Consider the following 115,343-nt stretch of genomic DNA (forward strand, 5'->3'; position numbering starts at 1 on the left):
TATATACCCACAAGGCTTCCAACGCAGAGTACACCCATCACCCAATAAGCGGCCGATAACCCCAACATGACGGCACTCCAACCTGCGAGCAAATAAGTGAATAGCCACCACAGATGGGTAAGCGAAAAATGGGCGGCAAAAAATGCGGTTGCATCCTCCTCTTGACATGATCGGGTGATCAAGAGCCCGGCAGGAGTCTGAATCAACGACATACCGGCGCCAAACAGCAAGCACACCCCAATAAACCCATGCCAACCCGGAAGCTGAGTGGCGATCAAAAAAGCGCAGACAATCATCGCACTGCCAAGCAACATAAATCCGCGCAGTTTTCTCCCTTCAAGCCAGCTGGGCAACTTCAGCGCGACAACCATAGAGCCAAATCCCACCACCGCCATGACCAGGGCGGTAGCTTGCTCTCCCCCTCCGAGGATTTGATTAACGTACACCACAGTATTGACAATCACCATCGCGCTGGCGGTAGAAGCCGCTAGATAGCCAATCCATAAGGCTTTTAGCCTTGGTGTAGAAAGATAAGACTGCAAACCATGCTTTAATTGATGCAGCGGCCCACTCTCGCAAGGCGGAGCTGTTTTGATTATTGGAAACACACAAACCATGAGCAATATGGCTGAAAGCAAGAAGGTGAAGGCATTGAGAATAAACAATTGCCTAAAACCTAATACCACCAGCAACGAAGCGGTAAGCAGCGGGCTGATCAATTGTTCAAGATCATATGCCAATCGACTGAATGAAAGTGCCTTTACATACTGGTTTTCATCGGGAAGTACCGCGGGTAATGTTGCTTGATATAGGGGGGTGAAACCTGCCGAACACGCATTGATACAGAAAACCAATACATAAATCTGCCAAGTCTCGGTCACAAAGGGCAGAAACAAAATAAGACCGGCACGAACCAGATCCAACGTGATCATCGCAGGCTTCCTAGGAAGCTTATGGGCTATAGCGCCAAAAACTGGAGCCACCCCGACATAAGCAATCATCTTCAAGGCAAACGCAATACCCAGAACAGCACTGGCGTCATCTCCCGCGATATCCCATGCGAGCAACGCCAGCGTCAAGGTACTAATACCCGTGCCTATAAGGGAAACTACCTGTGCCGACAGCAGCTTAATATAAGTCGCGTTTTTTGCCATCGGAATAGATTCTGTTTGACTTAGAAGCGCCATAATTGTCACTCCTCCCCCCCCGGAACGCTTATTTAACCATCAAATCTGCAGGTTCTTCATATTCAGAAAACCCAGCAACAAGCTGTAATCCGATGTTTTCAGCAGATAGGCGCAACGCATCTAGATCTCCCAAATACGGCTCGGCTTCATTCTTGTTGCTAGTGATGTACTGGTATTTCTCGTGGCCTTTACCGCAAAGCAGCAACACATCGCCTTGCTGAAGCTCAGCAGTGGCTGTTTTGATCGCCAACAGCCTGTCTTCCAAACAAGTGACCGCTTTATCAGGATTAAATGGCAACTTGCTGGTTAGTGCGCTGAACAATTCATCCTGATTCACACCCAAGGGATTATCAGTCGTCAACACCAATCGCTCTGACTGGCTAAAGCACAACTCTCCGATACCAGCCGCATCAGCAAGCCTCTCACCTGTCACACCGATCACGGTAACAACCTTACCTGTATTATGTTCACGGACATTGTGGTATAGATTGCTCAGGCTATCGTAATTATGCGCATAATCGAGGATCGCCGTGGCTCCATTGCTCAGCGGGTACACTTCACTCCGCCCTGGAGCTGGGATCATCACCTCGAAAAATGTCAATACCTCGTCAATTGGCATTCCCAACCCCAGCATAGACGCAATAATGGCAAGGCTATTTTCAATATTGAAACGAAATGGCAAGCTAGATACCACTTGATATTCTGCACCTTGATATACCAAGCTAAACTGGCTGCCACAGCATGCAGATCGAATCTTTGCAGCAAAGAGGTCAGCGGTTACATCAGTACAACTAAAAGTAATGACCTCACAACGGCTTCTACAGCGTTCTATCACTGAAAGGGACTGTTCATCATCCAAGTTCACAATGGCTACGCCACCTGGTTTTAGCCTATCAATTAGTCGAAGTTTGGCTTGAATGTAGTCTTCACGATGTTTGTGATAATCAAGGTGATCGGAACCAATGTTGGTGATAATGACAATATCGAAGTCGATATGTGTCACCCTATCCTGCGATAATGCATGGCTGCTCACCTCCATGACATGGTGAGAAACATCACGTTGCTCCATTGCATGGAATAGGTTCAGCAAGGTAATGGCATCTGGTGTGGTGTTATCTAACGGGTAATAAACATCATCAAATGAACTACCAAGTGTACCTGTATAAGCTGATTTACCCTTGAGGTTGAGCAACTGGTTAAGGCAATAAGCGACGGTTGTTTTTCCGTTAGTACCTGTCACCCCAATATGCTTAATCTTATCTTGAGGATAAGAATAGTATTGGTTGATCAAACTGACTGTCGTACTGTGGCTGGGTGTCACCAAGCAGGGCACTGCCAAGTCCAGAGGACGATTCGCTATCACGCCGCAAGCGCCACGCGCTACCGCATCTTCAGCAGACAAATGACTATCCCAAGTTAAGCCTTGTCGGCAGACAAACACATCACCCGACTTGACCTTCTGGCTGTGCGTCTTGAATTCCTTTACTGGCAGTGATGCTAATGACGTTAATACTTTTTGGTGGCTACTGTTCATGCTGGTCTCACCCTCAAGGGCATGGTGCTAATAGTTGTTATCTCAACGTTTCGTCGAAGTAATTCGTCAAAACTGTACGTCGAATAATGTCATCAATAATGCTATTTTTGCGCTATCGAGGTTATCAACGAAATCTAATGGGGAGCGCTATCAATCATCCGCGAAGACATTCTTCTCCCAAATGTTTTTGAGCCGGAAGAATACCACGACAAGTTTATAATTGGCCTATCAGACTACGCAGAACAAGTGTTTGGTCCAACCCTTTTTGATCAACTGCTTAGTGATTGTCCAAACAGTCAGGTGTTATTCAAAGCCATCGATCCCTCCAACTGCGTATCTGCGCTTGAATCAGGTGATATAGACTTGGCGATTGGCGTGTTTAAAGCCCTTCCCGAGAGCCTAGTTCGCACCTTTCTGTATCGTGAGCGTCATGTCTGTTTGTTCGATAACTCTGTTTTACAAGTCAAATTACCTATCAGTCTTGATGATTACCTAGCGACTCCACAAATGGTGATCACGGCCAATCGTGAATTAACCTCTGCGGTCGATATCACTCTGACGGACATGAAAAAAAAACGAAAAGTCGTGCTTGGCTCCACCCGCTTTCTTACCTTACGCCATATGCTAATGGGCAGGCGCCTCCTTTGCGTCATGGCCGAGCTGGTTGGTCGCTCAGCACCAAATAGTGAAAGCGTCACGATTTGTGAGGCGCCCATCCCTATTCCAGATTTTGATATAGAAATGATCACCCGCCGCCGAGACAGTTTACACCCAAAGCAAAAGTGGCTTACTAAGCATGTTACCTCGATCATTCAGCAAAAAGTTGAAGAGCTGATGAAGGCATAAACTATAGATTTAAAACAGATATGAAACTTACGAAAACCCACAATAAAATACCGTTCAATTGTATTTGAAATCCAATAGAACAATATTCTTTTACTGGCAATCAGCAAATTTTATCAGCGATATCAATAAGAGTAATTATCCTCAACCCAATAAAACAACGTATAAATACGCCATAGATTACATTTACTACTCCAAACACCGGCTTACACGGTAGGTCATCACTATGGTGAATTGAAATGAAAAAACTCTTTGCTGTTCTTGCCGTTGCATTACTCGCTGGTTGTAACTCATCAAGTGACTCTACTGATGACAAGACACTACCACCAGCAACTCATTTACCTGAAATTGAAGTTCCGGAGAGACCGCAGCCTCAACTTCCACCCGAACACTTACCAGGTGATGATACCTCACCCGATCGCCCAACCCCAGACAACTGGTATCAGGAAGTTTCAGACCGCTTTGGTATGACGGTTGCAGCGCTTCACAAAGCATGTAGCTTTGAGGGTGAGCATCTGCAATATGAGGTATTTACCGGTTGTAGCTGGCAAAATGAAACGCTGACGGTTACATATTACGTTGCAAAAAATACCGGTAACAGCGACCCTGGCGATAGCAGCAGCAACTTTGAACACAACTTCACCTGGGTAGTGAATGATGCCAACATTGATGCGGGGAAAATCTGGCCGCAAGCTAATCATCTGGCAACAGGCCTAGATGGTAAAGAAATGCATATTGAGTATGGAAAAATATGGTATTCATTAAGCTTCTGCGATAATGGCCTCTGTACCGAAGATGGCGAATATAATTACATCGAGCACCCTCTCAGCCATATTTCAGATAATAACCATGTTTTCTCTGATGGTACGCCACTAGATGGTGGGGAATCAGACTTCGTCATAGACTCATACCGTACGGCTGAACGACTGTTCTTTATCGTTCACTTTACAGACAACCATACAAACTATGTTTACAAACGCCCACTGATGATGGACACAGCTTATCCTGCAATCATCTACGATGTCTTAGCACCTGCATTCGGCTATTAAACCACTAGCATTGAGAGGGACTCAGCTCCCTCTCAATGCCGCTTTTCCCATTATTGCCCCTATGAAACATTGCTTAATCTCAGAATTCTGTTCGCCATTAAAAAGTTTCACCGCCAATGTCGTTCAGCTGATTAGTCTGCTGATATACTTAAGGAAAATTTCGATATGGACTTTGTAATGACACAGCGTGATGCCAACAGCTTAGACTTGAACATGCTCAAGTTATTGGTCGTGTTATACCAAGAAAAAAATATGCGTAAAGCAGCAAACCGGCTACATGTCAGCCAACCTGCTGTGAGCCATTCGTTGAAAAAACTTCGTGAGCACTTTGACGATCAGCTGTTTGTCAAAGTCCCGAAAGGCTTGGAGCCAACGCCTTTAGCCCACCAAATTGCTGGTGTGGCCAACTCGTATCTAGAAGGCTTAACCAGAGAATTAAACAATCTCACTGAGTTTGATCCTAAATACATAGATCAAACTGTTCGTATAGCAATCGCAGGGCCGATTTTGACATGCATTGCTGGAAGTTTACATAGAAAAATCAGGGAACAAGCGCCAAATATCCAGCTTGAAATTGTGACTTGGGCCCAGCAAACCCCAAATGACTTGGCGCAAAATAAAATCATCCTTGCGATTAACTACAGCTCCGTTCCGCACACGAAACAGATATACAGTAAAAAGCTCGTTGATTTCAATCCCACAGTGATTTTCAGAAAAGACCACCCTCTAGCATCTAAGCAACTTGAACTGCCAGATTTTGCTAAATACGAGCTTGCCTCTCTAATCATTCCGGGCTGGAACGATCAAATCGTATATGCCGTTGAAACGTTGAAACAATACGGAGTGGAGGCAAAAGTCGGTATTCGCTCTGAAGTACTCCTTGCATTAATCGACGTCATCAGCCAAACCGATATGTATATCGCGCATAATGACTTCTTTCCGATACAACATTTTCCACACCTCAAAATGAAGTCTGTCGCTAATTTAGTGGAGCCAGAGGACTATCAGCTCAGCGTAAACAGCTTTTGTCATATTAAAGATCACCACAGCAATCTGGTGAACTGGCTAAGTGGATTAGTGAAAGAAAGTTTGCAAGAACAAATTGAAACCTCTGCCTGTTACTGCAAAGAGTAAAAGAAGGTGTGCTAGATAGCGAAGAGCTCGAACACATTATGCGACTGTCTTTGTAAAATTTGATAAATTCACCCATTTATCAAACTAATCTTCCGAGGTTGTTTCTAAGTGACTGCTTTTAAACTATGTTTAAAGAATAATTGAAACGGATGGAGAATTACAATGCCGCTGCTAGCCTGTCCACTGTGTGAAAAATCGATTTCCAAACGTGCCCATGCCTGCCCCAACTGTGGTGAGCCGGACCCATTCCGTTACCATAGTCGAAAAAGTTGGATCGAACGCATTGTCTGGACAATGGTGATCGCATTTATTGTCATCTATGGTTGGCTGGAGTTACTTCCGATGTTTATTGAAGCGATTCGCTAGGCCGCTCAGGGAAAACGTTTCATTTACCATCAAAACTCTCTGCAACTGTCACGATAAACGGACTGGCTGTAGTAACAGTATCTCTGGCTGACAGATAAAAACACATTGTATCTGCTACTTTATATACTGTTACTATCTTGCTTTAATTCGCCCGTGAGGGCTTTTAAAAACTCACTCGGGCACGAAGACCCGTGACCCACATACTCTCCACACTGGAGGAATAGGCCGGGTTTGCCAGGTACTGCAAACTAGGTGTTATTGCCAAATTATTTGATACCTGGAATCGATAAAACAGCTCAGTGGTTGATTGCGAATCACGGCTTCGGATTCCCTTTTCATCAAACTTACCCCAGTTGACCGCCACCCCAATCAGGTCGCCGCTCGCCTTAAACTTATAAAGCATGCCTGCTGTTGCCGAGCGATTATAAAAATCATGATTCCCTTGCGAAAAGCCTATCCGGAAAAATGGCATATAGGTCTCCCTAAACGTCCAGTTGGCCCCGATTGCTGCCCCGTACACGGCCTCCTGTCCGACTTGGCCAGCTCCGCCAATATAGTCCTCCCGTTCATCCGTATGCCAGGCCATTAAATGAATATTTTTGTAATAGCGTTGATCTTTAGATGGTGTCCATCCTAGATGAACCCACTTGAAAAACTCGGAACCACCATCAAGAAACGCCAAATCATCACCGGCAAAACCGTTGGCATCATTAATCCCGGCTATAACATATGTTGAGCTATCGAACCAATGGCCAGCCCCTATCCCCCAGCTGACATCAGGAAAAGTAACTGAAGGTTCTAGCAGTATATTCAAGTTTGAGAAGGTCGTCTGCGGATTTGCATAGCCAAGGATGTTCATATAATCATTGGGATCGAAACTACCTACGATAAACCCAGAATTGCCACCATTAAGGCTCTGGTTCCAGGTTAAAGTTAGTATATTAAATTTCCCGTCCAAATCGCCAAAATGGGCGGCAGCAATACCGTAATAGCCAAATCCACCAAATGTACCCGGAGCAGTATCCGAGAAAGCGTGACGGTTATTCACAACCATAGAAATTGAGCTGTAATTGCGGCTCCCGGCCCCGTTCACGATCCAGTTTGCGGCAATACGGAAATCACCGGATACACCGTAGTCGTCATAGCCTGCGTCGACATCGCTATAAGAGTGGTAAAGGGTTGCATAATGACCGGAAACTGATAGGCCGAACTCCTCATGCAGGTCTGCTTTGTATTCTCTCCAAGGAGCAATCCATTGATCTAACTGCGGAACCCGAACATAAGGCTCAGCTTGCTTATCTTCGTACAATTGTCCCTGGGGAGAAGTCTTTCCACCAAAATTGGGGATCTCTTTATTCTGCTCTGCAGAGACCTCATTGGCTAATCGAGTTTTATCAGAAGCTTGAGTACTTACTGGAATCACAAGTGATACTATTAAAATCAAATTACCGATATTCTGGCTTTGATTATTCATTATTATCTTAACCACAGACTGGATGATACTAAATAAGCCCTGTTCTCAGGTCAGGGCTTAAGCTAAAAAACTTAATCGTTTATATTTATAAAAGTGTAGGAATTAATATATAGCCAGCTATACAATGGCTGTAATTGTCAACTCAACTAAACATGCTTCTGAAAACATTTTAGACTCGACACATGTACGTACAGGGGCCTCATCACCAGCAATCCAGGTATCGTAAGCTGCATTAAATGATGCGTAGTCTTTTTCAATATCCTTCAGGTGTACCAAGATACTCACAACTTTAGACTTATCACTTCCGCACTCAGCGAGTAGTTCATCTACTTGAGCAAACGTATTATCTGCTTGTCCTTTAATGTCCAGAGTCTGATCTGTTGAAAACTGACCACATAGATAAACCGTATTGTTCACGATTTTCGCTTTGCAATAACGCCCCATAGGACTAATAGTTTTAATCATTTCAATTTTCCAGGTGAAAAATGTATCAGAACAAATTGATGGTTTAATATAAGATCTACCAATACTTATATACTTACCATTTGGTAACAATTAATTAGATTTTAATGCTTAATTCCAATTAGCCGCGTAGACACGCATCAGGTTTTCACCCAGAAAGCCGCGAACGTCTTTTTCTGACCAACCATACTTCTCTTCAAGAATACGAGCAACAGCCCAAATGTCACGAGCACTTACATTTTGCATATATCCACCGAACCCTTTCTCAGGCGGATAAATATCCACATTAGGCACCTGCCCCATCAACATCTCTTCATATGCATGAAGGTAGTCTGTGGAGAAGCAAGTTTTGTCACGACCTACAAGATTTGCTGTATATTCAACGTGCTCAGCAAAAATTTCTGGTGTCGCTTCGCCTGTAGGACCAAGAAAAAGACCAATACCAGTCGAACAAATAGCCCCTCCGGTAGAAGCAACCGCTTTAATAGCTTCATCACTCATATTGCGACTGACATCGTAGACCCCGGCAGCGTTTGAATGAGATGCCAAAATAGGCTTGGTAGAATACTTAGCCGCGTCAATAGCTGTCTGATCTGACGAATGAGATACATCAATAACCATTCCGTACTTGTTCATCTGACGAATATACTGCTTACCTAATTCCGTGATACCTTCGTCTTTATCGGTACGGCTAACAGCACTACCGGTCGCCAAAGGGTTATTTCCGTTATACACAAAATTCATGGCACGTATGCCTGCTTCTTTGGCTTTTTTTATGTTGGCTAGATCTTTGACGACGAAATCTGCACCTTGTGTGTTATACATCAGTGCCATTTTGCCTTCATCCTTCGCCTCGCGGATGTCATCTACGGTATCTACATGGGTCAATTTCATACCGTCAGCGACATTATTGGACTGAAGGATACGCTGAAACGGGTCACTCCCATCACTTCCGTCTGTCGGAAATGCATAGACAGTAGCCGATGCCATAGTCATACCAGCATTGTAGTTAGCCAAAAGACCACGAGCAAAAGACTCTTCTGTGTTATCTACGATACCTACAGAATTGGGAAGAATTGAATTGATAGCAATTGCATCTTGATATTTAACCCTGTAAGGAATGTCCTTAGTTTTTGCAAGATCAGAGCTTGTGTTTTCGTAAAATTCTACTAAGTGCTTCACTCGCTGTTTGAGTTGCTCTTTAGTCTTTCCACGCGGGTTCCATAGAGGAGCTTTAACATCCACATTACTAATAACTTTGCCGTTGACCTCATATTGAGGAGCGGTATCGCTATAACCTTGATGGATCGGCTGAATTGTCGCATCAGCCGCGAAAACAGAAACAGATAAAGCAGCAGAGGTAGCAATAGCTATCGTTGATAATTTCATATCAGTGACCTTTTAATGGTTATCGGTATAGAAGCTATGCTAGCGACAAATAGCGCCACAGACCTACCATTTCGGGCCAACTGTTTTTTGTTTACTCAATAAATAATAACGATCATTAGCCGTACAGGGTAATAATGATCATGGCTGGTTAATATCGCGATACTGTTTTGGCGTTACCCCTTCTGCGCGTTTAAAGGCTCTCGAGAAATGGTTGCTTAAGGTATAGCCCAACGCAAAAGCAATCTCAGAAATAGGCTTATCGCCGTAAACAAGTTGATGCTTTGCAATATCAATAATCATTGTTTCTAACAACTTGGTATAGCTGGTCCCTTCTTCATGTAGCCTGCGCTTCAGTGTCCTTGGAGTTAAGCCTGTTATTTCTGCTGCCTTTTCCAGGGTCGGACGCCCTTCACCAAAATAAAGTGGCAGTGAGTGACGCAAGGTATTGGAGACTGTTTTTGTTATCCCGCTAGCCGCTTTTATACGGTTGGCTCGCCATTTCTCATCAACTGGAGATTCCAGCAAAAAGTCATCCATCTCCAGAGCGCTATATTCCCGGCCGGTGTAAAACTGAATACTATGCCCCGGATAGAGCCGCTGGCAGAGATTCCTGGCATCAGTCATAAGACAGATTTCGGCTGGCACCCAGGGCCTAGCAACAAGCAACCGAATAAGTTCACCAAATACTGAAACCATATATAGCTCTGATAGTAAGAACCAGGGCTCTTCACAATACTCACGCTTTCGGTAAAACCAGGTTCGGCCAAACTGCAGCTCGAGTCCGAAATTCGAGTCCAGCGATGTTTTAAAAATATTGGCGCAAATAGTTTCAACCGCTTCTTTTACTGTAAGACACTCACTCATATCAAGTGATTTAAGAAACTTAGCTGCATTTTCTTTAGTCGATTGTTCAATAAAACTAACCAATTCATCATCAGATAAATTGGCCATAAGCAGGTTGTACAATGCCTGCAGCCTTTCCGTAACAATATAGCTGTTACGGGGATACAGCTCTATATCGGCGGGCATAATGGCTTGTTCAAAAATCTGGTAGACATCCAAGTCCATCGTTTTTAAAACCCCCAGCATCGTCAGCACATGCTCAGAGTCTACAACCGCTATAAATCTATTTTTCATTGTTGGTTATCCGTCCTGTCTTTCCCTGATATTACCCTGTTTGGCCCAAAATGGTCATCTTCATTCGATGGGTTTGTTTAACCTATGGCAAACAAACACTGAGAAAATCCAAGGTGAACAAAATGTCTATAGAGCTTTACCCTAGCTTTTTCAATGATGTCATGGCTCCGGTCATGCTGGCCGGTTCATCAAGCCACCTGGCCGCCCCGCAACGCCTAGGCCTGCTGACCCATTTCTTAGCCGCCGGTGAGGCGATCAATAAAATAGAAGTCATTATGGACGAGGAAGGATCATTCGCCGGTACCTTTGGCCTGATGTCTGAAGATATCGGCATGTGCGCAGGCGCAATTGGCCTGCCGGTTGATTCTCCGGAACGTAACGAATGCCACGACATCGCTAGAGAATGCGGCATCGAGGTCGTCTTTACCAAAGCGCCGATGAAAGAAACCGACCACTTGAACGGGATGAAGTTCGAGATCACCACGAGATCGGGCAAGGTCGTCAGCCTGGTCGGCGACTCTATTGGCGGTGGCATGATCCAAACCAAGAAGATCATGGGCTTTGACTATATCTACAAAGGGGATATCAACCTGGTACTGGTGATCAAACGTGACGGCAGCCCAACCATGCTTGACGGCTTGAAGTCGAAAATAACAGGCCTGATGGATTGCAGTATCGACCGCAACGAAAACGGTGTTGCCTACTTCTTTACCACCACCAACAAGCCTAATCTGCAGGAGCTAAAAGCACAGGTACCTGAATGCGAGGTATACTTCCTTGAATGTATTCTTCCAACCCCGACACTGCCCAATCGCAAACCACAGCTGTTTGATAACTCGACGAAATTTGTTGAGCTTTCGCAAAACAGGCCAATGCACGAAATCGCGATAGATTACCAGATCGCCGCAACCGGCATGACACGGGAAGAGATCCTCAAGAAGGTCGATGAGCTGCGCGTACTGATGGTTCGCCAAGTCGAAGTCATGGCCGATGATATCGATCTTGACTACATGCACTGCTACGGTTTCGATACCGGTAACTACAAACGTATTGTCTCTGGGGAGAAGATCCTTGACGAAGCACAATACAATGCGGTGAAGCATTACTTCTCCGTGCTTTCCATGGCACCGAATACGCCTAATGTCGGCTTCCCTCACGGTGCCGGCGGCGGTGTCGTGATGTCTTGCCTGCGCGCGGCACAAATCAAATACGGTTTCTCTGACGAGAAAATGGTCGAAGGCCTGTTAGTGGCTGCAGCATATGGGGCAATTGCCTACACACGCACAGATCCAACCGGAGAAACCATCGGTTGTGCCGGTGAAATGGGACTGAGTGGCGTATTCGCCTCTACAGCCTTGACCTATATTCTCGGGGGTACCCCGGAACAAGTAGAATCAGCGGCCTCAATGGCCATGCAGCTGGCTGTTGGCTGGCCTTGTGACCCGATTGCCGGAGCAAACGGAGACCCATGTACCACGCGTGGTATGGCAGTTGTTACCCTACCATTCACCTATGCCCAGCTGGCACTGGTGGGCCATCTGACACCGCTGCCATTCCACGAAATCCTGGACGTAGCGACCGAAGTGGCCGGAAAATTTGATAGCAGCCTGCTTTGTACTGGGCGCGGAGGCTGTGCCGGCTGCCCGACCGCGTGTTCTTTGAAAAAAGAGCTCGGCGTATAAGTAATCACACCCATCTTTCAAGCCCTACCATTCAGGCAGGGCTTTTTTATTATCTCTCGGATGATTAATCAATGCAGGATAAAGCACTCAAGCAGGCTTATATACCACTAGTCTTATCAAAGCAGGTGGTTACATTTATTAATGTCATCAAAGAACTGGGGGAAGACCACTACCCGCTCCTCAGCAAAACAGACTTGCCTGAAAATATAGAGATTTTAGAAGCAGGTTTTATTACCCGAGAAGTGGTCACCGATTTTTTCGCCACTATGGATTCAGCCCTGCCGGATCATATCAAGTACCAGGTGATCAGGCAGGCTGCTTACCGGAATGCACGCTATATCATCCAATGTTTTAATTTGAAAGCAGCAGAAACCCTCGTTGATGCTCTTTCTATATTCACTTGCTACGCTCAGGGTATTTCAACAGATACTAATTTTGAAGTTAAAACGTATATGGACAAACCATGGCTGATTTGTCGCAGACGACATATCAACAAAACGTGGTTCCGCTTTTCAGAAACTTATGTCGTCTGTGTCCTAATTGAAATTATCCGCCAGTTAATCGGCAAGCAATGGGCAACATCAATGATCCGCATCCAATCCAAATCCATATACCTTGAAGCCTTGCCGCAACCTTTTCAGGGACTACCTGTCTTCGCCTGCCGAGAAGGAACAGGCATCCATATTGGCAACGACCAACTCGACAAAAAAATATCGCACTGGGATCAAACGGACAAGCCTGCCCCTTACCCTCATGACATCTTGCGCCAAAAAAGCTTTGATCTTTCACTGAGGAAGGCTCTGGCCCCATACCTTTGTGAAGGACGGATCAGCCTGCGCAAAGCCACCAAAATTACCAAACTGACAAAGCGTACGCTGCAAAGAAGGCTTAATGATATCAACACGACTTTTTCACAACTGCTTGATGATACCCTCGAAGAGGAAGCAAAACGTTTATTGCAGAGCCAAGAGCTCTCTATCACTCAGGTTTCATATCTGCTTGGCTATATTACCCCTGCACACTTTTCCAGAGCATTTAAGCGTATGACAGAGCAAACCCCAAAAGCGTACCGTCAGCAAATTAATAGTATGTAACTATAATTTTCGGAGTGAATCATTACTTTCTTATAAACAGGTCATTACAACCACAGTCGTTTACTATTGCACCGTCAACACCGTTATATTCTTATTAAACATTTCTCACAGAAGTAAAAGATCCACCTTCTAAAGAAGGTGGCTTTGCATGAGCCCCCTCGAAGGGGGCCTTTGTTTAGTTCAGCGCTAACTCTCCCTGTTCTTGACGCTCTTTCTTCTCTTGATGCCTTACATATCGCCGGATTATTTCTTCATTAATTCCAACGCTATCGACAAAATAGCCTCTTTGCCAAAAGTGATTTCCCCAAAGCTTATTCTTTCTCAAATACGGAAACTTACTGAATAACTTCAAGGCTATTTTGCCTTTCAATACCCCCATCAACTTGGATATTGATAACTTTGGCGGAACCTTTACGACAAGGTGTACATGGTCAACTTGTACATTCAACTCAATGACCTCACATCCAAGTTGATTACAATAGACCTGGATACACCGATAAACCTCTTTACCCACATTGTTCTTCAAAATCCTGAAGCGGTACTTGGGCGTCCATACGATGTGATATTGACATCGCCAAAATACGTGGGAAGCTTGGTTATATCTACTCATGTTATTTGTCCTCTTTGACTTCGCGAAAAATCAAGAGAGCATTTAGCATGAGTAGTACTTCAGGCAAAGCCTCGCTGGATGATAACCACCTACTGAAGTAGGTGGTTTAGGGCTGAAAATAAAAAGCAGCCATTGAAATGGCTGCTTTAATAATTCAAACTAACCGTTTAAGTCAGAAGTTATATTGTAATCCTACGTTGACATTTAAGTTGGCATTTTTTTGATCGATAGCATACAGATAAGGCTCAAGGCCATTATTGAATTTATAACTCAACCAGTATTCATGTTTCTGTGTTTCGATACCAAAAAAGTTCACATACTCTTGCTCTGCATAACGATAAACAAAGCTGAGGTTATCTATCGGTTTAATCACAGCACCAGCACGAAGCTGCTTAACCTCGCCCAAGTCTACGTCACTAACAGCAATACTGTCCGTATACTCTGCATACAAGGCCACTTGCTTGATTGGCGCGTAGGTTACATTTAAGCGTCCATAAACAATATCATCAAAACCTGGCGATAGCGCATTGTCACTACTATAAGCAAAATACCCCACGATCGGAGATACATAGACATTCTTAACAGGAATAAAGGTATGGGTATATTTAATATCAGTGGTGCCCGCCAAACTCTCACCAATTATGCCGATCTTAGACACTGGAGAGATGTTATACTCGGCACCAACCTCATTTGATTCATTTTCTAGGCTATAGTGAACACGGACGTTACCATCCGCGATGGCAACAAATGATAGGGAAACAGCTATAGATAGCAAACCTGTTGTTTTAATAAGTTTGTTCATTGTTTAATATAATCCAAATAATGTTGTGTGAACAAACCTAATTCTTGCCAAATTAATATCTAAAAATTACCTTAACGTGCCACTCCATAGCTTCAAGTGTATAAACGTGCTAACGATCACCTTAATCGCTCCTGAATAAACCATCTATTATGTTAGAAATAGTCAAGAATCCGTTTGTAAACAAAACCAGCTTGATATATGTCAAGGTATTTTGCCTCCTCTTGCCCAATGGCACCCTGAGGTAATTTTAGTGATTTCTACTGCTGTAGTTTACCTACATATCTTTAGCTTTTTCCTGCTTAATTGGAATTAATTCTTAAGATACCCAGTAACGTTATATTTAAAACATAGCATCCATAAATCAAAACTAACATTACACCTTACAGGTAAAAAGATGAACACTATATCAGGGTTACAACGTTTCAGTATTGGTATCAGCTTGTTTCTGGGTTACGCATTATTTGCTGTAGCTTGGAAAGTCGGTGATTTCTATGTGCAATCTTCATTAGGGTTTTCTAACTCACAACTGGCCGACTCTACCGCTTGGCTGAACATCGCCAAGTTAACCACTAACTTTATAGTAGGCATTTTAGTTGCGCGAGTTGCAGCCAAACATTACTTTGCCACAGTCGGAAATGGCTTCTCCATGGGGTTGCTACTTGCAGGTATTGGTCTGGCGATTATGCTAAAAGCCGACACTGAAATGATGGTCATGGCTGGCCGTGCTGTCGTTGGCCTCGGTGGAGGATTAGTTTTATTCTGTCAATCTCCGGTAACGGCATCCGTCTTTTCAGGAAAAGAGCTAAATATCATGAACGGCGTAAACGCTTCTGCCTATAATGTCGGTATTACCGCCGCGATTACTTTATCGGCAACTATCCTAGCCCTGCCGACGGAAACCATGGAGCTTGTTACGTCTATCCTCATTGCTGTATCCGTTGCCCTAGCCATTCTCATATTTCTTTCTTTCAAAAAAGTACAGGTTTCTGAAACCGGTGAGGTGGCTTCGTTCAGTTCTGGCCTCAAAGAGAATTTCAACTGGGTATTCTGTGTCGTCTTCTCTGGTGCCATTGTTTTTTACACCTTATCATTTACCTTTATTGAGCCCGCAAATATCATGAACTTGTTATATGCAGGCATTGTCGGTAACTTCGCCGGTATTTTCTTAGTCGGAAAATTTGATATCCGAAAGCTAGCGGTAACAACGACCGTGTTGGCATCACTGTGTGCAATGCCTTTTGTTTTGTTTGGCTCACAGATTGCAGCAATGGCATTGGGCTTTTTCTTGTTCTGCAGCCTGCCAGCTTTTATCAGCCTTGCCTATATTCGCGAATCCGTTAACCCTAGCTCCTTAGCATTAACATTTATGCTGCTGTGGGTGGGAAGTGACTTGTTAGTGTCACTGATGGTTAAAGTATTTGCCCTAGTATCACCTAACACCGGAAATCTGATCTTACTAGGATTAATCACAACTTATGGGCTAGGCACTGTCTATATCGCCCGTAGATACCGGTAACAAACGATAGCAAGCTACTTGGTAACATATACGAAAAAAAGCCAGGCTCACTATGCAGCCTGGCTTTTTCTTATCATTTCAATTGTTTATTACATCGTCGGCATCACAAAGCTGCTGCTGTGCTGCTCTAAACGAACACTGGCTGGCCAGCGACTGGTCACTGTCTTCATTCGGGTGTAGAAACGAACACCATCGTTGCCGTGAACATTCAACGGGCCAAACACAGAGCGCTTCCAGCCACCGAAACTGTGGAACGCCATCGGAACAGGGATTGGCACGTTAATCCCGACCATACCCGCCAGTACATCTTCACTGAACTGACGAGCGGTTTCGCCATCACGGGTAAAGATCGCGGTACCATTGCCGTACTCGTGACGGTTGATAAGCTCAAGGCCGGTCTGGTAGTCAGGCACACGGACAATCGCAAGCACAGGGCCGAAAATCTCTTCTTGGTAGATGGTCATCTCCGGTGACACATTATCGAACAATGTTGGCCCAACGAAGAAACCATTCTCATGCCCTTCAATGCGGATATCACGGCCATCGACCACCAAAGATGCGCCCTGCTCTACACCCGATGTGATGTATTCACAGATCTTGTCTTTGTGCTGTGAGGAAATCACGGGGCCCATGTCATTTTCAGGGCCTTCAACCACGCCCGGGCCAACTTTCATCACATCAATTTGAGACTTCAGCTTACCGATAAGCTGATCAGCCGTTTCATCACCAACCGCAACTACGACAGACAATGCCATACAACGCTCACCGGCGGCACCATAAGCAGCGCCCATGATCGCGCTTGTCGCCATATCCAGGTCGGCATCAGGCATCAAGATACAGTGGTTCTTCGCACCGCCCAGTGCCTGGCAACGCTTGCCATGCGCTGATGCAGTTGAGTAAATGTACTCAGCAATCGGCGTCGACCCTACGAAGCTGACCGCTTGTACACGCGGATCGGTAAGCAATACATCAACCGCTTCCTTGTCACCGTTCACCACATTAAAGACACCGTCAGGCAAACCGGCTTCTTTAAGCAGCTCGGCCAACACCAATCCTAGAGAGGGATCTTTTTCCGAAGGCTTCAACACAAAAGTATTACCCGTCGCCAAGGCAATCGGGAACATCCACATGGGCACCATTGCCGGAAAGTTGAATGGGGTAATACCCGCACAGACACCTAGTGGCTGCATCAGCGAGTGACTATCGACACCAGTCCCCACATTGGCTGAATGCTCCCCTTTCTGAAGATGCGGAATACCACAGGCAAACTCAACTACCTCAAGGCCACGGGTCACTTCACCCACTGCATCTGAATAAACTTTACCGTGCTCACTTGAGATCAGGCGAGCCAGCTCATCCATGTTCTGCTCAAGCAAGGCTTTGAATTTGAACATCACACGAGCACGCTTGAGCGGCGATGTCTTTGCCCATGCAGGAAATGCCTTATCAGCAGCAGCGATGGCTTCGGCGGTTTCAGCAGCTGAGCTCAATACTACCTGACGGGTCTGCTCACCGGTTGCTGGGTTGAATACCGGGGCAAAGCGCTGGCTGTGACTTTCGCTGATTTGGCCCTGAATGAAGTTTTGAACTGTTTCCATTGTTTGCTCCTGTAATTACTCTTGGCCTTCGCCTTCTAATAGCCCGGCCTCGCGAGCAAGTTCTTGTAAATTATTAAAACCTAAAGTGGCATAGGTCATTGGATGAGCGATTGCAGGGTCCTGCTCAGCTTCCACGACCAACCAGCCCTGATAATTGACGTTTTTTAACTGCTCAAATACTGCTGGATAATTCACACAACCATCGCCCGGAACAGTGAATACGCCATCAAGTACTGCATCAAGGAAGCTGGTATTGCGGTTCTTCACATCAGCCAGTACATCAGCACGAATATCTTTGGTATGAACATGGTTAATCCGGTGGGCCCAACGCGTTGCCACCTGTACCGGATCAGCGCCAGCAAAGGTCAGATGACCGGTATCAAGCAACAGCCCCACTTCTTCACTGGTGTATTCCATCAGGTTATCGATATCTTCAGCAGTCTCGATAACGGTGCCCATATGATGGTGATAGGCTACCTCAACCCCCTGGCTTTTGGTGTACTTGGCAAACTCGCTAAGTTTCTTGCCGTACTCTCGCCATTTATCAGCGGGAAAGTTAGGGCGAAGACGCACCGGTGTATCTTGCTGGCCGTGAATGCATCCGGTGACTTCAGCAAATACCATCACCTTAGCACCCAACTCACGCAGTAAGGTCAAGTGAGGCTGAACCGCTTCGATTTCTTCCTCTACCGTGCGGGTAAGCAATTCGCCGGAGTACCAGCCTGACACCAACTTAAGATCATGATTGGCGAGTATCGGTCCTAGCACACTGGCTTCACGCGGAAACTTATTGCCAAGTTCGAAGCCGGCAAAACCGGCTTGGCGCCCTTCAGTCAAACATGTTGCTAATGGTGTTTCTGCACCCAAAGATGGCAAGTCATCGTTGGTCCAAGTCAGTGGGTTGATACCTAGTTGAACAGTCATGCTAATTCTCCTTAAATCACTTGCTGTTGTTTGGCGATTTCATACCTTGCTCTGGCTGCACGCACTTGTTCGCGCTCAGATACTTCAGGTACTGCCACTTCCCACCATGAACCACCCGATTCAGTCGTACTCAGCGGATCGGTATCCAGGGTGATCACATATGTTGATGTCGCCTGCTTCGCCCGCACCAAGGCTTGCTCTAGCTCTGCAATGTTGGCGACTTTTTCTGCCTGTGCCCCTAGCGAGCGAGCATGGGCGGCAAAATCAGTCTTCGGTGCACCTTCTTCAATGGTGTTACAGTCCTTGAGCAAGTTATTGAAACCAGCCCCGCCGCAAGCATGCTGAAGACGATTGATACAGCCGAATCCACGGTTATCCAGTACCACGAGTACCAACTTGTGCCCTAGCATCACCGAGGTGGAAATTTCGGAATTCAGCATCAGATATGAGCCATCACCGATCATAATGAATACTTCTGAATCCGGTTTAGCCATCTTGACGCCAAGGCCGCCAGCAATTTCATACCCCATGCAAGAGAAGCCATATTCGAGGTGGTACCCTTTGTCATAACGGGTACGCCACAGTTTGTGCAGTTCACCCGGCAACCCACCGGCGGCACAAACGACGATATCTTTCTCGCCCGCCGCGCGGTTAACCGCACCGATAACCTCTGCGTCAGTCGGCAGTGCCGTACCACGATCAGTCATGGCAATAGATACGGTTTTGTTCCACTCCAGACGAAGTGTCTCTGCTTTATTCTGCCAAACCGTCGAGACCTGCCAGTCGACCAGATACTGGGTTAATTGAGGTAATGCCACCTTGGCATCAGCTACCAGAGGGATCCCATAATGCTTCGTTGCATCAAAGCCGTTCACATTCAGCGAAACTATCTTGGCATCGGCTTTAAACAGTGCTCTTGAGCTAGAGGTAAAGTCCTGCACGCGTGTTCCCACCGCGATGATCACGTCCGCTTCAGCAGCCATCTGGTTCACCGCCGCAGATCCTGTCACGCCAATTGAACCAAGGTTGGAAGTATGATCCCAAGGCAATGCCCCTTTACCGGCCTGGGTTTCACCTACTGGTAACTGGTAGGTTTCTACAAACTCACGGAACTGTTCCAACGCGCCGGAATAGTGAATACCGCCACCGGCAATGACCAGCGGTTGCTTAGCCTGTTTGATCAACTCAACAACTTCGGTCAGCTCATGCTCATCTGCCCCAGGTCGGCGCACACGGTGGATTTTCTCTTTAAAGAAATGAAGCGGGTAATCAAACGCCATGGTCTGGACATCTTGCGGAATCGCTATCGTTGCCGGGCCGCACTCAACCGGATCGGTCAACACCCGCATCGCTTGCGGCAAACTATTTAGCAACTGCTCTGGACGGGTGATGCGGTCAAAGAATCGACTCACCGGTTTGAAACAATCATTCGGTGTGATAGTCGCATCACTCCAGTCTTCAACTTGCTGCAGCACAGGGTCCGGTTCACGGGTAGCAAATGTATCGCCCGGCAGAAGCAATACAGGCAGGCGGTTGACATGGGCCAGTGCTGCTGCGGTGACCATATTCAGAGCCCCTGGCCCGACCGATGTTGTCGCCGCCATCATACGTTGGCGGTTATTGGCCTTGGCAAAAGCAATGGCACTGTGCGCCATAGCCTGCTCGTTATGGGCGCGGTAGGTCGGCAGTGCTTCATTGGCGTGATAGAGCGCCTCCCCTAGCCCGGCAACATTACCGTGTCCGAAAATGGCAAACACACCGGCAAACATAGGTTGGATCTCACCGTCGATCTCGACTTTCTGCGCTTGCAGGTATTTCACCAAAGCCTGAGCCATCGTCAGGCGTACCGTATTAACACTCATGCTCGACTCCTTTAGCCACGCTGACGCCACAGGGTTATTAAGTTGTGATAGTTCTGCTTGATCTGCTCAATCAAGCCAGCATCATCAATGTCATTAGCTAGCCACAAACGGGAAGGCTGGCCGAAAATAGTCCTGCCAACGGCAAAACCTTTTACGATATCGGTACTTGCTGCTGCATTGAACCCGGCTTTCAACTCGTTTTCTGGTGCGTCCAGGCCCAGCAATACAACCCCACGACAATACGCATCGCGGTCTCTGATCAGCGCATTCACCTCCTGCCATGATTCAGCAGCCATTGGCGGCAGTTTCCACCAATCCGGTTTCACGCCTAAGTTGTAGAAACGCTGCATCGCGCGCAGATATAGCTCATCGGTGCGCTCCATATCAGCAGGCAAAATCACTTCTAGCAGCAGCTCATGACCTGTCTTGCAGCACGCTTGATACACTTCACACACTTGCTTTTCTTGCTCAAGACGTAACGCGTGATGATCATCAGGGTGGAAGAACACCAGGCACTTAACAACATGCTCCAGCGGCCAATCAATCAGCTGGGTACCAATATTGCCGTGTTCCAGTTCAAGAGGACGGGAAGCTGGCAGCTCTACCGGCCGGCCAATCCACCAGCCTTCCCCGGTAATTTCGTTCAGTACGTCTTGACCAAATGTGCTGTCACACAGCAATCCCGCTTTGCCGGATAAGCCCGCTTCTTCAGCCACTTCGCGACTCGCCTGCAGAATAAGCTTTTTCAGTGACCTGATCCGGCTGATATCGGCATTGGCTTCGCGGGCCATATCGACGAACTGGATACGGTGATCAAAAGCCAGCACACAGAGTTCTTCCCACTCTTTATCCCTTGTCGTTACCCGATGAAGATGGTTTAAACGCTCATCCAGATCAGGACGAGGCACATCACCAGCACGAGACAAGTAATCATCCAACTCTTGTTTCGAAGGCATGGCCGGTGCACAACCATGGCGAGAGACGACCAAGGCACCACAGGCATTGGCATAAGCACAGGCTTTCTCCCAACCTTCATCATTTAGGTAGCCACGCAAAAGGCCCGACATGAAGGCATCGCCTGCACCCAATACATTGAGTACATCTACCCGCACGCCTTGGACGGTAATCCCTTCATCTAGATCATTTGGAATCGCATCAGTGAAGACTGAGCAACCTAGCGGACCACGCTTGCACACTAACTCGGCATTACTCACTTCACGTACGGCTTTCAGCGCTTCCACTGTGTCCGTCGAGCCACCTGCAATGTGGAATTCTTCTTCTGTACCAACAATCAAATCGAACAAGCCCAACACTTCTTGAAGTTGCTCGGTGACCTTGCCTGACTCAATAAAGCGCGTTTCGCCATCTCCCAAGGTAGTTAGCCCCCAAAGCACGGGGCGGTAATCAATATCTATGGCTGTTTTCACGCCGTGCTTACGGGCATAGCGCAAGGCGGTCAGCACGGCTTCGCGGGTATTAGGGTGTGATAGGTGGGTACCAGTAATTGCCAAGCAGCGTGCCGAGGCAATATATTGCTCATCAATATCATCGGCAGTGATAGCCATATCTGCGCAATTATCACGGTAGAAGATCAGTGGGAAGGTGTCTTCATCCTTAATACCAAGGATGACCAAGGCTGTAAGACGTTCTTTATCGGTAATTAAGTGACTGGTATCAACACCAACTCGCTGCAGCTCTTCGCGTAAGAAGCGCCCCATGTGCTCATCCCCAACCCTCGCCAGCATGGAAGACTTCAACCCCTGCCTTGCAGTGCCATAAGCGACGTTGCCTGACGACCCACCGAGATACTTAGAGAAAGTGCCCATATCCTCTAGGCGAGCCCCAATTTGCTGGCCATACAAGTCAACGGCAACTCGCCCCAAACAAATAAGATCCAATTTCTTATTGCTGGTATTCATCCTTTTCACTCCTTCCTTTAACTACCGAGTAGTTAAGAACCGTTCAGATAATGATTAAACTGATTTTCGCAATCGTTGTTGAGAACACCTTTCCCAACCCTCATTGTTTCAATGCCCTTATCATACGAAATATTCATTTCACTTTAAACGAAAAATGAAATGAAAAATATATTTTGTGATCAAGGTAAAATTTCCAAAACTGTTCAATCCGCGTACAACCACAGAATAAAATGGAAAATTTTTTTCAAATAGTTGCAACATACCTTCAACACGATAACGTTTGCGGAATATTCCACTATTTATCAACAAGTTAGGCAAAAAGCAGCATATCCGCCAAAAATTTAGCCTTTAAAATCATAAAATTAGTATATATCACAACAATTAGACATTGATTCCAGTGAGACTTGGTTAACAATTTTGTTATTTACACTCAATCAGGGGTGGTTATTAATTGAGCTCGAGCATATAGTTGTTTACATAAAAATAATAAATTTATTTCAATCAACGTGAACACACTTTCTGGATGAATATTTCATTACAGAAAGTGATCAGCATCTATTTACCGTGATTTATGAAATGTACATTTCACCCAAGAAAGCGGTTAGATGCATCATAATAAGGAGGCAACAATGCCGTCACTGATACATGGAATTACTTCTCTATTCACAAACTCTATTTCAACGACAAAGTCCCTATCAAAAGGGGTCCTTCGCAAAATAGCCATCATTGGCACCGTGTTTGCGCTAGCTGCGTGCGGCGGTGATGACGGAGAGGACAAGATCAAAATCGGCGTCGCCATTCCTAACTTTGATGACACCTTTTTGGTCAACATGAAGGACTCTATGGATAAGTACGCCAAAGAGATGGGTAATGTAGAGCTAATTTTCGTCGATGCTAAAGAAGATACAGTGAAACAATTGGGGCAAATCCAAAACTTCATTGTTCAGCAAGTTGACGGCATCATCCTAGTTCCGGTTAACACCGATGCAACTCAACCGATGACAGACAGTATCCAGAAAGCCGGCATCGAACTGGTTTACCTAAACCGTCGCCCTTCTTACTTGCCAGATGGCGTGTCGTACGTGGGTTCTGACGAGCTTCGTTTTGGTGAAGAACAAGCAAAATATGCGGCATCTAAAGTTGATGGCGGTAATATCGGCATCATCATGGGCATGATGACGGTCGAAGCTGCCATCCTTCGTACCCAAGGTGTTGAAGACTTCTTCAAAGACAAGCCAGAATTCAACATCACCCGTAAGCAAACCGGCCTATGGCAGCGCTCACAGGGTATGATTGTAATGGAAAACTGGATCAACTCTGGCGAGCAAATCGACATCATCCTTTCCAACAATGATGATATGGCACTGGGTGCTATCCAGGCACTGCGCGCTGCCGGTAAACTCGAAGACACCATTGTTGTCGGTGTCGATGCGACCCCGGATGGCATCATGGCAATTCAACAAGGCGCTCTGGATGCAACCGTATTCCAAGACGGTGTCGGCCAAGCCCGTGGCGCATTGGATGCGGCAATGAATGCCATCAACAAACAACCCCAAGAGAAAATCACTTGGATCCCTGCAGAACTGGTTACCAAAGACAACCTAGCTGAATTCCAGGCAAAAGGTTAATCCACCTCCCTCTCTATATAACTTATCCGGCCCTACACTGCGTTAGCGACGTAGGGCCTATTTGGAGCAAATCAGTATGAGCCAAGTAATACTTGAGATGCGTGGTATTACCAAAACCTTTCCCGGCGTAAAAGCACTCGATAACGTGCAGCTGACGCTGAAGAAAGGACGGGTAATGGCACTCATGGGCGAAAATGGTGCAGGGAAATCGACCTTGATGAAGGTGCTGTTTGGCACATACCAGCGCGATGCCGGCACCATTCGCTACCAAGGGGAATTGGTAGACTTCTCCGGCGCCAAAGAATCACTAGAAAGCGGTATTTCGATGATCCACCAGGAGCTCTCTCCTGTCCTACACCGTAATATTGCCGAGAATATCTGGCTTGGCCGCGAACCGGTCTCAGGGCCATTAAGACTGATCGATCATAAAAAGATGTTCGCCGATACCGAAGCCCTACTCCAGCGTCTTGATCTCGATCTTGACCCTCGAACCTTAATGAGTGACTTGACCGTAGCAACTATGCAAATGGTCGAGATTGCCAAAGCCATTTCTTTTGAATCGAAGATCATTATCATGGATGAGCCAACTTCGGCCCTAACGGACAAAGAAGTTGCCCACCTGTTTGAGATTATCGAAAAGCTCAAATCCCAGGGCGTCGCCATGGTGTATATCAGCCACAAGATGGATGAAATCTTCAAAATCTGCGATGACATTACTGTTTTCCGCGATGGTTGCTACATCGGCGAGCGCGAAGCCAGAGATACCAACCATGATGAACTGGTCCAGATGATGGTTGGCCGTGAACTTGGCGATGTATTCCCTCCTCCTACCGCCAAGCCAGGAAAAATCCGCCTGGAGGTGAAAAACCTGTCTGTCGATGGCTGCTTCAAGGATGTCAACTTCAAACTCCATGAAGGTGAGATATTAGGGATAGCAGGCCTTGTAGGAGCCGGCCGAACCGAACTTATCGAGACCCTATTTGGGGTTCGCGAGAAAGAGACCGGTGAGATTTGGATCAATGGCGAAGAAGTCGAAATCAAGGCCCCACAGGATGCCATCAGCCACAAAATGGCTTTCTTGACCGAAGACCGCCGTCATTCCGGCCTTTACCTGATGCTCGATATCTTTGCCAATACGTCCATCGCCCACCTCGATGCTTATAAGAGCCGAGTGGCCAATGTTCTCGACGTCCGCCAGATGCGCTCAGACAGTGAAGAACACTGTAAAAAACTCAAGGTGAAAACACCACACATGAGCGAGGCAATTGACAACCTCAGCGGAGGTAACCAGCAGAAAGTACTGCTAGCCCGCTGGATGTTGACCAAGCCTGACATTCTGTTCCTCGACGAACCGACCCGAGGCATCGATGTGGGTGCGAAATCTGAAATTTACAAACTCATGCGCCTTTTGACCGGTATGGGTAAAAGCTTGGTAATGATCTCGTCGGAACTGCCGGAAGTTATCGGCATGAGCGACCGAGTGTTGGTCATGCACGAAGGCAACCTCAAAGGCGAGCTCGACGGCACTGAAGCGACCCAAGAAAAAATCATGTCTATGGCGTTGGCATAACCGCCTGCAGCCAAAAAACGCATATTCACTGCTGTCGTGACAGGGTGACGCAAAAATTTATCAAGGAAAGTCATTATGATTGCGAAGTTAATAGAAGCAACGTCTGGTGCGAAATCGCCTCAGAATTATAAGCGCTTGATTTCTAAGTATGCCATCTACGTTGTATTCATTGCCATGTGTGTGGTGATGTCGATTCTATCTCCAGTATTCCTTACTGTAGCCAACTTGCTTAACGTTGTTACCCAAATGGCCAGTATCGGCCTGCTCGCACTTGGGGTAACCATCATCATTATTACCCGGGGTATCGACTTGTCGTCCGGCTCGGTTCTCGCTGTCGCCGCCGTGGCCTCGGCCAGTATGGCGCAAACCCTCGATTGGGGCATGCGGATGTATCCGGCGATGCCTGAGCTACCTGTAATCGTTCCCATCTTGGTTGCGCTGGCAGTCGGTGCTCTCTGTGGTTTTATCAACGGTGCATTGATTGCCTATACCGGTATCCCGCCGTTCATCGCCACCTTGGGTATGATGATCATTGCACGCGGTGCGGCCCTTCTCTACTCAGACGGCCGTCCAGTCAGTAGCCTTATTGACTCCTACCAGTGGATTGGTCAGGGAACCATTGCCGGTATCCCGGTTCCGGTCATCATCTTTATCGTCATGGCAATCGTGTCCTACATCCTGTTGAACTACACCCGCTTCGGTAAATATGCCTACGCCATCGGCGGTAACGAAACAGCGGCCTATGTATCGGGCATCAACGTTAAGAAGTACAAGATCCTGGTATACACCTATGCAGGGCTACTCGCTGGTATCGCAGCGCTTATCCTATCTGCTCGTATCAACTCAGGTCAGCCTGGCCTCGGTGTAATGTACGAGTTGGATGCCATCGCATCAGCAACCGTTGGTGGTGTATCCCATGCCGGTGGTATCGGTACGATTCAGGGTACCATCATAGGCACCATGATCATGGGGGTACTGCAGAATGGCCTCGACCTACTGAACGTCTCGGCTTACTGGCAGCAAGTAGTAAAAGGCTTGGTCATAGTGGTCGCCGTTGTCTTTGATATGAAGCGTCAGAAGAAGAGCAAGTAGCCATTAACCTAATTGAGCCATAAAGATAAAAACAACTCGAGCCTGTAAAGAATTCACTTTACTGTAGGACTTCACGTTGAAGTGCCACGTTTCTCCCCCTAGGGTTACGTGGCTTTTTTTAGCCTCAAGCTCGGTGAAGGAAGTATACATCGCTGCCCTATTGTTCATTTGGACACCAGATAGGTTAACGGCTACTTCGCTATAACCGCAAAAACCATTACAATGCGCGCGATTTTTGACACAAACCGGGCATTCCCCTTGAAACTCAGTACAAGATTAAAGCAAATTGAACAAATGGTACCACCTGGCTATGACCATGTTTGGGATTGTTGCTGTGACCACGGGCTTATCGGCGCCGCCCTTCTAACACGACACGCGGCAACCCATGTTCATTTTGTCGATATCGTCCCGGAACTAATGACCAAAGTGGAAAAGAACCTACAACGTTTTTACCCAGAAGCCGTATGGGCAGTCCACTGTCAAGATGTCGCAAAGCTGCCTATAAACCGATATGACGGCAAGCATTTGGTGGTCATCGCCGGCATAGGAGGTGACTTAATGAGCGAACTCGTTGAGTCTATCCACCAACGGCATCAAGACACCAATATTGATTTTTTACTGTGCCCGGTGAATAACCCATACACGCTTCGTCAAAAGTTGATAAGCCATCACTTTGGCCTCAAGCACGAAGTACTCATTGAAGACAATCAACGTTTTTATGAAATATTATTTGTTTCATCGACAATAGATGGAAATGAACAGATTAATGCCGTCGGCAATAAAATTTGGCACTCAGATTGCGCCGTACAAAGCGATTTAATCACCAGATATATCGACAAAACGTTAAATCACTATCGCCGACTTCAGCGCGGAAATAGCAACAATATCGATACCATTATAGATAACTATAATGCCATCGCGGTTTGACTTTTCATGCTCTTGATATTCTAATAAGCAAAATATTACTACGATATGAAAGGAGTTTTTATCGTGAAAAAATTACTTAGTTTAGTTTTTATCTGCTTCACTCTCTCTGCTTGTACTGAAGTAGGCAGCGAAGCTTGGTGTGAAGATCTAAAAGAAAAACCAAAAGGTGACTGGACGGCAAACGAGGCTAAAGACTACGCTAAGCACTGCATTTTATAATCATCGCGAATCAGATGCTAGGAGAGCGGTTTCCCCTAGCATCACAGGGCACTACATCAGCAAACTCACCTGCCACCCTATGTAATATTTCGCAAGATTTCACTGGCCTGCTTCTCAAACAGTTCCTTCACGCTCAACTTATTCGTTTTAGCTATGGAAACCCACTGCAATCCTGTTTCATCTATATGCTGAAACTCAATCTGCAGTTCATATTTCCTGACTGTTGCCATAGCCGATAGTATGCCAACGATCAATGCCACTGGGGCCGTTAAAAGCCCAAGTGAGTCCGGACAGATCATCCAAACCACGCTAGATACAATAAGACCAATAATGACTACTCTCAGTACATGATCTTTCAGAGAATTGGTTTTGACTCTGGCTCCCCTTATTTTGGATAACGGATATTCATCTCTTTTGAAAACAACCTTGGCATTATTGATGTGAAAATCATCAGCAACTATCACTTCATCTCCTCTCAAATATCAAACAATATATACCCAAGTAACTTGGGTATATATCCATAATTCCGTTCATCAAAGCAAGTAATAGCGGACCGACATTGGAAAATTCTAATTCACCTCACACCGTTTTTGCATACTCACTTAAGGCATAGTGCCTTATCGCAATTACGACTGGCATTCTTGCAATCACGATATGAAACATATATTCCAATTGCGAATATAATTAAAAAATAAATGAAAAAAACATTTCACATGTACGCTCTAGCCTTTACAATATGAAAGGAGTATTTGAAGGGAGTGAAAGATGTCTGTTGCCAACAACCTTACTGAACTGCAAGATCAAATCCGCGCGCGATATAGCGATCTCAGCAAGCGTTTGCAGCAGGTCGCCCGTTACGTGCTAGACAACTCCAACAGCGTCGCCTTCGATACGGTTGCAACTATTGCCAGTCAAGCCGAAGTGCCCCCTTCGACCTTGATCCGTTTTGCTAACGCGTTCGGCTTCAATGGCTTTAATGATATGAAACAGCTATTTCGCCGCAACCTTGTTGAAGAGACCGCTAGCTATACCGAACGTGCCAAGCTTTTCAAAGAGCTAGACGCTGAACAAAGTGCGCCGGAAAGCCCTGCCATGATTTTGCAGGAGTTCGCCCGCGCCAACGCCCAGGCAATGAACCACCTTGCGGCACAAACACCGAGCGACAAGCTCGAAGAAGCCATTGATATTTTAAGTCAAGCCGAAAACATCTATCTCATCGGCCTGAGGCGCTCTTTCAGCGTGGCTTCTTACCTTACCTATGCGTTGCGCCACCTAGAACGCCGCGCTTTTCTTATCGACGGTTTGGGTGGTATGTTCAAAGAGCAACTATCCATGATCGGCCCTAAGGATGCGGTATTGTCGATCAGCTTCAGCCCTTATGCACAAGAAACGATTACCCTAAGCGAAATCGCCTCAAAAGCCGGAGCCAAGCAAATTGTTATAACTGATAGCCAGGTGAGCCCTCTTGCCACCTTCAGTGATGTCTGTTTTGTGGTAAAAGAAGCCCAGGTTGAAGCATTCCGCTCTCAGTCAGCGTCTCTATGTCTGGCGCAGACTCTGGCCGTTTCGCTCGCTTACCGACAAGGTTCTACCAATGATTTTGACTCTAGTCTCCTAGGTTAGCTATTCATTGGCACCCCGTACATTTTGACCTTAATGCCGCCTATATGGCTAACTCCTATCAATTAAGATGCTTGGAGCGAACCACATAGCGAGTTTTACTGATACGAACGGTCCTTGATTTGGGCCGTTTTTTTCGCTCAGGCAAAATATAACGTTTTACTCGCTCTCGCATTGCCCTTAACTTCTTGGGTATTGAGCCGGGCGATGCGATTGCACACCACATTAATTCATCCTGGATATCCCTCAAAGCCATCATAAAACTGATCCGTAAAGGCGACACTTTAGCTTCTTTCGCTATTCGGCTTATTTCCAACCGGACTAGATTATAGGCAATTAAGGTGCCCCAGATCTCCTGCTCAACACCTTCGATTGATTGACTGCGAAGTAGGATCTCATCCTCAAGCATGTCGTGTTTTATCTCCCCGTAACTGTTTTCGATTTCCCATCGTTCGAAGTAAACATTAAGCAAGGATTGCAGGTCATATTTTTTGTCTGTTAGGGACGTCAAAACCCCTTTGATATGATTGGGTTGATCTTTTTCTGGATAAAGCGCAAGTCTAGCCTGCCACTTTTCAGGCAGATGAGGATCTTTTTTGCGAGCTTGTTGAGAAACATTCATTTCTACTATCAAGTCACGCCCGTCTTCATCTAACTGCTCTATGATTGTGTACTTTGTATTGGATTTAATGGGAGTCATCCAGTGGCTAGAACCATGTTGGTTTTGCCAGTTAATCATCAACTCTGCACCTAAATAGCATCGGTCGAAAATAGTAAGGGAGTTGGCTGTTGCAGAGGAAATGAGTTGCTTGGCGTAGCTTTCTTCACCCTTGTAGCTAGGACCAAAAGCGACATTATGGATTAGCCGACTTCGGAGGGAGCAGAGTGCACATAGCCTTACAACTGGGTATTCAGTATGGCGAGTTTTACTGTGCTTAACGTATTGAAAATGCTCTGCAAGGGCTGGGGTATCGTGGGTCCTAAATTGCGTGCCATCTACAGAGAAAAGCTTTAACCCGAACCATGTATCTTCACTATCCTCTGTTTGTACCCAATGCTGTGAAGTTAATGTAAATAGGGCTTCGAGAGGCTTAGCTGTTAACCGTTTTCTTGCTTGGGGGATCGCACTCGGAGCAATGGACTCACCTAGAGAACTGGAAAGCTTAAGGTCTAGCTTATCAAGTACATCGGTAATCGGTCTATCACGGTATAAACCAATCCCAACAACAAGCCAGACCACAAGCTCAGCAGGTAGCTTCCGTCGCCTTAAACTTGCCTTGTTGGTGTCATCGAGTGCTTGTTGAATCCACTCAAGAGGCAACTCTTTTTGAAACAAAGAGAGTGAGTCAGGTGAAGCAAAATCATCAACATCGATCAGCCAATGTGCCAACATAAAAAATACCCTCATACTTAATGTCTGAGGGTATTTTCACTCAACCGTAGGATCATTCAACTGATCAATGGCTTAACTGATCGGTGTTAGCCTATATGGCGGTTTTTTATTGGTGACGACAGATTGTCTTGCAAACAGAAAAAGCCCCGCAATTGCGAGGCTTAGAGAGTGACAATACCAAAGGGGCTATGTCTTGGGGGGTAACAGCCCCTGGTAAACATCATCACTCAGGAGGGTTTTCTGAGTATTACAGCTTAATGGTTTTACCCTGCTTCATCGACTCAAGCGCCGCATCAGCCAATACGAGGGCATATTCACCATCGGCACCGCCACACTCAGGCTCTTTGCCGTCAAGCACATCAACGAAGTCTTGCCATTCTGCTATGTAGGCCGATTCGTAACGCTCAAGGAAGAAATGCTGAGGTTTAGCAGCTACGCAGCCTTCTTCACCCCAATGCTGAACCAAATTCTCTTTGACGTTGTGAGCTTGTAGCAGGCCTTTTGAGCCATGCAGTTCAATACGCTGATCGTAGCCGTAACCAGAGCGGCGGCTGTTGTTGATAGTCGCAATCGCACCAGATGGGAAATTCAATACCAATACAGCCGTGTCGATATCCCCAGCTTCACCGATAGCAGGATCTACCATACAGCTTCCGTGCGCAGTGATAGAGACCGGATCTTCACCCATGATGAAACGTGCCATATCCAAATCATGTATAGTCATGTCGCGGAACATGCCACCAGATACCTTGGTGTATTCTGCAGGGGGTGGTGACGGATCGCGAGAGGTGATCACCAAGGATTCAGGCTGGCCGATCACACCGGCATTTAGCTGATTCTTTACCGTTCTGAACTGCGGATCATATCGGCGGTTGAAGCCTACCATCATAGGCACACCATGCTGGCGTACTGTCGCCAAACAATCGCGTACTCGGCTAATATCCAGATCAATTGGCTTCTCACAGAAGATCACTTTGCCATGCTGCGCAGCCATTTCAATCAAGTCTGCATGTGTATGGGTTGCAGAGCAAATACATACCGCATGTACATTCGGATCGGACATCGCTTCGTCGATCTCTTGTATCTTCGCGCCGTACTCTTCAGCAAGTTTCTTCGCCCCCTCTACATACGGGTCGATGATTGAATACAGTGTCGTTTTGGGATGCTTTGCAATATTTACAGCATGCACTTGGCCAATCCTGCCAGCGCCGAATAACGCAATATTAAACATGTCTCACTCCTTTGCCGGAAACTCATTATTGATGTTTTCTTGCATATTGCTGTTCGTTAATCCATTGGTGGTCATCTTCCCAGGTAAACAACCATTTACGGGTAGGCCCTGCCATTACGTTGAGGTAATAGCTATCGTAGCCCGCAATCGTTGCGACCGGGTGATAACCTTTAGGTACTTGAACGACATCTTTGTCGTAAACCGCCATGCATTCGTCCAACGAGCGATCATCGGTATAAACGCGCTGCATACAGAACCCTTGTGATGGGTTCAAGCGGTGGTAATAGGTTTCTTCAAGGTAGGTCTCATTTGGCTCAGCATCCTGATCATGCTTGTGGCTCGGATACGAGCTGGTGCAACCTTCGTCGGTATACACCTCGACAACCAACAAGCTGTCGGCTTCTTTGTAGTCAGGCAGAATATTATGGACAAATCGCTTGTTGTTCCCTGCCCCGCGCTGCTCGGCATCAATATTTTCAGGTGCAATTAGGCGGGTTGGATAATGACCTTCGCCAGGAGCACTGCATACCGCCAGCTCAAGCTGGGTATTAGCCACTACTTTAATAATCTCACCTTTTGCAACGTATACTGCATAAGGCTTTTTCCGTTCGAACGGGCTCATTCGCTCGCCGATATTTTCGAAGGTGGCAGAAGGCGTGGTGATAGTGGCAAAGCCGCCGACAAGCACCAAACACACTTCATTATCACTGGCCGGTAATTCAATACTTTGTCCGCTTTCAAGTTCAAACGCTTGGAATCCCACATAGCCCCAACCAGCCGATTCTGGGGTAATGTTCTGGGTATTACCGTGTCGGTCGGGTGCGTGATATTTGGAGAGCAGTTTTGACATGGCGGCCTTCCCATTCCTTATAATTCGAAATTATTTTTCAAAATCATATGGGAATGAAAAAACCTTTTCAAACCAAATATGAAACAAATGGTTCATTTTGTGGGCGAGGTAACACAGCAATAATTTCTTCTTTTTACATGAAATAATTGGCATAAAAAAAAGGGCCAGCCCTTAAAGAAATCGAGCCAAGCTATATAGCCTGGCTCGCTTATTTCCAGTAGCAATAGTAGAGGATAATTAGCGACGTCTGCTTGGCAGCATATCGGTCATTGAGCCTTCTACCAGTTCGGCGGCAAATGCAAAGGTTTCAGCCAATGTCGGGTGGGCATGAACGGTATGGGCGATATCTTTCGCCGTCCCACCAAACTCGAGCACCGCAGCCGCTTCATGAATGAGTTCACCTGCGTTCTCGCCGCAAATTCCAGCCCCCAGCAAAACGCCCGATTCTTTATCAAACAATGCCTTGGTGACACCATTGGTTGCGCCTACACTTTGTGCTCGGCCACTAACAAGCCATGGCACTTTTCCTGAGGTGTAGTCGATACCTTGCAGCTTGGCTTCTTTCTCGGTCAAGCCTACCCAGGCGACTTCTGGACGGGTGTATGCGACTGAAGGGATAGCAACAGGATGGAACGCGGCATCCATCCCTGAAATCACCTCTGACGCGACCTTACCTTCATGCGTTGCCTTATGGGCCAGCATTGGGCCTTTGACGATATCGCCAATGGCGAAGATATGCGGTACCGAGGTCTGCATTCTGTCATTGACTTCAACCAGTCCTTGCTCGCAAATATCGACACCGATATTTTCCAGGCCAATGCCCGAGGTATTTGGTCTGCGGCCAACGGCAACCAATACAGCATCAAAGACCTCACTATCAGGCGCTTTCTTTCCTTCAAAAGCCACGGCAATACCATCAGGCTGCGCTGTCATATCGGTGACTTTGGTTTTCGTCAGCATTTGATAGGTCTTTTTCGTTGCCTTGAGCAACGGCTGGACAACGTCTTTGTCAGCGGCCGGGATAATCTGATCTTGCGCTTCGACGATAGTAATTTCAGAACCAAGCGCCGAATATACCTGCGCCATTTCCAACCCAATGATCCCACCGCCGATGATCAGCAGTTTCTCTGGAATATTTGGTAGAGACAATGCATCCGTAGAGTCCCAAATCCTAGGGTCATCCGGCGCAATAGGCAACTTGACCGAGTGTGATCCTGTAGCGACGATGGCATGTTTGAACTGTACTTGCTGCTCGCTCTCACCTTTCACTGACAGCGTATGTTCACCGATGAAGTGTCCCCCACCTTGGATGCGCACCACTTTTCTCGCCTTACACAGGTTGGCAATGCCTTGGGTCAGTTCGGAGATCGTCTTCTCTTTATGGGCGCGCAATGCGTTGATATCGATACAGGGCTCGGAGAATGCAATACCCATTTGTGACCCATGCTTGGCATGGTCAATCAACGCTGCCGCATGCAGCAGTGTCTTGGAGGGAATGCAGCCCACATTGACACATACACCACCCAATGTATCGCGCTTCTCAACGATACATACCGACAACCCAAGATCGGCAGCCCTAAAAGCTGCAGTATACCCACCGGGTCCACCACCGAGTACAACAACATCTACGTTGATAGATTCCGTCATTACAATTCCTTCTCTGCCTAGTGATTGACTTAAGTTTTACCCAAGTTACCTCTGAACCTGCATCTTGAAGTAGCTTGGGTATATAAGCATCTGGATGAACAGCTTTATCTCAGACTGAGACAAAAATAAATCGCAAAGTTGGAATATCCGATGTTGGTCCACTTAATTGAGAAATTTCGCCGCCAATATGTCTAGCAGCTCAATGTTTATGTTTTACAGCAACAGCGAGCATTGCGCTGATTATAGGGATTCGTGACGACAAAAAAATGGCCCTGAATGCACTCATATAAAGTAACTAAAAGGGCCGAATGCTAGAGATAGTAAAGGTAGTGCAAGTGGAGCAAGGTACATGGAATAAGAGTGCTTTTGCTAAAATCATTGCCTTTGATAAAAGCCGACTCCGACTAGCTTGTTATCAAGGATGCGGTAAAAAGTATGTTTGTTTTCGACTTTACCCGAGGTCGGATTCAGCCATGGATAGGTTATCTCGCCCCTTCCAGTCTCTTCGGCCAACTTGAGCATCTGTCCTATCATTGGTTTACCTTGGATACTAAAGACCTTTCCGACCAAATGGGGTGTCGCACCGTGGGCCAAAAATTCACCCGTGCGTTTATCCAGCACAAACACATACAGATCATTTTTCACAAAATGGCTGTCATGGCGGTTGAATGCCCCAAGAGCTTCTTGCTCGTCAGTGATCAATGCCTTTGTCGCCTCATCGAGGAACCCCTTAGCCTGATAGGCCACGGCTCGTTGCGGATGATAGCCCACAGCAACAATGACATCGCCAACCCGCTTGAAGAAGGTACGTTTTGGCTCACCGGAGCTGTCAACCGGATTCGTCCAGTGGTATTCCACAACGCCTCCCCCAGCCACTCTGGCTTGAGCTATCATGTCTTGGAAGAACAACTTGCCGTACATATCGGCGGTTGATTTTACATTGTCACCCACCAACACAGCTGATGAACCACCACTGGCAAGAAAAACCCCATCCATATCGAGCGCATAAACGTACAGCTCATTATCGGTAAATTGCGCCTGCTTAGCGAAATCATCCACCGCTACAGTGCCGCCCTGCCTAATATGCTCTACCGCCTTATCCAATAGTGCCATCGCTCTTTGCGCGGCAGGCGTAATAATCGGTGGCTTGTCGATATTATGTAGCGTCATGTTGTTATATGACGTTGCCGCCTGCAGATTAGTATCAGATGCGAATACAGCAGAGCCCGCCAAACTGCTTGCAGTTAACACTGTCCCGAAAGCTATGCGAAAGGCTCTGCCAAAATCGACGCCAAAACCTAAACCCAAAATACGGCCAAACACTGGAGTCCTAATTAGTTTATTCATATTTACCTCACAATTACTCAATAGCCCACGAGAGACGGTAACCACAGACTTAACTGAGGGAAGAAGGCAATGAGGAATACCCCGACAACCGAAGCCATGACGAACGGATGGATCCTTGCTGTAATTTGTTCCACGGTAGAGCCACCAATGCCGGAGGCGACAAAGATATTTTCCCCCAAGGGCGGTGTGGCAAAACCAATAGAGAGCGTACACACCACTACGATACCCACATGGGTCGGATCAGCGCCCAGCATATACATAATCGGCAACAGCACCGGCACGATGATCATAATGGCCGCCAGTGTTTCCATGAACATGCCGATAAACAGTAATAACATGATGGTCAACGCCCAAACCATGTACATGTTGTCAGTCAGGCTCAAGAGTGAATCGGCAACGACTACAGGGATTTTTTGCTCGATAAGCAATCTGCCGAACACCGTCGCGGCAAACAAGATCAACAATACCCGACCGGTGATCCAAGTTGTGGTGGTCAATGAGTTGATAACGTTCTTGAAAGCCAATTCGCGATGAACGAATAACCCAATAAACAGCGAGTAGAAGATGGCAACAATCGCTGATTCTGTCGGAGTAAATAGCCCAGAGTAGATCCCGCCCAGAATCAGGAAGGGGGCCAACAGCGACCAAACCCCACGCCTAAGTGCTGTTCGGATATCCCCTGTGGACCAGCTTTCGGTCAAGCCCTTATAACCACGTTTCTTGGCAATCATATAGTTGGTTGCCATCAGGGTTGAGGCCATGATCAACCCTGGGATCACCCCTGCCACAAACAACTTGGGAATAGAAAGTGACGCAAATTGACCATGTTGCGAAATCGCTTCTGGTGGCGGCATAAGACCCATGGCCGATATGCCAAAGATCACCAGCGGAATGGAAGGCGGAATGATAATACCCAACCCACCAGATGCAGCCGTTACAGCCGATGCATAGCTACGTTCATAGTCCCTTTTCACCATCGCTGGCACCATCAACATGCCTACTGCTGCCGTTGTGGCAGGGCCGGAACCTGAAATCGCGCCAAAGAACAGACAAGCAACCACAGTTGCCGCACCCAAGCCGCCGGTAACGGGGCCTGCGAGGCTTTCGGCAATATCAACCAAGCGCTTAGAAATGCCCGCCGCTTCCATCAAAGCTCCTGCTAACACAAAAGCCGGCAGTGCCATCAACGGGAAGTTACCCACTGATGTGAATGCGATTTGCACCAAGGCAATCGGATTTTTATCCAACACAAGATAGGCCGCCATCGAGGCCCCTGCCAGTGACACGGTGATCGGTGCACCCAATATCAGCATCACCAAGAAACCACCAAATAATATGAGAGTGAGATATCCTTCCATGAATGGCCCCTTATCCTTTAAACCACTGTCTTTTGGACTTGATAGTCCTGCTTCTGAACCTGATGCTGTTGATTCTGAACTTGCAGCTTTTGGATTTTCTTGATCTCTTTTGCATCAGGGTCAACCGCTTCAACTCCCTTGAATAATCGCTCGTAGTTATTCCAGAGAATTCGGATTGTCATCAAGGTAAAGGCTATGGGCAGGATCATGTAGAAATACTTCATGGGAATGCCTGTGGTCTGTGACTTCCAGAACAGGTTCATCTTGTTAAAAACAAAGTCGTAGCTGAGGTAAACAAAATACCCGTTGAACACCACCCAGAGCAGATCAGCAATGGTTTCGCATACGGTTTTGACAATCGGAGGAAAGAACTTGAAGTGAAAACTCACCCTGTTGTGTGCAGACATCTTGGCAGCAACCACCGCCCCCAAATAGGCGAACCAGACGAACATATAGGTTGCAACTTCATCTCCCCAAGGGATGGAATATTGGAAAAACTGGCGTAATAAAATCTGCGCAAACAGTAATAACACGAATAAAGCCAGTAATAAGCAGCAGGTGTACTCTTCAATATTATTTAAGTGCTTTTTTATAGTATGGATAACAGACATAAAGCCTCCGGCGTATCCCTGACATTTATATTAGTGTGTTCATCAGGGGATAATGGACTCATGCTTTACGATGTTGAATAAAGTAAAGCATGAGTAGTGATGTCGCTGAATTAGCGTCCCAATAGCTTCAGCGTTTCATCTAGCTTTTCTTTGCCGCCGATACTGGTGTAGAACTTAGGCCAGACGGTTTTGGTCACTTTTTCAATCCACTCTTTCTCGCCATTGGCCGGATCAGTGAACACCATCCCTTTGGACTCTAGATCTTTGCGGATCTTGTCTTCTGTATCCTGTAGGTAGGTAAAACTGTGCTCTGTAGCTTCTTTGCCTGCTGCCAGAATATTGGCCTGCATTTCCGGTGATTGCTGCTGGAATACCGATTCGCTGACAATAAGTGGTTCTAGCGAGAAGATGTAGCGAATATTGGTCACATACTTTTGGACTTCATCGAATTTCATCGCATAAACAGTGATATACGGGTTATCTTGTCCATCGACAACGCCTTGCTGCAGACCGGTGAAGGTTTCTGACCAAGCCATTGGTGTTGGATTAACGCCCCATGCCTGATAAGAGGCAATCATGATTTCGTTTCGAGGTACACGAATAACCAGCCCTTTGAGATCTTCTGGTGAGGCAACAGGACGTTTGGAGTTGGTCAGTACGCGGAAGCCTGAGTAGGCCCAGCCGATGATCCTCACCCCGGCATCACGAATAGTATTATCCACCAGCTCCTGACCCACATCCCCCTGCGTCAATAATTTCGCTTCATCAGCGCTTTGAATCACATAAGGCATAGTGAGCAAACCGACCGTTGGAGAGAAAGGTGTCACGTTATTTATTGCCAGAATAGAAAAGTCCAATAATCCAATGGCAGCATTGTTGACTGTATCTTGCTCATTGCCCAACTGACCATTAGGGAATAAGTCGACTTTCACTTGCCCATTGGTTTTTTCATCCAGTAATTTGCTAAAAGTTGTGCCTAATTCCCACTGTGTTCCACCAGCCGCATCACCGATCGCCATTTTGAAGTTTTTCGCGAGTACACTAGATGATGCAAACGCCATAGAGACAGCAGCAATTAGACTAACAATTTTCTTTTTCTGGAATTTCATAGTCGTGACCTTTTATATTGTTTCGCATTATTCGCGTTATAGATAAAGGTGACCACGGTACAACGTACTGAGACATCCTGGTCGTGTTGTGTGTCTTTGTTATATAACTCTGTTGTGTCGCTTATTTTGTCATTTAGCTTTTTGTATAGGGTGAAAGGATTTAAAGCACTTCGTCTTTAAGGTGATACCATCGATATAAAAAACGTTGTCCAAGCCGCCTAAATGGTGCAAAAGCTTCGGACTCGACCATCTCCTGAATATTGGGAAATGGCAGTTTAGACTGGAAAATCGGCAGGTTCAGATCTTTAGCTTCACCGGCAATCCATTGCGCCAAGCGCTTACCCGCCTGTGCTGAATACATCACACCATTGCCACCGTAACCCAATGCATAATAGATGGATTGGTTAGCATTGGGCTGGTAGATCCGCGGCATCATATCGTGGCTCACATCTACCCATCCCCACCAGGAGTAATCGACTTGAATATTTTCCAGAGCCGGAAACTTACGTGCCAAGTCGGCTTTTAGCATGTCTTCGTATTTTTTCTCTGGTGCAGCCTTTCCAGTAATCGCACTGCGAGTACCGATTTGAACCCGATTATCTGGCAGTAAGCGGTAGTAATGACGCAAAACCCGTGTATCAGTGATGACCTGATTGGTACGAAAATTACACGCTTCAATCTCGGAATTGGTCAATGGCCGAGTGACCATAGAATTCGACAGAATAGGTAACAAACGGTTTTTTAGTTGGCCGTGTAAACCCTGCGAGGTATAGCCCCCCGTTGCCACTCCAACTGCCCTAGCTTTTACTGTGCCACCTGGGGTTTTTAGGTAGTGAATACCGTTTCGCGTTTCCCAGCCAATCACTGGGCTTGCTGGGTGAACCGTCGCGCCCAACGCTCGGGCTTTCTTTAGGTAACCGAAGGCCAATTTACCTGCATGGATGCCAATGCCTTCTGGCTCATGCATTGCTCCAGCGGCTTCCTGATCGCCAACAAACTGCTTCTTTACGGTATCGGCATCCAGTATTTGCGCGTCATAGTTAAAGGTTTGGCGCAATAGCTTGGCTTCTTTTTCCAGCGTCGGCATGACTTTGGCGCGATGCGCTACATACAGGTGACCACCAGGTTGTGGTTCACAGTCGATATCCTTAATCAGCCCTTTAAAAGTTTCCATGCCGTCCAAACATTCTTCATGCATTCGGATGGCAGTATCTAGGCCCCAGCGTTGTATCCACTGAGAGCGTTTTAAACGCCCAGACGCACATTGCGCCTGCCCACCGTTGCGCGTACTACACCCCCAGCTTGCTCTGTTAGCTTCCAACACAGTCGCCTTAATGCCATATTGTTCAGCAAGGTGAATCGCGGTTGATAAACCGGTATAACCCGAGCCGATAATCGCAACATCGACATCCACATCGCTGAGGATCGGGCCGTCGTCGGCTGGCGGGTCTCCCGCTGTGCCTACCCAATAAGTCGGGGCATACTCTGCGCCACGACCGGGTGTCCTTGCGACTAGTGGATCATACCCCGGCTCATAATTTTCTTTTGCCGCTGTTGTCTGCTCTGTCTGCTCATTGATTGATTTATCGAGTACTACCCTTTCTTTCTCTACTGTTGAATCCATTTCAAGCTCCTTGCCATGCTCAGTCTAAATAAGTTTCAACTCAGGAACTTAATTGGCATTAAAGAAAGATGGGCGGTCTTTGCGGAACGCATTTTTAACTTTGATTTTGCCATCGACAAGGGTGAAAACATCCACCATACGTGCTTCGATACGACTACCATCAGGCTTAGTGGCACAAAATGTCGATTCTGAAACAGCACGGTCGCCGCTGACGAAGTGAACACCATCGAGCCAGGCAGCATCCGGGAAGTTCTTCCAGACTTGCTGGAAACTCTCTCTAACCGCGTCCCTGCCGTTGAAAGTATTACCTTGAAGCTCAGGGCCTGCAGCAGTATGGAACGTACAGTCGTCCGTCACAAATGTCATCAGGGCATCAATGTCATGGTCATTCCATGCTTGGCTGAATGCTTGTAAAAACTCGATGCTGACTTCATCGTTTTGCTTTTCTACAGACTGAGTATTCATTCTTATATCCTTATCGTTTTAAACATGAACCAGACAATTTTACCAGCCACAATGTTAAATTTTGGTTAACATATACCCGTACTAACATACCGTCAAATCATATTCTCAAATTCGAGACTTGGCGTTAGCTGGTTAATCCTAAACAGATATTTTCAAATTTTGCTTCTAGCGAACAAGTCAAGTTAACCCCCAAAAACCTAACAACCTGTTAACTTAAAGCTAGTTGTCGACCTAAGCTCAGTCAACGGAAAATTCGAAAAATTGAGATGTTTTATTTCAAAAATCAATAAATGTGAGTTGCATCAATAATCGCTGCTGGCGATCAATCAAAATCAAAGTCACTGGTATAGGTATGGCGGTACTGTTGGAACCCGCCCTTTATATCCCTTCGCGTTAATTCCTGCAGGGAATCATTTGAAGTTATGCCATTTGGATTAATGCCACCCGAAGCCAAACTCTCTAAAGCTTTCACTTTTGCTAGTGATCCTATTGCATCGGAATGGTGATAATCGACCAAGTTAGTTTCCAGCAAGAGTTCAGACAGGCTCCCACCACCACCGGCGAACACCGCATTATCAACCGGCGCTTGCTCAAAGAGTTTGTTGATATGCAGACATAGCCCAGTAAGATCCGGATAAATAAGCTGCTCATTAATGCCGCATTTATCCAACTCCAGAAGTAAGTTTTCTTTTACTTCGGAGAAAATGGGTATTTCAAATAACTCATCACTTTCACCCGCTTCTATTTCAAACGGGGTAAAACGTTTGTTGGTATCTCCACCCACCGAGGGATGCAAGCTATACCAATTGCTTTGAGCCTTGATCCTCGCGTAGGAGACTGGCGGTTGAAATACCTTGGTTTCTGAGACTTCAAAAGGGTCTTCAGCCATATTATGTTGTTGTCTTGCATTGGCTTTCAGTACATAGACATGGGGCTGATTTCCGGGCGATTGGCAGGCAAACCACAGTGCTACCAATGGGTTGCTGGTCCAGTCCAGCAGTCTAGTTTTTAACCCGTGATGGTGGGCTTCAGACATGATGTGCCAATAGTCAGTGTTTTGAGCCCTGAGTTTGTTTTTTCCCAAGCGATAAAAACAATCGAGCATGTCTTTCTCTTGGGCAATAGTAGATATATTCTCCGCCCCTCTTGCTATCGAGGGGAGCAGTGATTTCCGCTTATTGGGTTGGCCCCTAAATAAAAGAAGCTCTTCTCCGTTTGTTAATTCATCAATAAGTGCTAAATATTTCGTAATAGAACCTGTGTAAGGCAGAGAATTCATACCCTTTCTCCAAAGTTAAAAAATCATCCGTCCCAGGTACACGACTGCTAACATATAGGCGGCGATAAACAGTGCATTCCCCATTAGCAGCGCTATAGGTTTCCAGCCCAACTCAGACAGTTTTTCAAATGAGGTCTTTACCCCTAGAGCGGCAATTGAGATAACCAAACACCACTTGGAAATATCTGAACTCATTTCAACCGCCACAGGAGGGATCCAGCCAAAACTGTTCACGACAACCAGCCCGATAAATACCAACAAGAAAACAGGAACCAGAGGCTGCTTGCCCGCTTTATCATTTCCACTAGCCTGCCTTGCTGAACGGAACCAGAATGCACACACCACCACAACCGGCATCAGCATCGCGACCCTAAACATCTTGGCTAATGTCGCAGAATCCCCGACTTCTGGTGAAATCATAAATCCAGCCCCTACCACTTGGGCGACATCGTGAATGGAGCCACCGAGGAACAACCCTGCTTCAGAGCGACTCAGTTCAAGTACTGTCACCACCAGCGGATAGAGCACCATGGCAATAGTGGAAAACGCCGCTACCCCAATGGCTGTTAGCAAAGTGTAATGCTCGTTTTCCTGGTTCTGCGGCAGAGTAGAAGAGATTGCCATCGCTGCCGAAATCCCACATATCCCTGTTGCTCCGCCCGACAAAATCCCGAGCATAGAAGGCAAGCGAAGCAGTTTTGCCATCATCAAACTAAAGCCAATCGTCAACACCACAGCACCTGCCAACGCGGTTACTCCTAGCGCTCCAATAGCATGTACATCACTGATGGCAATTCTAACGCCAAGCAATGCCACACCCACTCGAACCAGCTTCTTTGCCGAAGCTTCAATACCAGGAAGGCATTTTGGGTTATCCGATAAAAAGTGAAACGAGATGCCAATCAGCAGCGCATAAAGAAAGGTGGGGCCTCCGTATTGGGCCGAGACAAATGACGCTGCCGCAGCAATCACAACACACAGTAATAAACCTGGAACAAACTCATTCAAACCGGACAGCAAAGGTTTTGGTAACTTTAACGCACGTTCGGTCATGTGGTACCTCCACGTCAGGTATAAAGAAAGCCCAACTCTCACCGCTGGTCAGGCTCAGATAGACTTGCAATTACACGTAGTCTTTATACTTGTCGAGGAAACGCACAGGCTTCGATAGCGCGTCACGGCGGAACGGGTCACCTAGTTCTTGCGTGCACATGATTTCAATAATGGTGGTCTTGCCTTCGTTCATCTGCATATCGATAGCCTTTTGCAGTGCTGGGCCGACATCTTCCAACCGGTCTACCGTGATCCCTTCAGCGCCCATGGCACGACCGATTTCAGCAAAACTCTGGTTATCCAGCTCACCAGCCACAAAGCGACGGTTATAGAAATCAACTTGGTTCTTCTTCTCAGCGCCCCACTGGCGGTTGTGGAATACTACGGCCGTCACTGGGATGTTATGGCGCACACAGGTCATGGTTTCCATCAAGCTCATTCCCCATGCACCATCGCCGGCATAAGAAATAGCAGGACGATGTGGCGCAGCAACTTTGGCCCCGATAATAGTTGGGAAGGCGTAACCACAGTTGCCAAAACTCATGGCTGCGAAGAAACTGCGCGGCTTCTCAAAGCGCAAGTAACTATTGGCAATGGAGTTGATATTACCGATATCGGTCGAGACCATCACATCGTCCGGCATCGCTTTTTCAAGCTCACGCAGTACCTGACGTGGATGCAAATATTCACCACCAGAGAATGGTTTTTCCTGGGCATTTTGCTCAATCATATCCAGGCTGAACGGGTCACGCTCATGGGTCCACTCGTCCAGCTCTTTCTCCCAAATTTCTTTCTCTGCTTGAACCTTATTGAAGCGCTCATCTTTCGTCGCATCACACGCTAGGCTTCGACCTTCAAGGCGCTCTGTTAATGCAACCGCTGACGCCTTGGCGTCACCACAAATGCCGACCGAGATCTTCTTAACCAAGCCAAGCATCTTGTGGTCGGCATCAATTTGAATAATCTTGGCATCCTTCGGCCAATACTCCATACCATGCTGCGGCAGAGTACCAAATGGACCTAGACGGGATCCCAATGCAATCACCACATCCGCTTGAGAAATCAGCTTCATGGCCGCTTTTGACCCTTGGTAGCCGAGCGGACCACACCATAGCGGATGGCTTGCCGGGAAAGAGTCATTATGCAGATAGCTGTTTACAACAGGTGCGCCCAGACGCTCAGCCAGTGCTTTACACTCATCAACCGCATCGGCCATGACCACACCGCCACCGGAAATAATGACCGGGAATTTCGCTTCAGCCAGAAGATCAGCAGCATCATTTAAGCTCTTAGCTCCACCAGGTCCTCGGTCAAGACGGGCAGGTTTCGGAATTTCACAAGTGATTTCGCCGTAGAAGTAGTCACGCGGGATGTTTAGCTGGGTTGGACCCATCTCACTCAGTGCACGGTCAAAGCAGCGACCGGTATATTCCGCCATGCGCGAAGGGTGCGTCACATGCCCCTGGTACTTAGTAAATTCCTGGAACATAGGTAGCTGATTACATTCCTGGAACCCGCCCAGTCCCATCGTCGTTGTGCCTGTTTCCGGCGTTACAATAACAACCGGACTGTGTGCCCAATATGCTGCGGCAATAGCGGTTACACAGTTACTGATCCCTGGTCCGTTCTGACCAATAACCACCCCGTGGTTACCAGACACACGTGAGAAACCGTCTGCCATATGTGCCGCACCCTGCTCATGTACCACAGGGATCAATCGAATACCGGCTGGCGCGAAGATGTCCATCGCATCCATAAAGGCTGAGCCCATAATGCCGAACATATCTGTCACCCCATTGGCAACCATAGTTTCAACAAAGGCCTCTGATGGGGTCATTTTTGTTGGGCCAGCTACAACTGTACGTGCATCTTGTTCGCTCATTCTCTGTATCTCCTTGATGATGGACATTCCAATTTAATGGAACTTTTTGTCTCGATATTTCGAATTCATTTAAACACTAGACGCTCAAATATTTAACGTCAACAAAAAATTAACAATCGATATAATTTATTCCATTTTTTGATACAAGAGCATCAAATTACGTATTGAGAGGTTTCGAAATACCCCATCGTGGGAAACAATGAATTGCTAATTGGTTGAGTAAAAGGAAGTAATATGGTGGATTTCGCGATAACTAAACCCGATATGATGGTTTCTGTCAGGGAGGTCTTTGGAATAGAAACTGATCTGCGCGTGCCTGCATTTAGCACACGCGACGATCACGTTCCTGAAATTGATCACGCCTATCGGTTTAACCCCGAAGTGACTCTGGCAATTTTGGCCGGGTTCGCCCAAGACCGCAGAACCATGATCCAAGGCATGCACGGTACGGGAAAATCAACCCACATCGAACAGGTAGCAGCACGACTCAACTGGCCTTGTGTCAGGGTTAATTTAGATGGCCACTTAAGCCGGTTGGATTTGGTAGGCAAAGATACCATCGTGATCCGGGACGGTAAGCAAGTTACCGAGTTTCAAGAAGGGATAGTCCCTTGGTCACTGCAACGCCCTGTCGCACTTATCTTCGATGAATACGACGCCGGTCGACCCGATGTTATGTTCGTGATCCAACGGATCCTAGAAAGAGACGGTAAATTCACCTTGCTAGACCAGAACAAAGTCATTCACCCACACAGTGCTTTCCGGTTGTTTGCCACCTCCAACACCGTTGGCCTTGGCAACCTGTCTGGCCTGTACCACGGCACCCAAATCTTAAACCACGCCCAGATTGATCGCTGGAATATTGTCGCCACACTTAACTACCTTCCTCCAGAAGAAGAGGCCGCTATTGTCTTATCTCGCGTGCCCGGCAAAGACAGTGAGAGTGGTAGAAAGTTAATTAACCAGATGGTGACTATGGCAGGTCTTACTCGAAAAGGTTTCGCTGCTGGCGATCTCTCTACCTTGATGTCACCCCGTACTGTCATCACTTGGGCGGAGAACTGTGAAATCTTCAATAGTCCCGCCCTTGCCTTCCGTTTGTCATTTCTCAATAAATGCGATGATTTCGAACGCCCAATCATCGCCGAATACTATCAGCGGTGTTTCAATGAAGAACTTGATGAGTCTTGGTTAGAATATGCAGGAGCTTCACAATGAAATTGGTATCAACGGCCAATAAGCGAGAGCGACAGAAAAACCAGCAATTACAAGAAGCCTCAGCCAGAGCATTGAGCGAAGAGCCGAAACTTCATTATCGCGGAGAGTCTCTCTATGTCGATAATGAGTTCATTCCAGTTTACGCCGCCCATCTTCGAAATGCCTCTGTATCAAATAACCACAGCATTACTGAAAAACGCGGCAAGATCGATGCGATATCACTGCGTTTACGCTATTCAGACTACCAACTCCACAAACAACTCTACTCACAATTAGGCCCTGACGAACCCATCACAAGGCTCCTGCTTGAAGCCTTAGAGCAATTAAGATGCGAAAGTTACTTGGGTGACGATCATATAAGAAAAACTCTACCCGGTGTGTGCGCCAACGTTGAACACAATTTCGCCGAATGGTCGAGGCAGTTTTATCAGTCCGGTTTGGCTGATACCCACATCGGGATGTTACTGTTTACCGTGGTGCAAGTTGTTCGTTCGCGCCTTCATACCCAAGCTATCGATGCGTCTTTTGAAGATTTCATCGAAGCAACGCGAGCTGGTATTGTGCCAATAATTGGCGAAGATCTGGCGGGATTAAGGCGACATCGCCGCAATCAGCACGCTTACGCCCTGCATGCTATTTCGTTAGGTTCTATCATTAGCGAGATGATTGAATCTGAGCAAAACCAGGCTGACCCAACTGATGAATCAAGGGTCGATCAGGCCAAGTCAGTGCTTTCATTTTTGCTCAATTTCGATCAAGGTGAAGAAATACCGATAGCGACCGCACAAAGTGGCCAAAGTAAGGCGTTTAATGAAAATCACAACACTTACCGGGTTTTCACTACCCATTACGATCGCGAAGTACAGGCATCAAAACTGGTGCGTAAAGCCTTGCTCGTAACATTACGTGAAGAACTTGATGAGCGCATCCAGCAACAAGGAATCAATATCAAGCAGCTATCACGTCAACTGTCAGCCTTGCTGTCATCACCACAACGAGATGGTTGGATCTATGGCGAAGAAGAAGGGTATATCGACGGCAGACGGCTCAGCCAGTTAGTCAGCTCACCCAATGAAAACAGAATTTTCGGCCACGAGTATTACCACCCTATCCCAAATAGCATTGTCAGCTTTCTTATCGACTGCTCAGGCTCGATGCGCGAACACATCAATCACATCGCCATCTTGATAGATACCATGGTCAAAGCACTGGGCCTTACGGGTATCAGAAGTGAAGTCCTGGGATTTACCACCAATAGTTGGAACGGCGGAAAGGCGTATTCTGACTGGCTGAGGCAACGAAAACCGGCCTACCCCGGCCGTTTGAATGAAAACTGCCACCTCATTTTCAAACCGGCAGAAAGCCATTGGCGGCATACCCGAAAAGATATTGCTGCACTGTTGAAAGCAGACTTATTCAAAGAAGGAATAGATGGCGAAGCTGTGTTATGGGCCTGCAAGCGACTGATCCAGCGCCAAGAGCCAAGAAAGCTTCTGTTTGTGATCTCCGATGGCTGCCCTATGGATACCACCACTAACCTTGCCAATGATAAGTTTTATTTGGACAACCACCTCAAGCAAGTCATTGCCCAGTATCAAGCAAACCGGGAGGTTGAAATAATCGGCCTCGGCGTCGGGTTAGATCTCAGCCCTTATTACCGACAGAGTCTGGCTTTGGATTTCGCTGAGTCATCGATTCAGCACAACATCAATGAGATCATTGCCCTGCTATCGAAGAGTCGACGCAAGACGTGAGTGGTTAATGTCGACTTGCTACAAATAAGCTCTGATGACGGATATGCACTATGAAGTAGAAAGGCTACGATGCTTCTGTCTAAATTTTAATAGAAAGCCAGTCATACACGGTGACTGGCTCTGGACTATGTTAGGGAACTCTTTGGGAGTTCAGGTTATTGGACTTTGGTTGCCACAGCAATGCGGTTCCATGTATTCATGACTGATACCAACATTATCAGCTGAGCAATTTGTACTTCCTCAAAGTACTTAGCAAGTTGTTTGTATGTGGTATCACTGACTCCGTATTTCGAAATATGTGTTATTTCTTCTGTCAGCGCCAGTACTGCTCGCTCTTCTGAGGTGAATAATGGTGATTCTTTCCATGCAGGTAGCGAGAAAAGTCGCTCCTGAGTTTCGCCTTGCTCCAAGGCTGCGGTCGTATGCATTTGAATGCAATATGCACATCCGTTGATTTGAGAAGTGCGAACTCTGATTAATTCTTCGAGAACTGGCGATAGGTTACATTCTTTGATGTAGCTTTCTAAGCCAAACATCGCTTTGTAAGCTTCAGGTTGGGCTACGTAGATATTGACTCGAGACATATGAAGATCCTCATTTTATTAAAGTAATGTGCGTAGGTCTTAAATATAGGGATCTCTTTTGTTGACATAAATGTATGCTTTGCTATTTAACTACTATCAAAATAGCATTAATTGGAAAAGCACAGTGAAGCTTAAACTGAATGAATTGGAAGTGTTTATTGCTGTGGCAGAGTCCAACAGTTTTAACTTAGCCGCTGAAAGATTGGACATCGCGAGCTCGGTTGTAAGCCGAAGTATCAAAAAGCTTGAAAGAGACTTAGAAACAACCTTGTTTAATCGGACGACACGAAGTGTCACTTTGACTGCCGAAGGTGCATGGCTGATTGACAAGGCAAGACATATTTCTGAAGAAGCCGTTGCCATAGAGCATCATTTCTTGCAAAAGCATAAGCAACCACAAGGGACTTTAACCGTAGATACGGCATCATCATTCGCTTTACATGCGATAGTCCCTTTGCTATCAGATTTCACTCGCCTTTATCCCGATGTGAAAGTGGCTCTTGTTAGCAATGACTCAATTACTGACTTAATCGAAAGGAAGGTGGATGTCGCCATTAGAGTCGGACAACTTAGTGATTCGACTTTAAAAGCTCGCAAATTAGGGGTGGTTCAACGTGGTTTATACGCTAGCCCTAGCTACCTAAATCAGTTGGGTTATCCTGATTACGTCACGCAGCTATCTAAGCATCAATGCTTGGGCTTTGACAAATATAAGTATCTCAATACTTGGCCGCTTATAGATAACACAGGCAAAAGATTAAGTATTACTCCACAGATGAGCAGCAATAGTGGTGAGACGCTCAAGCAGATGGCTGTGAATGGCTTGGGGATTGCGTGTTTGTCTAATTTTACTGTTCAACAGGAGCTAGAGTCCGGTTCACTTAAGCCCGTTCTAAAGAGCCTCTGGGTGAGTGAGAATATACCGATTAATGCGGTGTTCTATTCAGAGCAATCATTAAGCCCCAGAGTGCGTGTTTTTATTGATTTTTTGGTTGGTAAAATAAAATTAATATAGAACTTTTACCGATCGCACATTCAGTCGCCGTTGCTACATTTATTGCTCATTGTATGAGAAATTGTCAATACTCGATTTTTCTCGTAAGCGACCGTTCTGCAGTCCTTCGCTCCATATCCCGCCCAGATCATCCATTCCAACTCAACCATCAATGTCAAAGAGATGGTATTTTGCTTGAAAATGCGCATAATCTTGCTTTACAACATTCTATGAAGAAATACTCATGACTAATTTTCAATATTACTTTCATCAACTACCTTGTTTTAACTGTAAAAAGACCACAGTAAGCACGGATCTTGGTTGGTTAACGCCCGCGATGAAAGATGATGTCCTGGCGCAAGTGACTACGATTATCGAGCAAGGCAATGTTGAGCCAGATCTTTCGGTTAACGTGACTTGTACCAAAGAGGAAGCACGTGATTACCTATTGCTGAATTTCTTCGGTTACCCAGAAGAAGAGCTTGCAAGTCAAGTTGAACCGGAAGATGAGCAAGAAGTTGCTGACGAAATCGCAGAGTTATTTGCAGAAGGTAACGAGACTGCAGTGTTTGAACACGAAATCGCACTGCAAAGCTGCACTGATTGCGACGTTGATTAAGCGTCAAAACACGCTTAATCATTAAGCTTAAAGAGAGCATTTCACAAAAGATGGTGTTCTCTTTAAGGCTTTTTCTAAACGAATACGCACTAGCAAAACCCTGTTGTTGATACACAACAAAGGTGCTATTTTTTTCGCTATCCCAAAACCATATCAAGCGTCAGCGATTTATGATGAAGCCAAGCATTTCAATCAACCTTCCCTCCTTGGCACATAAAATCACAACCACCGGTATTTCAGAAATAAATTCAGTGATCTCGCCGTATAGTTGCATTATTAAACGGATTCGCCGCAGCCGACATTACGCTCTTATCGGCACATATACAGATTTGGTATCGATAAAAGCTGAATTTGGTCAGCTGGTTGGCTCTAAGAACTGTTTGAAGTGGCAGCGAGTCTACCAAAGTTACCTTGCTGGATTGGATCAGCTTGGCGAAGACAGTGAATTTGCTACGTATGAAATAAAGAACGTCAGTGCCTCTCTGGGCAAAACAGATCGAAGCTTCTTGCTTGAGAAACTGGCCGAAATAGGTATTGAAATAAAACGCAAGGCAAACCAACGGCACCTAGAACTCTCTGGTTCACTAGCGAAATTAAACGCCCTACAGTCGATACTACAAGAAACGTCTAGCGACCCTTTAGCCGCTATCGGAAAATCAATTCATAAGCGTCTTTCGAAGCATCAGAATATCGAGGGCATAGGTTTCGACTACGGTAAGACAGAGAAGCCGCGCACTCTGCTCTCCTATGTTGTCGATAACCCAGCGATTACGGTTGCCGAGCTGTGTTTTCTGACTAACTGCTCGACAGCGGACGCCAGAAAAGCGTTAGATGACTACTTCGAACTTTAGTTTTCGAATGATAAATTTATCCTGAAACATTCATCTCACCAAAAGACTGAAAAATCAAATAGATCCCAATGGCCATCAGCAAACCAAACACTATCCTTCGCATCGTTTCGGCGCTAAAAGGTGGGGGAAATCGTCGTCCCAAGTAAGTCGTTAACGTCACTATTGGCAATGACGCGGCAGTAAGAAGCCAAATGTCAGTATTCAACTGGCCTTGAACCCCAACAAACATACTTCTCGATGCCGATGTACAGGCAAACACCACCAGCAGCATATTGCGAATCGTGATTATATCAAAAGGCTGACGATAGAACTGATAGACCAATGGCGGCCCTGCCATACCAAACAGTCCTCCGGTTAAACCAGAGCTAAAACCACTGACAAAAAAGCTGGTATCACCCGAGCGCTCAGTTCGAACCGCAGGCCGTAACATAACATTAAGCCCGCTATAAACAATCATCACACCAACAAGACATTGCAAAATACTGGCTGCTGAGTGGCTTAAATACTCTAATAATACGACGCCAGCAACAACACCGGGCAGCACGCCAATCACGACCAGCCTCACTGATTTCCATTCGACTAATTTCATCGAACCCGGCAAAGCAAAGGCACAATTAGCCAGTGTCACCAAGCTGACTACTGCAGCCATAATGGCCACCGAAGTCAACTCAAACGCTGTTGCCGCCCCAATCACGATAATCCCAAGCCCGAAACCAGTGACGGTCTGGAAATATGTACCAACCATGATAATAGCCAGCAGCAGAGCCATCCTATCCAGTGTAAGGACATCTAATGTAATGCTCTCCAGTACCATGCTATTTCGGCCCCTGTTGTGCCTGAACCACAGTAACCGCTATCACATGGTAAATATCATTCACGCTACAACCACGAGAGAGGTCATTGGCTGGTTTCGCCAACCCTTGAAGTAACGGCCCAATAGCGACAGCACCGCCCACCCGCTCCGCTAACTTATAACCAATATTGCCAGCCTCTAAATTAGGGAATACCAAGACATTCGACTGCCCTTTCACCTTTGAATCTGGCAGCTTACGCTGAGCAATTTCTGCGACAATTGCAGCGTCCAGCTGGACATCATTATCAATTGCCACATCTGGGGCTTGTTGTTTAACTCGTTGCGATGCAGCGACAACTTTATCAACCGCACTATGCTTGGCGCTACCGTTGGTGGAAAAGGACAGCATGGCGACTCTAGGCTCTTCCATCAGCAAGCTACGCGCACTGGCTGCAGCGGAAAGCGCAATGTCCGCGAGTTGAAGCTCATCCGGATCCACCACCAAACCACAATCAGAAAAGATCATACCGCCCTTTAAATCATGAAAAGGCTGGCACAGCATCATGAGAAAAAAACTCGAAACTAATTTAGAACCCTGGGCCATCCCTATCAGTTGTATTGCGTTACGCACCACATCGCCTGTGGTATGAACGGCACCGGCAACGGAGCCATCAGCCAAACCGTGCTTGACCATCAGGTTTGCAAAACAAAGCGGCTTAAGCACTTCTTGCTTGGCCTGCTGCTGTGTCATGCCTTTTGGGGCCCTCATTTCGTATAGCGAAATAGCAAATGAGTGGGTTAACTCTGACGCTTCAGGGTCGATGATTTCCATACCACCGACATCTATTCCTTTAGCTCTGGCAACAGTCTGAATCTTATCCTGGTTGCCGACCAAGATAATGTCAGCAATACCCTGCTGGTAGGTCATTTGGGCAGCGGCCAACACACGGTCATCTTCTGCTTCGCACAATACGATACGTTTAGGCTGTTTTTGGGCCTGTTCAATTATTCGGAGGATTGCTTTCATGAGTCTGCCTTCACTGGCCTCAAAAACAACAAATAATGAGACAAATCATTCCAAAAGTTGATATTAGATTAAATGTTAACCATCATATCTGATATCGTCAACGTAAATTCAAATAATTGGAAAAATTCATAGTATTATGTAGAAAGGTATTAAATGGATATAACAATGACTGCTATCGTGAAAGAGCCTATGGAACAAACACGTATAGAGGGCGACACGCCAACCCTACGCCTTTTCGCTCTATTGGAAGTGATCGCTGGAAAGGACGAATTTTTCTCATTACAAAGCCTGGTTGAAGAAACCGGCTTACCCAAGCCCACTCTCCATCGTATGCTGCAACAGTTGGAAACTGCCGGGATTATCCAAAGAGATGGCGATGATCGCCACTACAGCTCCGGAGTTAGGCTGCGCAACCTTGCTGAAAAGCTCTTGCTAAACAGCACTACTCACAGTGCTCGTCATGCGGTACTGACGCAATTAAAAGAAGAAGTTGGCGAGAGCTGTAACCTTACCGCGCTATCTGGTGGAGAAATTATCTATGTTGACCGGGTAGAGACTGAAGCCCCGCTGCGGTTTTACCTGCACCCGGGCTCGAGGGTTCCTGTGCACTGCTCAGCGACAGGCAAGCTGTTTCTGGCCAACATGAGCCCATCCCAGCGCCGACGCCTGCTCAATAATGTTCCGCTCACCCAGTATACCGAGAAGACCATCATCGACTTTGACAAGCTGGATGATGAGTTGGATATGGTAAAGGCTAATGGTTACGCCATCGACAATGAAGAATTCCTTCCTGGGCTGTTTTGTGTGGCAGTATTGGTTCCATCGAAGCGAGGCCGCTCAAACCTAGGTATCGCTATCCAAGCGCCGATTATGCGCCTGAAACCTGAGCAGGCCCTGCACTTCCTACCAGCACTGCAACGCGCTGCAGTTGCACTGGCGGAAATTGAAGCTGAGAGCTGGGCCGAGACAAAATAATCTCAGATTAAAACCAGAACATAAAAAAACAGGCTTGCACAATACAAGCCTGTTTCGTTTCTTCTCTAGCAATAAATATGTTTAGGCCGCTTTTTTGGTGACATAACCGACCACATGGCCGAGTCCACGATAAGTAAACAAGGCCAATAGGATCATCAAGCAACCAGCCAACTTGTTAGCAGGCATTTCTTCCGCATACCAAATCACGCTTAAGATCACTGTCCAAACCGGCTCCAGGATCATAATGATCGCCGCATTGGCGGCAGTGCTGTGCTTTTGGCCCATCGTCTGCATGACATAGCGCAAACTGGTCGCAACCAGCATACTTAACGTGAACCAGCCCCATGTCGTCATACTGACTGACTCTGGCCAGGTTTCAAAAAGTAATGAAGCAATCAACCCCATACAACCAATGCTGAACAGCTGTAGACATGTCAGCAGCAAGGTTGGGATTTGACGGGCGTACTGGCTGTTAAAGTTAAAATGAACTGCCAGCATCACGGCTGAGGCCATAAACCACAACTGGCTCGATGACATCTGCCAGCCGTTGCCACCACCAAGCGAGAGCATCAGCAAACCGGCAAAAGCAATGGGTAACGCCAACCAGAACGTTCTAGGTGGTTTTGCCTTAAACAATGGCCACGCAATAAGCGGCACAAACAGCATAGACAGGCTCATAATAAATGCGCCTTCACCCAGGGTATCACTCACCGAAATGGCATGAATCCAAAGTAAGATGGCAGTGCCTAGGATACACCCTACCCCTAGCGCTTTGGGAATAACGGATTTGTCTACCTTTTTAATATCAGAAAAGCAAAATATAAGTAGACATAAAGAGGCCAGCACAAAACGTAAGCCTATAAAACCAAAAGCCGGCAGCCCCTGGATAGCTTCTTTAGAAAATATCCAACCGGCTGCCGCCAAGATTGTTGTTGCGACAAGTATTAAATCTGCACGACGCTCAAGGTTCATTCTTAAGCGCCCTCAATATCGGTAACAAGCAGAAAATAACAACAAATATAATTCAACGTATCATTCCAAATATTAGCCGCAACTCCTTGCCAGCCTTATCGTACTAATGCTTTCATCCCATTGAGCATTTTTTCTGCCACTTCGTAATGGTCGTGTTCCCACAATTGATCATTAAGGAACTCGCCAGAGAAGAAACCGTCATATCCTGTCTGTAGAAGTGCATCAAGCCATTCTTGCATCGGGATATCACCTTCACCGATGTAGAAACCGCGCAACTCTCTTTCATCAACCCATGGCTGACCTTCTGCTGGACGTTTACCATCAGATAGATGCACATTGTAAATCAGTGATTTATCAACCTGAGAAATCTGCTCCAGAGTGGCACCACGACATGCCCAGAGGTGCCATGTGTCTAAGACGAAACCAAAATTATCACGCCCGACCGCATCGAGCAATCTATAGTAGTCTTCCAGCGTTGCAATGGGTGTCCATGCTGCGCCTTCATACTGGAATCGGATGCCATATTCGCGACCAATATCGGCGATTGAGCGAATGTTTTTTGCGGTGAGTCGGATATTATCCTCTGTACTAAAGGCATTCAGGCTTTCAAACGCATTTAGCTGTATAGTTGGGGCGCCAATATCTCTGGCAAAGCGACATAGGGTTTCTGCCTCTTTGAATACGCGTTGTTGCTCTTCTTTGGTCGCCGCTTCCACACCGCCAATAATATCAATCGCAGAAGGCGTAATATTGGCCGCATCAAGTCGTGCTTTAAATTCTTCACTGGTAAAACCGGCATTAATATAACGCCACAATTTTTCAGTATGTATTTCTAACCCCTGATAACCCGTTTCCTTTGCCAAACGAATATCAGAAAGAATATTACTATGAAGCGAACACATTCCATGAAGAGCAAAACGCATTTTAAATCCTTATCGGTAACAAATACCGTGCGACGAAGTTCCTAGGATCCACAACCGTGATTCCTACCCAAATAAGAAGAATCGGAAACTAAATACTCTATATTCAAGTAACTTCACGAAGCACCTTCATAAAGTCACTTGAATATAGGTAGCCAAGCCAAGGCTCAGCTAACCATATATGTTCTGCCAGATTAAATCGCTTATTTCACTTCCCGGCACATCAGACTGACTGCCAGTGTTTGTGCTAAATACAAAGAACTACTGAGAGAGCGGAAGCCCATAATTTCGCCTTCCTGCACTTCAAAACAAACTTCCATCTTGCTGCCTTGGGATGTCATCTGGTTATCCGTAATCGCAACAATAGGCACATTCTTTTCGAATGCAGTATCAATCAAACTGCTGGTTTCTGGTGCATAGGGGCTGAACGTCACCGTGACCAGCACATCTTTTTCATTCATCCGGCGAGTCATCGGAGCCAGCATACCGCCATGATCATCAAGCAACACCACGTTGTTGTCTGATTTCATCAAGGCATACCAGAGATAGAAAGCCACAGGGTAAGCGCGGCGCATGCCCTGGATATAAATGGTCTCGGCTTCATCGAGCAGGCTCACCGCCCTTTCGAGCTTCTGCGGTGAAACAGACATTTGTAGCTGTTCCATCGCTTCAATATTGGCTTGCCCAAAATCTTGGAAGATTGCCATTGGTGAGTCTTGGCTCACTTCTTCAGCTTCGCGCGCTTTTCTTACCCGCTCGATATAATCCCTTGGGCGATTCAGGTATTGATCACGAAATAACGCCTGCATTGAGCTAAACCCTGAGTAGCCCATTGCATTTGAAAACCGGCTCAGTGTAGATAAAGGAACATTAGCCTGTTCAGCGATCGTTGCCATTGTTTCGACCGCGACCAACATAGGTTGGGCCATCACAAAATCGGCAACCTGTTGTAGGCGCCCACTTAGGCTGTCGTAGCGCTTAACAATAAGCTCACGCAGCGTATCTAAGTCAGCGGGTACTTGTTCTTCAACATCCATAATTGGCCGCACTCCTGCCCGAAAGCACTATTACAAAATAAGAATACCTCAAGTGACTGGCACTTGAGGCTATAGTTTATGATAATAATTTGAAGTTGCGAATCGCTTCTTCTTTCACAAAAGGCATCGCTTTTTTCATAAAGTAAATTCGATCAAACTTTTGTGGTTCTTCATTCATGAAATCACGCAGGTTATGCCCCAATGCCTGGCGCAAACAGGTGCCGATGTTGAACTTCGATACGCGGGTACGCTTTAGCACTTCCATATCTTCGTCACGAATTCCACTTGTCCCATGAATGACTAGAGGAATATCTACCATATTCGCAATACGATCTAAACGACCAAAATCAATTGTACACGTAGGTTCGGTCAATCGGTGTACGTTTCCAACGGATATGGCGACACAATCGGCACCGCTCTCTTTGGCAAAACGCGCGGCATCTTCCGGCTCGGTGAAAATTGATTTGATATGATCGCGTCCTTCGTCATAAGGAACAGAGCCAATCTCGCCTTCGACCGAAGCCCCCAGTGCGTGGGCGACATCCGCTACAGCGCGGGTACGGGCAATATTCTCATCGAGTGGCAGCTGTGAGCCGTCGAACATTACCGAGCTGAAACCCGCCTTCAGCGCACGATAGACAGTATCTTCCTCATAGGTGTGATCAAGGTGCAGACACACCGGTACTGAGCTTTTGTGCGCCAAGGGCAGTAGCATCGCCGCTGCCGTCTCAACCCCATAGAAGTCAGCGACATCTTTGTTACAAGCAAGGATCACCGGCTTGTTTACCGCTTCGGCAGCTTCGACTACCGCACAGGCATCTTCATAACCAAACACATTAAAACAAGGCACGGCATAGTCAGATGCGGCAGCCTGAGGCAAGAGTTCTTTCAAGTTTACGAGCATATTGCCCCTCCTTATTTGAACTTGGCGATCATGTCCTTGATGCCAGGGATCGTTTCGACTTGATACTCATGATGCGGGTCGAAGTGCTGGATCAGCGACTTTTCGGTTTTGCCCACGATGATGGTGAAGTAGTACATCTCGTAGCCCGGCGCCGCCACGCTTGGATGGTACCCTTTGTCGATGGCAATCACCGAGCCGGTACGGACGTGGTAAACCGGGCCGAAGTCATCCTCGTGCTCGTAAAGGAACTGAGCACCGAAGCCAAAGTCTGGATTAAAGCGGAACTGGTACACTTCTTCGTACAGTGTCTCTTTGCTGCCATCAGGCTTAACACGGTCTTCATCGTGCTTGTGAGGAGGGAAGCCAGACCAACCACCCGCACCAACGGTAAACAGCTCACTGACCAGCAGGCGCCCGCGGTTGTCGGCATTCGACTGGCCCAGTACGTGTTTGATCTTACGGTGGGTTTTAGTGTCATCCGAGCCGTACTGAACAATATCGACATTCTCTTCACGCACGCAGAATGGCTCTAGTGAGTGTTCGAACTTACCGCCAGCAATCATGACGTCTGCGGCATCGCTGACGCAATCAATGGTTGCACTGAAGCCAAGCGGCACATAGACCGCTTCGGGATTACCCTCCCACACCGACTTACGCTTACCGATATTGTCGAAAACTTCAGTCTTCTCGCCATTGGTTACGGTGATTGAACAGGTGCCGCCAGCAAGAACGATGACGGACTCATAGCCTTCAACAACGTGCTGGTGCTGCTCACTTTGGGCCAAACGAACTTGGTTGAAATAGCACAGTGGTGTCACTTCATCGTTAACATCGATGATAGGTTGGTTCTTGTTATCAAATGGTGGGATATGCTTGCCCATGGTACTTTCTCCTCACTGCCCTGCTTTTCCAACTGTCATTTGCCAGCACAGTGTGTATCTGTCTAATTGGTATGAATAAAAAGGCCGGGCCTCGATGGTTTGTACCCTTTCTAGACGTGTCCAGTAAAAATACCGGCCCGGCAGACCTAATTGCCTTTAATCACTTCGTCCGGAGGTGACTGTTAAAGGCTTTGTTCTCTGGTCTCAATAAAATCGAATAATTGTTCTTTGGTTGGCATCGCTTCAGTACAACTGGTGCCGCTGACGTTAATCGCGGCTGCTGCCGAACCGTGCTTAACACCGTCTTCCAGCTCGCCACCGTTAACCAAGGTCCAAATCAGGCCGCCTGCGAATGAGTCACCCGAGCCGAACGGCTTCTGTACCTCAACGCGGAAGATCCCCTGCTGGAACTTGTGGCCGTCGCGGCAGTACACTTTCGAGCCAAACTCACCCGCTTTAATCACTACCACTTGGGTATTGGCGCGCAGGAAGCGCTCTGCCGTTGCATCGTCGTCCTTGTTGCCCGGCGCCAGCACGGTTTCCATCATGTCGAATTCTTCGCGGTTGCCAATCACGATATCGGAAAGGCCCGCGGCAATGCCGTAGTAAATAGATGCATCAACATCGGTACGCCATGAATACGGACGGTAGTCGACATCAAGGACAACAAGCGTATTGCTGCGGCGCGCATGCTCCATCGCGATAAGTGTGGCTTCGCGGCTTGGGCTTTCAGACAGCGCCGTACCGGTTACCACCAACACTTTCGAGCTGGCAATGTATGCTGGGTCTACCTGTTCGGGCTTGATAGTCAGGTCAGAGGCCTTATTGCGGTAAATCAGTACCGTACAGTCACTTGGCTTCATCTCGGTGAATGCGACGGAAGTGCGCGAGCCCGAGCTGTCGGTCATCATGCCGTCAAGGTTGATGCCCTGGCCTGACATGTACTGCTTCACGTAGCCGCCGAATGCATCATCAGCGACACAACCGATAAACCCTACTTTGCCGCCTAGCTTGTTGATAGCCACTGCGATATTCGCCGCAGAGCCACCCACAAACTTGTTAAAGCCTGAAATGTCTGCCATGTCCGTGTTTGATTCACGGGCGTAGAGATCGACGCCCGCACGTCCCAACACGATGGCATCCAGCTTACGATCTTGCTGAAGTGCAATCTTTGTCATGGTCGTTCCTATTACTTGTATTCAACCCACGCGGCGTTCTGGTCTGCCGACTCGACGCACTTCTCACACAGGCGTACACCCTCGATACCCGCATCGATACCTGGGAACCAGATACCAGCAAGTGTTTCTTGGTCATCGCGGTCTGCCGCATCGAATGCCAGAGCAAAGCGGTGGTATAGGTTTGCCCAAGACTCGAAGTAACCTTCAGCGTGGCCACCGCCAACGCGATTAGCTGCAACGCCTTCTACGTCTTGGTACAGGTAGCCCATACCGCGGTCTAGGATGCGAGGTGGCTCGCCCTGAATTTCGTAGCGTAGTTGGTTTGGCTGCTCGTCCCACCACTCGATAGAGGCTTTAGAGCCAACAATACGGATCTTCTGCTGGTGCATAGAACCGGCGTTGACTGCTGAAGCCCAAAGCGTACCGACTGCACCACCCTTGAACTCCATCATCACATGGGCGTTATCTTCCAGCGGTGTGCGCGACTTGATAAAGCTCTGGCGCATGCAAGACAGGCGGTCGACTTCCAGGCCGGTCATCACTTCGCACAGGTAGAAAGCGTGAGTACCGATATCGCCTAGCACATACGTAGGGCCGGAAACCTCTGGGCTTACACGCCACTTCAGGCCCGGATCGTTTAGCTCGTACTCTTCATTGTGGAAGCCGTGGGCGAACTGCATGTTGATAACGCGGATTTCACCTAAGTCACCACGCTTGACCATTTCACGCGCCTGCTGAACCATAGGGAAGCCGCTGTAGCCGTACATCACGCCGATAACACGATTGTTCTTAGCAGCAATTTCCTTCAGCTCTTCGGCTTCTTCGGTCGTGAAGGTGATTGGCTTTTCACACACCACGTGCAGGTTGGCTTCCAGCGCAGCCTTACAGATTTCGTAGTGGGTCGAGTTTGGCGTTGCGATAGATACCGCCTGGATGCCGTCTTCACGCTGGGCTTCTTGCTCGAACATCTCTTTGTAGTTGGCATAGCAACGGTCGCCATCTAGGCCAAGGTTGATACCGAAGTCACGGCAGCGCTCAGGATCAAGATCAAAAGCACCGGCTACCAACTTGAACAAACCATCACGCTGTGCTGCGTTACGGTGAGAATAACCAATCTGGCTACCACGACCGCCGCCTACCATTGCCCAACGGATAGGTTGATCAAAATGACGTTCTTCATTAAACATGGCTTCACTCCTTGTCAGGTATCCCCCACTACTTTTTGAGAGAGACCCGCGTTTCAGATATTGGAAATAGTTGATCTTATTTACAGCTTGGGTATACAGAGTTTTTATTCTCAGAGGCTCTCAACAATAAGAGCCTCTTGGTTAATAAATTCTCACTCGAGAGTTACTGCTTAAACACCCCGTCTCTGGGTTGCTCGGCCTTCTTCCCACTCTGCCACTTTCTGAGCGGTGTGATCATTACGAGTGACTTCAGGCAGCCCGACTTCCCACCAGCAGTCACATTTAGACCATGCCGCCGGTGATACCGGATCGATATCCACCACAATCACGTAGGTACGGTCAGCTTCTTTGGCGCGGGCAAAAGCAGCATCGAACTCGTCAATAGAGGTCAGCTTCTCGGAAATCGCCCCTTGAGCTTCGGCGTGCTTAGCAAAATCAACTCGGGCCAGCTCGCCGTCTGGGCGGCGGCAGTCTGCCAGCAGGTTGTTGAACGACTCGTTACCGGTGTTGTTCTGCAGTTTGTTGATAACCGCGAAGCCGCCGTTGTCACACACCACCACAATCATCTTGTGGCCAGTCAGTACCGAAGAGTAGATGTCCGAGTTCTGGATCAGGTATGAGCCGTCACCCACTAGCACCACGACATCGTTGTCTGGGTTGGCGATTTTCGCGCCCCAGCCACCGGCAATCTCGTAGCCCATGCACGAGTAGCCGAAGTCGATATCGAATTTGCCGATCTGGTAGTTCTGCCAGTTCATTGACAGCTCTGCAGGCAGGCCGCCCGCTGCGGTCAGTACGGTATCGCCTTTCTCCATCGACGTGTTCAGCTTGCCAATAACTTCTGCGTAAGAAGACATGCCCGGTAGCAAGTCACCCTCTTGTGGGTGAGTACGGCGGTGAACCAGCTCTTTCCACTCATCCGCTTCGGCTTTGGCTTTGGCCGACCACTCATCACCTGAGCGCCAGTCGCCAAGTAGTGCGGACAGCTTGGTCATACAGGTCTTGGCATCGCCCAGTACTGGGTAAGACATGTGCTTGATGGCATCGAATTTCGCCACGTTGATGCTGATCAGTTTCATCTCTGGGTTCTTGAAGACAGTCCAAGAGCCGGTGGTGAAGTCTTGCAGGCGGGTACCGATCGCCAGTACCACGTCCGCTTCGTTAGCCATGTGGTTGGCAGAGTCTGAACCGGTGACACCGATTGGACCAGCGTTCAGCGGGTTGTCCTGCAGCATAGTGGCACGACCGGCAATGGTCTCGACCACAGGGATATTGTGCTTGCCGGCAAAGTCCGCCAGCTCGTCAGTCGCCAGTGAGTAGTGGACACCGCCACCCGAGATGATGAGCGGCTTCTTGGCTTGCATCAGAATTTCTTTCGCTTCTTCCAGCACGATCATTTCTGGCTCTGGACGACGGATACGGTGTACCTTCTTGGCAAAGAACACTTCAGGAAAATCGTACGCCACACCTTGGATGTCTTGCGGCAAGCCTAGGAATACCGGGCCACAAGTGGCGGGGTCTAGCATAGTATCGAGCGCTTGCGGCAATGTATGCATCAACTGAGATGGCGACAGAATGCGGTCCCAGTAGCGGGTTAGCGGCTTGAAAGCATCGTTTGAGGTTACAGACGGATCTTCAAAGTTCTCCGGCTGCTGCAAAACGGGATCTGGCAGACGGCTGACATAGGCGTCACCAGAAATAAGCAGAAGAGGTAGACGGTTGGTGTGCGCGATACCCGCTGCGGTCACCATGTTGGTGGCACCCGGTCCGATAGAACTGGTTGCTATACCAATGCGGCGACGCTGGTTAGCTTTCGCGTAAGCAATGGCAGCCGTTGCCATCGACTGTTCGTTCTGACCACGCCAAGTTGGAATTTTATCTTCGATATTCTTTAGCTGCTGGCCAAAGCACGTCACATTACCGTGACCGAAAATCGCAAAGGCGGCACCAAAAAGCTGTTCTTTCTTTCCATCAATTTCAATCAGTTGTGCTGCAAGGTACTTAGCAAGTGCTTCAGCAACGGTCAGGCGTACAGTATTCATTGTCTTCCTCGTTTTTCGAAATTCGAAAAATTGCTTCCTTTACCCACTGCAAATCTTTTTCATTACTCGTGCGGTGTAATTTGCCGTGAGATGTTAAGGGGGCCTAGCCTGCCCCCTTCCCTTTTTGCCTTAACTTACAGGCCGTATTTCTTCGCGTAGCCAGTGATATTCTCGTACGCTGTTTTTGCGTAAGTCAGTGGGTGTGCTTTCGCAGGGTCCTGCTCGGCTTCGACCAGCAGCCAGCCTTTGTAGTCACGCTCTTTTAGTGCAGCGAAAACGTCGTCGTAATCAACGTCGCCAGTACCAGGAACGGTGAATACACCATCAAGAACTGCATTGAGGAATGATTTGTCTGCAGCACGGGCAGCCTTCATTACGTCTAGGCGTAGATCTTTAAAGTGCATGTGGCCGATACGGTGACCCCAACGTTTGATCATAGTGACAGGATTGCCGCCACCGTAGGTGATGTGGCCAGTGTCCAGTGTCAGGTGAACCGCGTCGCCAGTCAGCTCCATCATTAGATTGATGTCATCTTCTGTTTCACAGATAGTGCCCACGTGATGGTGGAAAGACAGCTTGATGTCGTGCTCATTCAGTAGGTACTCAGCCACTGTAGTTAGCTTTTCGCAGTATGTTTTCCACTCATCCATCGTCAAGATGACGCGCTGAGAAAGAGGAGTATTGATGTCACCATGAACAGTATTGCTTACCTCGCCGAATACCATCGCTTTGCAGCCAGCGGCTTTCAGCAGCTTGATATGATCCTGCATGGCTGCAATTTCTTCTTCTGCTGTCAGCTTCATCAAGTTACCGCTGTACCAGCCCGACGCAAGAACCAGACCGTGTTTTTCTAGAAGAGGAATAAGCACTTCTGGCTCACGAGGGTATTTGGTACCTAGCTCAGTACCGGTAAAGCCAGCTTCAGCCATTTCACTCAAACATGTTTCCAATGGGATTTCGCCGCCAAGTTCTGGCATATCATCGTTGGTCCAGGTTAGTGGGCTGATTCCATATTGAACATTGCTCATGTTTGTACTCCAATTTTATGATTATTTAATTCCGGGTCGGTGATGATTGCGGTCAGTTCAGTGGAATATGTTCTTTGGGCATCTCTGAACCGTTTTTCAATCTGCACCATTTGCTTCACTGGAAATTACTATAACTGAAAAAACATTAACGAAAAATATTTTTCACTCATGTCGATCGATTTCATTTTTTCCATTTAAAGTGAAAAAAAACCAGTATCCATGCGGCTTAAGGGAAATTTTTGAGCAAGATCACAAATCAACATAACCCCTAAAATTCAATAACTTATACCAATCATCGCCTGCGAAAAATATTTTTCACAATATGACCCATGTATCATTTTTCGACAAAACCCCCTATTGGCTATAGCCGTGAATATTTTGTGAGCATATGATTTAGTCCGTCACCGAGTGGAAAATTATTATCAAAGCAATTCATAACTATTACAAATATTGGTGAATACAAGAATGCCGATGCAAATACCCTACAGTAATTAGCGCATTGGAAAGCTACCCAACTCAAACTTATTCGATGGTTGAGTAAGAGACGGGGATCTCATAAAGGAGTAGAACATGTCACCCACAACCGCGGCCGAGGCCCGAAAACATAATTTTGCTTACATTATTCGAATCTGTTGTATCGCAGCCCTAGGGGGAATTTTATTAGGTTACGATACAGCGGTTATCTCAGGTGCCATCGGGCCTATCCGAGAGCACTTCGGGTTAACCCCCGCACAAACCGGCTGGGCTGTATCCAGCGTGGTTCTCGGTAGTATCATCGGTGCCGTCAGTGCCGGTTGGTCCGCCTTGAAATACGGCCGTCGCAACACCCTCTTCATCGCTGCCATCCTCTTTATTATTTCTGCCATCGGCTCTGCGCTAGCCTCTACCTTCACTTTCTACGTACTGCTTCGCATCGTCGGCGGTGTGGCGGTAGGCCTGGCCTGTGTGGTTTCACCTATGTACATGTCCGAGGTGGCACCGAAAGATTTCCGTGGCCGCGCCGTGAGTATGTTCCAGCAGTCTGCTGTTGTAGGTCAGACCGGTGTTTTCTATGTTAACTACCTGATTGCAAAAGGAATGAGTGAAGCATGGCTGGTTGATATGGGCTGGCGCTGGATGCTGGGCTCCGAGGTGATCCCTGCTGCGCTGTTTGCCGGCCTGCTGTTCCTGATCCCTGAGTCGCCACGTTGGTTGGTACTTAAAGGCAAAATCGATCAAGCCAAGGAAACCCTGTCTCGTATCTCCAACCCGAAACATGCTGAGCAACTTATCGCTGAGATCCAAGCATCTTTGGTAGATTCAAGTGCCCCTGGTAAAAAACAGGTTAGCCTGCGCTCGCCACTGCTGTTCGCTATCCTGGTGATCGGTACCTTTGTCGCTGCCGCCCAGCAGCTAACCGGTATCAACGTCATCATGTACTACACGCCAGAAATCCTTCGCCCAATCACGGGAAGTACGGAGAACGCCCTGTTCCAGACTACCTTCGTCGGTGTTGTCTTCATCCTGGGTAACGCCTTGGGGATGTACCTGATTGACAAAGTCGGCCGCCTGCCACTGATGAAGTACGGTACGTTTGGCTGTGCGGTAGGTATGACGGTAGTTGGTTTTGTCCTTTACTCCGGCACTGAAGGCTACGCAGCCCTGTTTGCTCTGTGTCTGTACGTTGTATCTTACGCAACCTCTTGGGGCTGTGCGTGCTGGACCATGATCTCTGAAATCTTCCCGAACAGCATCCGCTCCCGTGCGATGGCTATCGCGGTAGGTGCCCAGTGGTTCACCGGCTTCCTGGTAACCCAGTCGTTCCCAATGCTGAACGAAAATGCCTTCCTGAAAGAACACTTCAACGGCGCCTTCAGCTTCTGGCTGTTCGCAGTGCTGTCGATAATCTGTATGTTTGTGGTCGTCAAGTATGTACCTGAGACCAAAGGCGTCAGCTTGGAGAAAATGGAAGAGGCAATGGCCAAGAAGCTTGGCAAGAAAGTACCGGTATCAGCTACTGAAGCACAAGCCAGCGCTTAACCACATTTTGTAATACCTAGCAGGCTTATCCACTGATAAGCCTGTTTTCCTATTAAAAGGCAACACTATGCTCGATAAAATGGCTTTCTTTGTCTACGTGATTCGCACCGGTTCAATTTCAGCCGCCGCACGGAAATTCAATATCTCTGTCTCTGCGGGTAGCCGATGGCTACAAGATCTCGAACAGAGCTTTGGCATTACCCTGTGCCGCCGCACCAACCGGCTGTTAACCCCCACACCAGCAGGCCAAAAGCTAGTCGATGAGTTTTCGCCTCTGGTGGATAACGCCGAGCAACTATGCCGCAGCCTGCAAGATTTCCAGGAACAGGACAAAGGCCATATCAATATCGTTTGCACCCCTGTGTACGCCAACAATTTCCTGATGGATAAAATTAGCAGCTACCTGATTTCCCATCCAAATGTCACCTTTAACCTCAATGTCACTCCTTGGGCGCTGGATCATGCCGCAGAGGCAGACCTTGTGATCAGTGCCAATGCTTGCTATCAAGGCTACCAGGAAAAAGACCTGCTTCTTGTGCGCAGGGAGCTGATGCAGAGTCCATTTGTCGCGGTCGCCTCTCCTCAATATCTGGAACGAAATCCGGCCCCCGAATTCCCAGCCGAACTTTCACAGCACCAGTGCTTGTTTGCCACTACCCTAACCGGTAGCAACGACTGGATTTTTGAGCGCAATGGCGAAACCCAAATGATCAAAGTGCCCAAATCGCTAGAAGTCAACGACAGTGATTTGCTTTTACAGAGCGCAATTAAAGGGGCAGGCATTGCCTATTTACCGGCATTTATTCTTGATAAGCCATTGTCTGAAAAACAACTTATCCCTATTTTGGAAGATTACGAAACCAGTATCTGGAGCCTCAATCTCTATTATCATCCACCGACAAAAGCATCTGCTGTTGCGAGCCATTTCAAAAGCTATCTACTAGAAAGCTCATAACGCTATCCGTGCTATTCCGCCTAAGCCTGATCAGCTTCGCGTTTTCTAACCTGCCGCACAGAAATCCCCATGCTGTCGGTAGTAGTCTGTTGGTTTATCTTATCCTTTTGGGGAACATTCCATGTATTTCAATCAATTACAACAACCTATCGGCACACCGATGCCAGACTGGCAAGGAGCTTCCATCCCTGAGCCTGTGACACTTTCCGGACACTTTACCCGCCTTGAACCGCTTAGCCCAAACCTGCACGGTAATGATCTCTTTGCGGCTTTTTCTGCCGACCATGAAAACCGCATGTGGACATATATGTTTATGGGTCCCTTTGATAACAAAGAGAGCTTCTTTGATTGGCTAACACCTCTGGAACACAGCCGTGATCCGCTGTTCTTTGCCATTATCGACCCAACGACAGGCCAGGCTGTGGGTATCGCTTCCTATATGAGGATTGTTCCCCAAATGGGGGTGATTGAAATTGGCAACTTCCTTTTCTCGTCCAAACTGCAAAAAACCCCAGCAGCAACCGAAGCCATTCACCTTATGCTCAAGCACGCTTTCGAGACATTGGGCTACCGCCGTTGCGAGTGGAAGTGCGATTCGCTCAATCACCCCTCGCGCCGTGCGGCAGAGCGCCTAGGGTTCATCTACGAAGGGCTGTTTAGACAAGCCATTGTTTACAATGGACGCAATCGTGATACTACCTGGTATGCCATTATCGACAGAGACTGGCCGACAGTCGAGCGTGCGCACCAAGCCTGGCTGTCAGCTGATAATTTCGACGAAAATGGACAACAAAAGGTGCGCTTGGCTGAACTGCTTGATATGGGCATTGCCTAGCGATGCGTTGCTTACTTTCTGGCGTTGCTTTAACCTAACACCGCATCGATATGATTAATCAAAGCTTCTTTAAGGACACACGTGAAGATTTACCAGATCACTGACACTCACCTAGCAGACATCGCCAATGAGTCGGATGACAATCTAATCAGGCTATTAGACGTTGTGAATCAAGACAAGGAAGATAACGTTTTGCTGCTTACCGGTGATCTGGCCAATGCCGCTGTACCTGCAGCTTATCTACGCATCCGATCATACCTTGAAGACAGAGACAACATTACCCATTGTTATGCGCTTGCAGGAAACCATGATGATCTTGACTGTATGAGAGCAAGTTTTAACGGCAGTAAGATCCAGATAGCCCAGTCGGCAACTGTCCAAGATATCCCTTTCCATTTTCTCGATACCAGCCATAAGCCACTGGGTAACTCCTTGGAATTAGGTGCCGGTAGAGTAAGCAACAAATCGATATCGGCATTGCAGAAAGCCATTAGAAAGTCCCCGAGACTGATCATCTCACATCATCCGATTATAAATGTCAGTGATCGATGGTTCCGTAAAATTGGTATCGAAAACCAAGCTAAGGTTGTCCGCTGCTTTACAAACAAATGCAATATCATTAGTGGTCATGCTCATCACTACTTTGATATTGAGGAAGGCAATATTCGTCAGCTCGTCGGTATCGCCTCTTCCTATGGTTTTGAGCACCAGTCTGATATGCCGCAAAGGAACAACAGCATCGGAATGACGGTTTACCACGCGAGCTGGTTGAATGGCGACATCGACGTTCGCTTGCTTGAAAAACACTTCCTTATCGGTCAGTAATCTCCGTCCTTTGGCTATCACTTTAGTCAATAAATACATTGAATTAGTGCCAACCTGCCGTCTTTCTCAAGTTGGCAATGTTGTCTTACCTGCACAACCTTTGTAATAGATTGTAAATAGCTGTAAGACACATTTAAAGCTGCCATCACGTCTCATTTTTTCCGTCTACATTGTAATGATAAGAAACCGTAACAGCAGTTTTCTTTGTCTGGATATGGAGATGGTTATGAAAAAGTACTGTCCTTACTGCAGAACCGAATTGCTTGATCACTGCAACATACTCGTTTGTCCAAGGAACGACATTGGCGAATGTACCTATGATGGCTATGAGGTCTATCGCCTATACGAAGAGACCCATAACCTCAAGGAAAGGCATAACAACTCAATCCATGACCAGGAGTTAACGACTGTAAACTAACAGCAAATGGGTAAAAATTGAGTCCATCAACATCACGGGAGCATGTAATACGATAACCTTCGACGCGGAAAATAGGTTTATGGATTAACCTTAAAAGCACTAAGTACAGCCAAAGGGATGAACAGCATTAGTGGCAAATAACACAAAAAAAAACAAACCAATACTAGATAGCGGTAAACATCATTACACTCTGCTTGGATTTGTGATGTTTCCCGCTCTTATATTTGCTGCATCTATCTTTTACTACCAACCCTCTCCAACCGGGCTGCGTTGGTCAGGAGCATGGGTCCCCAGCCTGGACATCAACCTAAGCCTGCAGCTTGACGCCCTCTCCTTTGTCTTTGTCGGCCTGATTAGTTGTATTGGTTTTTTTGTTCAGCTCTATGCGTTGGCTTACATGAAGGACAAAGCAGAACGCTTTTCTTTCCATCTCTACCTTACCCTGTTCATGCTTTCTATGCTCGGGCTGGTGCTAAGTGACAACATCATATTGCTGTTTGTATTTTGGGAACTCACGACAATCACTTCTTACCTGCTTATCGGCTTCAATCATGAAAATGAAAAATCCCGCAAGAATGCTCTGCAATCTCTAGTTGTCACTGGCGCAGGAGGATTAGCACTGTTGGCCGGATTGATACTGCTGGGACAGATTGCCGGTAGCTATGAAATAAGCACTATTATCGACCAGGCCGTTCATGCCAAAGACAGTGTTACGCAGCATCCCTATTTTACCCCGTCGTTAGTGCTGGTGCTGCTTGGTGCATTTACCAAGTCAGCCCAATTTCCTTTTCACTTCTGGTTACCTGGTGCCATGGCCGCCCCCACGCCGGTCAGTGCGTTTCTGCATTCGGCCACCATGGTCAAGGCCGGCATCTACCTGTTGGCAAGGCTTTCACCTGTGTATGCCGGCAGTGAACTCTGGTTTTACACCCTCATAGCCATTGGTGGCTTCACAGCGCTGTGGTCGGCTGTCATTGCGCTGATGCAAAAAGATCTCAAGCTAATGCTGGCTTTCAGTACCAACACAATACTTGGGATCCTGACCTTGTTACTCGGGATCGGTACAGAGACGGCCTTAGCTGCCGCAATATTGTTTATTCTCGCCCACGCGTTTTACAAGGCGGCGCTGTTCATGGTAGTCGGGAACATCGACAAGGCAACAGGTACCCGTGATATCAGGGTACTGTATGGCCTGAAGGCGGTATTAATCTTCAGTTTTGCCTCCGGCCTGATTGCCGCGCTGTCCAAGGCCGGGATACCACCATTGCTGGGTTTCCTGAGTAAAGAATATGCCTACAAGGCTGGGTTGGAAGTCCATGGCATCGTGATGTTTGCCCTAGTCATGATAAATGCTGTCATGGTCGCCTTAGCCATTGCGGTGATATCACAACCTTTCCTAAGGGAGAAAATCGAAGATAACCCCACGGTGAAATCCATCGAGGCAGAAATAGGCTATTGGATCCCGCCCATGGTCTTGGCTTGTTGCAGTGTTATTGTTCCGACCCTTGGTTTGGGATGGCTGAATGAATATGTACTCTCCACTGCGATTTTTGAAATCAACCAAGTAGAGCAATCTAGCCCGGTTAAATTATGGCATGGGATCAACCTGCCTCTCATCATGAGTGCTGTGACCTTAGCAATTGGTATTCTCATCTTTAAATACATGTCATCTGTTACTCAAGCATTAAATAAATTGCTCGGCCCTCTGCCAATAGCCAGTGAGGTTTTTGAAAAGTGCATGGCAGTGATGTTGTCTGTTGCAACCTGGCAGACAGAGCGGTTACAGCAACGTAAGCTTAGCGTGTATGCCTTACTTTTCTTCTCGGTACTTGCCGCAATTTTGTTGCTAAGCCCAATCTGGCCCACTGGCGACTTCCTTGAGCGCATCCTTTCTCTCAAGCTGTACGAAATTGCCATTGCATTACTGTTGATTGCCGCCGCCCTGCTGTGTGTTTTCTCAACCTCGCGTCTGCTGTCAATTGCCGGGCTCGGTGCAATTGGCTTTTTGATGACCTTAGTCTTTATGATTTACAGTGCCCCTGACGTGGCCAAAACCCTGCTGCTGGTTGAGACCTTGATGGTGGTATTTGTTGCCTTGTTGATTCGACATCTCCCCCATTTCAGCACGGTAGCAAAGCACTCGGTAAGTCGGCGGGCTTTCCATGCAGCTATTGCTGCCGTCATCGGCCTTTCCGTTACCGCGTTGCTCATCACTATAACCAAGGTGCCATTAGATTCTCCACTCGCAGACTTCTTCGCTCAAAACAGCGTGCCGGGCGGGCACGGCCGTAATATCGTCAATGTCATTCTGGTCGACTTTAGAGCTTTTGATACCATGGGCGAAGCCGTTGTTGTGGTCATTGCAGCAATAGCCGCTATTAGTTTATTCCAAAGCCATTCCCAGCAGCAGAACCGAATTCAATCCCTGATTTTCGGTACTACTGCCCACATCGTTGCTGTATTAATGATGGTCTTTTCTCTGTATCTCTTACTTCGCGGCCATAACTCACCGGGTGGCGGATTCATCGGTGCACTGATTGCCGTTATCGGTTTAACCCTGCTTATTTTTGCCGAATCGCCACAATACGTCAGGGAGCGACTGGGCTACAGGCCGATGAATATTGCGATGGTTGGTGTTTTCTTGAGCTTATTGGCTGGCGGAATAGGCTTTGTTATGGGCCAGCCTTTCTTAACCGGAATTTGGTGGAAGGAGATTTTACCCTTAGGCACACCGCTCATTTTCGATGTCGGCATTTATCTCGCTGTTATTGGTGGTGTACTCGAGGTCTTGTTACGCGTGAATGAGGAGCTCGATTGATGGAAATACTTTGGAGCTTGGTCGTTGGGGTGTTTGTGACGGCGGGGGTTTACCTGATGCTTGAACGCCACATTATCCGTATCCTACTTGGCCTGATCTTAATCAGCAATGCAGTAAATTTGGCCATTTTCACCGCTGGCCGCCTAACGCCCGGCAATCCGCCCTTGATCGATCTTGGCTCGGTATTGCCACCAGACGGAGCTGCGGATCCCTTGCCACAGGCACTGATTCTGACAGCCATAGTGATTGGTTTTGGGTTATTAGTTTTCGCATTGATGTTGCTGTATCGGGCATACATCGAAACAGGATCTGCTGATGTCGATGCCATGCAACGTTCAGAGGAGGAACAATGACCTCAGCTTGGCTCACACTACCTGTTGTTATATCTCTACTGACCGCAACCGGTGCCTTTTTTGTCCGCCACAACCACAAGGCCATCAACTGGGTTAGCGGCTCAAGCGTTATCCTGTCGGTATTTTGTAGTGTGCAATTATTGGCCGACATCACCACAAATGGTCCTTATGCTGTCGCTTTCGGTAACTGGATGGCACCATTCGGTATTGTATTTGTTGCTGATTTCCTTGCCGTCGCGATGACTGTCATTACAGCTATCATCGGCGCAGTCACTGTTTTTTACGCGATGGCCGATCTCAACCACAAGCCTTCTTACGGCCTCTATCATGTGCTGTTTCATGTTTTGCTGGCAGGGGTTTATGGTGCATTTTTGACAGGTGATATTTTCAATCTGTATGTATGGTTCGAGGTCATGCTCATTGCCTCGTTTGGCCTGATGATTGTCGATGCCGAACGCAGGCAAATCGACGGTGCCGTTAAATACGTCTTGCTCAACCTAATTTCAACACTGATCTTCCTATTAGCGATTGGCTTGACCTATGGGGCAACCGGAACCCTAAACCTTGCTGATTTGCACCTGAAACTCCCGGGAGTGGATACACAAACGGCCACTTTGCTGTCAGCGCTATTTTTATTTACCTTCGCAATCAAATCAGCCCTATTCCCGCTGTTTGCTTGGCTTCCTGCGTCATACCACACACTGCCCAGCGCCGTCGTCGCCTTATTTGCAGCCCTACTCACCAAGGTGGGGGTTTATGCCCTAATCAGGGTTTTTACTTTACTGTTTCCACTTACAGAGACCAATTGGCAACCACTATTACTCTGGATCAGTGGCCTGACTATGCTCACCGGGGTCTTAGGTGCAGCCAGCCAATTTGATATCAAGAAGATCCTGTCATTTCATATTATCAGCCAGATTGGCTATATGATTATGGGCTTAGCTTTGTATACCCCGGTCGCTATTGCTGGTGCGATTTTCTATATCATCCATCACATCATTGTTAAGGCGAACCTATTCTTAATTGGCGGTTTTATCGAGAGGAAATATGGTACCAGCCAGCTGTACCACTTAGGCGGCGTCTACAAAGCGATGCCCTGGCTAGCTTTTCTATTTCTGATCCCCGCATTCTCGCTGGCCGGTTTCCCGCCACTTTCAGGCTTTTGGGGCAAGTTCCTTGTTATCAAAGCCAGCATTGTCAATGACTACAATATCTTGGCTGCGACAGCTCTAGTGGTTGGCCTACTGACTATATTCTCGATGACCAAAATATGGAGCGAAGCCTTCTGGAAAGCACCGGTAGCCAATCAAACAGCCCAAGAGCTCACCCTACCAACCACGCTGCTTTACTGCTTGCCCATTGCGACGCTCACAGTAATGACGATAACTATCGGGCTTGTCGCTCAGCCTTTCTTCGAGTTTGCCAATGAAGCAGCAGAGCAGATATTGAACCCAATACAGTACATTCACGCTGTACTTGGGGAGCCGTAAAGGGAGTAAAGGTATGAGTTATTTTATTCTAAATCTATTTCTTGCCATGGCATGGACACTGATCAACGGCCAATACAGCAGCTTGGATTTTATTGTCGGCTTTGTCGTCGGGTATTTTACCCTGAGCCTCTGCCAACCGTTCGGGTTGAAAACCGGTTACTTCAAGAAATTTACCGCTTTCGTAAAACTCATTATCTACTTCTGTTACGAAATGATCGTATCTGTCGCCAAAGTCGTTTGGGATGTCATCACGCCAACCCACCTAAGCCAACCGGATATCGTCTACGTTCCGCTTGATGCAGAAACGGATCTTGAAATCACACTCTTGGCCAACATGGTGTCATTAACGCCTGGCAGCTTGAGCCTCGATGTCACGCCCGACAAGAAGTATCTCATCTTGCATGTCATGTTTGCCCCTGATCATGAAAGCGTCAAGCAAGACATCAAACAAGGTATGGAAGCTCGAATTTTGGAGGTAACACGTGGCTGATCTACTTCAGGTGAGCATTCAACTCTCCTACATCGGCTTGATTATCAGCTTGGTATTGGCCTTTATACGCCTAATACTCGGGCCGACCTTGGCTGATCGGGTGGTTGCATTGGATCTGATATCTTTCGTCACTATCGGCTTTATCGCCGTCTATACCCTAGACAGCGGCCAGAAATCTTTGCTCGATGTTGCCATTACCCTCGGACTGGTCGCTTTTCTTGGCACCATTGCTTTTGCAAGGCTGATCACCAAACAGAAGATTGATAAGGGCTAAACATGGACATTTTAATCAGCGTACTGCTGCTTTTCGGCACCTTTTTCACCCTAGTCGCCAGCCTGGGGATTGTCAGAATGCCGGATCTCTATACCCGCATGCATGCAGCGACAAAAGCCGGTACCGTAGGGATTTGTTTTCTTTTGCTGGCCGTTTCATTGTCAATGCCGGAAGTCACAGTAATCTCCAGGGTAATCGGTACGATTTTATTTCTCTTCATCACCGCCCCTGTTGCAGCCCACCTTTTGGGTAAAGCAATGCAACAAAATGGCTATAAGATTTGGCGCAATAAAAAGTGATTAGTTTCGCCCTCAGCAATAACACTAAGCAACATATTATTAACTATCGCCAGTGACTCACAAGCCGTCACTTATTGGTGATTAAAACTTCAACAACTGCGGCTCTATACCAGGTTTGGCATAACTCAACCGGCCAAGTCGCTGGGTTACGTGGTAACTATCGAGACCGGAGATAGCCACACTGCCCAACGCTTCAATATCAAGGTACCCCGTTTCCGTCACCGCACTTTCATCAAGTTCTAAGTGTGTGACTTCACCAATCACCATCTCCACACCGTTTATTTCCAATGTCTGGCAAGAACGCAAAGCCAACGCGTACTTCAAGCGACTCTCTGCAACAAAAGGCGCTTTGATACCATCCAGCCATTGAGGCGTTAGCCCTACTTCAGAAAATTCAGAAACAGTTTCCGGGTAGCGGGCTGAGGTTTGGTGTGCCTTTTGCCATATCTCATGGTTAACATGGTTTATCGTGTATTCACCATCACTCAAGATGTTCTCGAGCGTATCCCGCCTTACTGTATGTGGACGCATGATCATCCCGATCAAAGGCGGATTGGCACCAAGGTGAAATACCGAGCTTACAATCGCCAAATTGGTATTACCTGCGTCATCTTGTGTACCGACTAAATTCGCACTTTTGAAACCTGAAAGACTGTTTATCAAATTAGCCCGGTACCGGTCATCCATATCCTTAAAATCGGCTTTGCGAAACATCATTACGACCACCTTGTTAAATGAGGGACTCATAAGAGACAACCCAATTTATACTCATCAGCAAAGCAGATTGATCACTTGTTTAAGCTTCGTTAAATCTGTTTCTCGCCTTCCATTAAGGCGACAAAAGGCGACTCCACTAGTGGTCCTTTCAGAATCTAAGCAGAAAGTTTATTGAAATTAACCGATTGAAACTTAAAAGAATACAGCTTAATCCGCAATATTAATTAGCAGGTTACCAAAAGTTAACTAATTGCATTCAAGATCTAGGTAACCATAATAAACCACATCAAGCAAAACGATTGGAATGATCGTTAACACAGTACAGTCCAATGACATCGAATGAAGGATTTAGTTATGAGCAACGTTCTTATCATCAACGCCCATGAGCCATCACCTTTTTCAGAAGGCAAATTGAATGCAGCCCTAGTAGATAAAGCACGAACCCAATTGGAGGCCAAAGGCCATGCTGTTCGGGTTGTGACTATGCAGGACGAAATTGTTGTCGAAGAACAGCTAGGTCACTTTGATTGGGCTGATCGTGTCATCTTGCAATCACCAGTCAACTGGATGACGATTCCATGGTCGTTCAAACGTTATATGGATGATGTGTTTACTGCAGGTATGGGTGGGGCTCTGTGTAGCTTTGATGGCCGCAGCTCAGACAACCCTACAAAGAATTATGGTACTGGTGGCACACAAACCAATACAAAATACATGCTTTCGTTCACCTTTAATGCGCCAAAAGAGTCATTTAACGATGAAAGTGAATACCTGTTCGAAGGTCGAAGTGTCGATGATTTGATGTTCCACATGCATGCTAACTTCCGCTTCTTTGGCATGTCTGCGCTACCGACATTCGCCTGTTATGACGTGATGAAAAATGGCGATATCGAAAATGACTTCAAACGCTTTGAAGCTCATCTAGACGCCAACTTTTAACCGGGAGCAGTGAAATGACCAAGTTCACCTATTACACAGCTGACAACGCGCCAGAAGAATCGAAAGGATTGGTAGAACAGTCCCTCAAGGGCTTTGGCATGTTACCCAACCTGCACAGCGTTTTGGCAGAGGCTCCGGCAACGTATGAAGCCTATAATACAACCTTTGATTTATTCATGAAGAACACCACTTTCAGCCCCTTGGAGCAACAAGTCGTGTTTATGACAGCCAATTTCGAAAACAACTGTCATTATTGTGTCCCTGGCCATACCTGGATGATGAAAACTGGAAAAATGCCAGAGGATGTCATTGAGGCTTTGCGTGAAGGCACCGTCATTCCCGACGCTAAACTTCAGGCACTGCATGACTTTACCAAAGCACTGCTGGATAACCGTGGCCACATTGGTGATGATCGTCTGCAAGCTTTCTTGGATGCCGGATACACCAAGAGGCAAGCATTGGAAGTTCTGACAGGCCTGTCCGCGAAGTTGATTTCCAACTTCACGAATGCTTTAGCCCACACCAAAACAGATAAGCCGTTTGAAAAATTCGCCTGGACGCACCCTAGCGAAAGATAGAGGCCTTTATCCATACTTTCCGCCTCCCAGTTCATTATGGTAACCTTAGTACACTAATCAACCAATGTACTTTTTGTAACCTTAATAAATGAGGTGGATAGCGTGGAAGGCGTCGTAAAGATTGATAGCAAAGGGCGCAAGTCAGTCGCCAATGTATGTAAAGAGCCTTGCGCCATTGAAAAAGGCATGCGGCTGATTGGTGGCAAGTGGAAGGGCTCGCTGATCTATCATCTGAAAGATGGACCAGTTCGTTTCAATGACTTGGCACGCCTCCTGGGTGGTGCGAGCAAGAAAATGGTCGACCAGCGCCTCAAAGAGCTTGAAGCTGAAGGCATGGTGATACGCAAAGTGATCAGTGACCGCCCTATCGCCGTCAGTTATGAACTGACGGATTTTGGCCGAACTGCTCTGAAAATTTTGGATGATCTGCGCGTCTGGTCCGAAAGCCATAAGCTGTAACCCACACCAAGACCGTCAGGCATTATCAAGCATTAGCTCTTGCGCTAATCAGTGATAATGCTTGAAAGAGCTACAATGGAATATAATCCAGCTTTTGCTTCTCGGAAACTCTACTCTAAACCGCTACAAAAATCAGATTCAAAATTGGCTTTTTCTCAAAACACGATAGACCTTATGATTGGGATAATATAATCACCCATCAAGATTGAAACTATATAAAAAGGCAGGCTCTAATATACAGGCACCTTCTAGTGACCAATATATTAAAAACCTGCCCTTCGTATTACTGCCTCAATTAAGATCTATTTACCTAAATAAAACTTATTTGACTTGCGGTAGCGTACCTTCGCCGTTAGATACTACTGCATCGATTTGTACCAGTGCATCCATTTCAATTTGAGAAACACCGACTACTGTACGAGCAGGAAGATCACCCTGGAAGAAAGTTGTGTAAACTTCGTTGATTGCCTCGATATCGGCAACATCTTTCAGGTGGATGTTGATTTTAACGATATCGTCCATAACGTGGTCAACGCTTTCTACGATAGCTTTAATGTTCTTCAAGCACTGCTCTGCCTGCTCTTTCGCGCCACCAGCCACGATTGCATTGGTCGCAACATCAACAGGAAGCTGAGCCGCAATGTGGTTGTAGTGTGAGAAAGCAACAGTTTGAGTGTGTAGCGGGTTACGTGGTGCCGCATCGGTATTGTTTGCACGAATAACGATATTGTGGCGATCTTCGACTTCTTGTGGCGGAGTGCCGTCACCGTGAGAAACAGAAGCGTCGATTTGTACTAGTGCACCCATTGGTAGCGCGTCTGCCGCAATGATAGAGCGAGCTGGAACGTAAGCTACTGCGCGAGCGATAGATGAATCAGGGAAGAAAGTTGAGTACACTTCGTTCACTGCATCAACGTTGGCTAGATCGCTTAGGTATAGGTTGATTTTAACGATGTCATCGAAAGGTACGTCGATGCTTTCAAGGATCGCTTTCATATTCTTCAAACACTGAGCAGTTTGCTCCTTCACACCACCTTCAACGATTGCACCTGTTTTAGGGTCAACTGGCAGCTGAGCTGAAATATTGTTGTAGTGAGAGAAAGCAACAGTGTGGGTAGCCAGTGCGTTTAGCGGCGCGTTTTCAGTGTTGCGAGAAAGCTTAACTAGCGGGCAAGGCGCTTGAGGAGCTGTACCTTCACCGTTAGAAATAAGCGCGTCCATTTGAACACGAGCATCACTCATTGGTAGCGCAGCAACTTGAACCACAGTGCGGGTTGGGATTAGGTTTTCGAAGAATGTTGCATACACTTCGTCTACTGCTTCCATGTCTGCAATATCTTTTAGGAATACGTTGATTTTAACAACGTCGTCCATCACGTGATCGATGCTCTCTACAATGGCCTTAATGTTTGTTAGACACTGTTTAGCCTGCTCTTTTACATCACCAACAACGATTTCGCCTGTTTTAGGGTCAACAGGTAGTTGTGCAGAAAAGTTATTGTAGTGAGAGAAAGCGACTGTTTGGGTAGATACAGTGCTTAGAGGGGCATTTTCAGTGTTTCGAGAAACTTTAATGATCGCATCAGTCATTTTTAATTATATCCTTTGATGTAGTACAGAAATATATATCTATCTAAAGTAGATTTATTTAGAAGAGCCTTGAAAGTGATGTGATAGTATGGGAAAAATTTCACTTTAAATGTGACTTATATCAAAATCTATTTTCGCTACGTCTGTGTTATGCAGAGAATAATTAGTCAATTTACGACTAATTATCCGCAAAAATTATTAAATTCTGTCTGACACTTCGTTTTTTATGCAAATGATTCGTAAATATTGAATACAATCTCAGCAAGATAAATTCTATTTTTGTTATGTTTTGGCTGATTTTGATAGCTTGTTCACAATAATCTGATGCTAATGCATATACAGCTTAAATTTTCTTGTCGTTTATTGCGCTATCAATGAATAAATACCCTCGCGCTTAACTTTTACCATTGCAGCCCGCCCCATACTCCCCACCAACCAGCATATGAGTAATTGATTTATTAAGACTTTAATAAACACACAAAAGTTAAAACAACTGGCTAATTGTTAATAAACTGTTCCAGCATTTTTTGTTTACCCTTTGAATTATCACTATTGAACATTATGGGAAGCAAAAAAAGGCCAGAGACGCGCTCTGGCCTTGACTCAATCACAGCGGGCATTACCATTGCTATTGATAGCTATTATTGAAAAGATATATTGGACATCACAGACAGGTGATCGGATGCGTAAATACCGTCCTTAACCACACTTCTGTATTCAAACGTATTTACCGCTAATTTGTCATTAACAAAGATATAGTCAATATCTTCAGGCTTTTCCTTGCCATAACCATGATAGGTAAACACCTGATCTTTGTTGCCGTTCACACCGGTAAAAGGTTGCTGACTGATTTCACGGGCGTCACGGTATAGGTTGATCAAGGCCTGATAGGACGCAATATCACTGCGCTCGAAGTTCAAATCGCCGAGAACGATAACGGCATCACCGGCCCCGCTGGTGATCTCCTCCGCTTTCTTACTCAGCAATTTCGCACTTTGTTGACGAGCCATTTGGCCTATATGGTCAAAATGGGCATTAAACACCAGCACCCGCTTGCCCGTGGCGATTTCTTCCAGTCTCACCCAGGAAGTGATCCGGGTAAGATCGGCATCCCAGCCAACACTGGCAACAACCTGAGGGGTTTCTGACAGCCAGAAGGTTCCGCCACCGAGCTTCACATATTTATCATTACGGTAAAAAATAGGAACAGCTTCCCCTTTCGCATTACCGTCATCACGACCTACCCCGACCCAGCTATACTCAGGTAACTGACGGGCCAAGTAGGCAATTTGATCACTGAACGCTTCCTGCAGTCCGGCAATATCAGTCTGCGCAATGATATCCGCCACTATAGCCTTGCGGTTATCCCATGTATTGTTGCCGTCGTATTCACTGCCGATAACACTGTCTTTGCTGTTGCGGATATTAAACGACATAACATCGAAATCCGCGGCCACCGCAGGCAGGGCCAGTGAACACATCACTAGTAGAGAAATCTTTTTCATTTTTTGCTCCGTGCTACTTATGGTTAAGAGGTTACGGCCTCTCAAGTTATTATGATCAGAAGGAAATATCGGCAGCCTCAATGCTTGCCTGTGTAAACTGCGGATAGCCCGACGGACGGAACCTGTTGAGGTTAGTCAGGAAGTTGCTGTCTTTAAGCGGGATCGTTGCCTTACCATAGTCAAAACTGTTGAGCCGGTCGCGCATCGCCTGGTTGTCCAGGCCGTCGCCAACCAGTTCATACCAGCTGACAATTGCAGGCGTAACAAAATAGCCGTATCCGTTTTCTGCAACTTCGTCGGGCTTGGCAAAGCGCATGGCATGGGTCAGTCCGCCTTCCTTGTGGTAAACAAACTTAATATGGGTTCCTTCCATGGGTAAGGTCGCAGCCGTCGCGGTAGTGAGATCGCCGTGAGCACTGTAGCTGCCGTGGGAAATCTCTCCATTGATCGTCCAGACAGCGACATATTCCCAATCATGCCGGTGCCCGAACCAGTCCCAGCCATCCATAGTCTGGTCCTTCTCGAAGTAGAGCGAGTAAAAGTGGCCGCAGTATTCATTGCCCTGCTCAACCAGACATGCGTACCGGTGAAGCGTATTGGACAACTCAAGGAAGTTATCCTCGCGGCACTCACCGGTGATCGATCCCGAGTTATTGAGGCCCGGATTCGGCTCACCACTGCGGCTGATCCCCGCGGCGGGCAAGCAGCCGTCGGTATCAAAGTCAAATACCGGCTCGTTGCCATTGATCACATTATTGCCCGGCAGTGCTTCGTCTAGGCGGGGAAAGTCCGCCGCCAGTGCATCTGACGCAGCCGCAACAGCAAGCAACCCCGGTATCAAAATAGTCAATCTTTTCATTGGTGACTCCTTGTCTATGGCTCTAGCCGGAGGGCGTAAACTCGGTGGTGTACCGGCCTGCCCTCCCACTAGTGGTGCCATTACTGATAACGTTATTGATGGTTTGGCTGTTACATCAAGGCTGCCGGTTCAAATCGGTTATGGTGCCCTGGTCGAGATCCAGCTTAAAGTGATAGCTTGGCTGGCCATTGGCAAACTTGGTCAGGATGCCAAACAGGCCGCCGAAGCGCTGCTTGAATACATCACCGAACTGTGACGAGTCAGAGCCGCTCACAGCCTGCTCAGCCAAGGTACTTGCCAACAATTCATATTGCGGCATCCGATTGCGATCAATATCTTTAAACGCCAGCTCGTCGGCATTCCTCAGGCGATAGAAATCAACAGCGAGATCAAACCCATTCCAGTTAGCAAAAGCCTCCAGTTTGAGACCGTTGTCGCTGGCTAGCTGCTCAGCACGAGTTTCAGCCTGCTGCCATGCCTTAGCAAAGGCAGCATCGCCAATCTTCGACGGCTCAAAGGCTACTGGCGTTTCTTGGCAGATTTCTACGGCCTGGCGACCACCTGTCAGTGTCATTATCTGCTGTTGGGTTAACGGACTGTCTAGCTGGCTCAGGATCAGCATCTGGCGACCGTCCAACGCGAACACCATCTGCTTCAAATCACACGGCCACTCTTCTGGCAGGAATCGCATTCTCGTTAATTCAGTGATATGCCAGTTGGTAAACTCGTAGTAATCCTTCGATGTTAAAACATCCTTATTCCAGATTTCTTCGTTACCTTTGGCTTTAAGGTGCCGCCACTCCTCTTCATAATGCTCGAACAGCTCGTCGAAGCGCGGTACCTTATCCAGGATCACGGTTTCTACTTCGACCTGGCGCTTGGGCTTGAAACTAAGCAGCTTGTAGGCGGGTACATAGGCCGCCATCGAAGGAGCCTGAATATTGAACAGGAACGAGCCATCATCGTAATGCTTCACGCCAGTGTCATTGAAGTGCATGTGACCTCCGACATGAAGCTTGATCCCGGTTTTCGCCAGCGCTTCGCTGACATCTTCTTTCGGTGAACGTGCCAACTGGAAGTTGCCCGGGCCGAAGATATCTTCTATCGTCTCTGCTGCACCGTTGTAAAACTCGGTCATCGGGAAATGGCTGAACGCTACCAGCGTCTTGCCTTCGGCATTTGCCCTTTCCACCACCGATTCCATCCAATCAATCACCTGCTGTTTGTGGGTCAGCATTTTGTTGTAGCCAGCATTACCCGAGCCGGCGAAATTAGCGGCAAGCTCTGGTTGCTGGGTATCGGCATCGGCATTGGGGACATAGACATTGGCGTCAATAGCAAGCAGCCACAGACCTTCCACAGGCTCAACCAGGTAACTGGTATCAGGAACCATAAAACAGGCCGAATAGTTCGGCTGCTTGTAGCTACCGCCGGTTCCCTGATGACAAATCTCATACTGGCGCTGCTCATAGCTTGACTGGGTCAACGCCTTGTCAAACTGATAATTCTCTTGTGTATAGGTCGAATACGGAGTCTCCCAATACAGGTTGGATTCTTGTGGGAAGAAACCAAAGTCCGCCAGCTCAGCCATCAAGCCGTCGTAACCCAACTCACGGATTTCCTCGGTGCAAATCGTTGGTAGCTCATGGCCGGCATTGATGACGGCACTGTCGCCTTCGTAACCAACACACTCCTTCGCCCCCTTGCTGTAAATTCGCTGGGTTTTCCCCTCCATGCCGAGGAAGTCCCCTTCTCCGCTTGGTCGATCGAAAGGACGAACCGGATCGTGGTTGCCCGGCGCGGCGAAGAACTCAACGTCATAGGTTTTGGCATAATGATCGAGTATTTTCTTGAGGCCGCGGATATGAACCGGCTGGCCATCATCGCTGAAGTCACCGGGCAAGGCGATATACTTCACTCCCCGCTTCACGGCATCATCCAGCGCCGCCAGCAAGGCAAAGTAGTTTTCGTTAAACAGACGGGTCGAGGTCAGCTGAGCATGCATAGTACGGATAGTCGCATGCTGGCCGCTGTGGCTGTTCTTCAGACCGTCGAAACTGCCATCGGTAAAATCACCGTACACATCATGAAAATGAATATCCGGCATAAAGGCAACTTGAACCTGCTCAGCGGCAGAGGCTGTATGCATTGCCATTGCTGTGGCCATAGAGACGATGAGCGCAACACTGCTTTTTCTGAACCTTTTCATTAAGGTATCTCCGTATAGAGTATTATTATTGGGCTCGCGTGATTTTGAATTTAGGTTTAGCTTCTTCTTGTTTTTTCGGTAGCTCTTCACCTTTGAAGACCAGCAATGAGCCAAACGCGATGATGCCCGAGCCGACGGCAATCGCCAGCACATACACCAGCCAATTTTCAACCGCTAGCCAGCCATAGAAACCAGAGATAGGTGCACGGTTAACCGCTCCCAGCCCAACCGCCAGCGCTGAACCGACAGCCGAACCGATGACGTTAACGACGATGATCTTGGGGTTTGCCAACGCGAAAGGGATTGCCCCTTCCGAGACTCCGATCAGCCCCATCAGAGTGGATGCCTTGCCGGCATCTTGCAGTGAGTGCGGGAAGCGCTGTTTCCAAATCAGGGTAGCAACACCAATACCAATAGGCGGAATAATAATGGCGACCTGGGCTGCAGTATTTGGGTCATAGATCCCTGAAGCCAGCATCGCCATCGCCGTGGTTACCGCTGCCTTGTTGATGGGGCCTCCCAAGTCAAAACCGACCATGCCTCCGACAACCGCCGCCAGGACAATTTTGTTGCCATCGGACATGCCTAGCAGCCAGTTTTCCAAGCCACGGTTCATGGCCGCGAGGGGGTCGCCGATGATGTACATCATGACTAAGCAAGCGAGTAAAGTACCGCCAACAGGGATAATGAAGATAGGGCCTGCTGATGCAACAGATTTCGGCAGTTTAACTTTCGTGACCAGTAACTTAACGATGTAGCCGGCAATGAAGCCCGCCGCCAAGGCGCCAAGGAACCCCGTTCCCATCTCTTTTGCCAGCAAGCCGGCAACCATACCCGGCGCAATCCCAGGCTTATCCGCGATAGAGAATGCGATGTAACCGGCCACAACCGGTAACATCAAGCTCAGCGCCAAGCCACCAAAGCCATCGAATGCATGAAATAACCGAACTACCGCATTGGCTGCCTCAGCATGGCTCCCGTCCCATATATTATCGATACCGTAAAATGAGGCCCCGATACGGGCAATACCCATGATCACTGCCCCTGCAATGATCAATGGCAGCATATACGAAACCCCGGTCATGATGGCGGTTTTTACTTCCGTCCCTATCGACTTTTCTTTTTTATTCATCGAAAACTTAGCCATTATTTATTTCCTCGCATAATGCTTCAAATACGGCATTTCCATGTTTAATTGGATCAGCAACAGCGCACTCTAAGACAGGTAAACTTGAGAACCTCTCTTTTTTGGCAATAGCGACTTCAGCTGCAATAATACAGCCATCAGCGCGTTCTATATCTTCAGCTGTAATTTCATTTTCAATACCTAAGCTGCCTTGGGTTTCAACTTTGACTTCATGGCCTAATTCTTTGCCAACCATCGCGAGTGATTCCGCAGCCATATAAGTATGCGCGACGCCAGTAGGGCAAGCCGCTACACAAACAAAATACATAATTAACCTCGTTAGTTTTCACTTGGATTAAATAGAAAAAGCACAGTAAAGAAATAAGATCTTCCTGTGCTTTTAATTGGATTATTTTTCGGTTTTTTTCCAGTTTTAGAGCTGGTTTGGTTTCTAGCGTTTTATGACGGGGCGTAACAAGATGGGGCAAGCTGGTAAAAATGGCAACCTGTTGAGAATAAGCGGCAGCCGGATCGCCCATATTGCGCTGACAAGCCAGCATCTGTGCAATTGACGAAATCGCGCCACCATGAGATAGAACCTCAAAATCAACAACTTGAATATTCAAGCGTGACTGACATTCAGCTATCGCAAGTAATTCACGAACAGGTTGTTTACCTGGCTTACGGAATGACAAGTTATCAGTGACACTGTCCCACATTCCGCTCCACTGTGTTGCTAACGTATCTAGCTCATCAGTTTTATATTCAGATCGATTTAACTTTTCTAATTCAGGCGTCAAGGCAAGGCTGATATTTTCAAGCATAGTCAGCATGGAAAAGAGCCAATCTTTCCCTTTCACTGCTGCGATACTTAAGAAAAACATCAAGCGTAACATTGATATCACCCGTACAAATAAAAAGTCAACAAACTAATCCTACCAGCAATAATCTCACTTATTCTCAGACAACGATCACAATACTGCTAGACTATTTAAATAAATCTAATTGGCACTTTAAAAATTATCATCCCCTATGAATATATTTATAAATTTAGAACAACAATATTAAAATCACCTTATCAAGCAGCTGCTCTTTCATTTGTTTTTGACTTCAACTTAAGAAGCAAAACAATACTAGAAAGAACCAGTGTAATACCATTCCCAAGCATCAATGGAAGATCATGTGATATTAAGCCATAAATCAACCAGCACAGAATACCAAAGACAAACAAGACGTACATTGCCAATGAAATACCTGCAGTATCCCTGGTCCTGATGGTATGCAGCACCTGAGGCAGAAATGACAGGGTTGTACAGGCAGCCGCAACGCCACCCAGCATTGTCGGATGGTCAATCATCATAGGAAGACCTACGGCCATCATGATCATCACGGCCAATACATTCAACGATATTACTTTCATCTTTTTCAATCCAACTTTGGTCCTAGAAGCTTCCTCTAGGAACCTTTTCGCCTCTAACTTATGCCACTTGCTCGTACAGTACCCCTTTGAGCAGAGATACCGTTTGTTCCCTCCCCAAGGCGTTGTTCATCAACGCATCTCTAAATTCACGGTGCATTAATTTTCGAGCCAACTTGGAGAAAATACTCATATGCGTTCCCTCATGATCATGGCTAGAAATCGTAAGCATGATCACTGTAGAAACCGTCTCGCCGTCTGCTTCATTCCAAACAATAGGCTGTTCAAGATGAGCAATAGAAATACTGTTATGGTTCACTGCCGCTGATTTACAGTGAGGAACCGCAACACCAAAGCCTAGGGATGTCGCAAAAATCGCCTCCCTATCCCAGATCGCCTGCTCTACCGCAACGGCGTTTTCTGCCCTGCCATGTACTTCAAGGTTATCGGTCAACTCCTTGATGACACCTGCTTTATCAATAGCATGACACTGAACAACAAGCTGTTCAGACAAAATCTCAGGATGGTCTTGTTGCTGCCAGAATTGATCGATCTTGGCTTTAACCTCGTCTAGCGAAGCCAATCCGCAGACCTCATCCAGCAATTTGCAGCATGAAGCGTATTCAAGCTGGGCCAAGTCAGCACGCCGCTGGATGATATTGGGCGAGGATAAACTGATTTCGTCAAAACCCATCGCCAAAAGTAAAGGCAGCGCCCGTTTATCGCTTGCCATTTCACCGCAGATACCAAGCTCGATGCCCGCGGATTTCGCTGTCTTGGCAATCTCTGCAAGGAAGGCGATGAAACCTGGGTGGAAACTGTCGTAGAGTGCACCTACTTGGCGGTTGCCTCTGTCGCAGGCCATGAAATACTGGGTGAGATCATTGCTGCCAATCGAAATGAAATCGATCAAACCCGCGGCTTTTTCGAGCAGATAACGGGCTGAAGGGACCTCTACCATGATCCCCAACCGCCAACAGCCAGTAACACGCCCTTCAGCCGTTAACTGGGCTTCGCATTGCTGACATAGCTGGTGAATCCACTCCACCTCTTCCATGCAGGCAACCATAGGGATCATAATATTGACTTCACCATGCCGAGAAGCCCTAAGCAAAGCGCGGATTTGGCTTTCAATCATGTGTTGGTATTGCGGGTACATACGTACCGCACGGTAGCCCAGGAACGGATTTTCTTCCTCCGGCATCTCGAGGTATGGCAAAGGTTTATCGCCGCCGATATCGAGCGTCCGGATAATCACGGTCTTTCCGGCTGCCGCTTCGATCACTTCGCGATACACATCATACTGTTGCTCTTCACTCGGTGCATCGTCCCGATCCATAAAGAGCATCTCGGTCCGGAACAGACCTATCCCTTCTGCCCCACGCTCGAATGCACTGCTCGCTTCCAGCCCCACGGCAATATTGGCGTACAGGGACAGAGCCCTGCCATCTTTGCTTTGCCCTTTGCTGCTGGCATAAGCGGTCAGCAACGATGTTTTTGCCAAGTGCTTGTGGTGCTCCAGCAGGTAGAACTGCTCGACTTTTTCATTCGGATCGCGGATCAAACACCCACAGAGGCCATCGAGCACCAAACTTTCGGCGTCTTGGACAAACGCTTCGGCAGCCTCAACAGCAGTAAGCACCGGAATGCCGAATGATCGGGCCAAGATCACCGTGTGAGAAGTTTGCCCAGCTTGTGCCAATACGATGCCTTTAAGCCAGCGTTTGTCCAAGGCCAAGAATTCGCTCGGCGTTAGGTTATCAGCAATCAGGATACTCTCTTTCACCAAGGTCACGGGTTGCTGTAGCGGCTTACCCACCACCAAACTGGCTAACCTGGCACATAAATCATCAATGTCCAAGGCTCGCTCACGCATATAGCTGCTCTGGCTTTTCAGCATCGGGGCTTTCAGCTCATTAGAGGCCTGGGCTATGGCAAGAATGGGATTACCCTGCAGGCTATGCTTCGCCAATGATTGGCTAAACAAACTGTCACTCGCTATTTGGAGGTGCGCTTTAAGGATTGCTAGCTCCTCGCGGCTACCTTGAGCTTTAGCCTGTGCAATCGCCTGTTCAATTTGCTGGCACAGTATATGCCTCGCTTTTTTTATCGTCTCATCGGCAGGGCCATTCTCTTCGAACGCAGCACTTTCAGCCAGCTTGTGCAGGTCTACCTGACTGCAAACCACCGGGCAGCCTTTGCCAATACCGCGTGACACAATACTGCCACGTACATACACAGGCTCGGCCTTAAGCAAAGATACCGGAAGTGGCTGACAGACATCGGCCTCGCTGCATTCCAGTGGTTCGTCACAGTCGGAAAATTCCCCTTCAATAAATGCCTTCATTGCTTCAAACGCTGCCTGCTCGTCTGTTCCGTCAAACACCAGCTGGCATTCGTCGCCAACAGCAACATCAGCGCCGACCAGAGAGAGCACACTTTTGGCATCGGCTTTCGTCCCCTTGCTTATATTGAGCAGGGAAATCTGGCAACAAAAGGGGGTTGTCCGGTTTTCTATCTCTGCCGCCGGCCTGGCATGAATACCATTGACCAGAGGATTGGTAAATTCTATTGATTTAGTCATGATTGCCCCTTCGGGAATATTCGATACGTTTTTTCGGGTGTAGCAGACCACTCACCCAAGCAACAGAGACAAAGCCAACAAATACTGACTGTTCTCCGGGCTATACGGGTGAGGGCCAACGGTGATGCACAAGTAGTGCAATTACATTTAAGCGTTTCGCTTTACGGGTTAGCTTTGCTCAGGCGCAGGCCGATTAATCCTTGTGGCGGAATAACCGTTTGGGCCGTGACATCTCCGACAACACGCTCCATGCCATCAACCTGCTGAACCCGCCACTCTGCTGGAAGCGCACCAAGCGCAATATGGTTATTGCTAGCATTCATTAACCTAACAACCACACTGCGGCTATCATCTTCACAGACCTTGACCGCGCTAACCGTCACGTCAGGCTGGTTGAGCGCCAACATGCTGAAAGTTTCCGGTGCAGTGAACACTGGCGGAGCAATCATGAAGCGTTGTACAACCCCGTTGTGCAAGGTCAACGGAGTGCTCAACCACTCCTTCACCCGCTGGCATAACCCGGCGTCAGAAGCGCTACCGCTGAATGGGTAAAGAGCCAAACGGAATGACAATGGTTGGCGTAGCTGGGAGTCAGGACTAGCATCCGGCAAACCTGATAGACGCCCTGGACGGTATTTCAGATCCGGCTTACCGACAAAACCCATGGCACGGAACAGGGTTATCGCGATTGAGTCATCATATTGCTGATACTCTCGTACACCGTCTGCCATCACTGCAATTCCGCCTTGTGACGTTTCACCGGCAACAACACTCTGCATCGGATAAATCGGCACGGGACAGGATGTCCATTGCTGCTGTTGCCATAGCGACAGCGCCAATTCATCGTTGCCACGCCGGATCAGCCCGACAGGTTGATCCGCCACACTCTGTGCCCGGGCAAAATCGCCATTAACATGCAGTTGTAACCGGTGATCATTGACTTTATTTTCCAGCTCGAGCGCAATATCCAAATGCTCACTGCCTTTCGCCAGTCCCAGAACGACTTCAATGTGCTGCGTGACAGAACCGCACTTTTCGGCCCGCTCGGCCAAGTCCGCCGGCAGATCCGCCTGATAATCAATACGGATTTCTGAGCGCAGCGGCCCTTGGCAAACCCGGATCCCTTTGGCTTGTTGCACTCCAAAAGCAATTTGATGGTCATCATGCGGCTCAGAAAAGTCGTAGTTGTCACCATCATCGCCGCCGTCCACCAGGGTGATTAAATCATCCCAGTGTTGGCCGCTGCTCAAACAGGTCAAGCTAATCTTGCCATGCATATCGACCGTCACTGACAGGGCCTCATTAGCAATACTGACCGGTTCATCGATCACAGTTTGAAGCTGGCAGCGATCAGCCGGCGCTTCCTCATCGGCCAGGCGCTCTACCCTGAGGTTACGGTAGCCGCAGGCTGGCAAACCTTCCAGTGACACCACAACGTTATGCCGGTACCAGGACCGAAAGCGCTCATCACCGAGGGTGGTCGGGTCTTGGACAATGGCATTGATATCCACCAGCTCGCACGACACATGCTGCTGCTCTACATCCTGCGCACCGTCAAAGATGGTAAACCGGCGAGTCGGCAATACCAGCTCCAACTCGACCTGAACGTTGCGGCTGTAAGGCAGAGGGTTGAAAACCAAAACGTACTCGCCGTCTTTTCCCTTTGTCGACGAATCGGCCAATTGCTTGAGTGTGATCGCCTTGAGCCGTTCAGCATTCTCACGAACCGCCTCGATACGGGCTTTAACCTGACGGTTTACAGAGTCGGTATTACAGCCGCCGATGGAGTCATGGGCATGGCTCTGCATTAACTGCTTCCAGTTTTTCTCCATCAGGCCATACGGATATTTCAGACCAAATTGGTTAGCAACCGTCAGCAATGGCTCAAGCTGATTGACCAGCAGGTTCTCGACATCGCTGTTGAGTTTTTTGATGTCGTAGCGGGTTGAGTAAATGCCACGATGGATCCGGCTATATTTGCCATACAGCATTTCGCTTTCAACAACGGGGAGCGAGCAACCGGTGCTACTGGCAAAGTAATCTTCGAAACGGCAAAGTTGATACTGGTATGGCCGAGTTTCATTGGCCTGTCGGATAGCCTCAACCGTTTCTCTCTGCCATGGTTTCTGGTCATGCCCCCCCATGAACAAGAAGTGGTCCCGCTCGCCGGGCCAGAAGCGCTCACTCATCTTCTGATCAATACCCTCAAGATGCGTTTCCATTGGCTTCATCCCCTGGAATGCGCTATAGCCAAACTCGAGTACCGCCGTGGTTACTTCACTGCCATCTGGAGCCCGCCAAACGAATTCAGTATTGCCACAAATTCCTTCCCAGATCCCACGCCAAAAGACGCATTTATCGATATTGAAATGCTTAAGTAGCTGAGGAAGCTGTTCACTTTGGCCGAAAGAGTCAGGTACATAACCGACTTTCATGACTGCGCCGAAGCGTTCGGCATCACGACACCCCCACATCAAGTTCCTGATTTGTGATTCGCCGTGGACAACACACTGATCAGTTTGGGTATACCAAGGACCAACCAACAACTTGCCCGACTCGACCAGAGCTTTCACCCTGTCGCTGTCTTCCGGTACCACACTCAAGTAATCCTCGAGCATCACCGACTGCCCATCGAGCACGAAACAAGGCAGACCATCGTCTTGCTCAAGCTGCTCCAGGACTTGCTGCATGGTGAAGACCAGCAATACTTGAGACTCCTCAGTGCTGAAATACCACTCGCGGTCCCAGTGGGTATGAGGAACTATGTACGCTTTCTTATTCAATGACATCATTAATACCTTAAGCGGATTTCGCTGCTTGCTGCTGGGTCTCAGCCTCTGTGGCCTGCTTAGTGAACTGTCGCTTCATCAGTACCGTGGTAGCAACAGCGACAAAAGCCACGCCGGTAGCGATAGAAATGAAGTACAAGAAGAAATTGGACGATAGAATCAGCGCAAGGATCCCTGCTGCTGGCGCTTGTACTATTGAGTCAAACATGATCACCATCGCCGCTGAAATGGCACTGCCGACGGTATTAATAATGATTAATGCTGGATTGGCGAGGATAAAAGGTATTGCCCCCTCACTGATGCCTACACATGACATCATCAGGGCTGCACGACCATTTTCCTGCAATTCTTTGCTGTAGTATTGCTTGGCGAAAATCGTTGACAGACCGATACCAAACGGTGCGATCATGATAGCAATATGTGACGCGGTAACAGGCTCAAAGATCCCCTGGGCAAACAAACCGAGACTCACCGTGATGGCCGCCTTGTTGATTGGTCCCCCCAAGTCAAAACCTACCATTGCCCCCAGCACAGCTGCCATCACCACTTTGTTGCCACCGGACATGCCGACCAACCAATTTTCCAGGCCAGTATTGAGAGCAATAAGCGGATAACCGACAATATATTTCATGACAAACAGAATGATTGCCGAGCCGATTAGCGGGATAATCACCATCGGCAATAGGCTGCGGAACTCTTTTGGCAGCTTGATATTGGCCAGCATCCAGCGGACTAAATACCCCACCATCAAACCACCCAATAGAGCCCCTAAAAAGCCCATCTGCATGTCACGGGCCAACATACCGGCAATTAAACCCGGTGCTATGGCAGGTTTTCCCGCCAGGCCAAACCCAACAAAGGCGGCAATAACCGGGAATAATAATGTCAGTCCATATAAACCAAATGTTTTTAAATCATTTATTAATTGAGCAGCTAAAGAATTGCTTTCTTTTAAATCAACCCCAGTTAAGGTTTCAAATAATGAACCAAAAGCCAGCATCATACCACCAGCTACAATAACTGGAATCATGTATGAAACGCCGGTCATTAACGCTTCACGTAATTTATCTATTTCAGTTTTTTCTTTTTTTAATAGTAGGGCCATGGTAATTATCCTTAATTATTATGAATTAAATGCATCATGGTTTCATACACTGCATCAGGCTGTTTAATTGGGTCTGCCACCGCACACTCAAGAACCGTGAGTGGTTCAAACCTGTCCATGCCTTCCACTGCAATTTCTGCAGCAATGATAGCGCCATCAGCCCGAGCAATATCATCGGCGGTGATCTCATTATCAATACCTGTGCTGCCTTGAGTTTCTACCTTGACTTCCCAACCGTGATCTTTGCCCAATACTTCAAGGGCTTCTGCCGCCATATAGGTATGGGCAATTCCAGTTGGGCACGCCGCTACACAAACAATATACATTTCGACCTCGCTAGCAACTTGATAAGCTGCTGTTATTAAAGACAAAAAAAGCAGCAATCATCTTACGACGATTGCTGCTCATTGGATGGATGCTAACGTGAGTTACGTTACTTTTGCTAGCATGTTCACGACCAAGTGATACAGTACCATTTGTAATAGACGTAGCAGCATTCGCTGGTGCATAGCGATAGAAACACACCAAGGAACTGGCCGCTACCTGCTTCGCAAAATATAGGTATGTCAGTGACAACAATGAAAGCAGTGTGCGAACTTGCTCCGCACGGTACTGATGATGACTTTTCCATCGTGCACAAGTCACTTCGCACCAATACCTGAACGGCTTACCAAGCATATCACCAACACAGATATATAGCTGGTTATAGTCCGATGCAATTGCATCCAGTTCCTTGTCAGATCCAGAAACTAGGTTATCACTTGGACTGATACAGACACACGAATAAATAGCATTAACCAAGGTGTGCAATACACCCTGGATAAATACTAATAGCGTGGCCGTATCAAATCTCATCAAACTATCCCCTATAAAGATAGCCAAATCATATACAGATAAATTTAAATATGATGTGATGCAATTCACAAATGATTGCCAGCACACTATTTAAATTATCATTAATTACAATAGTTCGACTTTTCCATTGGAAATATCGTACATCACACCAACTAGCTTAATTGTACCCTTTGTTTCTAAATCTCGTATTGTCTCGCTATTCTTTCTTATTTCATCCAACGTTAATTGAACATTAGTTTTCGCAACAGCATCGACAAAAGCGTAATTTTCTGGCGTCCGTTCTCCATCAAATTTAGTTTTACCAACGGCTGGTTTTATCTTATCAAGTAATGAAGTCAGATTGCCCATCTCAACATTGGCAATGGCACCCTGAACAGCACCGCATTTTGTATGCCCCATCACCATGATGACTTTTGCCCCAGCGACAGCAGTAGCAAATTCCATACTTCCTAAGATATCACTGTTCGATACATTACCTGCCACTCGGCTATTAAATAACTCGCCAATTCCTGCATCCAAAACGATTTCTGCCGGAGCCCTGGAGTCAATACAGCTTAAAATGACCGCAAAAGGGTACTGTCCTTGCTGGCTTGTTCTTTGCTGAGCAAGGTAATCATGCTCTACCCCCTCCCCTTTTATGAAGCGCTGATTACCATCAAGCAAAGACTTAATCACCTGATCTGGCGTCATCGCATCCCGCTCTTCTTTTGTTAGCGAGGCGGCATAAGAGACAGAAGGAAGCCCGCCAACAGCCGCAAAAGCCACCGCTCCGGCTGATAACTTCAGTAGGTGCCGTTTAGATAAGTCAAATGAACAGTTTTTATTACACATTCAATACCTCCTAGGTATAAGGTTGGCTAAGTCATTGAATATGTATAAAAACAGTATAAAAAAGAGATAGAAAATATGAGGAGATATATCAAAGTAATACACAACTTGAGCGACTATCGATTTGCAGCCTCTCACTTTCCGCGCACGTAGTCGCTGTTTTGGGGTTTATACCGTTAAACAGCCACACGATCATGTATCAAGCTTATCTGGGTGCCGATGAAATAAGATTAAGAATGATTTACATTTATTGTGTTTTATAACAACACCTCAAAGAGATGATTTAGCCCATCGCTAGTGACCGTCTCTATGTAATTCAATAGTAAAGTTATGGTAGTCATTTAGACACCAACTAAAAGTGTACTCGACAGGCGTATCATTGTGGGTATAGCCAGTACGAGTAACCAGTAACAGTGGATGATGCTCTTTGATGTTCAGATAATGTGCCAACTTACTATCCGATACTGTCACGCTAAATCGCTGTTTTGCGCTCAGTACTGGCACCTTTCGGGTTTCTAACAATTGGTATAATGACTCCGCCAGATCATTAATATTATTCATTAGATGTCCTGGAAGGATTGTCTTTTGGACAGAAACCACTACAGCGCCGACTTTACGTAAACGTGTTAACTCTACCACTTCACTTTTAACATCTGTAATGTGAAGGATACGAGACTCTTCTTGTGTCGGTGGCCGGCGCAGGTACCCCACCAGTTCACTGTGAGCCCCGCTCCCCATAGCATCCGCCATTTCACTGAAGCTTTCCAATAGTGGCATGGAGTGACTCACGCGGGGGGCTATAAATGTACCGGACCCCTTAATTCGAAGCAGTATCCCTTCTTCAAGCAATTTCTGGTAGGACTTACGAACTGTTCCGCGAGCTATTCCAAGTACCTCTCCCAATTCACGCTCAGATGGCAGAGCATCACCGGGCTGTAATTGTCCCTTTGTAATGGCTGATTTAATAACGCTAATCAACTGCATATACAACGGTGTACCACTCAAGTCATCAAGCTGACGTCTTATTTGTTGCGCTAAAACCATCTTTCTCCAAACATATTTATCAATGGCGACCAATTATGAACCAATTTTCAAACAGAAAGCGTACTCTGTCAGCTCTCTATGCTTCCCGCAGCACATTATCGTGAAGCTCATCGCATAATTGAAATTCCCAGAGCGACCAGCAATCAGAAATGGAGCTCAATTGGTACACTATTGGTATACCCGCTATGTTAATTGAAATCTCATTAACCACTCACAAATCGTCTTCGCCGATTTTCGTGAGTAAGTTATTAAGGATATCCTGATGTTAAAAAAACGCCTGCTAGACTGTGGGGCTGCCGATTTAGGTAAAATGAATAGAGCAGAGCTTTTGTACGCAATCCGCGCGAGTGAAGGACGAGTAATGGTCAGTGAGAATATCGCTATTACTCAGCCACTATTAAACAATGTATCCAATGCAGAACTTGCGGCTTCGCAAGGTGCCGATATTTTACTGGTCAATATGTTTGATACGGAGAACCCCGAGATCCGTGGTTTACCTTCAGATATCGAACCTTATAGCGTTCTATCAGAATTAGAACGTCTGACCGGACGAATAATTGGGGTGAACCTGGAAGCCGTAGACCCCGAGTTTTCCATGGCTCATGATGACATTTGGCAAATGAAGCCAGGTCGAGCAGCTACGGCAGTCAATGCTCTAAAGCTAGTCGAGATGGGGGCAAAAGTACTTGTCTTGACTGGAAATCCCAATAATGGGGTTAGTAACCGTTCTCTAGGGCAGGCTGTCAGTGAAGTACGAAAAGCCGTTGGTGATCGTGCTGTAGTCATTACCGGAAAGATGCACGGAGCGGGCATAGTACAAGAGAGCGGTAACGCAATAATTAACGAAGAAGACATTGCATGGTTTGCATCTCAGGGAGCAGACATCATTTTACTTCCTGCTCCGGGTACAGTTCCTGGTATGAGCCAAGATAAAGTCGCTTCGCTTATTGATTGCGCCCATAGCCATGGAGCTCTGGCAATGACCGCGATAGGGACTTCTCAAGAGGGCTCTGATGTCAGTACCATCAGACAGATTGCCCTTATGAGCAAAATGGCCGGAGCCGACTTACACCATATTGGCGATACCGGCTATTTGGGGATAGCGCTTCCGGAGAATATTTTCGCCTACAGTGTCGCCATCAGAGGTATTAGGCACACTTACACCCGAATCGCTCGCTCTGTTAATCGATAACATACGAAGCCACCTACTCATGTAGGTGGCCTATTTAAAGAACGTCAGTTACTAGCTTCATCCCGGAAAGAAAAAGAAACAGGTAACACAGCTGGTACACAACATCCTGACTAACACGATGAAGAAGCCAGACCCCCATATACACCCCAACAGGAGCCAGGGGCATGAGTACTGCCGCCGTCATCAAGTTGGTAGTATCAAACTCTCCGAGCATGGTGTAGGGGATCAGCTTGGCCAGATTGATAATGGCAAACAGCACTGCCATCGTGGCAATCAAAGTGACTTTTTCTAGCCGCAACGGCAGCAGGTAAATACTGGCCGGACCACCACCAGCATGGATTGCCGTACTGGAAAAGCCTCCTAAGCTGCTCCACCACCATGCACTGGCTTTACCAGGCTTTTTGTCATCCTGGCTACCGCCCAGCACATACTGCACACAGAACAGCAGCGATAACACCCCAATCAAAAGTTTGAGTCCGGATTCAGGGGTTACGCTTAGAAACAGCCCTGCTAGCAATACCCCTAATAAAGAGCCCGGCAGCATTTGCTTCAGTACCGAATAGTCAGCACTACGATAGTGCTGCTTGACCGCAAATGCATCCATCACACACAGGATAGGCAGCAAGATAGCAGCGGCTTGAGTTGGCGAAACGACTAAGGCCATCAGGGGAACCGCGATGATCCCTAACGCTCCGCCCAAACCGCCTTTACCGATCCCGTAAATCAATACAGCGGGTACGGCAGTAATGTAAAACCAAGGATCGGTAACAATCATCTCAACCCTTACACGCAATGTTCAGCCAGATACCCACGGCTTTTCGCCATATCCATTTTCACATGATCAAGCTGGCTGACAGCACGCTCTTGCTCAACAACAATCCAGCCTTGATAATTAATATCCTGCAATACCTTGAAGATATTAGAAAAATTGATACTACCCTCGCCTAATGGGCGGGTAAGGCCTTTACTGAATGCATTGGTCATCCCGCAGCGATCACGCATCGCATTATGTAATTGCTGGCCGTCCACATCTTTAAAATGCAGGTGTTCCAGGCGGTTAGCATAGCGACGGATAAACTCTTCAGGCTTCATCCCATCAATAAACAAATGGCCGATATCCAAGCACAGGCCAAGGCGTTCAGCCGGAATTGCATGCAGCACTGAGGCTATCTCATCAGAAAAAGCGACAAAGCCCCCTGAGCTAGGATGCAACAAGGTTCGTACCCCTTTTGCCGCAGCCATTTTGGCAACCTCAGACATAGTCGATATCATTGCCTGCAACTGCTCTTGCTTGAGCCTAGGTGCGATAACACCATGCCCTACATAGGCATCCCGCGCAGCATTGGCACGATCCATAATGATCAGCTTATCGACTCCAATAGCGCTGAGTAGATCAATCACCCGCAGCGCTTTTTCAAGTACCTGCTCTTTAGAGTCAGGACAACTGAAGTCACCATGAAGGTTTCCAGCACATACTTTCATTCCCCTCACTCGCAAAGAGCTCGCAAGGATAGTCGGGTCTTCAGGGAAGTACCCAACGGGCCCAAGCTCAATCCCTTCATAACCCGCTTCACGTGCCTCGACCAACACTTTCGCCCAACTGGGGTTTCCGCCTTGCTCTGAGTTTTCCACTCCCCACGAGCAAGGTGCACACGCTATCTTTATTGCCATAATTACATCCTCTACATGACAAACTACTAACTAAAATTCTGTTTCAGACTACCTAGATGAAGCCTTTCTCAACCAAGAACTGACGGCTTTTCTTAATATCGGGTAATGTCGTGTCTGAATGGCGAGGATCGCGCTCTTGCTCTATCGTGATCCAGCCGTGGTAACCAATGGACGCCAAAGCCTCAGCAACCTCGTTATAATCCACCGCCCCTTCGCCAAGTGGACACATCACACCATCGGCACAGGCTTGCCAGAAACCAACTTGCTTATCGATAGCGTGCTGCAATCGCTGCTGGTTGACGTCTTTAAAGTGAACATATTCCAGCCGGTCGGCGTACTCCACCAAACTTTTGGCCGGATCCATCGTGGCGTAATAGAGATGGCCGGTATCAAGGCAAAGCCCTACCTCTTCAGCAGGCAAATCGCCCAGCATACGGTCGATTTCATCCCGATATTCGATATAGCCACCAGCATGAGGGTGGACAACCGCCCTTATCTCATGGCGCTTGGCAATTTCGGCGATAACTCTGATAGTGCTCATCATCTGTTGCCAACGAGCATCATCTAGCCTTGGCGCTTGCTCTGGCATACCGGCATAGCGGCTTCTGATGTCATTGACACAATCAATGACGACCAATTTTTCGCAGCCAATCTTTTGCAGCAAACCACACAAGCGTTTAGTTTTGCTTATGATGTCTTCGTAACTTCCCGGCTCAGAGAGCGGCTCGAATATAGTACCCGCACAAATTTCCAACTCTTTGATGTACAAGGCCGTGTTGACAGTGTCGGCATCGAGAGGCAAAAAACCATAAGGCCCCAGCTCTGTACCGGTAAATCCCCCCAACCTTGCCTCCGACAATACCGTCATCCAATTTGGGTTATGCGGATTGTCAGAAGATTCAACACCCCAGCAGCAAGGTGCGCATGCAATTGAATAACTCATAGTTCCACCCTCAAGTGATCCATTAACTGAACAAAGCAAATTACAGCCAGACTAATCACTCTGAGTACTAATTGGCGTGACCAAGCACGCATCTTATTTTTGCATTTTCGCAAATCAGATTTGAATCTATGCCTATAACACCCCTGGGCCCGCCCCTCATACACTGTTGATAACAAATCAAACTGAAACAGGAAGTTGTATGGAATCTGTATACATTGTTGCCGCGAAACGCACCCCTATCGGCAGTTTTAATGGTGCCCTAGCCCCAGTCTCTGCTCCTCAGCTAGGGGCTACCGCCATCAAGGGCGCTCTTGAGCAATGTCATCTCGATCCAAGCCTGGTTGATGAAGTAATTGCCGGTAATGTCCTAAGCGCAGGGATCGGTATGGGCCCAGGCAGGCAAGCTGCCGTTTTGGCAGGTATCCCAGAAACCGTGCCCGCTTATACCCTTAACATGATCTGTGGGTCAGGCATGAAAACCGTGATGGATGGTGTCAGCCATATTCGTGCCGGTGAAGCTGAGATTGTTATCGCATGTGGGATGGAAAGCATGTCCCAAGCACCTTTCATTTCTGCAAACCCACTGCGTGATGGGGTAAAAATGGGCCAGCTCACTCTTGATGACTCAATTATCAAAGACGGTCTAACGGATGTGTTCAACCAGTACCACATGGGGATCACGGCTGAAAACATTGCCGAATTGCACGAGCTAACTCGCGAGGAACAAGACCAGTTTGCACTCTCAAGCCAGCAGAAAGCGACTGCAGCCATCAAAGAGCATGGCTTTAGCGATGAAATCGAACCAGTCAATGTCTCCCACCGCCGCCAGCAATACAGCGTCAGCATTGATGAATACCCGAAAGCTGATGCGACTCAGGAAAAGCTGCAAAGCCTTCGTACCGCATTCAAAAAAGAGGGTACCGTGACGGCAGGTAATGCCTCCGGCATTAATGACGGCGCATCTGCCATTATTCTTGCTTCCAAAGCAGCGGTAGAACGCTACAATCTCACCCCGCTGGCTGAGATCGTCGCTTGTGGGCAAGCAGGACTCTCTCCAAAGGTGATGGGCCTTGGCCCGGTACCGGCCATCGCCAACGCCCTCGATAAAGCCAAACTCACCCTGGCCGATATCGAATGTTTCGAGCTCAATGAAGCGTTCGCAGCCCAGGCCCTCGGGGTAATGAAAGAACTGTGCGAGAAACACAGTGTAGATAAATCCTGGCTTGAGTCTCGTACCAATCTGAATGGCGGCGCAATCGCCCTAGGCCACCCACTCGGGGCATCTGGCAACCGCATTCTGACCACACTGATTTACCAACTCGAACGTACACAGCAAACCTATGGCTTGGCCTCCCTCTGTATCGGTGGCGGTATGGGCACAGCAGTGATTATCCGTCGATGCCAGGCGAACCAATAGGAGCACACCATGAAAAAATCTATTTCTGCTAGCGAGATCGCCAGCCTGCTGCGAGACGATATGACCATCATGATCGGTGGCTTCATGGCCAACGGGGCCCCCGAGGGACTGATTGATATCATCCTTGAATCCGATATCAAAAATATCACCTTGATCACCACAGACACCGGTACACCAGAAACGGGATCTGGCCGCCTAATCAAGGCCAAGCGTATCAGTAAACTGTATGCCTCCCATATCGGCACCAACCCTGAAACCGGCACGCAAATGAACAGCGGCGAGCTAGATGTTGAACTCGTACCGCAAGGCACTCTGGCCGAACGTATTCGTGCTGCTGGAGCCGGTCTCGGCGGGGTCTTGACCCCAACCGGTCTCGGTACAATGATTGCTGAATCCAAGCAAGTGATCCAGGTCGATGGTAAAGACTTCCTACTGGAGAAACCGCTTCGCGCTGATCTTGCCTTGATCCGCGGCTCTGTTGTCGATACCAAAGGCAACACCGTCTACAAAGGAACAACACAAAACTTCAACCCGTTAATGGCCACCGCCGCCGATACCGTCATTATTGAAGCGGCATGCTTGGTCAAGGCTGGTGACATTGCTCCTGAAGCAGTACACACACCAGGACTGTTCATTGACCATATTTACCAAGGAGCCTAATCATGACAATTCAACGAGAGAAGCATCAGATCCGTCGCATGATTGCATGGCGTGTTGCCCAAGAGCTTCATGATGGTGACGTGGTCAACCTGGGCATCGGCCTACCTAGCCTTGTCGCTAATGAGACCTCATCGGATATCGAAATTCTGCTGCAGGCTGAAAATGGTCTTATCGGCATTGGCGAAATGCCGGATGAAGCCAACATTGACCCGGATCTGGTCAATGCCGGCGGCCAGCCTATTACCGCTACCACCGGTGCCTGCACTTTCCACAGTGCCGATTCGTTTACCATCATCCGTGGCGGGCACGTCGATGCGACGGTGCTGGGCGCGCTGCAAGTCGACCAGCACGGTAACCTCGCCAACTGGATCATCCCTGGCAAAATGGTACCGGGAATGGGTGGCGCGATGGATCTTGTGGTTGGGGCAAAGAAAGTCATTGTCGCCATGGAACACACCGTCAAGGGCAAGCCAAAGCTGCTCAAAAACTGTTCACTACCGCTTACCGCAGCCAATCAGGTCGACTTGATTGTCACCGAAATGGGCGTCATCAAAATCACCGATGCCGGTATGATGCTGACCGAGCTTGCCCCGGGGACAACAATTGATGAAATTCAGGCGGTAACCGAAGCCGAGTTGATCATCTCCCCTGATTTGAAGGCAATGCCAGTGCCAAACGATCTTTAAGTGGATTAAACAGCCTTGTAATCGAGTAGGAGGAGGCCTCGCGGCCTCCGTCCTCTCACACCACCGTACAAGCGTGGGTCGCATACGGCGGTTCCGAATATATTTTCAGTGACTCGTACCCATCTCGCAATGAGTACATGCCCATCTCCTTGAACCGTTTCGTTGGCATGGCCTGATTGAGCTGTGGCGATAAAGCCAAGTGCCACCATCCTTTCTCTGACATCGCTAGCTTCCACGCATTGCGTTCGCTTACGCCCTCTTGGCGTAACCATGACGCTATACTGTGTCTGCGTTTGCGCTGCTTGAGTCGATAGCACCGTAGGCGCCGCCTTATCCATTCATCTAAGCGCTGCATCGCGCTTTTCCGTATGGCAAGCTTGAAGTAGTGTTGCCATCCTCTTAGGTATTGAGTGAGTTCGACTATTACTGTCTTCAACTCTCGCCCTCGATTCCGCTTCGTTATTTGACGCACTCGCTTCTTCATATGAGTTTGTGCTCTCTTCGAGATATGGATAATTCCACCTCGTTGGAAGCGATGGCCTAGGTAAGTCCGCTCTGTCACTCTTGTTGCCGCACTTTTCTCACGGTTGACCGTGAGTTTCAGTTTCTGCTCCAAGAACTCCGTTATTGAGGCTTTTACTCGGTTCGCGGCTTCCTCACTGCCCACGTAGATTTGGCAGTCATCTGCATATCGGCAGAACTTATGCCCTCTTCGCTCAAGCTCTTTATCCAACTCATCTAATACGATATTTGATAGCAGCGGAGATAATGGTCCACCCTGTGGTGTCCCTCGTTGCCTCTGCTCGGCTAACCCGTTTCGCATTATGCCTGCCTGTAGGTATGACCTGACCAGCTTCAGTACCCGTTTGTCCGTGATATCCTCCGATAGCCTGTGCATCAGTCTATCGTGGTTCACGGTATCGAAGTATTTCGCTAGGTCAATGTCGACTACATAACCCCGCCCCTCCCTGATGTAGTGGCTTGCTGCCGCCAATGCATGGTGGGCACTACGGTTGGGCCTGAACCCGTAACTACTGTGGGAGAACTTCGGTTCATAGATATCTGTCAGTACTGAGGTGATAGCCTGTTGGACTATCCTATCAAGTACTGTTGGGATACCTAGTTGCCTAACTCCCCCGCTAGGTTTAGGGATTTCTACACCCAGAACAGGTTGGGGTTGATAGCTCCCATCCAGAAGGCTCTGGCGGAGCGCTTGCCCATTTGAAGACTGCCGAAGCATCGAGATAGTCGCTGTTATATCGAGTTTATCGACACCAGCACACCCTTTGTTCTTCTTCACTCTTCTCAGGGCTTGGTTCAGATTCGTTGATGAACAGATCTGCTCCATCAACTGAGTTGAGGTCACCAAGACTCGTCCTCCTGTCTACGCCGATCATGCTTGTCATTCTTCGTGGCCATGAGCGTCACTTGCGGTGTTGCCCATTGGTACGTAGAGATTTTGATCATCTTGCTATGACTCCACATGATTGAGTGTCTAGTGACTGCTTCTTGATATATTCAGTTCCGGCCTTCCCTTGGGTTGTACTTCCCCAAGGTACTATGCCTTCTGCTGACTTCTTATTTCCCATCACACAGCATCACTGCTGCATTAGTCTCGCCCGAGACAGGTAATAAGATCTCCCGAGGTAAGACGTTGTTCTTTCCCTTGGCTGTGCCTGATTTACCCGTACACACTTCCCGTCGAGGCATTGGGCTATTCTATATGTTGCTAGGTTACCCAAGTTGTACTGGCCTACTATCAGATTTCTGTTCGTCACGGCCAAGTTTTGCCATTTGCTTCCTTCAGATCCCGCCTCACGGTGGGCACCCTTGCATAGGCTAACGGTTCTCGCTCGACTGAGCCCGTAGAGGACTTTCACCTCCTAGAACAACGCCATGCTCGGCGCACAACGAAAAACACCGAGCCCCGGCTCGGTGTTTTTAACTACGGCCGTCAAACGAGCTCAGGCAATACATGAACATGGCCCCGAGCGATTTGAGGTACATGTTCAAACAAAGTCACAGAAAGAAAAAAGCCAACGCAATAATGCGTTGGCTTTACACATAGCATAAATGCGGAATTAGACTTCTTCCGGTTGGCCTTGCAACACGTTAGACACTTCGATTGGCAATTTCTGCATCACATAATCACCAGGTGCATTGCACTTAACCGGGTAGTTATCGCTACCTGCAGAGCGTGCATCAACCGCCTCAGCCTCTTCGAAGCCAGCCATCCACTCGTTCCAGTGACCCCACCAGGAACCTTCCTGGCGCTTCGCCCCTTTCAACCATGTTTCAGGCTCAGCCGAAGACTTAGCATTGGTCCAGAAACCATACTTGTTCTTCACCGGATGGTTAACAATACCCGCAATGTGACCAGACTCGCCCAGCACAAACGTGGACTTACCGCCAAGCTTGCGTGCGCCACGGTAGGTACCCTGCCACAACGCAATATGATCTTCCTGAGTTGAGATAAAGTATGTTGGGATCTTGATCTTAGCAAGATCAATATACACCCCACCTACTTTAAACCCTTTCGGATCAACAAGACGGTTTTCCAAGTAGAACTGGCGCAGCAGTGTACTGTGACACGCTACCGCTACATTGGTACTATCGCCGTTCCAGTACAGCAAATCGAAGTCGATTGGGCTGTTACCTTTCAGGTAATTGTTGATGTAGTAGTTCCAGTACAGGCTGTTTTCACGCAGCAGGCTGAACGTTACGCTCAAAGAGCGACCATCCATATACCCTTTTGCTTCGTTCTGCGCTTCAATGGCCGAAATAATCGGATCATTGATATAAGCACCGATCTCTCCTGGCTGAGAGAAATCTAGCAGCGTGGTAAAGAATGTCGCCGACTTGATACGGCTGCGCATACGCTTGGCCGAATAGTAAGCCAATGCCGTCGCTAGCAGCGTACCGCCGATACAGTAACCCGCCGCATTGATTTGCTTCTCGCCAGTGATATCTTCGACAACATCAACCGCTTTAACCACACCATCAACAACGTAATCGTCAAAATCCACATCGTACATACTGGCATCTGGATTACGCCAAGACATCATGAATACGGTATGGCCCTGCTCTACCAGCCAACGTACCATTGAATTCTTCTCACGAAGATCCAAAATGTAATACTTGTTGATAAACGGCGGCACGATCAACAGCGGTGTCGCGTTAACTTTTTCTGTCAACGGCTTGTATTGAATCAGCTCAAACAGGTGGTTCTTATAAACAACATCACCCGCAGTATTGGCCACGTTTTCACCCAACTGGAATGCCGCATCATTGGTCATGCGAATTTTCAGTACATCGGCACTCGACTGCAGATCTTGTTGAAGCAGCTCCATCCCTTTGATCAGGTTTTCACCATTGCTCTCAACCGTCAGCTTGGCCAACTCTGGGTTGGTGGTGATAAAGTTGGTTGGCGACAAAGCGTTAATCGCCTGGCGCGAAAAGAAGCTCAAACGCTCCTTGGCCTTCTCATCAAGCCCTTCGATCGATTCGATGGACTCTTTCATCTTATTGCTAAATAGCAGGTAAGATTGCTTGATATAGTTGTAAAACGCCTCATTTTCCCATGCAGGATCGGTGAAGCGCTTATCATCTTTTTCGGGCTGAATAAAATCTGACTGATCGCCATTTTTCATGACGACATTTTGCCAAATCTTCATTTGGTTTTCCCACCAGTCCATTTGCAACTGTGCAATAACGGCTGGCTGCGCTGATGCTTTTTCGATGAACTCGGAAGTATCCTCCAAGCTAATTTCATTGAGCGCTTTATTAAGGGGAGTATTCATGGCTGCCTTGCCTGAATCCAGCTCCTTCCACCACATTTGGTTCATTTCCTGGAGCTTGGCAAAGTAGTCCGAAAAAAAGTTCTGGTTCATTCCAATGACCTCTAATTTTGGACTAAAAATGCCGCCCCAGAACGGGGGCGGCAGAGTGGCCATTTTTCTTAAGCTGGAGTTACTTGCTTTACGTTTTCAGCAACTAGCTCTTCCACTTCAGACTTGAAAGACTGAGCGATTGCAGTGAACTTGTTGCTGTCATCGATTAGCTGCTGAGAAAGCTTAGTCAGCGTTTCTAGCTGCTGACTGTTGTAAGCAGCGAATGACTGAACGTCTTTTACTTCGCTAACAGCCTTAAGCTGAGAAAGACCTAGCTCGCTGTAAGCGCGAACAGCAGCAAGCTGAAGCTCAGTTAGCTCTTCAACGTTCTTGGTAAAGACTTTGTTGAACTTAACGTATGGCGCTAGAGATTTTTCAGTCTGCTCAGAGAAAGATTTAAACATTTCCGTATACATAGCATTTTTCCTTCATTAAAAGAATGGTTAAGTACCTGTGCCATGATGAATACAGGTACTGGTTAGCTTTACAGTTGAATTAGACGCTCTTCAGTACAATCGCTGTACCCATACCACCACCAACACACAACGTGGCTAAGCCATGTTCAGTGCCGCGGCGGCGCATTTCGTGAAGAAGGCTGACAATAATACGGTTACCTGAAGCACCTAGAGGGTGTCCCAATGCAATCGCACCACCATTAACATTGGAACGCTCGGCCAAGTCTTCTACTTGAGACCCTAGCTCGTCGGCCAATTCGTGTAATACACCCAGAGCCTGACCCGCAAAAGCTTCATTGAATTCGAACAAACCAACATCAGCAATGTTTAGCTCTGCTTTATCAAGTGCTTTAATCACAGCAGGTACAGGACCGAGTCCCATAACCTCTGGGGCAATGCCTGCTTGAGCATAGCTTTCAATTTCAGCTAGCGGTGTTAGGCCATATTTTTCGACGGCGGCTTCTGAGGCAACAATAATCGCACTAGCACCGTCGTTGATGCCTGACGCATTACCCGCTGTTACAGAACCACCCTCTTTCTTGAATGCCGGGCGTAGTTTCGCCAAGCCTTCAATACTTGCGTCCGCTTTAGGATACTCATCGGTATCTACAACACTGGTTTTTCTTCGGACTGTCACTTCGACAGGTGCAATTTCACCGGCGAACTTGCCTTGCTCAATCGCGGCAACCGCTTTTTGCTGGCTCGCCAGCGCAAAGTTATCCTGCTGCTCACGGTTCAATCCAACCTTGGCGACTACATTTTCAGCCGTTACCCCCATGTGGTATTGGTTGAAAACGTCAGTCAGACCATCAGTAATAAGAAGATCATCAAGACTTAGAGAGCCCATTTTCTGGCCATCACGGATAGTCGCAGGTGCACAGAATGGGATCTGCGACATATTTTCTGCACCAGCGGCAACAACCAATTCAGCATCACCGGCTTTGATATGGGCAGCGGCATCCATTACCGCTTTCATACCCGAGCCACACACCATGTTAAGGCTATAGGCTGGTACTTCCTGAGGAACACCGGCATAGATAGCGGCCTGGCGGCCAGGTCCCATACCTTGTCCAGCACCAACAACATTACCGAGGATAACTTCATCCAGGTTCGCTGGATCAACATTTGCTTCTGCCAACGCTGCTTTAATTGCAACCGCTGCAAGTTGAGAAGCAGGAACTGATTTCAGCGCACCATTGAAACTACCGATAGGCGTACGTTTAGCCGCAACGATATAAACTTTTGACATGATTTTTGCGTCCTTACAATCTTCAGAAACTAACCCATTAGTGCATGTACAAGCCGCCATTCACAGACAGTGTTTCGCCTGTGATATAAGCTGCCGCATCGCTTGCCAAGAAAGTAACCGCTGCAGCAACTTCAGCAGGTGTTGCTAAGCGCTTCATTGGGATCTCAGCTTTAATGCTGTCGAGCACTTCTGGCTTGATGGCTTCTACCATTGGCGTACCAGTGTAACCTGGGGCAATCGCGTTAACAGTGACGCCTGAACGCGCACCTTCGGCAGCGAGGGCTTTGGTAAAGCCGATCATTCCTGCCTTTGCAGCAGAATAGTTTGCCTGGCCGAACTGACCTTTAAGACCGTTAACTGAAGAAATATTGATAACACGTGAGTTACCGTGCTCGCACATTGAGGCAAACAGCGGCTGAGTAACGTTAAACAAACTGTTTAGGTTTGTCGTAATTACGTCGCCCCACTGCTCTTTGCTCATCCGCTTGAACGTAGTATCGCGTGTAATACCGGCGTTATTAACAAGAACATCAATGTTACCTTCCTCTTGCAGCAATGTTGCAAGCGCCTCTGAGCAATAATCTGCATCTGTAACATCTAGCGGGAACAAACGAACCTGCTCTTCTGAATAATTATTCTCTTTGAACCATTCTTTAGCCTTGGCTTCACCGCTTGGGAAATATGTGGCAATCACACGAAAACCCGCATCAACTAATCCTTTAGTGATCGCTGAACCAATACCACCTTTCGCACCTGTTACTAATGCTTTCTTACTCATTACAGAAGACTCCATTCCATCTTTATGATGATTTACCATCCTTTATTCAAGCACTTAATAGCAACCATTCAAAAGGACCACTAACCAACGCAGGCTGTTTTTCAGCCTTATTTTTTAATCTTGTTGCATCCTAGCGAGTGAAAAAGACACTGAGGTGACTTTTACATTGCACGAATATTATAAGAACATAGTCACATAACAATATCAACACGGAGTATCAATGGTCGTACCAATATTCCTGCATAGAATCACGTTAAACCGCAAAACAAGGCGAAACCTTTAAATGTGTCAATAATGTTATTTTAAGCCAGCACGATAGGTGCCATGTTTTATATATGCAAAAACAATGGAATAGAATGTGGTGGCAATTATATTTTGCGTTTTTATTGTGCAATTTTGCACTGCAAAAGTGCATCAATAGTCACTAAAAAAACACCAATGAACCGAGCAGAAAAATATGAGAAAAGGCCAATTAATCACCAACTGAACCTTGGCACTGAACTTAAGCCAGCTCTATCAGTCTTATTTTTCATATTTGACTGTTTCATTTAAGGAAAATAACTCCCCATGTTGACAACGACTTTTCAACGCCTTCAATCACACCTGAATAACCAGGTCATAGGTCAACCAAATCTTGTTAAACAGTTAATGATTGCATTATTGGCCGATGGCCATATCTTGGTTGAGGGGCCTCCTGGACTCGCTAAGACACGCGCGGTAAAAGTACTGTCTGACAGTATCGAAGGAAATTTTCATCGTATTCAATTTACCCCTGATCTTCTGCCAGCAGATTTAACGGGAACCGATATTTTCCGCCCCGAGACCGGCGATTTCACCTTTCAGCCAGGCCCCATATTCAATGCTTTGTTGCTAGCTGATGAAATCAACCGAGCACCAGCCAAGGTGCAGGCTGCAATGCTGGAAGCTATGGCAGAGAAGCAGATCACAGCCGGACGTAAGACTTACCATCTCCCGGAGCTCTTTTTGGTCATGGCAACCCAGAACCCAATAGAGCAAGAAGGTACCTACCCACTTCCCGAGGCACAGCTGGACCGCTTTTTACTGCAGCTTAATGTTGAATACCCAGATGAAAGCAGTGAGTTGGAGATCCTGAGGCTCAACCGGGGGGAGGCTTTGGGGATCACTGCGGATGAACCGGTAAAAATCACCCAGAAAGAAATTTTTTCTGCCCGTAGAGAAGTGCTCAATATCCATATGGCAGAGGAAGTAGAGCAATACATTATCCGCTTGATCATGGCGACCAGACACCCTCATCGCTACAGTGAGCAGCTTGCCAACTGGTTACAAATGGGGGTCAGCCCACGAGCAACACTTGCTCTTGACCGCTGTGCCCGGGCTCATGCATGGATAAGCGGAAGGGATTTTGTTACCCCCGAAGATGTCCAGCTGATGGCTTACCCAGTTCTGCGTCACCGCTTGCTACTTAGCTATGAGGCACAGGCTGAAGCCATATCTCCTGATACCATCATCGAACAGCTGATTTCACAGGTTGCCTGCGCATGACTTCACAGGACTTAACTCCAACACTCCCTACCCATAGTGATGGTGTTAACCTTTGCCTGGCTGAGCTTCTGCAATACAAAAACCAGTCAGTTCGATGGCTACCACCAGCCCAAAGTGTTTGGTCACAACTTAATGGCCAGCACCAAAGCCGTCATAAAGGACGCGGCATGAACTTTGCCGAAGTACGCCCTTATCAGGCAGGAGATGATATTCGCGCCATTGATTGGCGTGTCACCGCACGTAATGGAAAAACCCATACCAAGCTGTTTACCGAAGAGCGTGAACAGCCTGTCATGCTGCTGGTAGATGTCAGCTCCAGCATGAAGTTCGGTACGCAGTTATTGCTAAAATCCGTCCAAGCAGCCCACTTTTCCAGCTTGCTAAGTTGGCTTGCAGTCAGTGAGCAAGACCGAATCGGAGCCATTGTGTTTAACGGCAACCGTCTGTACGAATGCAAACCGACTGCTCGCCAACAAGGACCGCTGACGGTAATCAATGCCATAATAGATGCCCACCAAGAAGGTGGCGATGAAGACTTTGATCACAAACGCGTGAGCTTTTCCGATGCCCTCAAACATCTCCACCACCTTTGCCCAAAAGGCAGTGAGATTGTGGTGCTAAGCGATTTTTATCAGCTACAAGAAACAGACAAACGGCGGCTTAGCCAGCTTCGGCAGCATAACCGGCTACAATTCGTACAACTCTTTGACCCACTTGAATTCGGCCATACCTCTTTCAACGGCATAGAGTTCGTGACTGATGACCAGCAGGCGACATGGCTCGACTTTTCCGCCCAAAGTACTCGTGACAGTCTCAGCCAACAATTCCAGCAACATCAACAGTTCATTCAGGAATTGTGCAAGAGCCTGGCTATTCCGTTACACCTCCTGTCTGCTGCAAAATCTTTGATGGAGCAACTCGGCCAGCCAGGAGCCAAAGTACATAGTGGAGGCTCGCATGGCTGATACCTCAACCTTATCCACGCTTCCTCTGGCTGATATCCACCTTCCTGATGTACCGGGAATGTGGCCATTGGCATGGGGTTGGTGGGTGATACTGACGCTTGCACTAATTGGCATTGCCTATCTGGCAAGGGTAGTTATCAAGCACCAACGTAAAAATTTAGCTAGGCGCGAGGCTTTACAACGTTTGGCGGAACTGAAATCACCTGATGATTTCAATCAACTCAACTTACTGCTGCGCCAAGTGGCAATGTCTTACCATTGCCGCGAACACGTTGCAGGTCTAACAGGCCAGTCGTGGTTGTTATTTCTCGACCAGCACCTAGAAGAAAAAGACCGAGGGTTCGTCCGTTTGTCTGAGACTTGGCAACGCGGATTGTTTTCCCCGGCTCCATTAGACAAAGATCAGTTTACTATGTGTTACCAACAAGCCAAAAAGTGGATCCGTAAAGCCAACTTTCTGAGCAAGCCGGATATTTACGGGGAGTCAGGTAATGTTTGAGTTTACATGGCTTTGGGCTTTTGCGCTGCTTCCTTTGCCTGCTGCCATATATTTTGCCAGTAAGCCCAAGGCGCAACCCTCAGCGATTCGACTACCCAAGCTACCCGACGGCCTCGGTCAAAAGCCGAAAGTGAACCGCTGGCTGATAATATTGATGACAACAGCCTGGGTTTGCCTGGTCGCCGCTCTTTCACGGCCAGTTTGGTATGGCGATCCGGTCGAGATCACCCCGGATCACCGGGATATGATGCTGGCCGTTGATTTATCTGGCTCGATGTCAATCAAAGACATGATCACAGCAGATGGCGATGCCATCGATCGGTTAACCGCTGTCAAAAATGTACTCCATCAATTTATCGGTAAACGAAATGGCGATCGGCTAGGTCTTGTCTTGTTTGCCAACCATGCCTACTTGCAGACACCGCTTACCTTTGACCGTAACACGGTTCAGCAACAGCTTGACCGGACGGTACTGGGACTCATTGGCCAGAGTACAGCGATCGGCGAGGGCTTGGGGATCGCAACTAAAACATTCATTGACAGCGAGGCCCCTCAGCGCGTGATCATTTTGCTCAGTGATGGAGCCAATACTGCGGGGGTGATTGAGCCCTTGGAAGCAGCCGAGCTCGCTGCCCGAAGTGACGTCACTATCTACACGGTCGGCGTAGGGGCTGAAGAGATGGAGCAACGCACCTTCTTTTCAACCCGTACCATAAACCCGTCCCACGACCTTGATGAAAGGATGCTAACCCAAATTGCGGAGATGACAGGAGGACAATACTTCCGGGCACGCAACCCGCAGGAGTTAGCACAAATTTACCAGATGATTGATCAGTTAGAACCTATCAACACCGCCCAGCAAACATGGCGGCCTCGTCAGGAGCTATTCCGTTTTCCGTTGGCATTGTCTCTCTTGCTGTCAGTCATCATTGTTGTTATGAGAAAGCGCAATGGTTAGTTTCATATTCCTATATCCATACTGGTTGATCGCACTTCTCCCTCTGGGGCTGCTCTTACCCTGGTTAGCCAATAAAAGTCGCAAGCAGGGGCTAATTGCACCACATTTGGCCGAAAAGCTCGGTATTTCACACAAGAACCAGGCCCGTTCAATCCTACCAGCCCTAGGCATCCTGTGGACTTTGGCCATACTGGCGCTTGCAGGGCCAAGTTGGCAGAAGTCACCGCTTCCTGCCTTTAGCCTCTCTGGCGCCAGGGTCCTGGTAATGGACATGTCTCGCTCTATGTATGCTGACGATATAACGCCGAACCGTCTCAGCCAGGCCAGATTCAAAGCCCTGGATCTCTTGCCCGGCTGGAAAGAAGGTAGTACCGGTTTGGTCGCCTATGCCGCAGATGGCTACATCGTCAGCCCCCTGACAAAAGACAGTTCGACCCTGTCTAATCTCATTCCCCACCTATCCCCCGATATAATGCCAATTCAAGGCAGCAATGCGGCGGCAGGTATTCAGGAAGCGATAAACTTGCTAAAACAAGCAGGGCACCAACAGGGCGACATCATCTTGCTCACTGACGGCCTAAGCAAAAAAGAAAGCCGCGATAGCAAACGTCTTGTCGAAAATAGTCAGTATCGGCTTTCAATTTTAGGTGTCGGTACGACGCAAGGCGCACCTATTAGATTGCCGGATGGCACATTGCTGACTAACAGCAATGGCAAAACGGTTATCGATAAACTTGACATAGGCCCACTACGTGAATTGGCACAACTGACAGGTGGTGTTTTTCAATTATCTCAACCTACCAATTTGGATATTGACACGCTGACAAAAGCAACTGAAAAACCAATTAGCACAACCAGTCCCGATGCGCGTCAAGAGCTGGATGAAAGGATCAATAATGGTTTCTGGTTGTTGCTCCCTATCACGCTGTTAGCCTTGTTCGGTTTCCGCCGTGGCGTCATCTTCGCAGCGGTGTTAATGCTCACTCCCGTAGATCATGCGTTTGCTGCAGTTTGGTCCTCACCCTTTACCAACAGTGACAGCCTAGGCTACGAGCTGTTCGAACAGGAAGACTATGCGGGCGCTGCCGAGCAATTTTCCTCTCCGTCATGGCGAGGTGCTGCACAGTACCGGGCTGGAGATTATGAAAGTGCAATTGAAACTCTCTCTTCGCTTAAGGACGAACAATCCCAATACAACCTTGCCAATGCCTACGCCCAAACCGGCAATTTGGACCAGGCCGAATCACTGTATGAATCGATTCTAAAAAACAACCCTGATCACCACGATGCCCAGAAAAACCTGTCTCTGGTCCAGGCATTAAAAGAACAGCAAGAGAACCAACAGCAGCAGAACCAGCAACAGGAAGATCAACAATCACAGCAAGGCCAGCCTCAACAGGATGGGCAGAGTCAATCTCAGGAAAATGAACCAAGCCAGCAACAAAACCAACAACAGGGGCAACAAGGTGCTGAGTCTGAATCTGAATCTGAATCTGAGCAGAACCAAGCTCAAAACCAACCTGACGGCTCTCAGCAAAATGATCAGCAATCTCAGGATAACCAAAATATCAAGAACCAGAACCAACCAGAGCAGTCGAATAACCAGCAAGGACAAGAGCAGTCTGAAGAAACTCAGAGCAATAAGATGAATCAGCCGCCGCAAGCATCTAGCGAACAGCAGCAATCAGACCAGACGTCGCTTGCGCAACCACCCCAAGCGGACAATACCAATGAAAGTCAAAATGAAAGTGATAGCGCCGATGCTGTGACTGGTTCACCAGGCCAAGAAACGCAAGACAGCATCACTGCCAGCGACCCGGTACTGAAGAAATTAGAACAAGTGCCTAACGATACCAGCGCCCTGATCCGGGCTCAGCTCATCTTGCAAGCTAGAGAAAAACAGGCCCCAGAAGTAACAGAGAATTCATGGTAAGCATATGATTTATCTAAATGTATTAAACTTTTATCAAGGCTCAACTCAACGTATTTTTTATTGGCTAAGGGGAATATTTCTTGGCTGGCTTATGGTGTTTTCACTCTCCTCACATGCTGCCCAAGCCATAGCGACCGTTTCCAAGAACATTGTCGGCGTTAATGAAGTCTTCCAGCTCACCATCCGTGTCGACGACAACGTCAATACCAATACGCTTGATCTCAGTGTACTAGATGCCGATTTTAATTACGGAACCCCTTCCATAAGCAGCGGCACAAGCTTTGTCAATGGTGTCGTCACCCGACAAACTGAATGGAAGATAGCCGTTGCAGCCAAAGAAGTCGGCGAGTTTACCATTCCAAGTTTTCGAATTGGTGCGAGTGAAACTGACCCAATTACCATGACGGTACTGAAGTCTGCCAATAAATCAGCGACGAGCAGCCCTTCAAAGCCTGAAATTAACATTGAGGCCGAGAGCAATAAAGAGCAACTTTATGTAGGAGAAAGCATCCGCTATACCGTAAGAATTCGTATTGGTGAACAGATGAGCCAGGCGGCACTTCAAGCGCCATCGGGCGAGGGCCTTAATGTTAAGCAGCTTGGCGAAGACCGCCAGGTAGAGACCGTACTTAATGGCCGCCGCTATCTGATCATCACCCGAGATTATCAAATTACCGCCAACAAGGCCGGGG

The 115,343-nt window shown here is 47.5% G+C and carries 105 protein-coding genes (2 of these 105 cut by a window edge); 43 read left to right on the forward strand and 62 right to left on the reverse strand.

The genetic code is table 11. From position 1 onward, the window contains the following. Together PTW35_RS22980 and PTW35_RS22985 are read right to left on the reverse strand one after the other, a co-directional pair. On the reverse strand, positions 1-1,187 hold the 5' portion of the coding sequence (locus PTW35_RS22980; protein WP_281027619.1) for an MFS transporter. 25 nt of this gene lie to the left of the window's left edge; only the first 1,187 of its 1,212 coding nucleotides appear in the window; it begins with the start codon at positions 1,185-1,187; its stop codon lies beyond the left edge, outside the window. Positions 1,188-1,215: 28 nt separating this feature from the next. Then, complete coding sequence (locus PTW35_RS22985; RefSeq protein ID WP_281027620.1) at positions 1,216-2,721, reverse strand: UDP-N-acetylmuramoyl-L-alanyl-D-glutamate--2,6-diaminopimelate ligase; 1,506 nt, start codon at positions 2,719-2,721, stop codon at positions 1,216-1,218. Positions 2,722-2,940: 219 nt separating this feature from the next. Here PTW35_RS22985 and PTW35_RS22990 point away from each other — a divergent pair, with 219 nt between their 5' ends. The 4 genes from PTW35_RS22990 (at position 2,941) to PTW35_RS23005 (ending at position 6,113) form a co-directional block, all read left to right on the forward strand. After that, positions 2,941-3,567, forward strand: coding sequence for a LysR substrate-binding domain-containing protein (locus PTW35_RS22990; RefSeq protein ID WP_281029130.1), 627 nt, complete (start codon positions 2,941-2,943; stop codon positions 3,565-3,567). Positions 3,568-3,803: 236 nt separating this feature from the next. Further along, the gene (locus PTW35_RS22995) at positions 3,804-4,613 is read left to right on the forward strand and encodes a hypothetical protein (RefSeq protein WP_281027621.1); all 810 of its coding nucleotides are present in this window, start codon (positions 3,804-3,806) and stop codon (positions 4,611-4,613) included. Positions 4,614-4,778: 165 nt separating this feature from the next. Next, positions 4,779-5,747, forward strand: a complete 969-nt coding sequence (locus PTW35_RS23000) for a LysR family transcriptional regulator (protein ID WP_281027622.1) — start codon at positions 4,779-4,781, stop codon at positions 5,745-5,747. Between the two features lie 162 nt (positions 5,748-5,909). Beyond that, positions 5,910-6,113 (forward strand): hypothetical protein, encoded by a 204-nt coding sequence (locus PTW35_RS23005; RefSeq protein ID WP_044620958.1) that lies wholly within the window; start codon positions 5,910-5,912, stop codon positions 6,111-6,113. A 163-nt stretch (positions 6,114-6,276) separates the two neighbouring features. Here the strand turns inward: PTW35_RS23005 and PTW35_RS23010 are convergent, their stop codons facing one another. The 4 genes from PTW35_RS23010 to PTW35_RS23025 all read right to left on the reverse strand — a co-directional run bounded on the left by PTW35_RS23010 (position 6,277) and on the right by PTW35_RS23025 (position 10,575). Next, positions 6,277-7,587, reverse strand: coding sequence for a carbohydrate porin (locus PTW35_RS23010; RefSeq protein ID WP_281027623.1), 1,311 nt, complete (start codon positions 7,585-7,587; stop codon positions 6,277-6,279). Between the two features lie 117 nt (positions 7,588-7,704). Next, a complete protein-coding gene (locus PTW35_RS23015) occupies positions 7,705-8,052 on the reverse strand; it encodes a RidA family protein (RefSeq protein ID WP_281027624.1) in 348 nt (115 codons plus the stop codon). Positions 8,053-8,160: 108 nt separating this feature from the next. Continuing rightward, entirely contained in the window at positions 8,161-9,438 is a 1,278-nt protein-coding gene (locus tag PTW35_RS23020; protein WP_281027625.1) for a membrane dipeptidase, read from the reverse strand. 138 nt (positions 9,439-9,576) lie between these two features. After that, positions 9,577-10,575 carry an AraC family transcriptional regulator gene (locus PTW35_RS23025; protein ID WP_281027626.1) on the reverse strand — a complete coding sequence of 333 codons (999 nt, stop codon included), beginning with the start codon at positions 10,573-10,575 and terminating at the stop codon, positions 9,577-9,579. Positions 10,576-10,697: 122 nt separating this feature from the next. On the opposite strand from PTW35_RS23025, the gene PTW35_RS23030 reads away from it, so the two are divergent. Beyond that, positions 10,698-12,257 (forward strand): L-serine ammonia-lyase, iron-sulfur-dependent, subunit alpha, encoded by a 1,560-nt coding sequence (locus PTW35_RS23030; RefSeq protein WP_281027627.1) that lies wholly within the window; start codon positions 10,698-10,700, stop codon positions 12,255-12,257. A gap of 71 nt (positions 12,258-12,328) precedes the next feature. Beyond that, the gene (locus tag PTW35_RS23035) at positions 12,329-13,351 is read left to right on the forward strand and encodes an AraC family transcriptional regulator (protein ID WP_281027628.1); all 1,023 of its coding nucleotides are present in this window, start codon (positions 12,329-12,331) and stop codon (positions 13,349-13,351) included. Positions 13,352-13,526: 175 nt separating this feature from the next. On the opposite strand, the gene tnpA is transcribed toward PTW35_RS23035, so the two are convergent. After that, a complete protein-coding gene (gene tnpA, locus PTW35_RS23040; RefSeq protein WP_039460255.1) occupies positions 13,527-13,961 on the reverse strand; it encodes an IS200/IS605 family transposase in 435 nt (144 codons plus the stop codon). A 172-nt stretch (positions 13,962-14,133) separates the two neighbouring features. Next, a complete protein-coding gene (locus PTW35_RS23045) occupies positions 14,134-14,763 on the reverse strand; it encodes a hypothetical protein (RefSeq protein WP_281027629.1) in 630 nt (209 codons plus the stop codon). A gap of 394 nt (positions 14,764-15,157) precedes the next feature. Between PTW35_RS23045 and PTW35_RS23050 the strand changes: the two genes are divergently transcribed. Further along, positions 15,158-16,279 carry an MFS transporter gene (locus PTW35_RS23050; RefSeq protein WP_281027630.1) on the forward strand — a complete coding sequence of 374 codons (1,122 nt, stop codon included), beginning with the start codon at positions 15,158-15,160 and terminating at the stop codon, positions 16,277-16,279. Between the two features lie 89 nt (positions 16,280-16,368). Here the strand turns inward: PTW35_RS23050 and PTW35_RS23055 are convergent, their stop codons facing one another. Genes PTW35_RS23055 through iolC (PTW35_RS23070) form a run of 4 tightly spaced genes read right to left on the reverse strand, consistent with a single transcriptional unit; the run spans position 16,369 to position 22,582 of the window. Continuing rightward, entirely contained in the window at positions 16,369-17,877 is a 1,509-nt protein-coding gene (locus PTW35_RS23055; protein WP_039469438.1) for a CoA-acylating methylmalonate-semialdehyde dehydrogenase, read from the reverse strand. Positions 17,878-17,892: 15 nt separating this feature from the next. Continuing rightward, the gene (gene iolE, locus PTW35_RS23060; protein WP_281027631.1) at positions 17,893-18,801 is read right to left on the reverse strand and encodes a myo-inosose-2 dehydratase; all 909 of its coding nucleotides are present in this window, start codon (positions 18,799-18,801) and stop codon (positions 17,893-17,895) included. Between the two features lie 11 nt (positions 18,802-18,812). Then, a complete protein-coding gene (iolD, locus tag PTW35_RS23065) occupies positions 18,813-20,663 on the reverse strand; it encodes a 3D-(3,5/4)-trihydroxycyclohexane-1,2-dione acylhydrolase (decyclizing) (RefSeq protein WP_281027632.1) in 1,851 nt (616 codons plus the stop codon). Positions 20,664-20,674: 11 nt separating this feature from the next. Further along, complete coding sequence (gene iolC, locus PTW35_RS23070) at positions 20,675-22,582, reverse strand: 5-dehydro-2-deoxygluconokinase (RefSeq protein ID WP_281027633.1); 1,908 nt, start codon at positions 22,580-22,582, stop codon at positions 20,675-20,677. A 629-nt stretch (positions 22,583-23,211) separates the two neighbouring features. On the opposite strand from iolC (PTW35_RS23070), the gene PTW35_RS23075 reads away from it, so the two are divergent. The 5 genes from PTW35_RS23075 (at position 23,212) to PTW35_RS23095 (ending at position 28,018) form a co-directional block, all read left to right on the forward strand. After that, positions 23,212-24,210, forward strand: coding sequence for a sugar ABC transporter substrate-binding protein (locus tag PTW35_RS23075; protein ID WP_281027634.1), 999 nt, complete (start codon positions 23,212-23,214; stop codon positions 24,208-24,210). 76 nt (positions 24,211-24,286) lie between these two features. Then, positions 24,287-25,780, forward strand: coding sequence for a sugar ABC transporter ATP-binding protein (locus PTW35_RS23080; RefSeq protein WP_281027635.1), 1,494 nt, complete (start codon positions 24,287-24,289; stop codon positions 25,778-25,780). Between the two features lie 75 nt (positions 25,781-25,855). Then, positions 25,856-26,872: an ABC transporter permease gene (locus PTW35_RS23085; protein ID WP_039469452.1), complete on the forward strand. Its 1,017-nt coding sequence runs from the start codon at positions 25,856-25,858 to the stop codon at positions 26,870-26,872. A 258-nt stretch (positions 26,873-27,130) separates the two neighbouring features. Then, positions 27,131-27,799 (forward strand): tRNA (adenine(22)-N(1))-methyltransferase TrmK, encoded by a 669-nt coding sequence (locus PTW35_RS23090; RefSeq protein ID WP_281027637.1) that lies wholly within the window; start codon positions 27,131-27,133, stop codon positions 27,797-27,799. Between the two features lie 63 nt (positions 27,800-27,862). Then, a complete protein-coding gene (locus tag PTW35_RS23095; RefSeq protein ID WP_107347693.1) occupies positions 27,863-28,018 on the forward strand; it encodes a DUF3012 domain-containing protein in 156 nt (51 codons plus the stop codon). Positions 28,019-28,095: 77 nt separating this feature from the next. Here PTW35_RS23095 and PTW35_RS23100 read toward each other — a convergent pair whose 3' ends face one another. Beyond that, positions 28,096-28,482: a hypothetical protein gene (locus PTW35_RS23100; protein ID WP_281027638.1), complete on the reverse strand. Its 387-nt coding sequence runs from the start codon at positions 28,480-28,482 to the stop codon at positions 28,096-28,098. A gap of 301 nt (positions 28,483-28,783) precedes the next feature. Between PTW35_RS23100 and PTW35_RS23105 the strand changes: the two genes are divergently transcribed. After that, complete coding sequence (locus PTW35_RS23105) at positions 28,784-29,641, forward strand: MurR/RpiR family transcriptional regulator (protein WP_281027639.1); 858 nt, start codon at positions 28,784-28,786, stop codon at positions 29,639-29,641. 58 nt (positions 29,642-29,699) lie between these two features. Here PTW35_RS23105 and PTW35_RS23110 read toward each other — a convergent pair whose 3' ends face one another. The 13 genes from PTW35_RS23110 to xsc all read right to left on the reverse strand — a co-directional run bounded on the left by PTW35_RS23110 (position 29,700) and on the right by xsc (position 45,487). Beyond that, positions 29,700-31,031, reverse strand: a complete 1,332-nt coding sequence (locus PTW35_RS23110; RefSeq protein WP_281025016.1) for an IS4 family transposase — start codon at positions 31,029-31,031, stop codon at positions 29,700-29,702. A gap of 247 nt (positions 31,032-31,278) precedes the next feature. Then, positions 31,279-32,262 (reverse strand): inositol 2-dehydrogenase, encoded by a 984-nt coding sequence (iolG, locus tag PTW35_RS23115; protein ID WP_281027640.1) that lies wholly within the window; start codon positions 32,260-32,262, stop codon positions 31,279-31,281. 25 nt (positions 32,263-32,287) lie between these two features. Next, positions 32,288-33,112 (reverse strand): 5-deoxy-glucuronate isomerase, encoded by an 825-nt coding sequence (gene iolB / locus PTW35_RS23120; RefSeq protein ID WP_281027642.1) that lies wholly within the window; start codon positions 33,110-33,112, stop codon positions 32,288-32,290. A 237-nt stretch (positions 33,113-33,349) separates the two neighbouring features. Then, positions 33,350-34,759: a dihydrolipoyl dehydrogenase gene (gene lpdA / locus PTW35_RS23125; RefSeq protein ID WP_281027643.1), complete on the reverse strand. Its 1,410-nt coding sequence runs from the start codon at positions 34,757-34,759 to the stop codon at positions 33,350-33,352. Positions 34,760-35,134: 375 nt separating this feature from the next. Continuing rightward, positions 35,135-36,106 (reverse strand): cache domain-containing protein, encoded by a 972-nt coding sequence (locus tag PTW35_RS23130; protein WP_281027644.1) that lies wholly within the window; start codon positions 36,104-36,106, stop codon positions 35,135-35,137. 17 nt (positions 36,107-36,123) lie between these two features. Beyond that, complete coding sequence (locus tag PTW35_RS23135) at positions 36,124-37,464, reverse strand: TRAP transporter large permease (RefSeq protein WP_281027645.1); 1,341 nt, start codon at positions 37,462-37,464, stop codon at positions 36,124-36,126. Between the two features lie 17 nt (positions 37,465-37,481). Next, the gene (locus tag PTW35_RS23140) at positions 37,482-38,075 is read right to left on the reverse strand and encodes a TRAP transporter small permease (protein WP_281027646.1); all 594 of its coding nucleotides are present in this window, start codon (positions 38,073-38,075) and stop codon (positions 37,482-37,484) included. A gap of 110 nt (positions 38,076-38,185) precedes the next feature. Continuing rightward, a complete protein-coding gene (locus PTW35_RS23145) occupies positions 38,186-39,184 on the reverse strand; it encodes a TRAP transporter substrate-binding protein (RefSeq protein WP_281027647.1) in 999 nt (332 codons plus the stop codon). Positions 39,185-39,344: 160 nt separating this feature from the next. Then, positions 39,345-40,808: an FAD-binding oxidoreductase gene (locus PTW35_RS23150; RefSeq protein ID WP_281027648.1), complete on the reverse strand. Its 1,464-nt coding sequence runs from the start codon at positions 40,806-40,808 to the stop codon at positions 39,345-39,347. 48 nt (positions 40,809-40,856) lie between these two features. Further along, positions 40,857-41,273, reverse strand: coding sequence for a nuclear transport factor 2 family protein (locus PTW35_RS23155; protein WP_281027649.1), 417 nt, complete (start codon positions 41,271-41,273; stop codon positions 40,857-40,859). A 322-nt stretch (positions 41,274-41,595) separates the two neighbouring features. Beyond that, on the reverse strand, positions 41,596-42,552 hold the full coding sequence (locus tag PTW35_RS23160; RefSeq protein ID WP_281027650.1) for an FRG domain-containing protein: 957 nt from the start codon (positions 42,550-42,552) through the stop codon (positions 41,596-41,598). A gap of 15 nt (positions 42,553-42,567) precedes the next feature. Next, positions 42,568-43,605 (reverse strand): putative sulfate exporter family transporter, encoded by a 1,038-nt coding sequence (locus PTW35_RS23165; RefSeq protein ID WP_281027651.1) that lies wholly within the window; start codon positions 43,603-43,605, stop codon positions 42,568-42,570. A gap of 70 nt (positions 43,606-43,675) precedes the next feature. Beyond that, positions 43,676-45,487 (reverse strand): sulfoacetaldehyde acetyltransferase, encoded by a 1,812-nt coding sequence (gene xsc / locus PTW35_RS23170; protein WP_281027652.1) that lies wholly within the window; start codon positions 45,485-45,487, stop codon positions 43,676-43,678. A gap of 234 nt (positions 45,488-45,721) precedes the next feature. Here xsc and PTW35_RS23175 point away from each other — a divergent pair, with 234 nt between their 5' ends. Beyond that, positions 45,722-46,705, forward strand: a complete 984-nt coding sequence (locus PTW35_RS23175) for an AAA family ATPase (protein ID WP_281027653.1) — start codon at positions 45,722-45,724, stop codon at positions 46,703-46,705. Further along, complete coding sequence (locus PTW35_RS23180; RefSeq protein WP_281027654.1) at positions 46,702-48,459, forward strand: aerobic cobaltochelatase CobT subunit; 1,758 nt, start codon at positions 46,702-46,704, stop codon at positions 48,457-48,459. The genes PTW35_RS23175 and PTW35_RS23180 overlap by 4 nt, the downstream gene beginning before the upstream one ends. A 155-nt stretch (positions 48,460-48,614) precedes the next feature. Here the strand turns inward: PTW35_RS23180 and PTW35_RS23185 are convergent, their stop codons facing one another. After that, entirely contained in the window at positions 48,615-49,043 is a 429-nt protein-coding gene (locus PTW35_RS23185; protein WP_281027655.1) for a carboxymuconolactone decarboxylase family protein, read from the reverse strand. A gap of 124 nt (positions 49,044-49,167) precedes the next feature. Here PTW35_RS23185 and PTW35_RS23190 point away from each other — a divergent pair, with 124 nt between their 5' ends. The 3 genes from PTW35_RS23190 (at position 49,168) to PTW35_RS23200 (ending at position 51,507) form a co-directional block, all read left to right on the forward strand. Further along, positions 49,168-50,058, forward strand: coding sequence for a LysR substrate-binding domain-containing protein (locus PTW35_RS23190; protein WP_281027656.1), 891 nt, complete (start codon positions 49,168-49,170; stop codon positions 50,056-50,058). Between the two features lie 223 nt (positions 50,059-50,281). After that, positions 50,282-50,656: a hypothetical protein gene (locus tag PTW35_RS23195; protein ID WP_281027657.1), complete on the forward strand. Its 375-nt coding sequence runs from the start codon at positions 50,282-50,284 to the stop codon at positions 50,654-50,656. Positions 50,657-51,036: 380 nt separating this feature from the next. After that, positions 51,037-51,507: a ribosome recycling factor family protein gene (locus PTW35_RS23200; protein ID WP_281027658.1), complete on the forward strand. Its 471-nt coding sequence runs from the start codon at positions 51,037-51,039 to the stop codon at positions 51,505-51,507. A 16-nt stretch (positions 51,508-51,523) separates the two neighbouring features. Here the strand turns inward: PTW35_RS23200 and PTW35_RS23205 are convergent, their stop codons facing one another. Both PTW35_RS23205 and pta read right to left on the reverse strand, forming a co-directional pair. Next, positions 51,524-52,321, reverse strand: coding sequence for a sulfite exporter TauE/SafE family protein (locus PTW35_RS23205; protein WP_281027659.1), 798 nt, complete (start codon positions 52,319-52,321; stop codon positions 51,524-51,526). 1 nt (position 52,322) lies between these two features. Next, positions 52,323-53,327 (reverse strand): phosphate acetyltransferase, encoded by a 1,005-nt coding sequence (gene pta / locus PTW35_RS23210; protein ID WP_281027660.1) that lies wholly within the window; start codon positions 53,325-53,327, stop codon positions 52,323-52,325. Between the two features lie 165 nt (positions 53,328-53,492). Between pta and PTW35_RS23215 the strand changes: the two genes are divergently transcribed. Further along, a complete protein-coding gene (locus PTW35_RS23215) occupies positions 53,493-54,302 on the forward strand; it encodes an IclR family transcriptional regulator (protein WP_281027661.1) in 810 nt (269 codons plus the stop codon). Positions 54,303-54,383: 81 nt separating this feature from the next. Here PTW35_RS23215 and PTW35_RS23220 read toward each other — a convergent pair whose 3' ends face one another. The 9 genes from PTW35_RS23220 to iolE (PTW35_RS23260) form a co-directional block, all read right to left on the reverse strand. Then, positions 54,384-55,274, reverse strand: a complete 891-nt coding sequence (locus PTW35_RS23220; protein ID WP_281027662.1) for a DMT family transporter — start codon at positions 55,272-55,274, stop codon at positions 54,384-54,386. Positions 55,275-55,369: 95 nt separating this feature from the next. Next, complete coding sequence (locus PTW35_RS23225) at positions 55,370-56,197, reverse strand: sugar phosphate isomerase/epimerase family protein (protein ID WP_281027663.1); 828 nt, start codon at positions 56,195-56,197, stop codon at positions 55,370-55,372. 200 nt (positions 56,198-56,397) lie between these two features. Next, complete coding sequence (locus tag PTW35_RS23230; protein WP_281027664.1) at positions 56,398-57,231, reverse strand: MurR/RpiR family transcriptional regulator; 834 nt, start codon at positions 57,229-57,231, stop codon at positions 56,398-56,400. Between the two features lie 76 nt (positions 57,232-57,307). Continuing rightward, positions 57,308-58,135 carry a class II fructose-bisphosphate aldolase gene (locus tag PTW35_RS23235; RefSeq protein WP_281027665.1) on the reverse strand — a complete coding sequence of 276 codons (828 nt, stop codon included), beginning with the start codon at positions 58,133-58,135 and terminating at the stop codon, positions 57,308-57,310. Between the two features lie 11 nt (positions 58,136-58,146). Beyond that, entirely contained in the window at positions 58,147-59,016 is an 870-nt protein-coding gene (locus PTW35_RS23240; protein WP_044620943.1) for a 5-deoxy-glucuronate isomerase, read from the reverse strand. Between the two features lie 182 nt (positions 59,017-59,198). Beyond that, positions 59,199-60,194 (reverse strand): 5-dehydro-2-deoxygluconokinase, encoded by a 996-nt coding sequence (gene iolC / locus PTW35_RS23245; protein ID WP_039461711.1) that lies wholly within the window; start codon positions 60,192-60,194, stop codon positions 59,199-59,201. Positions 60,195-60,205: 11 nt separating this feature from the next. Beyond that, positions 60,206-61,381, reverse strand: coding sequence for a Gfo/Idh/MocA family oxidoreductase (locus PTW35_RS23250; RefSeq protein WP_281027666.1), 1,176 nt, complete (start codon positions 61,379-61,381; stop codon positions 60,206-60,208). 170 nt (positions 61,382-61,551) lie between these two features. Continuing rightward, on the reverse strand, positions 61,552-63,423 hold the full coding sequence (iolD, locus tag PTW35_RS23255) for a 3D-(3,5/4)-trihydroxycyclohexane-1,2-dione acylhydrolase (decyclizing) (RefSeq protein WP_281027667.1): 1,872 nt from the start codon (positions 63,421-63,423) through the stop codon (positions 61,552-61,554). 134 nt (positions 63,424-63,557) lie between these two features. After that, the gene (gene iolE, locus PTW35_RS23260) at positions 63,558-64,451 is read right to left on the reverse strand and encodes a myo-inosose-2 dehydratase (RefSeq protein ID WP_039461703.1); all 894 of its coding nucleotides are present in this window, start codon (positions 64,449-64,451) and stop codon (positions 63,558-63,560) included. A 570-nt stretch (positions 64,452-65,021) separates the two neighbouring features. On the opposite strand from iolE (PTW35_RS23260), the gene PTW35_RS23265 reads away from it, so the two are divergent. The 11 genes from PTW35_RS23265 to mnhG all read left to right on the forward strand — a co-directional run bounded on the left by PTW35_RS23265 (position 65,022) and on the right by mnhG (position 75,227). Next, positions 65,022-66,470, forward strand: a complete 1,449-nt coding sequence (locus PTW35_RS23265) for a sugar porter family MFS transporter (RefSeq protein WP_281027668.1) — start codon at positions 65,022-65,024, stop codon at positions 66,468-66,470. A 67-nt stretch (positions 66,471-66,537) separates the two neighbouring features. Beyond that, on the forward strand, positions 66,538-67,425 hold the full coding sequence (locus PTW35_RS23270) for a LysR family transcriptional regulator (protein WP_281027669.1): 888 nt from the start codon (positions 66,538-66,540) through the stop codon (positions 67,423-67,425). Positions 67,426-67,546: 121 nt separating this feature from the next. Beyond that, complete coding sequence (locus PTW35_RS23275; protein WP_281027670.1) at positions 67,547-68,260, forward strand: GNAT family protein; 714 nt, start codon at positions 67,547-67,549, stop codon at positions 68,258-68,260. A gap of 81 nt (positions 68,261-68,341) precedes the next feature. Beyond that, positions 68,342-69,085, forward strand: a complete 744-nt coding sequence (locus PTW35_RS23280) for a metallophosphoesterase (protein ID WP_281027671.1) — start codon at positions 68,342-68,344, stop codon at positions 69,083-69,085. 226 nt (positions 69,086-69,311) lie between these two features. Then, the gene (locus PTW35_RS23285; RefSeq protein WP_281027672.1) at positions 69,312-69,503 is read left to right on the forward strand and encodes a hypothetical protein; all 192 of its coding nucleotides are present in this window, start codon (positions 69,312-69,314) and stop codon (positions 69,501-69,503) included. Positions 69,504-69,708: 205 nt separating this feature from the next. Further along, positions 69,709-72,321, forward strand: a complete 2,613-nt coding sequence (mbhE, locus tag PTW35_RS23290; RefSeq protein ID WP_281027673.1) for a hydrogen gas-evolving membrane-bound hydrogenase subunit E — start codon at positions 69,709-69,711, stop codon at positions 72,319-72,321. Further along, positions 72,321-72,674 carry a Na+/H+ antiporter subunit C gene (locus PTW35_RS23295; protein WP_281027674.1) on the forward strand — a complete coding sequence of 118 codons (354 nt, stop codon included), beginning with the start codon at positions 72,321-72,323 and terminating at the stop codon, positions 72,672-72,674. Before mbhE ends, PTW35_RS23295 begins: the two co-directional genes overlap by 1 nt. After that, entirely contained in the window at positions 72,671-74,164 is a 1,494-nt protein-coding gene (locus tag PTW35_RS23300; protein WP_044620935.1) for a proton-conducting transporter membrane subunit, read from the forward strand. The genes PTW35_RS23295 and PTW35_RS23300 overlap by 4 nt, the downstream gene beginning before the upstream one ends. A 13-nt stretch (positions 74,165-74,177) precedes the next feature. Then, positions 74,178-74,654 carry a Na+/H+ antiporter subunit E gene (locus PTW35_RS23305; protein ID WP_281027675.1) on the forward strand — a complete coding sequence of 159 codons (477 nt, stop codon included), beginning with the start codon at positions 74,178-74,180 and terminating at the stop codon, positions 74,652-74,654. Further along, complete coding sequence (locus tag PTW35_RS23310) at positions 74,647-74,928, forward strand: monovalent cation/H+ antiporter complex subunit F (RefSeq protein ID WP_039457819.1); 282 nt, start codon at positions 74,647-74,649, stop codon at positions 74,926-74,928. The genes PTW35_RS23305 and PTW35_RS23310 overlap by 8 nt, the downstream gene beginning before the upstream one ends. A 2-nt stretch (positions 74,929-74,930) precedes the next feature. Next, entirely contained in the window at positions 74,931-75,227 is a 297-nt protein-coding gene (gene mnhG / locus PTW35_RS23315; protein WP_281027676.1) for a monovalent cation/H(+) antiporter subunit G, read from the forward strand. Between the two features lie 81 nt (positions 75,228-75,308). Here mnhG and PTW35_RS23320 read toward each other — a convergent pair whose 3' ends face one another. Further along, complete coding sequence (locus PTW35_RS23320; RefSeq protein ID WP_039457813.1) at positions 75,309-75,944, reverse strand: flavin reductase family protein; 636 nt, start codon at positions 75,942-75,944, stop codon at positions 75,309-75,311. 354 nt (positions 75,945-76,298) lie between these two features. Between PTW35_RS23320 and PTW35_RS23325 the strand changes: the two genes are divergently transcribed. From PTW35_RS23325 to PTW35_RS23335, 3 genes are all read left to right on the forward strand, one after another. Next, the gene (locus PTW35_RS23325) at positions 76,299-76,883 is read left to right on the forward strand and encodes an NAD(P)H-dependent oxidoreductase (protein ID WP_281027677.1); all 585 of its coding nucleotides are present in this window, start codon (positions 76,299-76,301) and stop codon (positions 76,881-76,883) included. A gap of 14 nt (positions 76,884-76,897) precedes the next feature. Beyond that, positions 76,898-77,461, forward strand: a complete 564-nt coding sequence (locus tag PTW35_RS23330; protein ID WP_281027678.1) for a carboxymuconolactone decarboxylase family protein — start codon at positions 76,898-76,900, stop codon at positions 77,459-77,461. A gap of 102 nt (positions 77,462-77,563) precedes the next feature. Beyond that, positions 77,564-77,920, forward strand: a complete 357-nt coding sequence (locus tag PTW35_RS23335) for a helix-turn-helix domain-containing protein (protein WP_281027679.1) — start codon at positions 77,564-77,566, stop codon at positions 77,918-77,920. A 321-nt stretch (positions 77,921-78,241) separates the two neighbouring features. On the opposite strand, the gene PTW35_RS23340 is transcribed toward PTW35_RS23335, so the two are convergent. From PTW35_RS23340 to PTW35_RS23410, 15 genes are all read right to left on the reverse strand, one after another. Next, positions 78,242-79,510, reverse strand: coding sequence for a RidA family protein (locus PTW35_RS23340; RefSeq protein ID WP_044620929.1), 1,269 nt, complete (start codon positions 79,508-79,510; stop codon positions 78,242-78,244). A 641-nt stretch (positions 79,511-80,151) separates the two neighbouring features. After that, positions 80,152-81,015 (reverse strand): endonuclease/exonuclease/phosphatase family protein, encoded by an 864-nt coding sequence (locus PTW35_RS23345; RefSeq protein WP_281027680.1) that lies wholly within the window; start codon positions 81,013-81,015, stop codon positions 80,152-80,154. 55 nt (positions 81,016-81,070) lie between these two features. Then, a complete protein-coding gene (locus PTW35_RS23350) occupies positions 81,071-81,874 on the reverse strand; it encodes an NPP1 family protein (protein ID WP_281027681.1) in 804 nt (267 codons plus the stop codon). A gap of 115 nt (positions 81,875-81,989) precedes the next feature. Then, a complete protein-coding gene (locus tag PTW35_RS23355) occupies positions 81,990-84,083 on the reverse strand; it encodes a metallophosphoesterase (RefSeq protein WP_281027682.1) in 2,094 nt (697 codons plus the stop codon). A 25-nt stretch (positions 84,084-84,108) separates the two neighbouring features. Continuing rightward, a complete protein-coding gene (locus PTW35_RS23360; protein ID WP_281027683.1) occupies positions 84,109-85,230 on the reverse strand; it encodes a PTS fructose transporter subunit IIC in 1,122 nt (373 codons plus the stop codon). Beyond that, positions 85,223-85,537 carry a PTS fructose transporter subunit IIB gene (locus tag PTW35_RS23365; protein WP_044620925.1) on the reverse strand — a complete coding sequence of 105 codons (315 nt, stop codon included), beginning with the start codon at positions 85,535-85,537 and terminating at the stop codon, positions 85,223-85,225. Before PTW35_RS23365 ends, PTW35_RS23360 begins: the two co-directional genes overlap by 8 nt. Further along, positions 85,440-86,105: a hypothetical protein gene (locus PTW35_RS23370; protein ID WP_281027684.1), complete on the reverse strand. Its 666-nt coding sequence runs from the start codon at positions 86,103-86,105 to the stop codon at positions 85,440-85,442. Before PTW35_RS23370 ends, PTW35_RS23365 begins: the two co-directional genes overlap by 98 nt. Positions 86,106-86,287: 182 nt before the next feature. Continuing rightward, positions 86,288-86,629 (reverse strand): SemiSWEET transporter, encoded by a 342-nt coding sequence (locus PTW35_RS23375; protein WP_231580622.1) that lies wholly within the window; start codon positions 86,627-86,629, stop codon positions 86,288-86,290. 58 nt (positions 86,630-86,687) lie between these two features. Beyond that, positions 86,688-89,210, reverse strand: coding sequence for a phosphoenolpyruvate--protein phosphotransferase (gene ptsP, locus PTW35_RS23380; RefSeq protein ID WP_281027685.1), 2,523 nt, complete (start codon positions 89,208-89,210; stop codon positions 86,688-86,690). Between the two features lie 161 nt (positions 89,211-89,371). Next, on the reverse strand, positions 89,372-92,002 hold the full coding sequence (locus tag PTW35_RS23385) for a glycoside hydrolase family 38 C-terminal domain-containing protein (RefSeq protein WP_281027686.1): 2,631 nt from the start codon (positions 92,000-92,002) through the stop codon (positions 89,372-89,374). A gap of 7 nt (positions 92,003-92,009) precedes the next feature. After that, entirely contained in the window at positions 92,010-93,104 is a 1,095-nt protein-coding gene (locus tag PTW35_RS23390; RefSeq protein ID WP_039457740.1) for a PTS fructose transporter subunit IIC, read from the reverse strand. Between the two features lie 11 nt (positions 93,105-93,115). Further along, entirely contained in the window at positions 93,116-93,430 is a 315-nt protein-coding gene (locus PTW35_RS23395; RefSeq protein WP_039457737.1) for a PTS fructose transporter subunit IIB, read from the reverse strand. A 10-nt stretch (positions 93,431-93,440) separates the two neighbouring features. After that, positions 93,441-93,959 carry a hypothetical protein gene (locus tag PTW35_RS23400; RefSeq protein ID WP_044620922.1) on the reverse strand — a complete coding sequence of 173 codons (519 nt, stop codon included), beginning with the start codon at positions 93,957-93,959 and terminating at the stop codon, positions 93,441-93,443. A gap of 105 nt (positions 93,960-94,064) precedes the next feature. Continuing rightward, the gene (locus PTW35_RS23405; protein ID WP_281027687.1) at positions 94,065-94,790 is read right to left on the reverse strand and encodes a carbonic anhydrase family protein; all 726 of its coding nucleotides are present in this window, start codon (positions 94,788-94,790) and stop codon (positions 94,065-94,067) included. Between the two features lie 291 nt (positions 94,791-95,081). Then, a complete protein-coding gene (locus tag PTW35_RS23410; protein WP_281027688.1) occupies positions 95,082-95,831 on the reverse strand; it encodes a GntR family transcriptional regulator in 750 nt (249 codons plus the stop codon). A 262-nt stretch (positions 95,832-96,093) separates the two neighbouring features. On the opposite strand from PTW35_RS23410, the gene PTW35_RS23415 reads away from it, so the two are divergent. After that, positions 96,094-97,023 carry a dihydrodipicolinate synthase gene (locus PTW35_RS23415; RefSeq protein ID WP_281027689.1) on the forward strand — a complete coding sequence of 310 codons (930 nt, stop codon included), beginning with the start codon at positions 96,094-96,096 and terminating at the stop codon, positions 97,021-97,023. Positions 97,024-97,057: 34 nt separating this feature from the next. Here PTW35_RS23415 and PTW35_RS23420 read toward each other — a convergent pair whose 3' ends face one another. From PTW35_RS23420 to PTW35_RS23430, 3 genes are read right to left on the reverse strand one after another with little or no spacing between them, the layout of a single operon-like run. Further along, positions 97,058-97,798: a sulfite exporter TauE/SafE family protein gene (locus tag PTW35_RS23420; protein WP_281027690.1), complete on the reverse strand. Its 741-nt coding sequence runs from the start codon at positions 97,796-97,798 to the stop codon at positions 97,058-97,060. Positions 97,799-97,806: 8 nt separating this feature from the next. Then, entirely contained in the window at positions 97,807-98,694 is an 888-nt protein-coding gene (locus PTW35_RS23425; RefSeq protein ID WP_281027691.1) for a sugar phosphate isomerase/epimerase, read from the reverse strand. 52 nt (positions 98,695-98,746) lie between these two features. Beyond that, positions 98,747-99,637 (reverse strand): TIM barrel protein, encoded by an 891-nt coding sequence (locus PTW35_RS23430; RefSeq protein ID WP_281027692.1) that lies wholly within the window; start codon positions 99,635-99,637, stop codon positions 98,747-98,749. Positions 99,638-99,836: 199 nt separating this feature from the next. Here PTW35_RS23430 and PTW35_RS23435 point away from each other — a divergent pair, with 199 nt between their 5' ends. From PTW35_RS23435 to PTW35_RS23445, 3 genes are read left to right on the forward strand one after another with little or no spacing between them, the layout of a single operon-like run. After that, the gene (locus tag PTW35_RS23435; protein ID WP_281027693.1) at positions 99,837-101,054 is read left to right on the forward strand and encodes an acetyl-CoA C-acetyltransferase; all 1,218 of its coding nucleotides are present in this window, start codon (positions 99,837-99,839) and stop codon (positions 101,052-101,054) included. 9 nt (positions 101,055-101,063) lie between these two features. Continuing rightward, positions 101,064-101,714, forward strand: coding sequence for a 3-oxoacid CoA-transferase subunit A (locus PTW35_RS23440; protein ID WP_044620916.1), 651 nt, complete (start codon positions 101,064-101,066; stop codon positions 101,712-101,714). Positions 101,715-101,716: 2 nt separating this feature from the next. Further along, positions 101,717-102,400, forward strand: a complete 684-nt coding sequence (locus PTW35_RS23445; RefSeq protein ID WP_281027694.1) for a 3-oxoacid CoA-transferase subunit B — start codon at positions 101,717-101,719, stop codon at positions 102,398-102,400. 55 nt (positions 102,401-102,455) lie between these two features. Here PTW35_RS23445 and ltrA read toward each other — a convergent pair whose 3' ends face one another. The 5 genes from ltrA to PTW35_RS23470 all read right to left on the reverse strand — a co-directional run bounded on the left by ltrA (position 102,456) and on the right by PTW35_RS23470 (position 108,772). Continuing rightward, positions 102,456-103,748, reverse strand: a complete 1,293-nt coding sequence (gene ltrA / locus PTW35_RS23450) for a group II intron reverse transcriptase/maturase (protein ID WP_348637736.1) — start codon at positions 103,746-103,748, stop codon at positions 102,456-102,458. 733 nt (positions 103,749-104,481) lie between these two features. Beyond that, complete coding sequence (gene phaC, locus PTW35_RS23455; RefSeq protein ID WP_281027695.1) at positions 104,482-106,290, reverse strand: class I poly(R)-hydroxyalkanoic acid synthase; 1,809 nt, start codon at positions 106,288-106,290, stop codon at positions 104,482-104,484. A 68-nt stretch (positions 106,291-106,358) separates the two neighbouring features. Next, on the reverse strand, positions 106,359-106,706 hold the full coding sequence (locus PTW35_RS23460) for a phasin family protein (RefSeq protein ID WP_044620913.1): 348 nt from the start codon (positions 106,704-106,706) through the stop codon (positions 106,359-106,361). Between the two features lie 79 nt (positions 106,707-106,785). Further along, entirely contained in the window at positions 106,786-107,994 is a 1,209-nt protein-coding gene (locus tag PTW35_RS23465) for an acetyl-CoA C-acetyltransferase (RefSeq protein WP_281027696.1), read from the reverse strand. Positions 107,995-108,031: 37 nt separating this feature from the next. Then, positions 108,032-108,772 carry an SDR family oxidoreductase gene (locus tag PTW35_RS23470; RefSeq protein ID WP_281027697.1) on the reverse strand — a complete coding sequence of 247 codons (741 nt, stop codon included), beginning with the start codon at positions 108,770-108,772 and terminating at the stop codon, positions 108,032-108,034. A 567-nt stretch (positions 108,773-109,339) separates the two neighbouring features. Here PTW35_RS23470 and PTW35_RS23475 point away from each other — a divergent pair. The 6 genes from PTW35_RS23475 to PTW35_RS23500 form a co-directional block, all read left to right on the forward strand. After that, a complete protein-coding gene (locus tag PTW35_RS23475) occupies positions 109,340-110,296 on the forward strand; it encodes a MoxR family ATPase (protein ID WP_281027698.1) in 957 nt (318 codons plus the stop codon). Beyond that, positions 110,293-111,261: a DUF58 domain-containing protein gene (locus tag PTW35_RS23480; RefSeq protein WP_281027699.1), complete on the forward strand. Its 969-nt coding sequence runs from the start codon at positions 110,293-110,295 to the stop codon at positions 111,259-111,261. Before PTW35_RS23475 ends, PTW35_RS23480 begins: the two co-directional genes overlap by 4 nt. After that, complete coding sequence (locus tag PTW35_RS23485; RefSeq protein WP_281027700.1) at positions 111,254-111,760, forward strand: DUF4381 domain-containing protein; 507 nt, start codon at positions 111,254-111,256, stop codon at positions 111,758-111,760. Before PTW35_RS23480 ends, PTW35_RS23485 begins: the two co-directional genes overlap by 8 nt. Then, positions 111,753-112,718, forward strand: coding sequence for a VWA domain-containing protein (locus PTW35_RS23490; RefSeq protein ID WP_281027701.1), 966 nt, complete (start codon positions 111,753-111,755; stop codon positions 112,716-112,718). The genes PTW35_RS23485 and PTW35_RS23490 overlap by 8 nt, the downstream gene beginning before the upstream one ends. Next, positions 112,711-114,651, forward strand: coding sequence for a VWA domain-containing protein (locus PTW35_RS23495; protein WP_281027702.1), 1,941 nt, complete (start codon positions 112,711-112,713; stop codon positions 114,649-114,651). Before PTW35_RS23490 ends, PTW35_RS23495 begins: the two co-directional genes overlap by 8 nt. A gap of 91 nt (positions 114,652-114,742) precedes the next feature. Next, positions 114,743-115,343: the 5' end (the start) of a BatD family protein gene (locus PTW35_RS23500; protein WP_281027703.1), read on the forward strand. Its footprint extends 1,010 nt past the window's final position; the window shows 601 of its 1,611 coding nt (coding positions 1-601); it begins with the start codon at positions 114,743-114,745; the stop codon falls past the right edge of the window.

This window comes from Photobacterium sp. DA100 (assembly GCF_029223585.1).
Classification (GTDB): Bacteria; Pseudomonadota; Gammaproteobacteria; order Enterobacterales; family Vibrionaceae; genus Photobacterium.

Excerpts from the sequence above, each read along its gene's own strand:
- PTW35_RS22985 (WP_281027620.1), bottom strand. The coding sequence starts at position 2,721 with ATGAACAGTAGCCACCAAAAAGTATTAACGTCATTAGCATCACTGCCA.
- PTW35_RS22995 (WP_281027621.1), top strand. The coding sequence starts at position 3,804 with ATGAAAAAACTCTTTGCTGTTCTTGCCGTTGCATTACTCGCTGGTTGT.
- PTW35_RS23000 (WP_281027622.1), top strand. The coding sequence starts at position 4,779 with ATGGACTTTGTAATGACACAGCGTGATGCCAACAGCTTAGACTTGAAC.
- PTW35_RS23005 (WP_044620958.1), top strand. The coding sequence starts at position 5,910 with ATGCCGCTGCTAGCCTGTCCACTGTGTGAAAAATCGATTTCCAAACGT.
- PTW35_RS23010 (WP_281027623.1), bottom strand. The coding sequence starts at position 7,587 with ATGAATAATCAAAGCCAGAATATCGGTAATTTGATTTTAATAGTATCA.
- PTW35_RS23015 (WP_281027624.1), bottom strand. The coding sequence starts at position 8,052 with ATGATTAAAACTATTAGTCCTATGGGGCGTTATTGCAAAGCGAAAATC.
- PTW35_RS23020 (WP_281027625.1), bottom strand. The coding sequence starts at position 9,438 with ATGAAATTATCAACGATAGCTATTGCTACCTCTGCTGCTTTATCTGTT.
- PTW35_RS23025 (WP_281027626.1), bottom strand. The coding sequence starts at position 10,575 with ATGAAAAATAGATTTATAGCGGTTGTAGACTCTGAGCATGTGCTGACG.
- PTW35_RS23030 (WP_281027627.1), top strand. The coding sequence starts at position 10,698 with ATGTCTATAGAGCTTTACCCTAGCTTTTTCAATGATGTCATGGCTCCG.
- PTW35_RS23035 (WP_281027628.1), top strand. The coding sequence starts at position 12,329 with ATGCAGGATAAAGCACTCAAGCAGGCTTATATACCACTAGTCTTATCA.
- tnpA (WP_039460255.1), bottom strand. The coding sequence starts at position 13,961 with ATGAGTAGATATAACCAAGCTTCCCACGTATTTTGGCGATGTCAATAT.
- PTW35_RS23045 (WP_281027629.1), bottom strand. The coding sequence starts at position 14,763 with ATGAACAAACTTATTAAAACAACAGGTTTGCTATCTATAGCTGTTTCC.
- PTW35_RS23050 (WP_281027630.1), top strand. The coding sequence starts at position 15,158 with ATGAACACTATATCAGGGTTACAACGTTTCAGTATTGGTATCAGCTTG.
- PTW35_RS23055 (WP_039469438.1), bottom strand. The coding sequence starts at position 17,877 with ATGGAAACAGTTCAAAACTTCATTCAGGGCCAAATCAGCGAAAGTCAC.
- iolE (WP_281027631.1), bottom strand. The coding sequence starts at position 18,801 with ATGACTGTTCAACTAGGTATCAACCCACTGACTTGGACCAACGATGAC.
- iolD (WP_281027632.1), bottom strand. The coding sequence starts at position 20,663 with ATGAGTGTTAATACGGTACGCCTGACGATGGCTCAGGCTTTGGTGAAA.
- iolC (WP_281027633.1), bottom strand. The coding sequence starts at position 22,582 with ATGAATACCAGCAATAAGAAATTGGATCTTATTTGTTTGGGGCGAGTT.
- PTW35_RS23075 (WP_281027634.1), top strand. The coding sequence starts at position 23,212 with ATGCCGTCACTGATACATGGAATTACTTCTCTATTCACAAACTCTATT.
- PTW35_RS23080 (WP_281027635.1), top strand. The coding sequence starts at position 24,287 with ATGAGCCAAGTAATACTTGAGATGCGTGGTATTACCAAAACCTTTCCC.
- PTW35_RS23085 (WP_039469452.1), top strand. The coding sequence starts at position 25,856 with ATGATTGCGAAGTTAATAGAAGCAACGTCTGGTGCGAAATCGCCTCAG.
- PTW35_RS23105 (WP_281027639.1), top strand. The coding sequence starts at position 28,784 with ATGTCTGTTGCCAACAACCTTACTGAACTGCAAGATCAAATCCGCGCG.
- PTW35_RS23110 (WP_281025016.1), bottom strand. The coding sequence starts at position 31,031 with ATGTTGGCACATTGGCTGATCGATGTTGATGATTTTGCTTCACCTGAC.
- iolG (WP_281027640.1), bottom strand. The coding sequence starts at position 32,262 with ATGTTTAATATTGCGTTATTCGGCGCTGGCAGGATTGGCCAAGTGCAT.
- iolB (WP_281027642.1), bottom strand. The coding sequence starts at position 33,112 with ATGTCAAAACTGCTCTCCAAATATCACGCACCCGACCGACACGGTAAT.
- lpdA (WP_281027643.1), bottom strand. The coding sequence starts at position 34,759 with ATGACGGAATCTATCAACGTAGATGTTGTTGTACTCGGTGGTGGACCC.
- PTW35_RS23130 (WP_281027644.1), bottom strand. The coding sequence starts at position 36,106 with ATGAATAAACTAATTAGGACTCCAGTGTTTGGCCGTATTTTGGGTTTA.
- PTW35_RS23135 (WP_281027645.1), bottom strand. The coding sequence starts at position 37,464 with ATGGAAGGATATCTCACTCTCATATTATTTGGTGGTTTCTTGGTGATG.
- PTW35_RS23140 (WP_281027646.1), bottom strand. The coding sequence starts at position 38,075 with ATGTCTGTTATCCATACTATAAAAAAGCACTTAAATAATATTGAAGAG.
- PTW35_RS23145 (WP_281027647.1), bottom strand. The coding sequence starts at position 39,184 with ATGAAATTCCAGAAAAAGAAAATTGTTAGTCTAATTGCTGCTGTCTCT.
- PTW35_RS23150 (WP_281027648.1), bottom strand. The coding sequence starts at position 40,808 with ATGGATTCAACAGTAGAGAAAGAAAGGGTAGTACTCGATAAATCAATC.
- PTW35_RS23155 (WP_281027649.1), bottom strand. The coding sequence starts at position 41,273 with ATGAATACTCAGTCTGTAGAAAAGCAAAACGATGAAGTCAGCATCGAG.
- PTW35_RS23160 (WP_281027650.1), bottom strand. The coding sequence starts at position 42,552 with ATGAATTCTCTGCCTTACACAGGTTCTATTACGAAATATTTAGCACTT.
- PTW35_RS23165 (WP_281027651.1), bottom strand. The coding sequence starts at position 43,605 with ATGACCGAACGTGCGTTAAAGTTACCAAAACCTTTGCTGTCCGGTTTG.
- xsc (WP_281027652.1), bottom strand. The coding sequence starts at position 45,487 with ATGAGCGAACAAGATGCACGTACAGTTGTAGCTGGCCCAACAAAAATG.
- PTW35_RS23175 (WP_281027653.1), top strand. The coding sequence starts at position 45,722 with ATGGTGGATTTCGCGATAACTAAACCCGATATGATGGTTTCTGTCAGG.
- PTW35_RS23180 (WP_281027654.1), top strand. The coding sequence starts at position 46,702 with ATGAAATTGGTATCAACGGCCAATAAGCGAGAGCGACAGAAAAACCAG.
- PTW35_RS23185 (WP_281027655.1), bottom strand. The coding sequence starts at position 49,043 with ATGTCTCGAGTCAATATCTACGTAGCCCAACCTGAAGCTTACAAAGCG.
- PTW35_RS23195 (WP_281027657.1), top strand. The coding sequence starts at position 50,282 with ATGACTAATTTTCAATATTACTTTCATCAACTACCTTGTTTTAACTGT.
- PTW35_RS23205 (WP_281027659.1), bottom strand. The coding sequence starts at position 52,321 with ATGGTACTGGAGAGCATTACATTAGATGTCCTTACACTGGATAGGATG.
- pta (WP_281027660.1), bottom strand. The coding sequence starts at position 53,327 with ATGAAAGCAATCCTCCGAATAATTGAACAGGCCCAAAAACAGCCTAAA.
- PTW35_RS23215 (WP_281027661.1), top strand. The coding sequence starts at position 53,493 with ATGACTGCTATCGTGAAAGAGCCTATGGAACAAACACGTATAGAGGGC.
- PTW35_RS23220 (WP_281027662.1), bottom strand. The coding sequence starts at position 55,274 with ATGAACCTTGAGCGTCGTGCAGATTTAATACTTGTCGCAACAACAATC.
- PTW35_RS23225 (WP_281027663.1), bottom strand. The coding sequence starts at position 56,197 with ATGCGTTTTGCTCTTCATGGAATGTGTTCGCTTCATAGTAATATTCTT.
- PTW35_RS23230 (WP_281027664.1), bottom strand. The coding sequence starts at position 57,231 with ATGGATGTTGAAGAACAAGTACCCGCTGACTTAGATACGCTGCGTGAG.
- PTW35_RS23235 (WP_281027665.1), bottom strand. The coding sequence starts at position 58,135 with ATGCTCGTAAACTTGAAAGAACTCTTGCCTCAGGCTGCCGCATCTGAC.
- PTW35_RS23240 (WP_044620943.1), bottom strand. The coding sequence starts at position 59,016 with ATGGGCAAGCATATCCCACCATTTGATAACAAGAACCAACCTATCATC.
- iolC (WP_039461711.1), bottom strand. The coding sequence starts at position 60,194 with ATGACAAAGATTGCACTTCAGCAAGATCGTAAGCTGGATGCCATCGTG.
- PTW35_RS23250 (WP_281027666.1), bottom strand. The coding sequence starts at position 61,381 with ATGTTTAATGAAGAACGTCATTTTGATCAACCTATCCGTTGGGCAATG.
- iolD (WP_281027667.1), bottom strand. The coding sequence starts at position 63,423 with ATGAATACTGTACGCCTGACCGTTGCTGAAGCACTTGCTAAGTACCTT.
- iolE (WP_039461703.1), bottom strand. The coding sequence starts at position 64,451 with ATGAGCAATGTTCAATATGGAATCAGCCCACTAACCTGGACCAACGAT.
- PTW35_RS23265 (WP_281027668.1), top strand. The coding sequence starts at position 65,022 with ATGTCACCCACAACCGCGGCCGAGGCCCGAAAACATAATTTTGCTTAC.
- PTW35_RS23270 (WP_281027669.1), top strand. The coding sequence starts at position 66,538 with ATGCTCGATAAAATGGCTTTCTTTGTCTACGTGATTCGCACCGGTTCA.
- PTW35_RS23275 (WP_281027670.1), top strand. The coding sequence starts at position 67,547 with ATGTATTTCAATCAATTACAACAACCTATCGGCACACCGATGCCAGAC.
- PTW35_RS23285 (WP_281027672.1), top strand. The coding sequence starts at position 69,312 with ATGAAAAAGTACTGTCCTTACTGCAGAACCGAATTGCTTGATCACTGC.
- mbhE (WP_281027673.1), top strand. The coding sequence starts at position 69,709 with ATGTTTCCCGCTCTTATATTTGCTGCATCTATCTTTTACTACCAACCC.
- PTW35_RS23295 (WP_281027674.1), top strand. The coding sequence starts at position 72,321 with ATGGAAATACTTTGGAGCTTGGTCGTTGGGGTGTTTGTGACGGCGGGG.
- PTW35_RS23300 (WP_044620935.1), top strand. The coding sequence starts at position 72,671 with ATGACCTCAGCTTGGCTCACACTACCTGTTGTTATATCTCTACTGACC.
- PTW35_RS23305 (WP_281027675.1), top strand. The coding sequence starts at position 74,178 with ATGAGTTATTTTATTCTAAATCTATTTCTTGCCATGGCATGGACACTG.
- mnhG (WP_281027676.1), top strand. The coding sequence starts at position 74,931 with ATGGACATTTTAATCAGCGTACTGCTGCTTTTCGGCACCTTTTTCACC.
- PTW35_RS23320 (WP_039457813.1), bottom strand. The coding sequence starts at position 75,944 with ATGATGTTTCGCAAAGCCGATTTTAAGGATATGGATGACCGGTACCGG.
- PTW35_RS23325 (WP_281027677.1), top strand. The coding sequence starts at position 76,299 with ATGAGCAACGTTCTTATCATCAACGCCCATGAGCCATCACCTTTTTCA.
- PTW35_RS23330 (WP_281027678.1), top strand. The coding sequence starts at position 76,898 with ATGACCAAGTTCACCTATTACACAGCTGACAACGCGCCAGAAGAATCG.
- PTW35_RS23340 (WP_044620929.1), bottom strand. The coding sequence starts at position 79,510 with ATGACTGATGCGATCATTAAAGTTTCTCGAAACACTGAAAATGCCCCT.
- PTW35_RS23345 (WP_281027680.1), bottom strand. The coding sequence starts at position 81,015 with ATGAAAAAGATTTCTCTACTAGTGATGTGTTCACTGGCCCTGCCTGCG.
- PTW35_RS23350 (WP_281027681.1), bottom strand. The coding sequence starts at position 81,874 with ATGAAAAGATTGACTATTTTGATACCGGGGTTGCTTGCTGTTGCGGCT.
- PTW35_RS23355 (WP_281027682.1), bottom strand. The coding sequence starts at position 84,083 with ATGAAAAGGTTCAGAAAAAGCAGTGTTGCGCTCATCGTCTCTATGGCC.
- PTW35_RS23360 (WP_281027683.1), bottom strand. The coding sequence starts at position 85,230 with ATGGCTAAGTTTTCGATGAATAAAAAAGAAAAGTCGATAGGGACGGAA.
- PTW35_RS23365 (WP_044620925.1), bottom strand. The coding sequence starts at position 85,537 with ATGTATTTTGTTTGTGTAGCGGCTTGCCCTACTGGCGTCGCGCATACT.
- PTW35_RS23370 (WP_281027684.1), bottom strand. The coding sequence starts at position 86,105 with ATGTTACGCTTGATGTTTTTCTTAAGTATCGCAGCAGTGAAAGGGAAA.
- PTW35_RS23375 (WP_231580622.1), bottom strand. The coding sequence starts at position 86,629 with ATGAAAGTAATATCGTTGAATGTATTGGCCGTGATGATCATGATGGCC.
- ptsP (WP_281027685.1), bottom strand. The coding sequence starts at position 89,210 with ATGACTAAATCAATAGAATTTACCAATCCTCTGGTCAATGGTATTCAT.
- PTW35_RS23385 (WP_281027686.1), bottom strand. The coding sequence starts at position 92,002 with ATGATGTCATTGAATAAGAAAGCGTACATAGTTCCTCATACCCACTGG.
- PTW35_RS23390 (WP_039457740.1), bottom strand. The coding sequence starts at position 93,104 with ATGGCCCTACTATTAAAAAAAGAAAAAACTGAAATAGATAAATTACGT.
- PTW35_RS23395 (WP_039457737.1), bottom strand. The coding sequence starts at position 93,430 with ATGTATATTGTTTGTGTAGCGGCGTGCCCAACTGGAATTGCCCATACC.
- PTW35_RS23400 (WP_044620922.1), bottom strand. The coding sequence starts at position 93,959 with ATGAGATTTGATACGGCCACGCTATTAGTATTTATCCAGGGTGTATTG.
- PTW35_RS23405 (WP_281027687.1), bottom strand. The coding sequence starts at position 94,790 with ATGTGTAATAAAAACTGTTCATTTGACTTATCTAAACGGCACCTACTG.
- PTW35_RS23410 (WP_281027688.1), bottom strand. The coding sequence starts at position 95,831 with ATGGTTTTAGCGCAACAAATAAGACGTCAGCTTGATGACTTGAGTGGT.
- PTW35_RS23415 (WP_281027689.1), top strand. The coding sequence starts at position 96,094 with ATGTTAAAAAAACGCCTGCTAGACTGTGGGGCTGCCGATTTAGGTAAA.
- PTW35_RS23420 (WP_281027690.1), bottom strand. The coding sequence starts at position 97,798 with ATGATTGTTACCGATCCTTGGTTTTACATTACTGCCGTACCCGCTGTA.
- PTW35_RS23425 (WP_281027691.1), bottom strand. The coding sequence starts at position 98,694 with ATGGCAATAAAGATAGCGTGTGCACCTTGCTCGTGGGGAGTGGAAAAC.
- PTW35_RS23430 (WP_281027692.1), bottom strand. The coding sequence starts at position 99,637 with ATGAGTTATTCAATTGCATGCGCACCTTGCTGCTGGGGTGTTGAATCT.
- PTW35_RS23435 (WP_281027693.1), top strand. The coding sequence starts at position 99,837 with ATGGAATCTGTATACATTGTTGCCGCGAAACGCACCCCTATCGGCAGT.
- PTW35_RS23440 (WP_044620916.1), top strand. The coding sequence starts at position 101,064 with ATGAAAAAATCTATTTCTGCTAGCGAGATCGCCAGCCTGCTGCGAGAC.
- PTW35_RS23445 (WP_281027694.1), top strand. The coding sequence starts at position 101,717 with ATGACAATTCAACGAGAGAAGCATCAGATCCGTCGCATGATTGCATGG.
- ltrA (WP_348637736.1), bottom strand. The coding sequence starts at position 103,748 with ATGGAGCAGATCTGTTCATCAACGAATCTGAACCAAGCCCTGAGAAGA.
- phaC (WP_281027695.1), bottom strand. The coding sequence starts at position 106,290 with ATGAACCAGAACTTTTTTTCGGACTACTTTGCCAAGCTCCAGGAAATG.
- PTW35_RS23460 (WP_044620913.1), bottom strand. The coding sequence starts at position 106,706 with ATGTATACGGAAATGTTTAAATCTTTCTCTGAGCAGACTGAAAAATCT.
- PTW35_RS23465 (WP_281027696.1), bottom strand. The coding sequence starts at position 107,994 with ATGTCAAAAGTTTATATCGTTGCGGCTAAACGTACGCCTATCGGTAGT.
- PTW35_RS23470 (WP_281027697.1), bottom strand. The coding sequence starts at position 108,772 with ATGAGTAAGAAAGCATTAGTAACAGGTGCGAAAGGTGGTATTGGTTCA.
- PTW35_RS23475 (WP_281027698.1), top strand. The coding sequence starts at position 109,340 with ATGTTGACAACGACTTTTCAACGCCTTCAATCACACCTGAATAACCAG.
- PTW35_RS23480 (WP_281027699.1), top strand. The coding sequence starts at position 110,293 with ATGACTTCACAGGACTTAACTCCAACACTCCCTACCCATAGTGATGGT.
- PTW35_RS23485 (WP_281027700.1), top strand. The coding sequence starts at position 111,254 with ATGGCTGATACCTCAACCTTATCCACGCTTCCTCTGGCTGATATCCAC.
- PTW35_RS23490 (WP_281027701.1), top strand. The coding sequence starts at position 111,753 with ATGTTTGAGTTTACATGGCTTTGGGCTTTTGCGCTGCTTCCTTTGCCT.
- PTW35_RS23495 (WP_281027702.1), top strand. The coding sequence starts at position 112,711 with ATGGTTAGTTTCATATTCCTATATCCATACTGGTTGATCGCACTTCTC.